A 115,343-nucleotide genomic window follows, 5' to 3' on the forward strand; every position below is an offset into this window, starting at 1 on the left:
TGCTAACGTCACCCAATCCCTCCTTTTTATAGTCCAGCTGGCATAGCTAAATCAAGATGGCAAACAAGGTTTTCAATGCTTACTGCCTGCCCATTTTTCCCTTCATCATCTTCAATCTTCAGCAAATTTTTTAATTCCTCTGAAGAGTATTTGACTGCTCCAAGGGCGATTTCTTCCGCATCAGGTGAAAAGATTCTGACGACAGCGCCTTTTTTAAACTTGCCCTGTACGGCTTGGATCTGGCTTGTCAAAAGACCGCTTTTTCGTTCCAAAATCGCAGCTTTCGCATCGCTGTCCACCATAATTTCACCTTCAGGCCCTGAATTAAAGGCAATCCATTGCTTTTTATGATCAAGATTGAAAGCATCCCGAGGACGTTCAAAATAGGTTCCAGCTGCCTTGTTTTCCACTGCATCTACAAGCAGATTTGAAACTCCAGCCCTTCCGAGGAATGCCGGTATGCCTGATGCCATGGCAATCTTAAAGGCATCAATTTTTGATTTCATTCCGCCTGTTCCGACAGAACTTCCAGTGTCGCCTGCTGCAGCTTCAATTTCCGGTGTAATCTCAGGCACCATTTCAAGAAGCTTTGCATCTTTATTTTTTCTAGGGTCATCATCATAAAGCCCTTCAATGTCTGACAGAATAATCAGCTGATCCGCATCAACAAGTCCCGCCACCTTGGCAGAAAGTGTATCATTATCGCCGAATTTCAGCCGGTCAACTGTAATGGTGTCATTTTCATTCACGATTGGGACAATCCCTCTTTCAAGCAGAACGTTCGCCGTATTCCGCGCGTTTTCATAGCGTGATTCATCTCTGAAATCGCTTCTTGTAATCAAGATTTGCGAAGCCACATACCCGTGAGACAGAAACCGCTCAGAGTAAGCTTCCATTAAGAGGCCCTGTCCAATTGAGGCTGCTGCCTGCTTCTCAGGGAGCGTCTCGGGACGCTTAAGGCAGCCAAGCTTCCGGTAGCCTGCTGCAACGGCTCCAGAAGAGACGAGCAGGACTTCATAGCCCTCATCCTTCAGCTTGACGACTTCATCTGTAAACCGTTCGAGTTTTCTTCTGCTGATTTCGCCATGAAGGCTTGTCAGAGAGCTGCTTCCGATTTTAATCACTATGCGCTTCTTTCGATTGTTTGCTTCCGTCACTGTATCACTCCTGAACTTTATCGTAGTGGTATTTTTAGACCATCGCTTTTTTCAGTTGTTCGCTCAGTTCTCTGGACCGGTTTGCGGCGCTTTTCACTGCCTGTGAAATGGCTTCTCCTCCGCCATATTCATGCAGGGCTTCTAGGCCAGCCTGAGTTGTGCCATTCGGCGAAGTGACCTTCTTTCTGAGCTCTTCAGGCGAATCCTCCTGTGAGAGCATCATTTTAGCCGCCCCAAGAATCGTCTGCGCGCCCATTTTTCTCGCCGCTTCCGGATCCATGCCGTTTTCTTTCGCCGTTTTTTCAATATGTTCCATTAAATAATAGAAGTAAGCCGGACCGCTTCCGGCAATGCCTGTGAAAAGATCCATTTGATCTTCCTCCAGAACAAAAACCTCGCCGATGGACCGGAGCAGCTCCTTCGCATCCATCACTGTATCCATTCTGGTGTATTTTCCAGGCGCAATCGCTGTTGCCGACTCGCCGATCATACTGGAAGTGTTCGGCATGACCCGGATCACCTGATTCCCAGTTCCTAAGCGTTCTTCCATATAATCTGTTGTGATGCCGGCAAGAACGGAAAGCAATGCCTGATGAGGCTGCAGCTCGTCTTTAATGGAATCAAGCGCGGCCTCGGCATCCTTTGGCTTCATCGCCAAAATAAAAAGATCCGCCTCTTCACATGCCAGCTCCTCGCGGGTCAAACCGCGCACTCCATATTTTCCGTTCAATTCTTTCAACCGCTCTTTATTGCTTCTGTTGGAGACAATAATTTGCTCTCTTGGTACGATGTCTGCTTCGACCATTCCGGAAATCATGGCCTCTGCCATTGATCCGGCTCCTAAAAAGACAACTGTTTTATTGGCTAGCACGATATCTCCCCCTCATTTGTAATCCGTTCGCACATGAAAACAACGGTTCTTATACTAACAAATCTGAGGATCATTTCAAGGGTTTTGAAGCAAGTGTGGAGGGATAGAGCCAGATAGTCTGTGAAATCGCTAACATTGGCAGAAAAACTAACAGGATTCCGTTTAAAGGGATTTAATCGGCTCTCAGAGCATTTAAACAGGATTGACGATTTGTCATCATCAAAAAAACCAGCCAATGTTTGGCTGGTTTTCCGATTTACCCGATAATCATCCATTCATATTGCCTTGTTCTCAATTCAAACAGTTTCACTGCCTCATTGAACATGCCGATTCCATCTTTCATGCCTGACAGCTGATCCTGCTTGGATCTGATTTCCTCGTGAGTCAGTTCAACCTGCTCATTCAGATTAAGAGACGGATGCTTGAAAAAGAGAACAATATCTCTTTCAAGTGCTTTTTCAAACATCTCGAACGGCGCCATGAACTTGCTGATAATTTCATCTGTTGTTTCTTCATAAGGGTCGTTTTCAATAAACTGCGTGTACCTGTTGTAAAGCATCGTTTTGTTTTGGGAGATGGCGCCAAAAAGCTTTCCTGCCCCCTTCAAGAGCAGCTGTGCCGGCGTATGGCGAAGCAGAATGTTGATATGCCCGATTCGCGCCCCGCTTGTCAGCCGCTCTGTATCCCGCTTCCAGTCTTCAAGAATTTTAAAGTCGCACGGCAGCACAATCCGCTCTTCCTTATACATGGCATTAAAGCCTTCGCTCATTTCATTCAAAAACAGCTGGCTGTCCAGAAGTTCTCCTTCAGACGTTCCGATCCATTCCTGAAGAGCTGCATAATAAGAAGGCAGCAGCTGATTTTCAAGATACTCCTGGATCACCTGGTTCATTTCATCATTAAGCTGCAGATGGATCCTTGTAAAGTCGCTGTCCTCCCGGATCTTTTTGGAGCATCCTTGAAGAAGGGCAGGAATATCCGATGCCATTTTCTTTTCCATTTCCTTGCGCAGAACGCGGAAATGCTTTTGAATGCTCATCATCTTTTCGCCTTCAAGATCATCCAGCTGGTTGATTCCGGCCTTCAGCTTGCTCACCATTTCCTCATTCCAGGTGATGGAATGATTCAGGGCATGCTCGCGCTCTGTCCGTTTGGAAAGCAGATGCGTGATCGTTTTTTTGATGAAAAGAAGCAGTTTGTCTGACCTGTCTCCCTTCATCCGGCTATGAAGCAGGCTGCCTTTCAAAAAGTCTCCAAAATCCTCTGTCTGCTGGCTGTTTTTATATTTGGACGAAAAGGCAAACACGTTTGCTTCAGGGAAGAACGGCCTGATTCTTTCAATCGTTTGATCCAGCATTAAAGCGGCTTCTGCCTCATCATAAATTGTATCCATTTTATTCAGCAGAAAATGAACAGGCATATCAGGCTCCTGCTCCTTCAGCTTCAATAAAATCTCCAGCTCATGCTCGGTAAAAGGCGCATCTGCCGATAAGACAAACAGCAGGCTGTCCGCAAGGCAAAGAAAATCAGATACATCTTCCCGAACAGCCGATCTTAAGCTGTATCCAGGCGTATCCAAAATCGAAATGCCCGTGCTGTTTAAAAAGTCAGAAGGCAGCTTATACTCCACACATGTGCTGTCGGCATCCATCCCGTATTTCTCTGTCAGCAGCGCAGCCGGGTCTGACTCCAGCAGTCTTTCCATATTTTCATTATCCGCAATTTCATTGATCTCCATTTGTTCCGCATCTTTCACAAGAACAACGGAAGAGGTGCCTTCAGAAAGAATATTCTCCCCAAGAATGGAATTGATAAAAGAAGACTTTCCAGTTCCTGAAACCCCTGCCACCATCAAATGATGCACATTAAAGTTTAGCAGCTCCTGCGCCATCCAGTTGAGCTTGCCGCCTGCTTCAATATCATTTTTCCGCGCCCAGCCTTTCACATCTTCAAGAAGAACAAGCACCTCCTCGAGACTCCGCGGAAACTCGCGGTTACGGTACACAAGGCTTTCCGCATCATGAACAACAGCTGCCTGCAGTGTGGAAGGAAACAGTTCGTTCCAGGCAAGCACAGCGGCTGAAGCATAAAGAATATGCGCCCTGTCTGCCACCTTCAGCCAATTTACCAATAAATCAGGAACAGTCTCTGAAATTTCGCGGATTTTATAATCGCCGGAAATCAGCTCGAAATACGTTTCCTTATATAGCCTTGAAAGCTCACGCCATTCATGAGAGGTATTCGCCTCAAGCGTTATAAAAAGGGTGTTAAAATTATTCAGCCACTGAATCCGCTCGCTGTTCAGGCTGTAGCTTTTCCAAAGAGCCAATGTAAAGGATTCAAAATAAGCCGCATCCATTCCGTAAAGTGTAACAAGCGCTTCATTAAAATAAGAAGGCTGAAACCGCGATGCATGTCCTTCTTCAATATAAAGCTTCAATATGTCATACCACTGGATGGACTCCGTCCGGATACATTCGCTTACAGCGAGTTCAACAGCATTGCTCCAGTCACCATTCTCCTCAAAAAAGGCCTTTGCCACAAAAGCAATATTCTGATAATCCGCATCAAGCCGCACCGCTTTTTTAATCGCCTGTACGGCAAGATCCAGCTTTCCCTGTTCTATGTATAAAGAAAAAAGCTGCAGGGAAACTTCAATATTCAGCACTGTGCTCTCTGATTCAATTCCTTTATACAGATCAAGCGCTGTCGGCAGAAAGCCCATTTCCACATAGGCATCCGCCATATTCTTTTTCGCCCACATCTCCTGCTCGTTCGCAATGTTTTCCCACTTAAAAATCGCCGCTTCGTAATCTTTATAATGAAAATAAAGTTCACCCTGTGCAAATCGGATATGCGATACCTCTGCGGGATTTTCCTCTTGTGCCGCTGCAAGCAGATCGCCGAGCAGCTGAACAGGATTCATTTCCGCCCTATCTACCGTAAATGTTTCAAAATAGGTTTTTTGACTCAATTGATTTTCTGTCATAAGACCCTCCGCAATATATAATCTCTGTCTTTGTTTCCCTGTCCGGTGCTTCTTCACACATCTGTATCTATTCTTGTATTTTATCAGAGATTTTTAAGGAGATGTGTCAGATGGATGTCAATTAAGCTACAGAATCAGCCGATTTTGTAATAATTTTATCTAAATTTGGAAGGTTTTTATGAGCATTGGCAGATTGTGCGGGGGAATGGAAAGCCCCAGCTGGAGGCTGGGGCTAGAAATTTATAGATGGAAAACTGTTTGAAAGCGGGGATGCTGTGTGTAAACCGGGAAGAACGCGCATAAATCAGGAAACCCGCTCATAAACTCCGATAACCCGCGCATAAACCGCCAAATCAAGCATCACTTACTATGAAAACAGCTCCCGCCTTCTCTCCAGCAGCACTAAAATGAAATTACCACTGCATCCATAACAGGCTCATACCCAATATTGGTGTAAATTTTATTCGACGTTGGATTATCAAGATCTGTATAAAGGGTCAGGGACTGATAGCCTCTGTTCAACAGCAGCCTTGAGAGCGCTGCAACACAGTCTGTCGCATAGCCCTGCTTTCTTTCATCCTTCGGCGTGTAGACAAAGTTGACGGTAATGTTCCGTCTTGTAGGGCGGGCTGCATTGGCAATGGAGACGAGCCTGCCGCCTGCTTCCCAGCCATAAAGGCTTTGGCGCCGCAAAAATTCACGGCTTTTCTCTTCAGCTTCCGATCTGTCTAACGGATCTCCTGTTTCTTTTCCGAACTGATACATCCAGTCAGTAATCATATCAAGGTCCCGCCTGTCAGCTTTCACAAGCCGGCCTTTTTCACTTGGCACTATTTTCGCCTCTGTCATTTTATAAAGGCGCTGGTTCATCCTGATTTTCACATCAGTTCCGTAAGCTGCAGCAATTTTCTCTGAGAGCTTCAGCGTAAATTCTTTCTCGCCAACAAGCCCAGGGATTTCCTTTACTTTTTCCATCAGAACAGAAACGAACTTCTCAGCATTCAGCCCTCTTGGCTTGCTCATCACAATTTGGCGGCGGATGGTTTGAAAAAGCACGGCAGCCGGCTGTCCATCTTCTCTTGCCAGTGCCATTAAATAAGGGATTGTTTCGCTTCCGGCGTTCATCAGCAGACCCAGGATCAGGCTGTTTTCCGCTTCATCTTCCTCTAAAAAAGGGATGACAGCCGCTTTAAAAGAATCAAGGCTTTCATATAGAATCAGTTCCGTCACGGGAATCCCTCCTATTGCAGTCAGGCTAAAGTGGACTTCTGCATGGTTGTATAAAGCGCCATGTAGCTTTTCGATTCCTCGATCTGCCCGATATCACGGTATGCTTTCATCAGCCACTGCACAGGCGCCGGATCATCAGGCCTGAGCTCCATTTCCCAGCTGAAGCATTCAATCGCCTGCTGGTAAAGGTGATACTCAAAGTACAGCTTGCCAAGCGAAAGCTGCTGCTCCGGATCATCCTGCATCGCTATCATGGACTGAAATTGCTTCAGCACAGGCAGCTTGCTGTGGGCTGCAGCGATCGGCTTCAGCCATTCGTGAACAGCTGATAGCTCCCAGGTTTTTAACAGGGCCGGAATCAGCGTCCGGAGAATTTTCTCCTGATGTTCAGCTCCCTGCAGCTCTATCAGGCAATTTTGAAGCTGCTCAAGATTGATTTGCCCGTAATCAAGACTGTCTTTTTCAAGAAGCTCTGCCAGCTGCAAGGATTGAGAAGGAGATAATGATGGCTGTTCTGACAAAAGATTAATGGCATCTTCATCTCTCCCCTGATGAAGAAATGCTTGAAGCAGCTCTTGCAATAGTCTGGGGTCCTTAACGGCTTTTTTATAAGAATCCCACAGCAGCAATGCTTTTTCATCAGCAGAATAATGAGCTGATACAAGCTTTATATAGGAATCAAAATCAGAGCCGCTCTGATCATTCCGAATGCGGTCTATGTATAGAGCAAGCTGGTCCATCCAGCGTCCTTTGCCTTTATAATAGGCTTCGAGGGCAGCCAGTGAAATGCTGTCCGTCCTTTTTTCAAACAGCTGCATTTCAGCATACAGCGGGTCTTTCTCCATGTAGCTTTGTGGTGCGCCTTCATACAGCATTTTGTATTTTTGAAAATTCATCTGATTGGCCATATCCTGGCCCCACTTGTTTTTTGGATCCATGGCCAGAAGGACCATAACCATTTGATAAGCATGGCGGAATTGCCCGTTTCTTCTAAAATCGAGGAAAAACTTCTTTATAATTTCCGTAATTTTTTCTGCTGAAAGGAAGGAATCAAAATAAGTCAGCAGGTAGGCTGTTTTTTGAGGAGTGTACTGCTTTGTCATTTGCTTGAACACTTGCTTGACTGTTTTCACAGAAAGGGATGGATTTTCTTCAAGGCACGAGGCAATGAGAGGATGCGGAGCCTCAACCGTAATTCCGTGCTGAAAAGCATAGGAAAGGCGGGAGCCTTCTTTCGGCTTAGTCTGTTTCGCGAGCAAAAACTTATTAAGGTAAAAATAGAGATAGGCAGGCTCATTCTCTTCATCGAGCGCCTCAATAATTTTCATTCGGTTATGAAAAGCCATCTGCACAGCCTTCCATCTTTTCGGCTTATCATTCATGGTAACGGTTATCCATTGGTCCTGGCGGTTCATTCTATCCCCTCCATGTTTGATTCATCCGGAATATGGTTCTACCTTTATATTAGCACTTTCAGGACACACGAAAAAGAAAAAGCTTGAGGGCTATTTGCCGCACAAGCTTTCTGCATCTTATTTTAATCTTCGTCTTTAATATCCGGATCCTCCGGAATCGGCTCATTCTGCCACTCTGCCAGCTGCTTTCTTGCCTTCTCCAGCTGTTCATGATGCGAATTGAACTGCTCCTTATTTATGAGGTACTGCTGTCCATCATGCAGCGCCCGAATTTTCTTCTGCACCACAAGACTTTCAATATAATCCTCAGGCAATGATAAATGCTCCGCTGTTTCTTTAATTGTCAGATACATTTCTCTTCACCCCAATTCTAAAAAATTGCCGTCTTCTATATCATTCTCATCAAAATCTTACTTTATGGCACAGCACACGTCAACGTACAGATATGGACAATTGCTGGCAAATGGCAATTGGGTTCGCCAACCTCCATATTATATCCGCCGAATGAAGGATCATTAACCTCATCTAATTTATCCAGGCCTTTCCTAGGGACGCAAAACTCATTTTTTAACACGCAAAATCTAGTTTTGCCTCCCTGCCCCGTGTCCTGCACTGCCCGTATTCACCGAAACAGAGCTCATATTCGCCAAAACTCTTATCATATTCGCCAAACTAAGCTTTATATTCACATAAACACCATTTAATTTATCCGAGCCTATGATAGAGGGACAAAACCCCTTTTTCAACACGCAAAACCTAGTTTTTCCTCCCCAACCCGGGTTCAGCACTGCCCATATTCACCGAAACAGAGATTATATTCACCAAAACCCCTTTCATATTCGCCAAACTAAGCTTTATATTCACCAAAACACCGTTTAATTTATCCGAGCCTATGATAGAGGGACAAAAACCCTTTTTCAACACGCAAAACCTAGTTTTTCCTCCCCAACCCGGGTTCAGCACTGCCCATATTCACCGAAACAGAGATTATATTCACCAAAACCCCTTTCATATTCGCCAAACTAAGCTTTATATTCACCAAAACACCGTTTAATTTATCCGAGCCTGTGACAGAGGGACAAAACTCATTTTTCACCACGCAAAACCTAGTTTTGCCTCCCCACCCCGGGTCCTGCATATTCACTAAAACTACTAAATTTATCAAACTCCAGCCACAAAACCCCTCTCCCCACACCTCCGCTCTTTCCCAAAACAAAAAGCAGCGGAACCCCCGCTGCTTCTACTCTTATTATCGTTCTACCAGATTCACATGAGAAGCTGTCCCGTCCTGCTTAATAATAAACTGCACCTCATACTTGCCGGTTTTATAAACATAATCCTTCTCGCCTGTTCCCGGCACCTTCCGGATCTCATCTGCCAGTCCAAATTGCTTTTCTAATAAAACAGGAGTGACACGTCCGAGGTTTGTTTGCCGTTCTACGTTTGTTCCGAAATAGCGGATTTCTTTAATGGTGCCGTTTCTGTTATAGGAAAAAGCATATCCCGGATTCCCCATATTTGCCGAGTAGACATCAAAAGAGCTGCTGCCGCTGGCAGGCCTTTCAGGTGTACCGATTTTTTTGTAAACGTCCGATTTTGTGCTGACGCCGATTTTCAGGCCTTCCACAACCTTGGGAAATTGCCCTTTAAAGGCTGAATTGTAAAGGCTGTTTGCCGTGTTAATGGCACCCTGATCCTCATTGGCTTGCGCGGTAACTTTCACTTGGCTTGCTTCTGCTGCATTCCCATCAGTTAATCCAAAGGCAGTACCAGCAAGAACAGTACCTGTGACAAGGGAAGCAGAGATGAGTTGTTTGGCTTTCTTTTGCATGGTTATCGCCTCCTCTCTATACTGGTTCCACAATCTATCAAATCCAAACATAATTTTACAGGGAAATTCCCAGACAAATTCCAAATAAAAGGGTAAAATGATTTCATAACTTACTAGGGGGTTCCTCCAATGCTTGAACCGTTTACCATAAAAATTGATGCTTTCGGGACAGACCGGCGGGTGACTGTCTATCTTCCAAAAGAGTACCAAACCAGCGGAAAAAGCTACCCTGTTCTATATATGCACGACGGCCAGAATGTTTTTCTGGATGAGGAAGCGTCCGGCGGCATTTCTCTTGGCTTGCAGGAATACCTCGAAAAAAAAGATCTTGACGTTATTGTCGCTGCCATTGACAGCAGCAGGGAAACAAACGGCAGAGTCAATGAGTATTGTCCATGGCAAAACGGGGCCTACAGTGAAAGTATTCTCAGATTCAGGGACCCTTCAGGCGGAAAAGGCAAAGAGTACGCAGAGTTTGTCACTGAAAAACTGAAGCCCTATATGGATCAGACCTACAAAACAGATCCCGGGAAATCTTATATGGCAGGCATCTCGCTTGGCGCCATGATTACGGCCTATATCTTCTGCCGCTATCCAGGCGTTTTCAAGAGAGCTGCTCTGCTTTCACCTGCCTTTTACCGGAACCAGGAGGAGATGGAAGAGCTGATCGCCAAAAGCGACCTTTCCGGCATCGAAAAAATTTACATGGACTGCGGAACAAATGAAGGCGGAGACGATGACCGCATCAGCCAGGAATGTCTCTCGTGGAACAGAACGGTTTATAGTTTACTGAAGGAAAAAGAAGTAAAACTGCGCTATGAAATTATTCCGGGTGCTCTTCACGAGTACACCTACTTCAGAAAAAGGATGCCAGAGGTTCTTTCCTTCCTTCTGAACGATTAAAGAGGTGCAGCATTTGCTGCACCTCTTTTTTTACTCCTTGACAGACCCGGCAGTAAGCCCTGAAACAATCCGTCGCTGGAAGATCAGAACAAGAATAACAAGCGGAACAGTTACCACAACTGTTGCGGCTGAGATTTCACCCCATGGGATCGTGTACTGCCCCTGGAAGAGGGCAATTCCGACTGGTACAGTTTTGTAATTTGTTTCTGTGTTGATGGTTAAGGCAAACAGGAATTCGTTCCATGCTGCGATGAACACGAGAATCGCTGTTGTGAAAATTCCCGGTGTCGCAAGCGGCAGGATGACTTTCCAGTAGGTCTGCATTAAGCTTGCTCCATCAATTTTCGCTGCTTCTTCCAGATCGAACGGGATTTTTCTGAAGAAGGTCACGAGAATCCAGATTGCAAGCGGAAGGGCGATCGTTGTATCAGGGATAATTAATCCAAGATAAGAGTTTGTGAGTCCAAGGTTTTTCATAATAATATAGATTGGCGAGATAATGGCAATCTGCGGGAACATGGTAACCGACAGCACCAATCCGAGGATAAAGGTTTTTCCCCAGAACTGCAGCCTTGCAATGGCATAGGCAGCAAAAGATGCCACAAAAACGGTGTAGATTGTTGTAATAAAAGCTACGACAAAGCTGTTCCATAAGTAGCGGGAGAACGGATAGTTGAAAAAGACTGAGATATAGTTTTTCAGCGTTGGGTTATCGGTAAACGGCGTGAATGCTTTATCGCCGAACAATTCTGTCGCCGGTTTAATAGAGGCAAGCAGAATCCACAAGAAAGGAAACATCACAAGGAATACAAAGACAACGAGCAAGACATAAAACAGGATACCTGGCTTTTTATTCATAGATTTCCCCTCCTTTACTTGCCATCATTCAGCAAGTCCCTTCCGAGGAACTTGATGTAGATCATGGAGATGATGGCGACAAAGACAAACACGATAACCGAAATGGTTGATCCTTCTCCGAACTTCTGCTGGCTGAACATCACCTGATACGCAAAGGAAGAAATCGTTTCGGTCGAGTTTGCCGGTCCTCCGCCGGTTAACACGTAGATCAAGTCAAACACACGGAATGCATCAAGCGTCCTGAACAGCAGAGCGACGAGCAGGCTTGACTTTAAAAGCGGCAGGGTAATTTTTGTGAACTGCTTCCATTTTGTTGCCCCGTCAATGCTTGCAGCCTCATAAAGGGACGCAGGAATGGTCTGCAGGCCTGCCAAAAGCAGAAGCGCCATGTACGGTGTTGTTTTCCAAACATCTGTAAAGATAACAGAAAACATTGCGCCTTGTGCGGTTGTCAAAAGATTCGCCATATCAGGTACAAGGTGAAGCGTTTCAAAAATTTTCGCTACAATCCCGTTCTGGCCGTCATATAAAAACTTCCACATGAGGGCGGATACGGCTGTCGGGATGGCCCATGGAATAAGAATCGTTGCCCTGATTAATCCTCTTCCAAAGAAGGCTTTATTGATTAAGAGAGCGATTCCGAGCCCGATGACAAGCTCAACACCGACAGATACGACAGTAAAGAATAGCGTATTGCCTAAAGCATGCCATGTTCTTGATCCTGTCAGATAATTTGCGTAGTTTTTAAAGCCGATGAAGTTCGGCTCCTGCATAACCTGGGACATTCCTTGCGACAAGCCGATCAGCTTGCTGCCCTGATCAAGCTTAGTTTCCGCATTGACAGCTTTCAGTTTTGCGGTGATATCCGTTGTTTCGCTGATGAGTTTTTTTGCTGAAGCCGAGTCAATGCTGGCAATAGCTTCATTCGGATTGATAGATTCAAAATTCAGGAGTTTATCATTAATAGAATCATATTTTTTCTTTGTTTCCGGATTGCTTTGAATATTGGAATCAATTGCTTCCAGTCTGTCCTTCATGTCAGTCAATTGATCAGCAGCATGTCCTTTTTTAATTTCATTGTCCAATCCGCTGATTAAAAATGGGAACGTATTTAAATAACGGTTTAGATCCAGACGGTACTCAAACGTAGTGGTCGATTTTGTCGGTTCATTTAATCTGAGATCAAATAAACTGTAGTAAAAGGACTGAATAACGGGCCAGATGGCAATGACAAGAATGAGAATCAGCGATGGTGCAACCAAAACATACCCCGTTTTCTGAGTGCGGGATTTTGGTTTTTTCTTCGTTTTTGGAGCAGGTTCCTTGTTCAGCTTCGGCGGCATTACTTCCATTTTCTCACTCCCTTAATTTCGCTTCTCAACAAAGTTTAAGAAAAGATAGGTTGGAATCTTTTCTTAAAATTTATGGAAAAAGTGGTTTCATAAAAACAGGAGGCCGGCTGAAGAACTAGCTTCAACCAGCCTCCGATCAAGTATTACGCTTTGATTTTTGCTTTCATTTGCGTTTCCATGTTTTTCACAGCTTCTTCCACTGTTTCAGAACCGGAAATCGCTTTGGAAACTTCGATTTGGATGATTTGAGAAATTTCCTGGTAGTTTGCTGCTACAGGACGCGGAACAGCTGCGTTCAAACCTTCCTGAAAGCCTTTGTCGCCGAATGTAGGGTTTGCTTTTAATACTTCTTTGTCATCGTAAAGGCTAAGAATTGTTGGTGCATGGCCGCCAAAGACAGCGTCAATTTTCTGGCCTTCAGCTCCAGCCATATACTTCAGGAATTCCCATGCTTCTTTTGGATGCTTCGTGTTTTTGTTGATGCCTGCCTGCCAGCCGCCTAGAGTTGCTGCAGAACCTTTGTCACCTGCAGGAAGCGGAGCGATTCCGACTTTGTCTGCAATTTTGGACTTGGATTTGTCATTGGCGCTTGCAAATTCATATGGCCAGTTGCGGAGGAAAGCGGTTTGGCCTTCGATGAACGCCTGGTCAGATTCAATTTCTGTAAAGTTCGTTACGTTTTTAGGAACAAAATCAGATTTAGCGATTTCAACCAGCTTTTTCAAGCCTTTGATTGTTTCAGGGCTGTTTACGACAACCTCGTTTTTCTCGTTCACAAATTGTCCGCCGTAGGAAGCAACAAATTCCATCGCGTCGCACACAAGTCCTTCATACTGCTTTGCCTGGAAGACGTAGCCGAATTTTGTGCCGCCCTGTCCTTTTTTCTCTTTCGCAAGCTTGATCAGGTCATCCCAAGTTTTTGGAACTTCATCTTCTTTCACAAGGTCTTTGCGGTAGAAAAGAAGACCGGCGTCAATGAATTTAGGAATGGTCCATTGCTTGCCGTTGTATTGGCCTGCTGCAAGAGCTCCCTGGTTGTAAGCATCCAGGTCGACGTTATCCTTTTGAACATAGCGGTCAAGCGGAAGCAGGTAATCTGCTTGGGCAAATTCTGCCGGCCACACGACATCAAGGTCAAATACGTCAATTTCAGAGGATTTTGAATTGAAGGCTGTTACATAAGCGTCATGCTGCTGTCCTGTATCGGAAGGCATTTCGCGGAATTTGATTTTAATGTTTGGATGGGATTTTTCAAATGCTTCAACCATTTTGGTTGTGCCCTGTGTCACGTCCTTGCCGCGTGAATAAACGAGTGTGACTGGATTGTCCTTCGTAGCTTCTTTATCTCCGCTCTTATTATCAGGAGTAGAAGAACTTGAAGAATTATTGCCGGAGCAGCCGGCAAGCGCTAAAGCAAGTGAACCTGCCAATACAACGAATTTAGATTTTTTTAAGAGATTCATAATTACCCCTTTTCGAAAAATGTAATTTTTCAGTTATTTAAGTGGAAGCCCTTACAATTAAATCAAGACCGAGCGGCGGTTTTTTATCCGGCGCCTCCCTTTCAAGAATGATGCTGATCATAAGCCGCATTGCACTTTCTCCGATTTCGTGAACAGGTTGGCGAATCGTTGTTATTTGCGGCACGATCATTTCGGCGATCGGCTGATCATCGAAACCGATTACAGCTATATCCTGCGGAACATTCAGTCCCAGCTGTTTTGCTTCAAAGATGATGCCGGCAGCGACCTGGTCGCTTCCTGTGAAGACTGCTGTCGGGCGCTCTCTCATGTCAAACATTTGCCGCATGACACGCTTTCCGTCATGATAATCGGCAGCTGTCCGGAAATACCAGCCCTCTTCTATCGTCAGTCCGTATTCCGTCATGGCCTGCTGATAGCCTTTCTCTCTGTCTTTCGCAATCCCGCTTTGAAAGCTTCCACGGCAGTAAGCGATGCGCCGGTGGCCTTTCTCAATCAGATGCCTTGTCCCTATGTAGCCCCCATATACTTGATCAAGCCTGACATTTGGAACATTTGCCCCTGCAGCGTACTCATTGCAGATCACTACAGGTCCGCAAGAAGCATACCCCTTAATATCATTCCAGCTGTTTTCAATAGAAGTCAGGATAATGCCGTCCACTTGCTTTGATTTTAGTAGTTTGAAATATTGCAATTCTTTTTCCGGATTGTATCTCGTCTGGCATACTAGCAGGCGAAATCCGTTTTCGGTGGCGACAGTATCAATGCCTTCAAGCAAGTAGGAGAAAAAAGGATTCGTCAGCATCGGGATAAAGACAGCGATGGTATTCGTCTTCTGGCTTCTCAGGATGCGGGCTGAAGAATTGGGATAGTACTCAAGTTCTTTCATTGCCTCCGTCACAAGCTTCTTTTTTTCTTCAGAAACGTGAGGATAGTTGTTCAGAACCCTTGATACAGTTGAGCGTGACAGTCCTGCCAATTTCGCTACATCAGAAATCGTCGCCATTTATTCCCCCTTCTTTTCCTCCTTCCCATCCACTTTGAAATCGATTTCTTGAAATCGTTTTCAATAAAATTGTATGCTATATTGAGAGGAAGTTCAACATTTTTTTACGAAAATATTAAGCGCTTTCATAGTATGTATTTCCATTTACTTAACGGAAAGGCTGTACTATAATGAAGTGTTCAAAAAACGTGGTTCGAGACCCTCCCACGTAAAAAAACTAAGGAGAGAAATCGTTTTGAGATTAAAAACCATTGTAACAAGCGGTATACTGGCCGCATTGTATATTGCTTTTTCGTTTGCTCTTACTCCCCTTCTCACATTTGGAGCACTTCAGTTCCGCCTCGGGGAAATGTTCAATCATCTTGTCGTATTCAACAAAAAGTATTTCTTCGGAATTATTATTGGTGTTTTCATTACGAACCTGTTTTCACCGCTCGGTGTTTATGATCTTGTGTTCGGTTTGGGCCAGTCTGTGATCGCGCTCGCCATTACCATTGCCGTTTCTAAGTTTGTAAGCAGCTATCTTGTCAGAATGCTTATTAATACGGCGGTATTTTCCGTTTCCATGATTTTGGTTGCATGGGAATTGAACCTGGCATTAGATTTGCCGTTCTTTGCAACATGGCTTTCAACGGCCTTGTGCGAGCTTGCTGTCATGCTGCTTGGCATCCCGCTGGTTACAGCGCTGAACAGAAAATTGAAGTTTAAAGACCGCGTTTAACAGCCTGCAGCCCTGCAGGCTTTTTTTAATATAAAAGGAAGTTTTTTGTAGTGAAAAAAGAGCTTCCTATACTATACTGAAAGCAGGACATATTGGCATAGCGAAAGAGGTGCGGGAATGTATTGCAGTCATTGCGGAGAACCATTGGAGCTGGATGCGAACTTTTGCTCAAACTGCGGAGCTCCTGTGGAGAAAAGAGCGGTAAACGGGCATGAAGAAAATGAACCTGATGCTGTTCATAAAAGCATCCATTTAGAAAAAGAAGCTGTACCAGAGGAAACGGAAGAACCCCGGAGCTTAACAGAGGAAGAGGAGCTCACCCTCTTTACCGGCCCCAACGCGGAAGTGTATCACCGCAAATGGGAGAGTGCGAGAAACAAAGCAGGCTGGAACTGGGCCTCGTTCTTTTTAAGCGGATACTGGCTGCTTTACAGAAAGATGTATGCGCTGTTCTTCATCTTTGCAGGCATTTCCGTTGTGCTGAACATCTTTACTCTTCCCTTTCGTTTTATGGGAGATGCGGTTAATCTCCTAACTACGATTGTGGTGAGCATCCTTGGAATAGCCTTGATGGTTATCTTTGGGATCTACGGGAACTACTTTTATTACAGGCATGCGAAAAAGAAAATTGCCGATATTAAAAGTCTGTACCATAGCCGCCCTGAGTTGATTCAAGGGGAAATCGCCAAAGCAGGCGGAACAAGCTGGATCGGTGTTTCCATTCTTGCAGCCGTGCAGTTTATCTTAATCTTACTGGTTGCTGCCGGAACGTTTTTATATATTTTTTTCAGCCTGAGTGACTCAGAGACCACTGTCGCCCCCAGCATATGGAATGATTCTTCCGCCTACAGCGGGCAAACCATTGGGGAAGCGATGGATGAGTATATGACAGACAACGGAATATCACTGACAGCTGATGATGTCCAGCAGAATTTGAAGGCAAATCTTGATCAGGACTTTGCTATCGCCGGCAAGGCAGCACTCAGCAGCTATTACGGGTACGGCTTTGCAGAGGAAAAAGCGGATTATTTCTCTGTCGAAGTAACCCCTCCTGATGCGGAGCCGGGCGATACATGGCATCTTTATTTTGACCGGCAGGACTTTGCTGATTTTTATCACGATTTAAAAAACGGAACTGTCGGCAATATTGTGGCAGCCTGCAATATTCCGAAAGATCTTTATGAGCCTGAACAGGGAAACTTGGCGTTTGCCGAGGATCTCACCTGGAGCACAAAAGAGGCCTATTGAGAAAAAGCATTCCGGCAATTCGGAGTGCTTTCTTATTAGAGAAAGGAGAGTTCTTATGGGTGAAAAAATCATTCTTCCCGGCGGCTCCGGATTTTTAGGAATGGCACTGGCTGAATACTTGCTGGGCAAAGGATACGAACCTGTTATCTTATCAAGAGGTCCGGCTAAATCAGCAAACGGCATCCGCTATGTTCAATGGGACGCCGCCCGATTGGATGCATGGAAAAATGAGCTTGAAGGCGCAAATGCTGTGGTTAATTTTACGGGGAAAAGCGTTAACTGCATTTATACGAAGGCCAACAAAGAAGAAATCCTTTCCTCGCGGCTGGATTCTGTCCGTGTCTTAAAAGAAGCAATAGAAGGCTGCGAGAATCCTCCGGATGTTTTCGTTCAGGCAGGCTCTCTTGCCATCTTCGGCGATACACGGGAGCTACGGGAAGAAAGCTCGCCGCACGGCACAGGGTTTTCCGTTGAAGTATGCGAAAAATGGGAAAATGCCTTTTTTGCAAATCCTTTACCCGACACAAGGCAGGTGCTCCTTCGAATCGGGTTTGCCCTCGGCAAAAATGGCGGCGCACTAGAACCCCTTATGAAGCTTGCAAAAATGAATCTCGGCGGGACTGTCGGCTCAGGCAAGCAGTACATCAGCTGGCTGCATCTCGAAGACTTGAACAGGATGTTCCTCGAAGCGATCGAAAATCCTGAAGTGAAGGGTGTATACAACGCAACCGGAACCTCCCCTGTCACCAACAAAGAATTTATGGCGGCTCTCAGGAAAGCCATGGGAAAAAGGTGGGCCCCGCCTGCTCCATCCCCGCTCGTCTGGCTTGGCGCGTACGCCGTGATGCGGACAGAACCAAGCCTCGCGCTTACCGGGAGGAAATGCATGCCGAAAAGGTGGCTTGATGAAGGGTTTGTTTTTAAGCATAGGGATTTGGAGGAGACGCTCAGAAAACTGGTATAACTGCAAAAAAGAGCCTCTCCAAATGGGAGGCTCTTTCCGCTTCTTATTGGCTGGGCTCTTTTTCTTACCGATTAACCGCCTTCATCCCCTCTGCAGGATACCTTCCTCCTGCAGCAGCACCCTTAGGCGCCACTTCATCAATGCGCTTCAGGTCATCATCTGAGAGCTTGACGTCAACTGCTCCTGCATTTTCTTCAAGGTATTTTCTCCGTTTTGTGCCCGGAATCGGCACAATGTCCTCACCTTGCGCGAGGAGCCAGGCCAGTGCCAGCTGAGAGGCCTTGACTTCTTTTTCTTCTGCCAGTTCTTTAATTTTGTTGACGAGATCAATATTCTTTTGAAAATTTTCACCCTGGAAGCGCGGTGAAAAGCGGCGGTAATCATCTTCAGCCAGGTCATCAAATTTCCGAATCTGTCCTGTCAGGAAGCCTCTCCCAAGCGGTGAGTAAGGAACAAAGCCAATGCCAAGCTCGCGGGTTACTGGAAGGATTTCATCTTCCACATCCCGGCTCCATAAGGAGTACTCCGTCTGCAAGGCGGTAATCGGATGCACGTCATAGGCTTTCCGGATTGTTTCTGGTCCTGCCTCTGAAAGCCCAAGATAGCGGACTTTCCCTTCTTTGACGAGTTCTGCCATGGCACCTACTGTTTCTTCGATCGGTGTTTCAGGGTCAACCCTATGCTGATAATAGAGGTCGATATGATCGATTCCAAGCCGGCGGAGACTGTCCTCACAGGCTTGCTTCACATATTCCGGCTTTCCGTTTATGCCGAGAAACTCGCCGTTTTCTCCCCTGACATTGCCAAACTTCGTCGCAATAATCACGTCATTCCGCTTTTCTCTTAACGCCTTGCCGACAAGCTCTTCATTTTTTCCAACGCCGTACATATCTGCTGTATCAAAGAAAGTAATGCCAAGTTCAATGGCTCTGTGAAGGGTCTGAATGGATTCCTCATCATCGCGTCCGCTGTAGAAATCGGACATGCCCATGCAGCCAAGTCCCAGTGCCGAAACCTCGAGTTCGCTTTTACCCAACGTTCTCTTTTGCATTCTGTGTTCATCCTTTCTTTTTCGATTAAGCATACAAACTATTATTTTCCCTCTCTCTGGAAAAATGAACCTCTTGCGTAGGCATCAAAAAGATTTATATTGTATTTTAATGGAAGTTGCTGAATAATGAATGTACTACCTTTTATAAGGAGCGACAGCATGAAAATTTGGTTCTCTGTTTTAAAAGTTATCCTAACCGTTTTTGTTTTTTACTCTCTTTTCGCACTCGGAAGCGATCATTTAGCAACGAAAGCCATCCTGCTTGCGATTTTCGGAGTTCTCCTTATTATCGAAGGATTCCTCCTTTATGCGAAAGACCCTTTACAGCGGTATTTCCATATGCTTTTAGGATTGTTCTTTATTGTGTTCCCCGCCTTAAACCAAATGACTTGGTTTCTCGCTGCAATGATTGCTCTGCTGGCCCTTTATTTAATTGCCGCTTTCAGAAAAAAGCGCATTCAGGGATAAAGCATCTCCTTGTTATTCAGCATCTCGACAAACTGGCGAATTCTCGCCTGCCTTGTTTCCGCCTTTTTCGCTGATTGTATTCTGTAGCACATGGCATACTTGTTTCTTTTGTTGAGTGTTTCAAAAAATGCTTTTGCCTCGCTGTTTTTTGTCAGCTCAGTCTGAAAATCTTCTGGAATCTCAAAATTGCTTTGCGGGGCATACGCTGCTTCCCATCTGCCGTCTGCCTTTGCCGCCTCCATTTCCTTGATGCCGCTCTGTTTCATTTTCCCAGCCGCCAGAAGCTTTTCCGCTTTCTCCCTGTTCACCTTGGACCATACACTTCTTTTTCGTCTCGGTGTAAACTTTTGAAGATAGTACTCTTCATCAAAGGATTTTTTCTGACCGTCAATCCAGCCGAAGCACAGCGCCTCCTCCAATGCCTCCTGATAGGAAACGGATGCTTCCGCCGCGTTCTTTTTCGCTATTTTCAGCCAGATGCCCTTTGGCTGCTCATAATTTTCATCCAGCCACTTTCCCCAGTCATCTTGAGTAGAACAAAGCAAAAGCGGCAATCCGTCTAATTGCTCCATCTGATACAGTCCTCCCATTCCATCTTTTTACATACTCTTTCCATAAAAAAGAGCCATTCTCCTTCAAAGAATGGCTCTTTTTGCATCAGCTCAAAAGCACTGGCTCCTTAAGCTTTTTCATCAGTTCTTCAGCAGGCTCAGGCTTTCCGTATAAGTACCCTTGCCCTGTCAGGCAGGAATGCTCTCTCAAAAAGACAGCCTGCTCCTCTGATTCGATTCCTTCGGCAATAACGTCAAAGTCAAGATTGCTTCCCATGTCGATAATTGTTTTGACCATGGCTCCCCTGCTGGTGCTTGTTATATCATCAACAAAGGATTTATCAATTTTAATGCGGTCAATCGGCAAGTATTTCAGGCAGCTGAGTGAAGAATATCCTGTGCCAAAGTCATCGATCGCAATTTTGACTCCTGTTTCTTTCAGCTTCTTTAAAATTTTTGAAGATCGGTCAATGTCCTGCATGATGCTTTCTGTAATTTCAAGCTCAAGGTTTGAAGGCTGAAGCCCTGTTAGCTCCAGAATATCCATCACAGATTCTGCGAAATCATCCTCAAGAAACTGCCGTGCTGAAATATTGACTGCAACCGGCACGTCTTTTCCGGTGTTTTTCTTCCATATAACAGCCTCCGTGCAGGCCCTTTCCAAAATCCATTTTCCAAGCGGAACAATAAGGCCTGTCTCTTCCGCGAGCGGGATAAACTCAAGCGGCTGGATAAAGCCATCTGGTCCATGCCAGCGGATCAAGGCCTCCGCACCTGTGAGGCTCCCTGTTTCAAGATCAACCTGCGGCTGGTAGTAAAGCACAAGCTCTTCATCTTCCATGGCTTTTCTTAATCCATTTTCAAGCTCCATTTTTCGCAGTGACTGCCCCTGAAGCTTTGCGGAGTAAAACTGATAATTGTTTTTACCCTTTTCTTTCGCCTGGTACATTGCTGTATCTGCCTGCTTTGTGAGCATTTCCTCATCAAACCCGTCATACGGATAAGTGCTGATGCCGATGCTTGCTGTGATAAAAAACGGCTGGCTGTTTACTTCAATAGGCGAAGACAGTTCCTCTATGATTCTCTGGGCAGTCTGTGCTGCCTGCTCCCTTTCGGCATTTTCAAGAAGAATGATAAATTCGTCGCCGCTGTGCCTGGACACCATGCCTTCTGCACCAGCTGCTTTCACAAGCTTTTCTGCAACAATTTTCAGGATCGAATCGCCTGCTGTATGGCCCTTCGTGTCATTGATCATTTTGAAGCGGTCCAGATCGAGAAACAGCACAGCGAGCTTTTGCTCACTTCTGCTTTTCAGTGCTTCCCCGACGCGCTTTCGGAACATGTTCCGGTTTGGAAGCCCTGTTAATGCATCAAAGTAAGCCATATGGTGAATCATGCGTTCTGTTTCTTTTCTTTCCGAAATGTCTCTTCCTACTATCTGGCGCGCCTCTCTGCCTTCATAGTGAATCGGCATGGAGGCCATTTCGGCCGTAATAGCTGTCCCGTCCGATCGGACAGCTTCATATTCGAATTGGCTTTTGCCCTCTGTTTCTTTCATTTTTAAAAGAAGGGCCTCAGGAAGAAGGGCTGCGGCAGGTTTGCCGATTAAATCTCCGCCAAACAAACGCCGCCCCGCTTCGTTAATATAATCAATCCTGTCCCTGCTGCACACCGCAATAAAATCAGGAGACATCTCCACAAGACTTCTGTACCGCTCTTCACTTTCTTTCCGGTCCGTAATATCAAACAGCACGCTGTTAAAATCAATCAGATCACCCTTAGGATCGAGCGTCGGAACCCCTCTGTCCATAATCCAGCGGATTTCTCCGTCAGGCCTGACGATCCGATACTGGCTCGTGAAGGGCTCCCCTTTTTGGAGATGGGCCGCCCTCTCTTCAAGCAGCGGAAGATCCTCGGAATAAATTACATCCTTCCACAGCGCTTTATTTCTGTAGAACGCTTTCAAAGGATAGCCGTATAATTTTTCAATCCCCGGATTCATCCAAAGAGTGTCGTTTACTAAGTCATGTGACCAAATCGCCACATCCAAGGCATCAAATACATGTTTCAGCCTCTGCTCGCTCTGCTGCAGTTCATCGGACTTTTTTCTTTTGTTAAAAACGCCAAAGCAAAGGAACACAACCAACAGGCAAAGCAGCAAATCCAGTATCAGATCAGCGGCAAAATTAGCAGAGAACAGGATGGACCCTGTTAGCTCGGCAAGAACGATGATACTCATGATGCTGATAAACTTCTTTTTCTGTGTCAGAACCCCTCTAAAAATACCCAATTTCCCCTGCCCCTTTTTAAGGTCTTTTCTCCCTATTTCATCCATATTTCGACAGTTTTTATTAAACATACCAAATTAAGAGAAGCCTTACAATACAGAATTTTCAATCTAGGCAGTTTTTTTATATGCAGGTAAAATGGATGACCCTTTTAAAAAACGTGCAGCCATCAACGACAGCTGCACGTTTTTCTCTTAATCTTCAAATTGGCATTCTTTCAAAGGAATCAGCTTTGATTTTGTTTTTACTTTATAAACAAGCCATACGATCAGGAAGAGCGGAAGCCCGATATAGGATACGGCAATCCCGTACCAGTCAACGTTTCCGCTTGTAAAAGCCGGATAGTTCTGGCCGAGGATGACGATCGCGCACAATACAAAGGCAAAGATCGGGCCGAACGGGAACCATTTCGCCTTATACGGCAGATCGTTCAAATCCTTCCCTTGGGCAGCGTAAGCTCTTCTAAAACGGTAGTGACTGATCGCAATGCCAAGCCAGGCAATAAATCCGGACATCCCTGATGCATTGAGGAGCCAAGTGTAAATGACGCCATCTCCAAAGAGCGATGCAAAAAAGGCAATCGCCCCGACAGCAGCTGTAACAATCAGTGAGTTAACAGGAACGCCTCTTTTATCAAGCTTGGCAAGAAATTTCGGCGCTTTTCCCTCTCTCGCAAGATCCCAAAGCATACGTGTGGAAGCGTACATCCCGGAATTCCCTGCAGACAAAACAGCTGTTAGAATAATCGCGTTCATTATAGAAGCGGCAAAAGCAATCCCGACTTTATCAAAAACAAGGGTGAACGGACTCACCGTTACATCACCATTTGCCAGGTTTTCATTTGTAAAAGGAATTAATAGACCGATAACAAAAATAGCAAGAATATAAAAGAGCAAGATGCGCCAGAACACGCTCTTGATCGCTTTTGGAATGCTTTTTTTAGGATCTTCTGTTTCACCGGCAGCAACCCCGAGGAGCTCTGTCCCTTGGAAGGAGAACCCAGCCGCCATGAAAACGCCGAGTGTTGTTAAGAAACCGCCGTGAAACGGAGCATCAGCCACCGTAAAGTTTTTAAACCCAACAGCCTCTCCGCCGAGAATACCGAAAATCATCAGTGCCCCAAGGATAAGAAAAACAATAACCGTGACAACTTTAATAATAGAGAACCAATATTCCGCTTCTCCAAAGCCTTTAACAGATAAATAATTCAATAAGAACATGATGATCAGGAAAATTCCGCTCCAGATAAAGGATGGAGTTGAAGGAAACCAAAATTTCATAATCAGGGTAACCGCTGCAAGCTCTGCTGCAATCGTAATCGCCCAGTTATACCAGTAGTTCCATCCGAGCGCGAAGCCGAAGGAAGGATCAACAAATTTCGAAGCATAGGTGCTGAAGGATCCGGCAACAGGCATGTAAGTCGCCATCTCAGCAAGACTGGTCATCAGGAAATACACCATAATACCAATCAGTCCGTAAGCGAGCAGCGCTCCCCCAGGTCCAGCTGTGTAGATGGAATTTCCGCTCGCAAGGAACAAGCCTGTCCCTATTGTGCCCCCAAGGGAAATCATCGTTAAATGGCGGGTTTTCAGGCCGCGCTTCAGTTCATTTGGCGCACCATTTCCTGGCGCCGGAGTTGCTTTTGCAGTGTTTTCCATAAAAAAAACACTCCTTTCTGATGTGTCGGAAGGAGCGCGAAATAAAAAAAGCCGCCATGCATTATGACGACGGATTTATATTGACCGCCTCATGCCTTCCGTTAGTAGCTCACCACGCTTACCGGTTATTCGTAAACGCGACAGTTCTGTTCCTGTTCGGAGACAGCCCCAATTCATAGCTTTTAAGAGACAAGCCAGAATTTCGGCGGTAGTTCCTTTCAAAGCGGAGTCACAGATGTTCTCTGCATCTCGTCCGTTTTACTGATAAGTACCGCGACCTCTACCCCATCGGAATGATGAGGATTTAAATATGCAATTGTATTCGGTAATGGGTTGATTATACTAGTTTAGGAGAGTGGGTGCAATAAGAAATTTTTACAAGGTTCGATGTCTGCATGATAGATTTTGGATCGACTTGGATTTCGGCGCCCAGGTCAGAGCTGATGAGTTGATCTTTTAAATCCTCGATATTTAGGGTAAGATTAAGTTGGGTCGCATCCATTCCTCCTATTACGTTTTCTTGGTCGAAAACATTGTAACAAGAGGATGGTGTGACCCTTATTTGTTTTTACACAAGTATATGGACGTATATGGACTATGGAGCTAAGCGGATGCAGGCCGGGAAGGCGCATAAGAGGCAAAATGCGCGCACAAAACCTTGAAACCCGCGCATAAATCCCTGAAACCCGCGCATAAAGTAGGTTCAGACAGGCTTCTACCTATGTCCTAATTGACCATTCTGGTCTTTAACAGCAAAAACAACTCTATTTAAAAGCAACACCCTTCGAAAACATCTTATTTTCTATCCAGAAGAAATCTTCATCGCAGTTGCCGGATTCTTCCTTTTCCTTACGCAGTCGTCCTCATCGCATGCAAATAAACCTTAATCATAAAATAGCTCACCTCATCAGGAAGCAGTTCCTTAATTGGCTTCAGTCTTTCCGGCCCTGCCTCATTCACCGCTGCTTCAATCTGCGGCAAAATATCGTCAGGAATCACGTCCTGCATAGTGATCTCCCTGCCCTCCTGGATGCACTGCAGCAGGTGATTTTCAATCGTCATCGGGGAAAGCTCCCGTTTTTTGGCGATCTCAGCGATGGTGAGGTTTTCCTGATAAAGAGCGAACGTTTCCAGATGAGAGTTGGCGACTGGCTTCTTCGCAGGCTTTTTCACTTCTTTAGTTCCTGTTGCTGCTTCCCGTTCCGGATGTTCTTTTTTAAAGCTTTGGATAGCAGAGATAAATGGCTGTCCGTATTTGGCCAGCTTATGCTCCCCAACGCCTGATACCTGTAAAAATTCTTCCTCTGTCTCAGGCAGCTTGGCACACATATCTTTCAGGGCGTTGTCCCCAAAAATAACAAACGGCGGCACGCCTTCTTTTCCGGCAATGTCTTTCCGGACTGCGCGCAGCTCCTCAAACAGCGGATCATCCTGAGATACTTCCCGGGTGCGGAGCGCTTCTTTGCGCCGCACTGTACCATTGCCAAGCAGGACGGCTTTTCCTTCTTCTCTCACATAAATTGTCGGATAGGTGCCGTGCTCAACGGCAATCAATTCCTGGGAAATAAGGAACTCAATAAATTCGGTGGCATCTTTTGTTGTTCTTTCTTTCATGATGCCGTAAGTCGGAAGCTGATTAAAGCCAAGATCGAGGATTTTTTTATTTTTAGAGCCTGTCAACACCTGAGCAGCAAGCGACTTCCCGAACTTTTTCTGTCCCATGCGGATAATGCAGGAAAGTGCCATTTGAGCATCTTTTGTCACGTCTTCGCTTTCTCTTTGATCTGTACAGTTGCCGCATCTTCCGCACGGCGGAATGTCTGTGCTGTCAAAGTAGCGGACGATAAATTGCTGCAGGCATTTTTCCGTATGGCAATAATCCACCATTCCCTGAAGCTTTTCAAGCTCCTGGGACATGCGGCTTCTGTCGCTGGATTGATCGATTAAAAACCGCTGCACTTGAACATCCTGCGAGGAATACAGCACGATGCATTCGCTGTCAAGGCCATCCCTGCCGGCACGTCCTGCTTCCTGGTAGTAGCTTTCCATGTTTTTCGGGAGCTGAAAATGGATGACATAACGGATATTGGACTTATCAATCCCCATCCCGAACGCAGAGGTAGCGACCATAACCGCTGTCCGGTCCTGAAGAAAATCCTCCTGCTCGCTCATTCTGTCTCCGTCGCTCATGCCGGCATGATAGCGGCCTGCCTGGATGCCCTCTTTTTTCAGCCGCTCGTACAGCTGGTCGACATTTTTTCTTGTTGCGGCATAAATAATGCCGGCTTCTTTTTCATTCTTTTTAATATAGTCCTTCAAAAAGCGGAGCCTGTCCTGTCCTTTCACAACAGTAAAAGAGAGATTTTCCCTTTCAAATCCGGTCAAAACAGTATTTTCTTCTTGTATTTGCAGAGAGCGGCAAATGTCTTCGCGCACCTTTGGCGTTGCTGTCGCTGTGAGGGCGAGCACGATCGGCTTTTTCGGCAGCGCTTCTGTCATGCGCTGGATCCGCTGATAGCTCGGTCTGAAATCATGGCCCCATTGGGAGATGCAGTGTGCTTCATCAATCGCAACCATTGGAATCTGAAGTTCCTTCAGCTCTTCCATAAATTCATAGGACTCAAGCCGCTCAGGCGCGATATAAAGCAGCTTATACCCTCCCTGTCTCGCTGTTTCCAGCCTGTCAGCCGCTTCCCGGCCGCTGAGCGAGCTGTTAATGTAAGCCGCTGGAATACCCGCCTGCAGGAGGGCATCCACCTGGTCCTTCATAAGTGAGATCAGCGGAGATATCACAATCGTTGTTCCTTCAAAAACAAGCGCGGGAATTTGATAGCAAATCGATTTCCCTCCGCCTGTCGGCATGACACAAAGCGTATCCGTCCCTGCAAGCACAGATGAAATTGCCGCATCCTGCCCTTCCCTGAACGCTGAATAACCATAATGCTTCTGAAGCATTTCAAGAGCTTTTCCGTTCATTCTAATTTCCTCCCGTCCATAACACTCTCCATTCATTATAGAAGGAATCCTCCAATCAGGCAAAACAGGGAAATCCAGTTTTGGAAGGGAAAAAGTAAAATCCCGGCAGCTGCATGCCGGGACCCATTTCTTATTTTTCGCTGATCAGTTTTTCCATTTCATCTAGCGTTTCCTTGAACACTTGCATGGCTTCATCTATCGGCTTGGAAGACGACATATCTACCCCGGCAGCTTTTAAAATGCTCACAGGGTCTGTTGATCCGCCTGCAGACAGGAAATTATTTTTCACCCGCTGTACTGCCTGTGCTCCCTGTCCTTCAATCTGTTTGGAAAGAGCAGCAGATGCCGCAAAGCTTGTCGCATACTGATATACATAAAAATTATGGTTGTAAAAGTGAGGAATGCGCGCCCATTCCAGCGGAATTTCTTTATCTTTCACCATGGCCTTGCCGTAATATTTCTGATTCAGGCTTCCATAAACGTTTTTCAGCGTTTCCGCATTCAGCGATTCACCCTTTTGATCCAGCTCATGAATCTGCTTTTCAAATTCAGCAAACTGGGTTTGCCTGAACAGGGTTGTGCGGAAATCTTCGAGCCGCTGGTTCAGCAGATATAGTTTTTCTGCTTTTGTTTTTGCCTGTTTGTACTCACTGTCCCACATCAGTGCTTCGTTCAACGTCGAAGCCGTTTCTGCTGTAAAGGTCGCATAGCCCGCATTTAGATAAGGCTGGTTACGGTTCGATAAATAAGAGTGAACAGCATGGCCGAGCTCGTGGGCAATCGTTGAAACATCGTCCTTTGTTCCTTGATAGTTAAGCAGCACGTACGGATGAGTGTCATAGGAGCCCCACTGGTAAGCGCCTGATGCTTTATCGTCTGTAGAATACACATCAATCCAGCGCTCGCTGAAGGCTTTTTTCAAAATATCGGTGTACTCTTTGCCCATCGGCGCCAGCCCGTCGAGCACTATTTTTTTCGCTTTTTCATACGGGATGTACGTATGATCTGTTTTCACGATCGGCGTGTACATATCATACATGTGAAGCTCATCAACACCGAGCAGCTTCTTTTTCAGCTCCATGTAGCGGTGCAGAAGCGGCAAGCCTTTATGGACAGAGGCGATGAGCTGATCATATACCTTTACAGGCACATTGTCTGATGTGATGGAAGCTTCTGCGGCTGATTTGTAATGCCTGACCTCTGCATTGATATTATGGCCTTTTACCTGTGCAGCAAGAGACTGAGCAAAGGAATCCTGAAATGTGCTGAGTGTGCGGTAGTACGCTTCATATGCCTGTTTTCGCACATCTCTGTTTTTGCTTTCCATGTAGTGTGTATAATTTGAGCGGGTCAGAAGCACTTCTTTTCCGCGCACATCTTTAATCCTCGGCAGCTTCACATCTTTGGAAAGCATTTCAAAAAAGGACGAGCCTGTGCCGCTTAAAGGCGATAGCTTGGCAAACAGTTCTTCCTCCTGGCTGGAAAGGGTATGCGCCTTCGTTCGGATCGCCTCAAGAATGCTGTATCTGTACGGCGCCATTCCTTTTTCTTTTAAAAACCGCTGGATTTTTGAGTTCTCAATACTCACAAGCTCCGGGTTAAACCAGGACGTATTCGCAGCGATTTCCGCGTTCATTTTTTCTGCTCTGTCGGCGATGATCTGCAATTGACTGCTTGATTGATGGGCGTCAAAAGACAGCTTTGCGTAGATATAAGCTTTTCCTGCTTTAATGGAAAGGGCAGAATAAGCGTCAAGAGCCTTTTTCAGCTCCAGTGCTGATCTCCTCAATTTCCCCTGATAATTTTTCTTCAATTCGGCGGACAAAGCCTCAGCCTTTTTTACATCAGCTTCCCAGGCTTCCTTTGACTTGTACATGTCTTCAAGCTTCCATTTGTACTGCTCTGGAATGGAGGCCCTGTCTGTGTATTTTTCCTGTTCTTTCGCACTGACGGCAGGTGCTTTCAGCGCGTTTAACGGCCCGGCAGCCGCAAATGCGATGGCTGCTGCTGCAAAAACGGCAGCGATTGGTTTTTTCATTTGGCATCCTCCGCCTATGTCAATTTTTTAAAAAGTGTATTGACCATAGGATGCCAATTCCATCCAAAAATATAAGGCTTACTTTCCTGTAAAAAAATAAGAGGTTAATCTTCGCGTTCCTTCCAGCCGCATCGCTGCCTCCCAAAAGCGGAAGCTTGCTTCATAGCCGTGGGCAAAATACTTGTACTCTGAAAAAATACCGTCTGTTTCAGGATCCAGCACTTTAATCTTTAACTGGCGCATCTCCAGTTTCATGCTCCGGACTTCATTTCTCAGCACCTTCAGCCGCACATCAATAAAATCCATATAAGGCTCAGGAATCTTAAAATGCATCTTTTCAAAATATAGCCGATGCCTCTCCAGTTCATCAATCAAGTAAACGCGGTAAATATACTCATAGACAAGATCTTCTTCATACTGAGGTATCGGGGCTTTCATGGCATTTCCCTCTCCTGCTTTTATAGAGACCTGGCATCTGTAATGTATTGAAACTGAATATTCCGGACGAAGCCTGATTTTTCTTCCAGCGTCATTTTAAGATGGATTTGATCGATCTTTTTTACTGTGCCTGAACAGTCCGTGAAAAAGCCATCCTCCCAGACAGTCACAGCAATCGGCACTGAATCGGCATAGCTCTTCAAAATAACCTGCTCCAATTCCTCTATGCGCATCTCATCCATCTCAGGCTTTTCTTCCTTTTCGAGATCATGAAACAGCTCCTTCGCCATCTTCACATGCTCCGGAAGCATCATGCTTACCCATTTAATATTATTGCGGTCTCTAATCAAAACATTCACCTTCAATATACGAATATATGTTCTCTTTTCTAATAATATATTATCCTTTTTTGAAAATGTAAAACCTATTTTGAAATAAATTTACATCTGCCAGCTAAAAAAGAGACAGGATTCCGTTTTGGATTCCTGTCTCTTTCATTGCAGCGGGTTTATATCCCCTTCGCCAAAATGCATCAGCTTTTGCTCGGCCTGCTCTCTTTTCATGCGGCCTTCCCTCTCCATCTGCCCGGTTTCTTCAAGGCTTGACAAGAGGTTAAGCTGGTTCCTCTTTAAGGATTCGATTTCCAAAAGCATTTTATTTTGGCCGGCGAGTGCCTCGCTTGCTTTTCCTGCCTGTGCCTCCGCATTTGCCGCAAGACTCTGCCTCGCAAGGCTGAGGGCAATGGTGACCTGGTTCTTCCACAGCGGAATCAGCGTCATAATGGAGGATTGAATTTTTTCTGCAAGCATGTGGTTCGCCTTTTGAATCATCCTGATTTGCGGGGCGCTTTGCCTGGCAATCTCTCGGCTGACTTTCAAATCAAACAGCCGCTTCTCAAGATGCTCGGCAAATTCTGAATCCTCTTCGCTTCCATTCAGCTCGATCCGGTCCTGCACCTCTCGAAGCTTCAACTCCCCTGCTGCGATATACAGATTTAATGATTCATAATATTGCTGGTTGGCTTCGTAAAGCCGTTCCAGCACATCAATGTCTGCGAGGAGGGCTGACTGGCTCATTTCAAGGCGGATGCCAAGCCGGTCAATCTGCGCTCCGGTCTTTTGAAAACGCGAGAGAATTTCCTGAGAACGCGGAGGTGATTTACGAAAAAGGCGTCCTATAAAGGAAGCCTTTTTCTCCATTAAATCATCTGGATCGATGTCCTGAAGCATTGCCGTGAGATCGCCGATCATTCCGCCCGCATCGCTCACATCCTGCTTTCTGACCTGGTTCAGCATCGTATTCGCAAAAGCGGCCAGCTTTTTTTGCTCTTCTGCACCAAATCGGACCAGCCCTTGATGATCTTTTTCATTCATCATTTCTGCCAGCTTCATGGCCTTCAGCCGAAACGCCTCTGGCATGGTTTCCGAATTATTTAATCCGGTCATCAAACTTCACACTCTCATCAAGAAAAGATTCCTTTAAGGAATGCTTGGCTACCTTCATTTCGAAGTTCAGCCGCTCCACATCCTCCGCAATCATCTGCTGCAGCACTTTCTCTATTGAATAAGAAAGCTCCTTTAAAATGTAGCTTGTTTCCCGCAATGATTCTTCAAGCTCCCATGTTTTGCTTGGGTGTGAGGACAGGAACGCATATTTTTCAGAAAGCTCTACGGCCGAATCAAGATACTTGTAATAAAAAGGCTCAGCTGCGTAAAAACGCTTCGGCTCTTTCAGGCATAGACGGTGGATTTTTCGTGCGGAGTGAATGAGATCAAGGCGCTGCCTGAGCTTTGACACGCTTCGGACAGAAACGAGCGCTCTGTTCATCCGCCAGATTTTTTTGCTCGCCTCTTTTAAATTTTTGCTGATAAAATTGTATTCTTTTCTGCTCAGCTGATTCCTTGTCAAAAACTTCTGCTTTCTCACAGCTGATAAAGTTCCATAGCTTGCCGCACCGCCCGCAAGACCGATGCCGGCATCAATGAGAAACGGCTGATGGAAAAAAATCGTGCTCGTCAGCCATACGGCAAACGATACCGGGATCGCGAGGGACGTTCCTGCAAAAACTGTCATAAACCGGTTCATCTATTCCACACCTCTTTAGTGAAGAGAATTTGAATATGGCTTTCTAACTATTACGGCTCCATTGTCTGTTAAGTTTCGCTACTTATAGAATACCACGATCTTCCTTTTTACTATAGCGGAGCGGGAGGATTTTTTGAATGGCCTTTGAGTGTAGTTGGAGTAAGACTTGAGGCTTAGTTGGAGGGAATGAAAAAGAGCTGTCTGGAGTTTTAAGCATACAACGCGTTATTTTTGTAAAGTTCTCTTTTAAAATTAGCTGTTGATTTCCGCTGCAGGCGTCCGCTTTCCGCGGGCAGTGCGGGAGCCTCCTCATCGCTGCGCTCTTGCGGGGTCTCCCGTCACTTGCACTCCCGCAGGAGTCTCCCGCCTGCTGCTCCAATCAACAGGTGTGGGGACTTAGCTTTTTTCTATAACTTAAGTTTAAATAGGGTGTATATTCATCTTTTATAGCTGCCCAAAAAGCAAAACCGGCTCTAAAATTCGCCAAAAAACATCCTTAGTTTTCACCAACGGACGGTTACAAGGACCCGCACTGAATTTTGAGCCAGATCATTGAACCCAACCGCCTTATTGTGAGCCGCAAAATCCTCTTTTATAAAGTGAGAATTCCTTTTTCAACTCTGGCTCTCCCCCATATTCACCGAACCAGCTCTTATATTCACCAATCTGCAGCACATATTCACGAAACCGGCCTTCATATTCACCAAAACACCCTTTAATTTCACCAACGGCCAATTACAAGGATCCGCACTGAATTTTGAGGCAGATCAGTGAACCTAGCTGCCTACAGAGAGCCGCAAAATTCCTTTTTATAAAGTGAAAACTCCTTTTTCAACTATGGCTCTCCGCGATATTCACCGAACCAGCCCATATATTCACCAATCTCCACCACATATTCACGAAACCGGCCTTCATATTCACCAAAACACCCTTTAATTTCACCAACGGCCGGTTACAAGGAACTGCTCTGAATTTTGAGCCAGATCAGTGAACCCAGCTGCCTACAGAGAGCCGCAAAATCCCCTTTTATAAAGTGAAAATTCCTTTTTCAACTCTGGCTCTCTTCCATATTCACTGAACCTGCCCATATATTCGCCATTCTCAAGCACATATTCACCTAACCGCCTCTCATATTCGCCAAAACACCCTTTAATTTCACCAACGGCCGGTTACAAAGTCCCCTCTCAAACAAAAAGAGCAGAAGGAGCAATCGCTCCTTCTGCCTCTCCTTTATACCAGCTCCCGATCCCAATGACGGTGCGCTGCAACTGCGCTGATGAATGAATCAGCAAAGCCTACTGTATCATTTCCAGTCACGATTCCTGGACTGCCTGCGAACTTTTCAAGGTATTTTCCTCCTTCACCTGTTGCCCCGATTGGCTTAAAGTGGGAGAAGGCTTCCATGATAAAGTAAGCTGCGTCCTGCTGGAACTTCTTGCTTTCATTGCTTCCGCCTGCTACATACAGGGCATCAAACAAGACAGAGTCACAAGTAAGGAACGTGTGCTTTACCTTAAGCTCTGTTCCATCGGCTCCTTTCAGCTGACCAAGCTTGTTGCTGATCACTTCCGGCTGAAGTCCCCGCGCCTTCAACGCCTCCACAACTTCCGCTGCTTCTTTTCCGAAGCCGTCGCCTGCAACAACGCCGACTTTTCTTGTATCTGGCTTTTTCTTCGTATTTTCCATGCTGAGCGCCGGAGAGGATTTGGTAACACCAGTTCCGGTTCCTTCAGGTACTTTCGCTCCGATTGCCTCAGCGACTGGACGTATAAGATCAGGGCTCACGTTGACAAACATGTCCACGACCTGCTGCTGGACTGAAGGGCTTTCCACTTTGCCGAGTTCAAAGCTGAAGGCTTCGATAATGTGTTCTTTTTCAGGCTCGCTCATGCTGTTCCAGAAAAGCGTTGCCTGTGAAAAGTGATCCTTGAAGCTTTCACTTCTTTTGCGGACTTTACGGCCTTCCACCTTTTCCTGGTAGTGGGAGTAGCCGCCTTCTGCCTCACTTGCAGGAGCAGGCGTGTTCCCGGCAAGGGAGTTTTTATGATAGCTGACTTGTCCAACGTTGATTGTATGGCGCCCGTAGCCGTCGCGCTGGTTGTTAAAAAACGGGCAGACCGGACGGTTGATCGGCAGCTCATGAAAATTCGGGCCGCCAAGGCGGATCAGCTGGGTATCTGTGTAGGAAAACAAGCGTCCTTGCAGGAGCGGATCATTTGTGAAATCAATTCCCGGCACGACATGTCCCGGATGAAAAGCCACCTGTTCAGTCTCTGCAAACACATTGTCCACGTTCCGGTTCAAAGTCATTTTTCCGACAATTTTCACAGGAATATCCTCTTCTGGCCAGAGCTTTGTTGGATCCAAAAGGTCAAAGTCAAAATTGAATTCGTCTTTTTCCTCGACTACTTGTATGCCAAGCTCGAATTCAGGAAAGTCGCCATTTTCAATCGCTTCAGAAAGGTCGCGGCGGTGGAAATCCGGATCCTTCCCGGAAATTTTCTGGGCTTCATCCCATACAAGGCCATGTGTGCCAAGCACCGGCTTCCAGTGAAATTTCACAAAATGGGCTTTCCCCTCTTCATTTACAAGGCGGAAGGTATGTACACCAAAGCCTTCCATCATCCGGAAGCTTCTTGGAACAGCTCTGTCAGACATTGCCCACATCACCATATGAGCAGATTCCTGATTGTTGGCGATAAAATCCCAGAATGTATCATGCGCTGAAGCTGCCTGCGGAATTTCGTTATGAGGCTCAGGCTTTAATGCGTGCACTAAGTCCGGAAATTTGATCGCATCCTGGATAAAGAATACCGGAATGTTGTTGCCGACCAAGTCATAGTTTCCTTCCTCTGTATAAAACTTTGTGGCAAAACCGCGCGCATCCCGGACTGTTTCAGCCGAACCGCGTGATCCTGCTACAGTGGAGAAGCGCACAAAAACAGGGGTCTTTACAGACGGATCCTGCAGAAATTTTGCTTTTGTATATTTTTTCATGGATTCGTAAACCTGAAATTCGCCATGAGCGGCATATCCGCGGGCATGCACAATGCGTTCCGGAATCCGTTCATGGTCAAAATGCGTCATTTTTTCTCTGAAATGAAAATCCTCCATTAAGGTAGGACCGCGTTCTCCGGCCTTTAAAGAGAACTCATCCTCTGCCATCTTTAAACCCTGGTTCGTCGTAAGCTTCTGGCCTTCGTCTTTTACCCGATACTGCTCAAGCTGTTCATCTTTTTTGCTGGACATCTTGCATCCTCCCTTAAGGCAAAAAATTCGATCCTAAACAAGCAATCATCCTTTTTCTTTACCCTTAAGGAAAAGAAGCAAACAGCTAATTTGGCAGAATTTATAGAAAAATGTCTATTTCCCTTTCAGCAAACCTTCGAGATACGCTTTATTATGAAGATAATTGGCATCATTCGGCCTGAATTTCCCCGCCTCTTCATTATGGAAATTGGCTTTCTCGTAATCTCCAATTCTGTCGTAGCATACGCAAAGCTGGATATGCGGCAGCCAGGTGGAGTAGGCTCTGTTCTGAAATCCCCAGTTGGAGGAAGGCACCTCTGATTCAATCGCCAGCTTATACCAGTTGATCGCCTGATGGAAAAGCCCTTTTTCAAACAAATAGTAGCCAAGCCTGAAGCACGCCTCAGGACGGGGAACGTCATACAAAAAAGTTCGGAGGACAGACTGTATGCTTTTGTCTTTGTCGCTCAGCACCTCATAGCAGTCAGCGAGTTTGCTGCAGGCGCCGATGTTGTCCTCGACCCAGCCCTGCCCTGTTTTCAGAAACTCCTCGTATTTTTCTGCCGCGCGCTTGAATTTTCTGTGGTCTTTTAACTCATTGGCAAAATAATAAAGATCCCTTGGCGAAAAGACTTCCCCCTGCTTAAGGCGGTTTTCATAGATTCGCAGGTTCCTGTCTGAATCATGGTGAATGCTTTTATGGGAAACGGCAATGTCCGAGTTGAAAATATTCCCGAATACTTCAAGATACTCATGAACCGCGCCGATCCATTGAAATTGCCTGTTTCTTTTCACAAGACGGTTCCGCCTCAGGCTTGAGGTTACATTGCCGTGATCATCAAAAGCAAGGTGATATTCCATCGTGACAGAGTCATAGGCGGGGTCCAATGTTTTTTTCAGTTTTTTAAACTTCTCCCTGTCACTTTCAAGGAACACATCATCTGCGTCAAGCCAGAGAATGTATTCCTTTGTCGCTTTCGTAAAGGCAAAATTGCGCGCCTTCGCAAAATCATCCACCCATTTAAAATCGAAAATCCGCTTTGTATATTTCCCTGCAATTTCTTTTGTTTTATCCGTTGATCCTGTATCGATAATATTAATTTCATCGGCAATATCCCTGACCGATTCCAGGCACCGGCCAAGAGAATCCTCCTCATTTTTAACAATCATGCATAAACTGATAGTAACCAATGCTGTCAGCTCCTCCTCCGATTCTTCACCAATATGTATGCAGCTGAAACTTGTATAAAGAACCGGAAGGAAACAGGCGAAAGGATGGATGTTGTGTATTATTACGATGAAAAGGTTTGGGAGAGGATCGAACTTATCGGTGTTCCCCATCTCGGCATAGTGGAGGACGCTTATTACATGGGCGGCGAATACAAAGTGGATCAGGCTGTCGGCGAAGCAAGGCTATTGCCGTTTTGCCTTGATGACATTATAAAAGCGGGCATTGAAAAGCTCGCAGGGGAGATCATCCCGCTTCAGACAGTCGATGCAGTAGAAAAAAAAATTAGAGATAGACTAAAAGACGGCAATGGATTCTCCTTTATCAGAATGGGAGACGGAGAATTGGTTACCCTTGCCCACGACATTCTGGTTTCTACAGAGCAGCTGAAGGCTTTTCCTCATTTTGATTTTCTTCAATATGCAGGCGTCCATATTCCAGATCCTGAGTCACGCGATCAGCTACTGCAATGTGTAGCAGATGCTGACTTAATCGGCATACCTGTTGTCAGGTTTCCAAGCTACCAGACGATGTTCATAAAGCTTGCGCAGCACCACGGATGGCCTCTGAAGCAGATGGCGCTGACCGGTTCCTCAGTCAATTACTTTTTGAGCAGAACCACTCTATATGATCACATTCTCAAAAACTGCCGCGTTCTTTTAATCGGCAACAGAATGGCGGAGGGGAAAAATTTTTTCGAGGCTCTTGGCTACAATCAAATTGCCGGTGTCATCCCGGTCAACGGCATCAAGGATGTGCCGAATGCTTTAGCAGAAGCCGCCAAATACGAATTCGACGCTGCCTTTGTATCAGCAGGGATTTCAGCCAACCCCATCTGCACAGCCCTCGCCAAACAAAAAAAGACAGCCCTTGATTTCGGCCATCTGATGGATGAACTGCTGAAAGGAACGTATACGCTGCGGAGAGAATAACAGAAAAAACGGACACTGCAAAAACCAGTGTCCGTTTTTTCTTTCCATTATTGCAGAACAGTATTCAAAACCAATTCGTAAATATTGAGTGTTGTTCCAACAGGAGCTCCTGCACTGAAACCGACTGGATAATTCGGATCGACCGTATCTGTCGGCGCTCCCCAAGGAAGGGTGACGTTTAAGATATTGCTGAACACTTTGATTTGCTGGAATCTCGGTACGTTTGTGCCGCCGAAGTTATAATCGAGAAATACTGCCAGTTCATTCGGTGACAAGTTGTTAATATCATTGTTTTGAATCCGGATAAAATCAATTTGAGTAAAATCAAGTGTGCCCAGGAAGACGATGGTACTGGAAGCAATAGACGGGTCTTTTAAAGGATTGGTTATAATGTTGGAATCAATGAGAATAGAGGCATTTGTGAATGCTGTATTAAACAATGCAAATTGCGTGAATCCAGTTGCAATGTTATCCCTGATAATAATATCGCCATTTGATGTCGGCGTACCTTCAAATGTCAGCATACCCCTTGCGAACGTGCCGCCCTGGAAGGTATTCCCTGCAATAACCGTTCTTCCGCCAACTGCCTGGAACTGAATGGAGTTTCTGGAGCCGCCAAGCGTGCTGCCCGGCTGGATAATCGTATTATCCAAGAGCGAAAGGTTATTGGCATTAATGAAGGCATTTCTTCGTCCGCCGCTGAGAGTTGAACTTGTAATCGAAATATCTGAGTAAAACGTATTCGGGAAGGCTGCAAGCGGAATATTGATAAGTGAGTTGCTTGAACCACTGGAAGGAGTTGGTGCTGAGATATTCAACGCATCCAATGTGACATTACTGGAAGCGATGATCAAGCTCGGTTCATCTGTTATCGTTGAAAACACAATATTCACTGTATCTTTCGCCGTTCCTTTAATAGTAAGCGGCTTGTTGATGGTTAATGGCGCAGCCTGAGGATAAGAGCCTGGGAAAATGATGATGAGATCTCCTGGATTGGCTCCTGCAACGGCTGTTGGGATATCTGCGAAGAACTGCTTTTGCGTATCATTATAAATGGTGTTAGTTACAAGGGTAACATTGGATCCAATCGTAATAAAATCGAGATTTTGCAGTGGAGCAAACGTAATTTGTGCGCCAGGCGCCGTGCTTTGCAGGGTTACCGCTGTTGTCCGAACAGCTGCAGGAAACGCTGAAAGATCGTATGAACCAGGTGTAAGATTAATAATATCAACAGCTGAGTTATTTAATGCCGTATTCAAATCAGCCGCTGTTGAAACTGTGACTGAAATCCGCTGATTTAATAGCTCAAGGTACACAGAAGCAGTAATGCTGTTTTCTGTCGTTTCAGGGATCGTTTGAAGGGAAACAGCTGCTGCCGTAATATTTCTAATTGTTAATACAGACGGAACAGTTGTGACAGCGACAATTGCCTGCCCGTTATTTTGCTGATTTAAGCTTCCGGAACCATAGTTTCCTCCAGTCAGCTGAACGCCGTTTAAGAAGATGCCGAACTCATTTGCATCTGCACCTGAAACAGAGAATGTAACGGCGTAATCCCCTGCTGTGCCAATAGAAATGCCGGCTTCCCCAATAGGGTGAATAATGCTGCCTTTAATAACACCATTTGTATTAAAAGTAACAGCCGCACCGGAAGGAACATTTTGATTGGTTGTATTGAATACATAGCCATATTGAGAAATAGGCGGAGCTCCTGTGGCTCCTGTTGCCCCGGTTTCACCGGTTGGGCCTGTCGGACCTGTAGCTCCTGTTGCCCCGGTTGCGCCAGTTTCCCCCGTTGGGCCTGTGGCTCCTGTATTTCCGGTTGCGCCAGTTTCTCCGGTTGCTCCCGTTGGGCCTGTGGCTCCTGTAGCTCCTGTAGCTCCTGTTTCTCCTGTTCCCGGTCCTGTCGGGCCCGTAATTCCTGTTGCCCCTGTCGATCCGGTTGCTCCTGTGCTGCCTGTTGATCCTGTTTCACCAGTTGCTCCTGTTACTCCGGTTGCTCCTGTGATCCCTGCACCTGTTGGGCCTGTGGCTCCTGTTAATCCAGTCGCACCGGTTTCACCTGTTGCTCCTGTAGACCCCGTTGCTCCTGTGACCCCCACGCCTGTTGGACCTGTAACTCCTGTTAATCCGGTCGCACCGGTTTCACCTGTTGATCCTGTGGATCCCGTTGCTCCTGTGACCCCCACGCCTGTTGGACCTGTGACTCCTGTTAATCCGGTCGCCCCAGTTGCTCCTGTAGACCCCGTTGCTCCTGTGACCCCCACGCCTGTTGGACCTGTGACTCCTGTTAATCCGGTCGCACCGGTTGCTCCTGTTTCACCTGTGACTCCTGTGGATCCCGTTGCTCCTGTAATCCCCACGCCTGTTGGGCCTGTGGCTCCTGTTAATCCGGTTGCCCCAGTTGCTCCTGTTCCTCCTGTGGCTCCTGTGCTACCTGTAGCTCCTGTTCCTCCAGTCGCACCAGTTTCACCTGATGCTCCCCCAGCAGCATTCAGCAGTGCCACATCATCCACAAATACATCTGCAGAGCCTGCAAGCGGAAGGGTGTTGATCAGCACAAAAGCGAAAGCTGTGCCGGGCGGGGAAACCGATGTAGTTTGATAGACTTCAAGCCAGGTTTCATTTGATACATTGGGAATTCTATTGGAAGGAATCGTAAGAAACAATCCCGTAGTTAAAACATTAAAAGAACTATCAAGGAAAACGACCTGCGCCTGAACCCCTGGAGAAGGTGCTGCAGAAGATTTAGCGAGTGAAACGAGAAACTCAAAACTGTTTCCTGCCGGAACAGCAATTACTTGGTCAATAAAAGAAACAACAGCTCCTCCCTGCAATCTTGCAGAGAATAAACCTGAATGGGAGACGGTGTTTGTTACAGTGGCATTTTGAGGATTCCATGGTGCCAGTGTTCCTGTTTCAAAGCCGCCATTGATAATGAAATTCTGTATTGACATTTGGCTTTTATTCCTCCTTATCATAAAAAAAGATTGCAGGCTTCTATTCATTTGCTAATGCTTATATGGACAAAAATAGAGGCCTGCGCAGATTAACACATTGACTAGCAAAACGGTTTAAAATCAATTTTATTAAGGGGAGATTTTAGTAAGATTAAAATAGGCGGAGATAACTGGAACAGAATCTTCATTATTATTCAATGAATCATCAGTCGTTCCAATATTCCGCAATGTGATGGTGTCTCCTGCAAGGAACCTTGATATCCCCTGTCCTGTCAGAATCTGCTGGGATGAATTATCAATGTTCATACCAAAGCGTGCATTATCCCTAACACGGCCAGTGGCACTGACTCCATATGCAGCTTCTACCGGACCAATAAGCAATACGCCAAATTCAAAATGATAATCACCAGGAGTAATAATCGTGATTGTACTTGGGCCTGTAAAAAGAAGATTGGAAGAAACCACTACACCATTAAATGCCACAGGATTGCCTGCTGTAACGGTTTGAGCACTTGTTGAAAATACACTGATGTAAGCTGATGAAAATGAACCCGTTGCACCTGTAGCTCCTGTGACTCCAGCAGCTCCAGTTACCCCAGTAGCCCCCGTAATTCCATTTCCAGCACCTGTCGGCCCTGTTGCACCAGTCGCTCCTGTATTGCCTGTTGCTCCTGTTGTTCCAGTCCCAGCTCCTGTCGGCCCGGTTGCCCCGGTCGCTCCTGTATTGCCTGTTGCTCCTGTGGCACCTGTCGCTCCTGATCCTGTTGGACCTGTGGCTCCCGTTGACCCAGTATTGCCTGTGGCACCTGTGGCACCAGTTGCTCCTGTTGTTCCTGAACCATCAGAACCTCCCACAGCATTAAGCAGCGCCACATCATCCACAAGCACATTTGCTGTTCCTGCTAAAGGAAGGGTATTAATCAAAATAAAAGCAAAAGCTGCCCCAGGCGGTGATACCTGTGTTGTCTGATAGACTTCAAGCCATGTATCATTGGCAGCTGCCGGGATTCTGCTTGCCGGTATGGTTAAAAATAAGCCGGTTGCCAAAGAATTGAACCCGCTGTCCAAGAAAGTAACCTGTGCCTGGACATCAGGGGAAGGGGCTGCAGAGGTTTTCGCCAGGGACAGAAGAAATTCAAAGCCATTCCCAGCAGAAATGGGAACAATCTGTGATACATAGGAAACAACTGCTCCTCCTTGCAAACTGGCAGAAAAGAACCCTGAGTGTGATGCTGTATTTGTAACGGAAGCATTTTGCGGAGTCCATGGAGTAAAGGTTCCCGATTCAAAGCCTCCATTAATAATCAAATTTTGCAGTGACATGTAAGTGCATTCCTCCTTTTTATATTTTTTTTGGAAAAATGTTAGATTTAGAGAGAATTTTAATGAATAGATGATGCTTCACTTATTTATTAATGTTGAAATAAGCGTGTTGTTGCTTGGACTGCCAAAATTCAAGACAGATCAAGCTTGAAAACATCACTGATGCTTGTACAAATTCTATCGATTGAAACAGAAAGATTCCTTGCTGCATCGTCTCTAAAACTAAAATTAATCTCTTTATCATATGAATCTGCTAGACAAAACGAAATGGTTGCATTTCTTATTTCCAAAGAGAGTTGGCTGATGTCTTGTAAAAACGAAAAAAGAAACAGATCTGAAAAACAATCTGTCTCCCAATGCGTTTACCAATTCTCTGTTACACGAAAAACAGCTGTCACTGTGTTTTCCCCGCCAGCCCCAAGGGTAGCCACCGCAAGAGTAACAAATAAATTATCCGGCACTTCAAAATCCAAAAGCTCCTGAGTAATTAAGACACGTGATGATTCTTCACCTACTCCTGCTCCAGCAAGTCCCTGGTAAACTACTTCTCCTCCTGTAATCGAGGTAGCAGTTGTGTTTACAAGCAATGCGGTCTCATTTGTCGGTATATTGGTTGTTGCAGTAGGAAAGTTAACAAATGCACCATTTATCGTTCCACCAACAAGGATTTGAAAAGCCAAATCTGCATCTGTCAAAATCTCTACGGATTCAAGAGTTATTTGAACTGAGTTCGGTCTTGCCGAGCCAGCCGGAAAGACCGGCTTCCGGTTAAAAGAAATAAGCGGAACAAGAGTCGATGTGACGTTTGTCACTGTTCTTCTTTCTGAAGTGATGCGGAATACCGGATCAAATTTACCGATAATGCTGTATTGTCTGCCGCCTACAAACAGGCTGAAGGCAGCTCCAGTGCCGTTATTATTTACTTCAGCCCTTAACGGAAGGTTCGGGTCAATAAAGCTTGTTTGCCCAACTGGGTTAAACCTGTGAACCGTTACAACTTCCTGAGCGCCTGTGGTCGGATCTGGAAGTACGACACGGAATTCAATAATCCCGTACCCGTACCAGGTGAACACAATCTGAAAAATATTGCCCTTTGCCAGGTTTAAAGTGGCGCCGCTCGGTCCTGTTCCATTTAGTGGGTCTACATTCCAGGATGCTTGAGGAATAACGGTATCGGCACCGCCCCGGCGCACTGCCACAAACACGCCGGTACTGCTTGTGCCGAAAAAGGCGCCGTTCTGGCTGTCATAAAGCCCCCATCTGGCAAACTGCCCGCCGGCCGGAGCAGAAGGAATGCGCACTCCAATTCCTGCTTCGCATCCGTACCCTGGTTCGTAGCGGCCGCGCTCAGCGCTGTCCAGAATCGCAAAGTCAGATGCACCGGCTGCGGTACTGACAACATATTCGGTTGAAGTATTGGTTACTGTTCCGCCGCCGTTTACGGTCACAATATCCCGAAGTGTTGAGACACCGTAAACAGAGGTCAATTCTATAACAGGAGATTTTCTTGCAACCCTGAGCTCGTCAAACTGGGAACTGACATCAGGACCTACATTATTAATGCTGATATCTGCCACAAAGTATCCTCCTTTTCTGTTATTTGTACTTCGGGAAGACTGTTATCCAGCCTTCCTTTAAAACTATGGCTACCACTCTTCAGTCACCCTGAATGTGCCGGCAACGGTGTTAGTGCCTGCTGTGAGGTTCGCTACAGCGAGCGTAATCGTTGTATTGTCAGGAAGTTCAAAATCAAGCAGCAGCTGTGATGCGAGAACCCTGCTCTGCTCTTCAGCGCCTCCTGCAAGACCCTGCAGAATAACCTGGCCGCCGGAAACGGTTGTGGATGTGTTATTAACTAAAAGCGCGGTCTCATTCGTCGGGATGTTTGTGGTAGCTGTCGGGAAGTTGACATAAGTTCCGTTCACTGTGGCATTAAGAAGAACCTGGTAATAAATATCAGACGAAGTTAACAAGTCAATTCCTTCAAGCTTGACGCTGACTGAGTTTGCTCTGGCTGAACCTGTTGGAAATATGGCTTTTCTTTGGAAGGACAAAATCGGCGTCAATGTTGTACCGGTTACAGCAACCTGCCGTCTTTCTGAGGTAATGCGGAATGTCGGGTTGAAATTTCCGATGATGCTGTACTGCCGTCCGCCGACAAACAAATTCAGAGGTGCCGGTGTTCCGTTGTTGGCAACCTGTGCACGCAGCGGAAGATTTGGATCAGCCAAGCTTGTTTGGCCTGTTGGCGAGAAACGGTTTACCGTTACGACCTGCTGTGCCAATGTCAGAGGGTTCGGCAAAACAACTCTGAACTCAATGACTCCGTATCCGTACCATGTAAAGACAATCTGAAAAATATTACCTTTAGCGAGATTAAGTGTAGCGCCGCTTGGACCTGTGCCGTTTAATTGATCAACGTTCCAGGATGATTGAGGAATAATGGTATCAACACCGGCTCTTCTGATCGCCACAAAGATACCGTTTGTTGTATCCTGTCCGAAGAACGCTCCATTTTGATCATCAAATAATCCCCAGCGGGCAACCTGTGATCCAGTCGGAGGAGAAGGCAGCCTTACACCAATGCCTGCTTCACCCGCATAGCCTGGCTCATATCTTCCGCGTTCTGCACTGTCCAGAATCGCACTGTCTCCGCCAAGCCCTGTAGTGCTGACAATATATTCAGTTGCATTGTTTGATACTGAGCCATTGCCTGTTGTCGTTGTAATATCGCGAAGGACTGAAACACCGTATACAGAAATCAATTCAATAACAGGTGTTTTTTCTGCTGTTCTTAATTCGCTGAACTGGGAATTTACGTTAGGGCCAACCGCAACAATCGTGGCATTCGGACTGAATAATCCTGTTGGGCCGGTAACCCCGGTTGCTCCTGTTGCTCCTGTTGCGCCAAATCCGGTAGCGCCTGTTGCTCCTGTTGAACCTGTTGCTCCTGTTGCTCCTGTTGCGCCTGTTGAACCTGTTGCGCCAGTTACACCTGTTGCTCCGGTATCACCTGTTGCTCCGGTCGCTCCGGTATTTCCTGTCGGACCTGTTACACCTGTTGCTCCTGTGTTTCCTGTTGCTCCTGTTGTTCCTGCCCCAGTCGGTCCCGTTACGCCCGTAGCTCCGGTATCACCTGTCGCTCCTGTGTTTCCTGTCGCTCCGGTTGCTCCTGCTCCTGTTGGACCGGTTACGCCTGTTGCTCCGGTATTTCCAGTGGCACCTGTACTTCCTGTTGCCCCAGTTGCTCCTGCTCCTGTTGGGCCGGTCACACCCGTTGCTCCCGTATCTCCTGTGCTTCCTGTCACCCCGGTTGCTCCTGCTCCAGTCGGTCCTGTTCCTCCCGTTGCTCCGGTGTTCCCTGTTGCTCCAGTATTTCCAGTAGCGCCAGTGCTTCCTGTCGCGCCCGCTCCAGTTGGACCTGTTGCTCCCGTTGCCCCTGTATTTCCTGTTGCACCTGTACTTCCAGTGACACCGGTTGAGCCTGTAGATCCTCCGCCGCCTCCGCTTACTGCAATCAATGCTACATCATCGACAAGTACGTCAATTGCTTCGATCGAACCTGTCAGCAGAGTTGTAATCAGGACAAAAGCCTGTGTAGTGCCAGCAGGTGCAACGGTTGTCGTTCCATATACTTCAAGCCAGGTATCATTAGCATTATCAGGGATATGCCCAAGCGGAATATTGAGCAAAATTCCTGTACCCAATAATGCGGATGAGCTGTTTAGAAATAGAACTGATATTTGAATTGGTGCTGAAGGATCAATATCAGGGTCTTCATCCTGAACGCTTGATAAAGATGCAAGGATCTCATAGCTTTCACCAGCCGCCGCCGGGACAACTTGCGCGATATAGGAAACCGGTCCTGCAAGAAGCCTTGCAGAATAAAAGCCAGTATGAGAATTTAAAGTTGTAATCGTCGCATTGGATGGAATCCACGGTGGAAATGCTCCCGTTTCGAAGCTGCCATTAACAATCAAATTTTGAATGGCCATTACCGTCACTTTTCCTCCATTCTATTAAAATTTTGAATCCCTCCATCCTATGCTTGTTCCACTTCAGTTGCCTTAGGGGGATGTATTAATTTTCAATTAAATCTCTGTTTTGTAAGACGCAAAAAAGGAATACTGCCCGGAACAGTATCCCTCGTTTACTATTTTACTTTTTGAATCGCTAAATCTTTTTTGGAAAAGATAGTGAATTTGATCCTAGAATTTAATCAAATTCAGGTTTCTGGTTGATTAAAATTTAACCAAGTTCATATACCTGTTAACAGCATCAGCTGAGTTAACATTTGTAGCCGCTGTAACAATTACCCGAAGTTCGTAAGTTGTTAAAGCAGTTAACGGGGCAGTGTCTACATAGGTGTTGCCAATATCAAACCGTTGGATGCCTGCAGATTGCAGTGTCCTATTAAGTGTTCTAGTGGTAATCAGGGTGCCGTTCCGATAAATTCTGAATTCAACAGTTAGGGTATTATTGGCAGCTGCATTTTCCTCGATGGCTAAAGCATAATCAACTTTAACATTTTGACCAGCTGTAAGTGGTGTTGTAACCGCAACGACTGTAACCTCTGCACTTGGAGGGAAAACAGCAATTGGACCATTATTATTAGTAAAGGCAAGGGTTGGGGCACCCGTTGGGCCAGTTGCTCCGGTTGCGCCTGTTGCGCCTGTTGCTCCTGTGGCTCCTGCTCCCGTGGCTCCTGTCGACCCTGTTACTCCGGTAGCGCCTGTTGCTCCTGTGGCTCCTGTCGGCCCTGTTACTCCGGTTGCGCCTGTTGCTCCCGTGGCTCCTGTCGGCCCTGTTACTCCGGTTGCGCCTGTTGCTCCCGTGGCTCCTGCCCCTGTAGGACCGGTCGCTCCCGTTTCTCCTGTCGGGCCGGTGACTCCTGTTACGCCTGTTGCTCCCGTGGCTCCTGCTCCAGTTGGACCGGTCGCTCCCGTGGCTCCTGTTGGGCCGGTGACTCCTGTTGCTCCGGTTTCTCCAGTCCCTGGTCCTGTTGGCCCGGTTACTCCTGTTGCTCCTGTTGCTCCCGTGGCTCCTGCTCCAGTAGGACCGGTCGCTCCTGTTTCTCCTGTCGGGCCGGTTACTCCTGTTGAGCCTGTTGCTCCCGTGGCTCCTGCCCCTGTAGGACCGGTCGCTCCCGTTTCTCCTGTCGGACCGGTTACTCCTGTTGCTCCTGTTGCTCCCGTGGCTCCTGCTCCAGTAGGACCGGTCGCTCCTGTTTCTCCTGTCGGGCCGGTTACTCCTGTTGCTCCTGTTGCTCCCGTGGCCCCTGCTCCAGTAGGACCGGTCGCTCCCGTTTCTCCTGTCGGACCGGTTACTCCTGTTGCGCCTGTTGCTCCCGTGGCTCCTGCCCCTGTCGGACCGGTCGCTCCCGTTTCTCCTGTCGGACCGGTTACTCCTGTTGCGCCTGTTGCTCCCGTGGCTCCTGCCCCTGTCGGACCGGTCGCTCCCGTTTCTCCTGTCGGGCCGGCTACTCCTGTTGCGCCTGTTGCTCCCGTGGCTCCTGCTCCCGTTGGTCCTGTTGCTCCCGTATTCCCTGTCGCCCCAGTGCTGCCGGTTGCTCCCGTTGCACCAGTCGTCCCTGTTCCTCCGCCCGCTGCATTCAATAAAGCAACATCATCAACTAAAATATCAGCGGCAGTGCCTGAAGGGATAATTGTGTTGATGAGCACAAATGCCTGAGTTGTACCAGGGGGCGCAGGGGAAGCAGTCTGGTAGACTTCCAGCCAGGTTGAATTTTCGTTAGCCGGAATACCTCCCTGTGCAATGTCTAAAAAAAGCCCCTGCCCTATAAAGTTATTGGCAGCGTCCAGATAATTGACCTGGACTTGTACAGGAGCGGAAGGGTTCGCTCCAACCTTTGCGAAAGAAGCGAGGAATTCATAGCTTTCGCCTGGTGATGCAGGAACAAATTGCGCTATATAGGATACTGGACCTGCCTGCAGCCTTGCTGAAAAAAAACCAGTATGAGCTTTTATTGTTGTGATGGTAGCATTTTGCGGAATCCATGGCGGGAAAGTGCCTGTTTCAAATCCGCCGTTTAAAATTAAGTTTAAAATAGCCATGTGTAAACATTAATCCTCCAATCTGCAAATTCAGTTCTGTCTATTCTATGAATAATGCAAGCTGTGGGATATGGTTTTTTGACTCAATAATCATTAATTATGTTTTCACCCAGCAAAAAAGGAATACTGCCCAGGGACAGTATTCCTCTCTTCTATAACTATTGAAATGTTGAAATCGCTCATTTTATTTAAGGAAATAGAGGAGGTTATCGGCTGTTGGCAATTTTTCTGTAAAGGGAGACAACTTTTCGGTTTTTCTGCTCCTTTTGCTTTGGCCAGTCCTCGTACAGCTTATAAGTTAAATTAATTTCATCCATTAATGCAGCCAGTCTAAACATTTTTTGCTTTCTATCCATTGCACGATTGATGACAATAGATTCATAATCCTTATGGATTTCGTATAGTGATCTTATTCTAACTCCTCCTGACTCCATCTATTTCCCTTGTATCTCTAATAGCCCCTATCCTGATTTGTTAAACGCACCAATTCATACAGAAGGTTTACATTTCTTCAATAATGGCAACTGTTGAAAGAAAAGAGATCAATAGGGGGTGCCGGGATGTACAATCAATTTCCGCAATGGGAATGGTACAATTTCGATTCTGGAGCACAAAATGCTGAAAAAATTATGGAACTAACGGACAATTGCCCGATTGCAAGCAGATGGGTTAAAAATATGAACACGAGAGAAGACAATGAAATGCGGATCGGCACACTTGAAGAAGGAAAGGAATTGGTCTGCGGCACCCTGCTTTATGCTCCTGATCCTGATGAGGCAGATCATAACCGGATTTTTCATTATTATTTAACAAAGAAAATGCTGATCACGGTCAATTTCGATTTTGACATTTTGAAAAAACAGCGCAGTGACAGGGTGTTCCTGAAATTGGATAAGGTAGAGGACGCCGTTGACGGTTTTGCCGTCCTTCTATCAGGTGTGATGAACAATTATCTTTACGGGATTGATCATTTCGAGAGCAAGCTGAAAAAGGTGCTCGATGAAGTGCATCAAAGAAAGAGCAGCGTGCTCTTAAAAATTTACGACCTTCGCCAATCCCTTCTGAAGTGGAAAAGCTACATCCTTCCCATTACTGAAATTGTAAAAGGCGAAGAAGAAGCTTTTCTTGAAAAGCTGGCGGTAAATAACGAATACATCAGATTAGACAAGCAAACGCAAAGAGCTTCCTATTTGATTAAAGAATATCAGGAAGAAATCGATACACTCATTCACCTGGAAGAGGTTTTCTCCTCCCAAAGAGGAAATGAAATCATTCGCTCTTTAACAATTCTTACTGTTATGTTTACCCCGTTAACGGCTCTTGGCGCATTATGGGGAATGAATTTCAAGATGATGCCTGAACTGGAATGGCCGCTCGGCTACCCGATGGCTCTTGCTCTCATCATTCTTTCAACCATTTGGGTTTACCTTTATATGAAAGGAAAAGGATGGGTCGGACAAAAACCGAAGTGGGACCGCAAAAAGAATTGAAGTGACTAACCCCCCTCTAAAATCAGATGGGGGTTTTTTAGACTGTAACAGCAAGAATGAGGACGATAATGGATGCTTGCGGGTGATAAAATAAGCTTATACTGAAATGTACAGAAAGGAAGGCCGATATTATGACTGACTCTATTCATTTTTCCTTTGAAGAAATGTGGGAAAAAATTATGGCCTGCGACCGCAAATATGACGGGCTTTTTTATACAGCGGTAAAAACGACCAAAATTTACTGCCGGCCTTCCTGCCGCTCCAGAAAGCCGAAAAAGCAGAACGTTGAATTTTATTATCATATACAGGCAGCAGAAACAGCCGGCTACCGCGCCTGCAAGAGATGCCAGCCGGAAACAGAAAAATCTCCTGAAGCAGCTCTCGTTCACGATGTCATTCTTTTTCTGGCAAAAAACTACAAGCAGAGGCTGCAGCTGAAAGACATTTCGGACCATGTCGGCATCAGCACTTTTTATCTCGAAAGGGTCTTCAAAAAAGAAACAGAAGAAACGCCGCGCACCTATCTCGACCGGATCAGAACAGATAAAGCGGCATACCTGCTGAAGCATACTGCCATGACCAATCTCGATATTTGCCATGAGGCCGGTTTCCACAGCCCCTCTAACTACTATAAAATTTTCCGCAGGCTTAAGGGCTGTTCGCCCAGCGAATTCCGGAATGAAGGAGCCCTGCCGGATGAAATGGGCTGAATACAGCGGCCTGCAGGCTCCCGCAGACTTCCATTTCGGAGAGTGCCTCTCCTTTTTAGGAAGGTCAGACACGGAGACCACTCATTCGATAAAGGACGGCCATTTATATAAACTGCTGAAAAGTGACGGCGAACTGATCCTGGTGAGAATTTCTGAAGGGCTGAAAATATCATTCTTAGGAGATATCTCTGAAAAAGGCAAGCGTGCTGCCGGCCTTTATATTCAGGAATGGCTTGATTTGGACCGTGACTTGACCCCGTTTTATGAGCTGGCTGCATTGGACCCGGTTCTCTGGGCTCTCACTGAGAACTACAGGGGTTTGAGAATTGCCGGCATTCCTGATTTGTTTGAAGCTCTCTCATGGGCCGTCATCGGACAGCAAATCAACCTAACCTTTGCTTACACGCTAAAAAAGCGGCTGGTCGAGGCATATGGTGAAAAACACACTATTCTAAATGAAACTTATTGGCTGTTTCCGCAGCCGGAAGCCATTGCAGAGCTGCAGACGGATGATTTAAGAAAGCTTCAGTTTACAGGCAGAAAAGCAGAGTATATGATTGGCATAGCAAAAGCCGTTTCGTCCGGCGAGCTGGCAAAAAAAGCCCTGCAGAAGCTGGATGATCAGCAGGTCAGGAACACGCTGATGTCCATCAGAGGAGTCGGCGCCTGGACGGCAGACTATGTGATGATGAAATCCTTTAGAAGGACCGCTGCTTTTCCAATTGGCGACGCCGGTCTTCACAATGCACTGAAGGCCCAGCTGAATCTGCCGGAAAAGCCTGCACTAGATCAAATCAAAAAACTCGCCGCCCGCTGGGAAGGCTGGCAGGCATATGCTGTTTTTTACTTATGGAGGTCACTATATGAATAAACTCGATTACCAATCACCGATTGGCATACTTGAAATAATCGGCGACGAAACCGCCATTTCTTCTATCCTTTTTACTGAAAAAGAAACAACGGAATATGTGATGGAGGAAAATACGCCAGCCGTCATGAAGGATTGCTACCAGCAGCTTGATGAATATTTTAACGGCAAGCGCAAGGAGTTTAATCTCCCTTACAAACTCAATGGAACCGTCTTTCAAACCTCTGTCTGGAACGCCCTGAACAGTATTCCTTATGCCAAAACCGGCTCCTACCGGGACATCGCCACAGTCATCGGAAACGAAAAAGCCATCAGAGCTGTCGGCAACGCCAACAGCAAAAACAAACTCACCATCGTCATCCCCTGCCACCGCATCATCGGCTCCAACGCCAGCCTCACAGGCTACGCAGGCGGACTTTGGCGAAAAAAATGGCTGCTGGAGCATGAACAGAAATATTAATTAGAAAAGCGGAAGCCGCTTGTTCAGCCCCGACAAGCGCTGGAGGAAAATCACGAAAAGTCCGGTCTTTGACTTTTTGGGATTTTCCGAAGCGACTCGAGGGGCTAGCGGCTGGAGCTGGATCAAGAAAAGCGCAAGCCGCTCGTTCAGCCCCGACAAGCATAAGACGGGCAGCCGGAGAAAGGCGTTTTTTCCTTTCTCTGGATGACCGGCTTATGACCTCGAGGGGCTAGCGGCTGGAGCTGGACAATGAGAAAAGCGCAAGCCGCTCTGCCCCGACAAGCGCTGGAGAAAAAGAGGACCTCACGATTGAGGTCCTCTTCTATTTGGATAATCGCACAATTCTATAATCTGCCCCTGAGTGTGGACAGGGTTCATGTAGATCAGCCTTCTGCCAAAAGGATTTGTTCTGTACGTATCCTTTAAAAACGTGATACCCTCTGCCTCATATTTCTGAATAGCAGCTTCTAGATCTTCCACTTCATAAGCAAGATGGTGAACACCCTTCCCCTTTTGCCTGATGAACCTGTCAATCGGGGAGGTTTTGGACGTTGGCTCAAGGAGCTCAATAACTTGATTTTCAAGCTCTATCACAGCAATATGTGTTTCCACACCCGGCTTATCACTTGTATATCTTTCCGTGAGCCGGCCGCCAAGAATTTTCGTGTAAATCTCGATTGCTTCTTCCAGTCTGCGCACCGCTATTCCCGTATGATCAAGCTTCATCAAGCCTCCTCCTTCCCCTTTTCATCAGTGAGTGGTTCCGCCAACGATATGAAGATCTGCCTCATTTTCAGCAGCTGTAACAGCAGCAATCCGGATCGCTTTCACAATCGTGTCGAGGCTGAGCGACGGAGCCTGCTTGTCCATCGCCTGTTCATGGATAAACGGGATATGAATAAATCCGCCGCGAATCGTGGATGAGGTGCGGTGGATATAATCCATCAGCCCGTAAAAGATATGGTTGCAAACGAATGTCCCTGCTGTATAGGAGACAGATGCCGGGATGTTGTTTTCCTTCATCCGCTCTGCCATTCTCTTAATTGGAAGCCCTGTGAAATAAGCAGCAGGACCAGTGCTTGCGATTTCCCTGTCAATCGGCTGATTGCCGGCATTATCCGAGATTCTCGCATCATCCAGATTGATCGCCACCTTTTCAGGCGTCACATGGAGCCTGCCCCCTGCCTGGCCAACACAAATCACGATTTCAGGCTGATGCTTTTTGATCTGCTGTTCGAGGATGGCAATGGATTCCCTGTAAACAGTCGGCAGCTGCACAGCCATCATTTCAATGTTTTCTGTCTGAATCCCGTCCAGGCGCTTCACTGCTTCCCATGAAGGATTGATTTCTTCGCCGCCAAACGGGTCAAATCCGGTTAATAGCACTTTTTTCATCATCCTGTTTCCTCCTTTTTTCTTATACTTTTAAAAGAACGAGAACATACATCAGGAGAATATTGAACACCAATACAGCAAGCGCTGTCGGCACCTGTACCTTTATGACGTGGTATTTATCCTTTAGATCCAGCAGGGCCGCAGGGACGATATTGAAATTTGCGGCCATCGGCGTCATAAGTGTTCCGCAATAGCCGGCGAACATGGAAATCGCTGCAATGTGGTTGGGATCTGCGTCAAACTGATTGATGAGCATCGGTATGGCAATCCCTGCTGCCATTACTGGAAAAGCCGCAAAGGCATTCCCCATGATCATGGTGAAAAGCGCCATGCCTAGACAGAACACTACAACGATCCAAAACAGGGAGTTTTCCGGGATAAAGGTTTTCACTGTATTTGATACAACTGTACCCACTCCTGCGGCTGCATAAATCGTTCCAAGTGTAGCCAGCAGCTGCGGCAGCACCACCGCCCAGCCGATCGATTCAAGAAGCCTTCTTGATTCTTTTACAGCTGTTTTCGGTCCTGACTTTGTCATGCCCATGGCAGTGATAATAGCAATTACGCACGCCAATCCAAGCGCGACCATTGTAGCGTTGGCCTGATCCAGCAGGAATAGACTGCCGATTTTTACTGTTCCTAAAAGCTTTGAAAATACAATTGTCAGGATCGGAATTAAGATCGCTGGCAAAAACAATCTGCCGCCAAACCGCTTCCGCCTTTCCTCTTTGACCGCAGTTTCATCCTCCACATGGATGCTCTTTTTCAAGCCTCCGCCTGCAATAAATACCACCATAATAATGACGAGAAGACCTGTGAAAAATGGCGGCAGCACAGCGCCGAACATGAGCGTGATGGAATAAATCAGGTAAAACAAGCCAGATGTGATGCGGCGGTTGTTCGTTTTATCAGTAAAAAGATAAACCGAGCATCCGAGCACAATGATGCCCATTAAAATATAAATCATCTCAACTGAAAAGATCATAAGCTGCGCCCCTTTTCTTCCCTTTTCTTAACAGCTGTTCTGCTTCCGAGCTGCCTGTCCAGCTTTCGGTCAAAGAAATGCAGCCTGATCATATGTACGATAAATGCAAACACCGCTGTCGGGATCCCCCATAGCGCCATGGCAATCGGATCTGCCGCAATCCCGTTTTGTTTGAAAAATCCATTCATTAAAAGAATGGCTCCGACTGCGACAAAAATATCTTCTCCGAAAAACAGCCCGATGTTATCTGCCGCAGCAGCCTGCGCCCGGATTTCCTGCTCTTCTTTTTCAGGCACCTCACCGTATTTCGTTTTTGCCGCACCCTCTGCCATCGGGGCGACAAGAGGACGGACTGTTTGCGGATGTCCGCCAAGGCTGTTCAAGCCAAAAGCTGCCCCAAGTTCCCTGATGAACAAATACATCATCAGAACTCTTCCAGCCGTAGCCGTCTTGATATTGCCGATCAGCTTTGCCGCCTGCAGCTGCAGGCCATTCTTTTCAAGGATTCCAATCACAGGAAGCGTCACAAGTAAAATCGACATATACCGGTTCGTCGTAAACGCTTCTCCAAATTTTGAAATAAGATCATAAACCGGAATTCCTGCAATCAGGCCTGTTACAAGGGCGGAAACCGTTACAACAACTGCCGCGTTAAACCTGAGCAAAAACCCAACTATAATGAGTAAAACCCCAATAAAGACCATAAACTGACTCCCTTCTTCGTAAACATGATGAATTTTATTTTACCGAAAAATTATTCATTTTCTAAATATTTTAATTTTAACATAGATAGGAGCATAAAAATGTTGGACTTTCGGGATCATCTTCAGATTTAAAAGTTGCACATTGACTAATATCTATGGCCAAAATGATTTTTGCAAATGTAAAATTCCCGCCCTCTTTTTCCTGAATGGCAGAGAGAATTTCCAGAAACCGGCCTTTATTCTCTCAAAAGAAGCCCTTATTTTCCCGAAGAGCCGGTTACAAAGAACCCGCCAAAGATTCTGCGCCTCTCTAAAGTGCCCCCTCACTCACAGAGCCGCAAAAATCCTTTTTACCAAGATATAATTCATTTTTCAAACTCGAACAAAACCCATATTTCCGAACCCCGCCCTCTTTTTCTCGAATGGCAGAGAGAATTTCCCGAAACCGGCCTTTATTTTCTCAAAACCAGCCCTTATTTTCCCGAAAAGCCGGTTAGGTGCGTTAGTTGAAAATTGTTTGGCTGCTTTTTTATGATGCTCTTATACTCATGGGCAGGTTACTAAAGCAGATTTATAGATATTATCAAATTAAAAAATGCAGCAGGGCTTTCCCAGCTACATCTCATACATCCTATTTAACAAATAACAGCTTCCATCTTCGGCAAACCATAAAAATTTGCCAGATTTAATATTAAACTCAACGATGTTTTTATTATAAATTAACTTTGTTCCTTTTTTAAATTGCATTAGTAATTCCATCGGGGGATCTGTGATAATGTCCTGAGTGTAGTTAGTAATGACAAATCCTTTTGGATCTAATCTTCGATCAGGTTTTACTTCTGTCATCCAATTGCCGTTAAGCAAAATCGATTTAGCTCTTATCTTCTTTTTCCGATTCTGAACTGACCAGATATTTCGGCAATTACACCGATGTATTTTACACTTCATCCCATAACCCTCTTTTCTTTTAAATAAGGCCATGGGTCATTATATTTAGGCTTTTAGCAAATCATTATGATGAAACAGCCGATTATTTAAATAAACTTAAAAGTACCTATTGTGCTAACGGTTGCTTCGTAATATAGAGTTAACCAGTTTGTGAAATATCAACCTTATCGTCTAACAGAGCCGAATCCCGCCCTCTTTTTCCCGAATGGCAAAAAGAATTTCCCGAAACCGGCCTTTATTTCCTCAAAAGAAGCCTTTATTTTTCCGAAGAGCCGGTTACAAAGAGCCTGCCCAAAGTTCCGATTAAAAACAAAAATGCCAGCCCATAGGCTGGCATACGAATCTATTTAGAAAAGCGAACCCCAATTAAAAATCAGAACCACGAGCCCAAGAATCAGGAACACAAGAGGTGAAACAGATTTTGAGAACGAATCTTTTACTTTAATATGCGTAATTAGCGCACCAATCATCGTTAAGGAAATTAAAAGCGCTCCCCATGCGGCTGCGGTGGCATTCCAAAAACCTGCGATAACAAGCACAGCACCTGCGATTTCTACGATCCCCGTCACAATTCTGAACCAGGCTGAATAGCCATACCGTTCAAATTCCTCATTCATCTGCTTTGCCCCAAATTTCATAAATCCGAACAGCAGAAAGCCGACTCCCAAAATAATCTGAAGAATAAATAGCAAGATGCCCATACTGCCTTCCCCCTTCATCATGTCGTTAACATCTGCACCAGGAAGATGATGTTACACTTTATACTTATTCAGGGCGGCAGGTATTTATATCGTGTTCTACGGGAAATATTACTTAAGATTTTGATTTTTGCATGTCGATTCCAGTGCTTAACTTTTTTCCCGCACCCGCCTGCTTTGATACAATATAAGAAAGTACAAGGGATGGGAGCCACTGACGATGGGAAAAAGAAAACTGATACTCGCTCAGAATGCAGAAAAGCAATGGGTAGAAAAAGTACAGCAGGCACTGCCTGACTGGGAAGTTATTTTCGGGAAAGAAGAAGAAAAGTGGAAGGATCATATAAAGGATGCGGAAATCATTGCAGGGTGGAAGAAAGCTATGGAGCCTTACCTTCAAAGTGACCTCCAGTTAAAATGGGTTCAAGCATGGAGTGCCGGGGTGAACGACATGCCGCTGAAAGAGCTTGAGAAAAAAGGCGTCACAGTAACAAGCGCCAATGGCGTTCATGCCTATCCGATCTCAGAAACAATCTTTGCTTTGATGCTTGGGCTGACTCGTAAAATTCAAGCCTACGTGAAAAATCAGGAGAAAAAAGAATGGCATCACAGCAATTTAAAGCTGGAAATACATAATAAAACGATCGGCATCTTAGGGTTTGGCGCAATCGGCAAGGAAACAGCCAAAATTGCAAAGGCTTTTGGCATGAAGGTGCTTGGCCTTCGGCATTCAGGAAAAGAAGATGAGTTCGCTGACGCTATGTACACTCCTGACAGCCTGAACAGCATGCTTCCGGAATGCGATTTTGTTGTTGTGACACTGCCGCTGACTGAGGATACGAAGCACATGATTGGAAAAGAGCAGTTCGGCCTTATGAGAGAATCTGCCTGCTTCATCAACATCGGACGCGGTGACATTGTGGAGGAAAACAGTTTGATCCAAGCATTGCAGGAAGGCGGTATTGCCGGTGCAGGGCTTGATGTGTTTGCCAAAGAGCCGCTTCCGGAAAACAGCCCGCTTTGGGAAATGGAAAACGTGATTGTAACGCCTCATACCGCAGGCTCGACAGAATATTACGACCAGCGGGTCATTGAGGACATTTTTCTTCCAAACTTGAAAAAGTACCTGGAAGGTGAAGACCCAGGCATCAATAAGGTGAGCTTTGAAAAAGGCTATTAATGCTGTCAGGCCCTTTCTTTTGGGGCCTGGCTTTTTTTCAATAAAGAATTCCTGACAAACAGAAACAGCTTCAAATTTAAATAATAGATAAAGCAATACACCGGAATGGAATACCAGGTTTTCCAGCCGTTGTAGGTGAACACACCGAAGTAGGCAGAGATTCCTTCGAGAATGGTTGTGACAATGGCAAAAAGCAAAATATAGAGAAGCAGTTTTTTACCTCTGAACCGAAACTTCTCATAGCAATGAACAAACAAATATGCGGCAGGCGGATAAAGAAAAACATAAAGAATCAAATCAAACCAATCATAGTATCTCGTATCGTTAAAATGGTACAAATCAAGAGGAGGCCTGGCAAGAGTAAAATCCGCCAGCTCCGCTAAGAAATAATTAAAAAACCAAATCATGATGATTTCAGCCAAGAGCAGCCTCCTCGGTAAAAACAGCACAAGAAACATGATGATAAACCCAGCGATAAGGACAAAAATTTCATTGCTGTCAAATTGGCGCGGCAGAACGAATACAGGATTTTTCATCGCACAGGATCCCTTTCATGATTTTCAAGAAACCGGAAAAACTTCAACAGCACCACAAGAATCAAAAAAATCCCAAGATGCCTGAACAGCGAAAAAGATAGGGACCATTTCTTGAAAACGATAAAATTCGTTACATTTAATAGCTCATCAAGCAGGCTTAAAACGATCGAAGCCCCCAAGACAGTCATGAGCTTCAGCCAGATGCTTTGCCCCTGCTGCAGCAGTTTTCCGGCAACAAGCGCAAAGAAAGGGGTATAGACAAAAAGGGCAATAGCATACAGTGCCAGAATGCTCCACGGACTTTTTGTCATGCTGACCATTCCGAGATTCATTTCAAAAACAATTAATGTTTGCTGCAGCAAAATATTAGCCAAAAGCCAGCTGTACATTTTCTCCAGACGCGGAAGCGGAGAGAAGCGCAAAAAAGCATACATAAGGGTTGCCCCGCAGAGAATATTCACCGTCCAAACCAGAATCATAACAAGCCCCCGTTACCCTGCAGCTATAGTTATGAATTAGTTTGCTCTATCATGGTTTGGAATATTAATGAAAAAGCGCGCTAAACAATACAAGCAAGAAAATAGAAGCCAAATGCAAGAATCAAAGCCCCTGACAGCCTGTTAATGACCGACAGCCCTTTATGTCCAAGCTTGTGCTTCACAAGGCTGATGATAAAAGAAAGCAAGAACCACCATAAAAGAGAACCGGCAAAAATCCCGCCGGCTAACAGCAGCACAGCTGTATAGCTGTGTCCGCCGCTCAATCCGAAAGCGGCAAAAATGCCGCCGAAGGAAAGGATGGTCATAGGGTTGGTCATCGTCAGAAAAAAACCGGTCACATACCCTTTTGCGCCTTTCCCCTTCTTAATAGCTGCATTCCCTATTTCAGCCGTTTGCGAAAAAAACACTCTGCTCCCCATATAGAGAAGAAAAACCGCCCCGACTGCTTGAAACCATGCATGATACTGAATAAAAAAACCCGCTAACAGGCTGACCCCAAACCCTGCTAAAGTTCCATAGACGGCATCAGCCGAAGCAGCGCCAGCACCTGTTAAAAAGCCCGCTGCTCTTCCCTCCCGGAGCGTTCTCTGCATGCAAAGAACACCGATTGGGCCAACAGGCGCTGCGATGGACAAACCAATCAGAATTCCTTTTAAAAATAACATAATTAATATTTACTCCTTATTTTATAAAGTTTTTAAGCCTATTATATTATAAAAATAAGGTTAATAGTATTCATTTTTCCGGAACATAAAAAAGCCAGCCCCCTTCTTCGGGAACCGGCTCTCATTTTTCACACAACGTCTTTCCAGACTCTATTCGAAGCAGGTTGTTTTCCCAGCTTCGGATCCAGGTTCTTCAGTCTGTTTTTAACGTAATCTTTTATTAGGTCAATTTTCTTTTTGCGTTTCAGTTCACGGTTTTTCACAGTTCTTTCACCATCCTTCCTTTCATCCATAACAGTAAAGTCAGTCGGTGTACTTCCATTATAACGCGAATTTCAAAATCATGTGCAAAAGAATAGAAATCGTCACAAATCAGCGTGATGAGAAAAGACGTTTTAAGCCTTGCATAAGGGGAAACACGTCAAGTAAGAACATAAGGAGGTGGAGAAAATGGCAGATACCCATAAGACTGGCGAAAAAGCTCCACAAAGCGGCACTTACAAAGTGCAGAATGAAGACACAGAAATTCAAATTCAAAAAGGCGGCCAATTCCCTCCTTCTCCTTCATCAGGAGAAGCTGCGAATTATGTCAAAGCCTAAAGAGGCGAAGCTGCAGGTAGATCCTGCGGCTTCTTTTTTGTTTTCAGCATCTTTTTCTTTCCAGTTTTCCCTAACTATGTTATGATTTTTTCCGTTGAAAACGGCCCCGGCTTTTGTGAGAGTCAAGAGTCAAAGAAAATTTACTAGAGGTGGAGAAGAATTGAACTTTGCAACTATTAAAGAAAACTGGTTTTCGAATGTGCGGGCTGACTTTCTGTCAGGGTTGACCGTTGCCTTTGCCCTGATTCCAGAAGCAATCGGCTTTTCGATCATTGCGGGCGTTGATCCCATGGTAGGAATTTACGCATCTGTCTTGATTGCGATTGTGATTGCGTTCACAGGAGGAAGACCGGGCATGATTTCTGCTGCCACTGGTGCCACCGCTGTACTGATGGTTTCATTAGTGCACGATCGCGGCATACAGTATTTATTTGCAGCGACGATCGTGACAGGTCTGATTCAAATTGTTTTTGGAATGCTTAAGATTGGAAGGCTTCTTTCCTTCCTTCCGAACACCGTATTGACTGGTTTTGTCAATGCACTTGCTATTGTTATTTTCATGGCGCAGCTGCCGCAGTTTGTTGGTGCCACATGGCTGATGTATGCAATGGTCGCCGCAACACTCATCGTTATTTATTTGTTTCCATATTTAACGAGAATTTTCCCGGCTGCACTATTCGCTATTATCGTTATGACGATCATCAGCATCGTGTTTAAGCTTGATTTAAAAACAGTCGGCGATATGGGAACGATCACACAAGCACTGCCGGCGTTTCATTTGCCGTCCGTTCCGTTTTCCATTGAAACGCTTGCGATTGTATTTCCTACCTCGCTTGCCATTGCGGTTGTCGGTTTGACTGAATCTCTTGTTACGGCAACGATTGTCGATGAGTTTACAGGCACTGGTTCCGACAAGAATAAAGAAGCAAGAGGTCAGGGATATGCCAACATCGTTTCAGGACTTTTCGGCGGCATGGCAGGCTGCGGCATGATCGGACAGTCTGTGATCAACGTCCAATCCGGCGGACGCAAGCGCCTTTCCACTCTTACTGCAGGTGTTTTCCTGATTGTCCTGATTATGCTCTTCGGTGATGTGGTGAAGCAAATTCCAATGGCTGCCCTTGTAGGAGTCATGATTATGGTTTCCATCGGCACCTTTGATTGGCAATCTGTCCGCAAATTGCATAAATATCCTGTTTCAGACGCCATTATCATGATTTTAACAGTGGCTGTAGTCGTGTATACAAGCAATCTGGCAATTGGTGTGGCGCTTGGAGTGGCAATGAGCGCGATTGTATTCGGATGGAAAATGGCCAAGCTTACCGTCATGTCTAGAACCGAAGAAAATCATAAAACGTACAGTGTTTCCGGACAGCTGTTCTTCGCTACAACTTCCCAGTTACTGCAGGAATTTGATTACGAGAACGATCCTGAAAAGATTGTGATCGATTTTTCCCTTTCACATGTCTGGGACCATTCAAGTGCTGCGGCTATTGCCAAAGCTGTCTCTAAATATAACTCACTTGATAAAAAAGTGACGCTAACAGGCTTGAATAAAGAAAGCTCCAGCATCATTGACAGAATCGGCTTGGATGCTATTTCAAATCATTAAAAAAACCGCCACTGGCGGTTTTTTTTCATTCCTCTTTTTCCACAGCGAACTTCAGCTGCATAAGCTTATTGCCCCAGAATTGCTCATAGAAAGCCAGCCAGTCCTTCAGCTCCTTCAGCGGTGCTGGATGAAGACGGTAAATTTTTTCCCGGCCTTTTTTTGTGCCGTGAATGAGATCCGCTTCAGCCAGAATGCCGAGATGCTTGACGACAGCTGTGCGGCTGATCGGAAAGCGGCTGGCAATTTCAGAAATGGGCAGTTCTTTTTCCGCCAGCAGCTTTAGCACTTCTCTTCTGGTAGGATCGGCAATCGCCTGGAAAACATCATGCTTTGCCGCTTCCAATTAAGCCTCAGCTGCTTTCTTTAAGCGCTCGTTCACGATCGCTGTCCAGCCGCCTGCCATTCTGTCTCTGATGACAGATGTCTTTTCCTGCGCCTTGCCGACAAGCTCATCAGGATTTTTCCACCCGCCATGGATCAGGGTGAACTCTGTTTTGTTCTCCTCGAGCTCCTTCAGCAGAAAAGACACAACCCATCCATCAGTATCCCAGGAAAAGCTAAGTTCATTTGGCGGATCAATCTTCAGCACCTTGCACGGCGAAGGGCCAAAGGGTCCCTGAAGATGAAATTCCTTTCCTTCCTCCAGTTCCATATCATTCGGCATGAACCATTCAGCCATTCCCTCAGCAGTCGACACCTTTTCCCATACCTTTTGAATAGGCGCCTCGTAAATCGCGGTTTGCTTAATCTCTTCCATATTATCTCTCCTTTATAACACCTTTTGGTTTCATAAAGCTATTATAACACCATTTGGTTTCATGTCTACTATTTCCAAAATTTTGCTGGAAATTCTATTGACACTTCCTTTCATTCATCATATATTTATGAATGAATAATTCATTCATTTTAAAAGGAGAGAGTCAAATGAATAAATTCGCTGGATCTGATACGGTCAGCATCTCCATTAACCGCCCAGCAGAGAAGGTATACGAATACTTATATGATCTAAGCCATTTTCCTAATTGGGTTTCCTATTGCAGCTCTATTCGGGAAGAAGAGTCAGGCTGGGTCATGGAAACGCCTTATTGCCAGTCTGCCATATCGGTGGCTGAGAGAAATTCCTACTTTATTTTGGATCATGTGACAGTTCCGGCTCCCGGTGTGGAAATCCATGATGCCATGAGAGTCATCCCTAACGGCAGCAGCTGTGAAGTATTTTTAACTGGCTTTCAAATGCCTGGAATGGATGACGAGAAGTTTGCGGAAGGCGTTCTCACAGGAAAGAAGGATCTGGAAACCTTGAAAGAAATTCTTGAAGGGGAAAGGGTGTACTAAAATGAATAAGCGGGCAGCGGTAATCGGCGGAGGCTATGGCGGTCTTATCACGGCAAAGGTGCTTTCTAATTACTATGAAGAGGTTTTTCTTTTTGAAAAAGATACCCTGCCTGAAAAGCCGGCAGAACGGCCGGGAACCCCTCAGGCTTTTCACCCTCACCGTTTTACGGTCAGAGGCAAGGAAATCACCAATGCTTTCTTTCCTGGATATGAAGAGGATCTGCTCTCTCTTGGCGCTCCTTCCTCTTTCCAGAAAACCATCCATCAGGAATATCCCTACGGCAAAATGAGTTTTCAATATCCGCGAGATGATATAAAATTCAGCCGATCCCTTCTGGAAGCCGTCATTCGGGAGAGGGTAAGAAAAATTCCCGGCATTCAGTTTTTTCAAAACCACAAAGCAACAGGGCTGCTATTTTCAGAGGACGGCCGGGTAACCGGTGTCAAAACCCTTGAATCACACAGTGAATCCAGCTTTGAGGCAGACCTGACCGTTGATGCAAGCGGACGGAACTCCAAACTGAGCGACTGGCTGAAGGCTGCAGGCTATGCTGTTCCTTCAGAGGACGAATTCTACATTCATCTAGGCTACACAACGCAGCGTTATAAACTTCCCTCCCACCTTTCACACATTGCCAAAACCTATGATACGATCATGCTGAATGCCCTTCCGTCCGAACAGCCATTTACTCTTGGTTTATCTTTTATTGAAAACGAAATCGCAGAGTTTTTTGCAGGCGGGATCGGCGGCCACTATCCTCCCCGTGATCCAGATCATTTTCTAAAATTGTTTCAGCCATTCCCGGTGCTTTCAGACATCATAAATGAACTGATTCCTCTGGCAGGGCCAAAAACCTTCCGAGTTGAAAAAACGTACCGCCGCCATTATGAAGAAATGGCCGATTGGCCTAAGGGCCTTCTTGCCATCGGTGATTCGCTCTGCATAGTGGATCCCATCTATGGGCAGGGAATGACGCTTGCCGGAATACAGGCAGAAAAGCTTGATGAGCTGCTGAAAACCCGTACAGATAACCAGGAATTCGAAAAAAGTGTGCTGTCCGCCTTTCAAGATATCATTTACCCCGCCTGGTGGCTTAACTGCGCTGCCGACCTTCGATGGGAAGGCACTTCTTATCAAAGCGAGCGCCCTCTCCCAATGATTGCCTTTGGCAAAAAGTATATGGATTTGCTGCTGAAGCATGCCGTAACACAGCAAAACGGCAAGCTGTACGGCCTCTACTGGGCAGTCAACACGCTGTCTGTTCCGCTTGCGCAGCTGTTTCAATCGGGATTGGCCATTTCCATTCTAAATTCGTCTCCTGAAGGAAGGCTGCTTTTGGATGAATTGCTTACAGCTGAAAATAAACCTGCTGAAGACATCTTTAGGGCAATGGCTTCGTCTATTACTGGGGGGCAAAGAATAGATGGCATGGTAAAATAAGAAAAACAGCCATAAAGGAGTGCATCCCACTGTCCCCCCTCAATGAAGAACAGCTGAAACAAAAAAGAGATGAAAGACGCGAACAAATTTTAGCAGCTGCCTTGAAGGTTTTTGCCCGCAGGGGGCTGATCGGAACAAAGATGAGCATGATCAGCGAAGAAGCAGGCATCAGCCAAGGACTCATGTACCGTTATTTTGAATCAAAGAACGAACTGTTCACAACATTGGTTCAGCAGGCAATGAATGAATCGGTCAGCGGCATTCAAGAAGTGGAAAAAATGTCAGGAACCCCGCTTCAAAAACTGAAATTCCTGACAGAGATGATTCTTGAAGAAGATGGGCAGGCCTATTTTATGCTGATCCATCATGCCCGCACTTCTGATGAAGTGCCTCCTGAAACAAAAAAACTATTTGAGGACTATTCAATGGATGCCTATATTGTTTTGCTGGAGCCGCTCATTAAGGAAGGCCAGAGGATTGGAGAATTGGCACAGGATGATTACAGAGAAATGATTTCAAATTATTTCCTCGTCATATCAGGCCTCATGACCCTCGGCATCCATAACTTCGAAGGATTTCAGATGCCAAGGGCCGATGTGCTTTTGCGCATGTTTACGAAAGAACGGTAAAGAAAAAGGACCGCCCGGGAGCGGTCCTTTTCAGTCATTCAGGCTTGTCGATTCTCGGCTGTTCTTCCAAATGTTCTGTCGCAGATTCAATGATATAGATAAAATCTTCATACACAACAGCGTTTAAAGGAAACTTCATGATCTGAGCACCCTTTTTATCACATATCACGACATTTTTAGCAAAACGATCAAAAAGCCTTGATCTGAGTGCTGCCTTCTCAATTGAAATTCTCCCTATTTCATTGAATTTAATGGAATTCCTGAGGTCACGGTCTGTGTAGCGAAGCTCTGAAGAAGTCATCTCTACCCTCTGTTTCCTGAATTTCCACTGATACAGATGGGTGCCTGTCACAAGGGCGAAAAAGAGCGATGTCATGACAATATAAATAGGATCCTGCGTGACAGCAGCCTGGTAAATCCGAAATCCGAGATAAGGATAAAGAATGTAAAACCAGCGGCTTACACGCGGTTTGCTTGTATAGTAAACTTTATTTGCTTCGTACTCCAGCATTTGCCGGCTATCCTCAAGAAATTCCTGCATATGTTTTTCAGCTGACTGGTATTCTTCTTCCAATATGTGCGTCTCTTCCCGGTAATAAGGCAGATCATCCCCCTCACTCAGGGGATAAGCCCCGACCCAGGCCGGATGAAAGGTGCCCTCTTCCTTAATGGCAGCCAGGTAGTAACGGAAGGCAGTGTCTTCTTCCAGAATTTCTGTCATATCTTTTATTTGCACTTCTTCCGGCACATAGCCCTGATGATGGACGGCATGGCGGAACAAATGGCTTTTTGCAAAATACACTTGTCTGTTTTCCTTTATTGGAAATGCCTCTTCCCGCTTGATCCGGCTCAGTTCCATATAAAAAGGCTCAGACGTCTCAGGATTTTCTGCACACTCCTGCAGTGTTTTTTCTTCAATAGGAATGCCGATTTTCAGGGCAGTAATGATTGCACTCATTCTCACTATACTATCTTTAAAGTGCAAAGCCTCCTGAACAAACCCCTTCATTTTTTCGTCATAATAATACTCCATCAATGAAAGAAGAATGCACATCTCACCCTGAATGGAAAGGTACGTATCCTTCCAGCTTCCATACACGTAAGAAAGGGCGTAATCCTTTTCATAGCTTTTGTACAGCTCCCGCTTCTTTTGATAGTCAGACGCCAGGAGCGGTCTCACAAAATCAGGCTTAACGATTTCCATCAAGCCCCTGTCAAGGCTTAAAGACAGCAGTTCATACAGCGTGTCCTTCTGTTTTTCGTTTTCTAAAAGCGGAATTTTGCTCTCAACTAACGTTTTCGCCAGGTGCGGCTGATCGAGCAGAGCAAGCAAGGGAAATTCTTCATTATCTCCTTCAAGATCTCTTTCAAGCAGCTGCATCAGCTTCTCCTCAAATCCTTTAAAGGAGCTGATATACGAAATTGCCAATTCCTTGGCCGCTGCACTGTAATGGGGATAATGCCCTATAATGGCTTCTGCCAATTCAGAAAATCGGAAATTCGTAATGAATGAGACAATATGATAGCTTGGATCGTCCCACTCGAGGCGTGTTTTCGGAAAAGAGAAAGCTGCCTCTTTTGCGAGCTTCTCCAAAGCAAGAAGATTCATTTCAAGGTCATCGGCTTCTGCCAGTTCCGCAAGCTCGACCGCCGCAGTATACCGGATATCTTTGTCGGGATCCTTCAAATCCTCTATAATTTCTTTGATGTAGTTTTTTGCAGGCTGTGGCATCAATTTTCTCCCATTAATTTTTTAGCAAATATGCGGAATTTTTCCAATCCCGAAATTCATTTTAGCATAGCTGGAGTTAAGCAGTAATCATTTATTTCATCAAAAAAACCTGGATATTTCACCCAGGTTTCAAGCTTTCTTTTGGCGTTTCGGATGACGCACAAACCAGTAATAAAAATGAAAGGCCGCCAGCTCGCAAAACGCGATCACAATCGCCATCGGCAAGGCATGATGGCTTCCGGCAATTCCAACAAGCGGTGCTGCAGCTGCACCGAATAAAAACGGCAAAAGCCCGAGCAGAGCAGAAGCGCTTCCGGCATTCTCCCCCTGTTCTTCCATCGCAAGCGAAAAGACAGCCGTTGTCACGATACCGACACTTGAGACAGAGAAGAACAGCATCAGGCAGACAAAAAACACAGGCGCCTGCAGCAAAATCACGGCAACAAGCAGAATACCTGAAATGGCTGCCTGAAAAAGACCGGACACAAGAAGAGCGCTCTCCCTTACTTTACCGGCAAGAGCTCCTGTAATCTGTGTGGCGGCAATGATACCCAGACCGTTGATTCCAAATACAACGCTGAACATTTGCGGGGACAATCCGTAAATGTCCTGCAGCACAAAAGTGGAACCGGAAATGTAAGCAAACATTCCCCCCATCACAAACCCCTGTGCGAGAGCATAGCCGACGAACACTTTATCCTTCAGGAGCTTTCCAAATGTCTGAAAAACCTCCTCCAGCCCGCCCGTCTTTCTCCGTTCCGGCGGCAGCGTTTCCTTCATAAAGAAGATCACAGCCAAAAGCATCAGCAAGCCAAGTACGGCAAGCACGCCAAAAACCCCCCGCCAGGAAAAAATGCGGAGAAGCTGTCCTCCTGCAACAGGTGCCAGTATAGGAGCAGCTCCGTTCACAAGCATCAGCATGGAAAAAAACTTCGTCAGCTCAGGACCTGAGAAAAGATCCCTCACACTGGCTCTGGAAACAACGATGCCTGTCGCACCGGCAATTCCCTGAATAAACCGAAACAAAATCAGCAGCCAAATGCTGCTGGCAAACACGCACAATACAGAGGCTGCCGCATAAACAAGCAGCGCGGCAATCAGCGGCTTTTTTCTCCCTCTTACATCACTTAAAGGGCCCATAATCACCTGACCGAGCGCAAGACCCAAAAGACATGCCGTCAAGCTGACCTGTGCAAGTGAAGCCGGTGTGCCAAGCTCCCTCGCCAGATTCGGCAAAGCCGGCAAATACATATCAATCGTAAGCGGCCCAAACGCACCAAGTGATCCTAAAATAAACGCAAGCAGTATTCGCGCTTTCCCGCTCACTCTTCTCTCTGCTGACGTTTTACCTTGAAGCACCATAACCTGTTCTCTCCTTTTTGTTGACTCAACACATCTTAAGCTTGCCGGAGGGGATGATGTCAATGATTCTGCTTGGGGTTTTGCAGGGGCTTGAAAACTGACTTTTCGGGAAAATAAGGGCTGCGTTCGGGAATATAAAGGCCGGTTTCGGGAATTTCTCTTCTCCATTCGGGAAATTGACGGCGGGGTTCGTGAATATGGGATTGGGGTGAGTTCGATAAATAGATTTTTCCTTTGTAAAGTGGAATTTTTGCCGCTCACTTTGAATGGTGCACTTTCAGAGTAGCTCAGTATCTTCGCTTAGGTTCTTTGCAGCCGGCTCTTCGGGAAAATAAGGGCTTCATTCGGGAATATAAGGGCCGGTTTCGGGAATATAGGGTTGGTGCGAGTTCGAAAAGTAGATTTTCCCTTTGTAAAAAGGAATTTTGCCGCTCACTTTGAATGGTGCACTTTCAGAGTAGCTCAGTATCTTCGCTTAGGTTCTTTGCAGCCGGCTCTTCGGGAATATAAGGGCCGGTTTCGGGAAATTCTCCCCACCATTCGGGAAATTGATAGCGGGGTTCGGGAATATGGAGTTGGTGCGAGTTCGAAAAATGAATTTTACCTTCGTAAAAAGGAATTTTGCCGCTCACTTTGAATGGTGCACTTTCAGAGTAGTTCAGTATCTTCGCTTAGGTTCTTTGCAGCCGGCTCTTCGGGAAAATAAGGGCTTCATTCGGGAATATAAGGGCCGGTTTCGGGAATTTCTCCTCTCCATTCGGGAAATTGATCACAGGGTTCGGGAATGTGGGGTTGGTGCGAGTTCGAAAAGTAGATTTTCCCTTCGTAAAAGGTAATTTTGTCGCTTACTTTAAATGGTGCACTCTCAGAGTAGCTCAGTTTCTTCGCTTAGGTTCTTTGCAGCCGGCTCTTCGGGAAAATAAGGGCTTCATTCGGGAATATAAGGGCCGGTTTCGGGAATTTCTCCCCACCATTCGGGAAATTGAAAGCGGGGTTCGGGAATATAAGCCTGGAGCGTGTACAACAAACGAATTCTCCACTCCGCCAAAAAACAGCAACCTCTCAATACTTGCTCAAATCACGAAAAAAGAGGCTCAATTTAAGCATATGCTTCAATCAAACTCTCTTATTTCTTCATAACTTGTACTATTACGGTATGAAAGAGGGATAAATATGATTGGCTGTCCGCTTAGATGTGTGATTTGTACTGGACTCAGATTAGTAGAGTGGAACCTTGAGCTTTGGCACTCCATTGCCTGCAGAGCTGCAGATCGATAAGAAGATAAACGAAAACCAGCGGCAGCCTTATGCTCCGCTGGTTTTCCCATTTATACCTTCATTTTAATCTGGATCTTCCAGGAAACCGAAGGATTCTCGAAAAGATTAAATCCTTAGTCGGTATAATTAATTATTAATTTAGTACGCACAGTAACAGATGCATCATGTCGAAAACCCTTGAAAAATAAGCTTCTCAGAGGAAATATGTGGTATAATTGAGAAGTACAATTTAGGATAACTCAAGGGTGGGAGGCCTCTTTAAACCCCTTATGGGAGGGGGTGAGGCCCATGACTCTTTATCAAGCAATGCATTTAATGATTGGAGCTGCTAGTCTAGCAGTAGCGATCTTAGCATTGCGCGGTAAAGACAAAAAGTAAACCACCCTTGAGCTTCGCAGGCTAAAAAGGGTGGTTTTTAAAAACGATCTGATCGGCCTTCCCCCATGAGGGATACCTGATTGTATGTTAGAAGCCCTTTGGTGTTACCAGCACCAAGGGGTTCTCTTTTTATTTTATGAAATATCTAATAAGAATATAACATATATTTCCCAAAAAAACACTAAGCAACCTCTGTCACTAGAGCTCTTATCATTCACATACATGCCATTCATCTGAACAAACCCCAACAATGATCTCAAACCATTCTGTCTGTTATAAACCGAGAATTCTCTGGGGTTCAGATGTCTTCTCTATAACAGCCTCCGCCAGCTCCTCCAATCCCGGTAAAAACCGAAGAACCTCCCCGCCTCTTTGCTCAAGACTCTCATACGAAAAGACACCAAGATCCTCCATAAACTTCTGAAAAGCAGGATAACGGGCACATCCTTCCTCCGGTGCATCAGCTGCCAGTATTTTATGGCATCTGGCAAAAGTCGCGCCGATCCAAAACACTGCCTCCCTGTGCTCTCCCTTCTGAATCATCTCCCTGCTTCCCCAAATGGCGATGGCCTTTGTTTCAGGGGTGATTTCGCTGCTGAAGAAAAAAGGAGTTTTCCCTTTTGCAGCCGCCAAGTCAAACGTTACTTCCAGCTGTGCCAAATGGTGCTCAGCCCGCTCTGCACTCATCCCCGAGCATCCGAGCAAGTCCAAAAATTCCGGATACCGCTCCTCAAGCCCGAATCTCTCGAGCACTCTTTTTGCTGCCGCATACCGTTTTCTTACCGTTGGATTTTCAAGCGCAGCGGTTAAAACCATGTGAGTTGTCACACCTGCCGCGAAAAGCCAGGAAGTAAAGGCATCGTACATAGGCTGCTCGATGTTTAGTGAAGAAACGCCATTTTCAATTCTCTCCCTAACATCCCGGCATCTGGCCCTAATATACGCCTTTCTCGCAAAATTCCTTTCTACCTTTTGCTGAAGAGCTGACAGTTCTCCAGATGGATCCAGTATAATGGTATCCTTCTTCAGGCTGTTTGCGAGATGATAGGATATATCCGCCTTATGCATTTCCTGCCAGGACAGGCTTGAAGCCTCAAGCAGCACATCTTTAAAATAAAACTTTCCCACTTTAGGAGGAAGATTCTCACTTTCGATCACAATCATTACGTCCAAATCAGATGCCTCTGGCAGCTCCTCCCCATCCTTTAATTCAACGGCAGAGCCTGCAAAATAGGCACCTTTAAAGCCTGCCATACCAGGAGCCGCGCTTCTCACCCATTCTTCCGCAATCTGCCGCGCTCTCCCAATCTCCATGCCTTTTCACCTCTTTTTCTATGAGTCTATTTAAATTTTTTCACAGATTCTGCCAAAAAGCCGTTTAAATCCCTTCCTTTACAGGGTAACCCTTTAATAGCCTGGAAGACAAACAGCGCTTTAAGGCAGCATTTTTAACCACAGACATCTGAATAGTTGAGCACCCCTCCCGCGGAAATAATCAGAGGATAGAGCTGAATTATGAGCAGGGAAAGACACCATTAATGGATGTTTTTCCCTGCTCTTTTTTTCGTCTGGAGGTTTAAAATAACCCGCTGCATGCCGGTGCCATCGCAGCAAAAAATTCAAAAGAAGGTGGGATTCTTTATGTTTTTTCACAGAAAAGAACTTCAGTTTCATGCGAAGCCAGACCGTCCGGATCCGCTGTATGCCAAAAAGCTTCAGGAAATTTTAGGCGGCCAGTTCGGGGAAATTTCGGTTGCGATGCAGTATTTGTTCCAGGGCTGGAATTCACGCGGTGATGCCAAATATAAAGATTTAATCATGGACACAGGAACAGAAGAAATCGGACATTGTGAAATGATCGCGACGATGATTGCCCGCCTTCTGGATGATGCACCAGTCCATGAGCAGGAGGCTGCAGCTAAAGATCCGATGATCGGAGCCATCATGGGCGGGATGAACCCTCACCATGCGATCGTATCAGGTCTTGGCGCAGTTCCTGAAAACAGTGCAGGTGTTCCTTGGAATGCAGGATATATTGTTGCCAGCGGCAACATTCTGGCAGATTTCAGAGCCAACCTTAATGCAGAATCACAGGGCCGCCTGCAGGTAGCAAGGCTGTATGAAATGACAGAAGACCGCGGCATTAAAGAAATGCTTTCCTTCCTGCTGGCACGTGACACCATGCATCAAAATCAATGGTATGCAGCTATTAAGGAATTGGAGGAACAGCAGGGTGTTACCGTTCCTGCATCCGTTCCGGCTGAATGGGAAGCAACGGACTTCTCCTACACGCTTTATAATTTCTCTGAAGGCGAAGAAGCCAAAGCAGGATCATGGGCATCCGGCATTTCTCCTGACGGAAGAGGCACCTTCAGCTATGACAGCGAGCCTGCTGCATACGGAGGCAAACAGGAACTGAATCCTCCGCCGCCATATATGCACAGCACACCTCCATTGCAAGTTAAGAAGCTTTAATATTTAGGACAAGGCGCTCTTTGAAAAAGAGCGCCTTTTTAATGGGTTATCAGACTAAGAGCAGCATCAAATGCCTTCCGCAAGCAATTTTTTCAGCACAGCAGCCTGGTTGCGTTCTTCATCCTTTGCCGCGTAGACGAGTGTCACTTTTTCTTCCTCTTTAATAATCTTCTTCAGTTCATCCAGTGCCTCTTTGTTATCCGCAAGTTCTTCTTTATATTTTTCAATGAATTCTTCAAATTTAGCCGGATCATGTCCGAACCATTTTCGCAAGCCTGGTGAAGGAGCGAGTTCCTTCATCCAATGATCTGCTTGAAGCGCCTCTTTTGAGCGGCCACGCGGCCAAATCCGGTCGACAAGAATCCGGACGCCGTCTTCTTTTTTTGCCTCTTCATATGCTCTCTTAATCACAACGGTCATGTCAGAATGCCCCCTTTCCCTCTTTCCTTCGCCATCATCTGCTAAATCCCTCCATTGTTTTCAATACAGTTTTTGGGGGGAATTTGAAACAATTACTAGAATCTTATCGTTATAACAATAAGAAAATACTTCGAGAAAGGAAGTTTTTACACGATGAAAAAATGCATGGCAGCCCTCCTGCTTATTCCCGCATTGATTCTGGGAGGCTGTACATCCAGTAATGAAAGCAGCAGCCAGCCGAAGAAAAACACTGCACCTTCAGATAACAGCCAGTCAAGCGATTCCTCAACAAGCCAGTCCAATAACACGTCGAACGAACAAAACAATCAACCAGCCGGCGGCCAAAACACGGATACAGCAGGCAGTCCCGCTAAAACGAAAAATGAAAAAAAAGATAAAGGGTATACCACCCTTTCTGCACTAAAAGCAGATATTCAGCCGCTGCTGAAAACAGATATCGCTTTTCAAATGCCAAACGTGCTGGATAAAAAAGCGCCTTACTACACCGCAGCAATTGACAGCAAGCCATCCGGCTACAGCGTGATCATTTTCCAGACAGAAACCCCGCTCCCCATTAATGACAAGGCTTTAAATAATCTTGGCAATAGCAGCAGGCTCGTCACCTTAAAAGGAACCGCCTGCTCATCAGAGGAAAAGGCACGGGAAGCGATCGGCTACCAAAAAGTCACCCAGCAAAATATTGACATAGGGCATGGCATCAAAGCCCTGCAGGAAGGAGCAGCAGGCTCCCAGTATGTCTCATGGAATGAAGGCAGATGGTACTTAAGCGCAGAAGCAAGAACAGACAGCAATGTAGATCTCGCCGCACAGGCGAAAGAAATGGCTGATTTCCTTGAAACCCATGCTCTTCCGATTCCGCACGCCTTTGGCCGGGTCATCGCCGACTATAAAAACAATACCAGTTTAGCAAGGTGGCAAAGCGGGAAGAACGTGTATGAAGTTACCCCTCAAACAACTGATATCATCCAATCATTAAGCATGATTACATCTATAAAGTAAGGAGCAAACACCATGCAGGCGATCTTAGAAATTGCTGGCCTTTCCTTGGTTTCTGGCATCGTTTTTTTCTTTGGAAATAAATTCGAACGATTTATTTAAATAGGAAAGCCCCGGCGAAAACCGGAGCTTTTTTTTATTTTTGCAGCGGAGACAGCGCGTGTTTTTCCATATAAATCTGAAGCTTTTCCGCATCCTGCTCTGCCAATGCCAATGAAACATACCCATCAGGCCTGACGAGATACAGGGCATCCCGCATCAATCCACTGTTTTCCGCTTCCTTATTCCATGGAAACTCATGAAGCCGCAAGCCGAGAGCAGCAGCCGTCTCCTTTAATGGCTCTTTCGCCGTTCCATAAACATGAAGCTGCCAGTCCTGCGCATGCAGCGGCTGAAAATTATCGCCCGTCCATGGCAGGCGGTCTCCTCCAAGAATCTTTCCCGCTCTCCCTTCGCTGATCCCGCTTTTCCGGTAGTTTATCCGAATTTGAGAAACAGCGTTAAATGCCGCTTTTCTCGCTTTTTCAGAAGAACTGAACAAAAAAGGAGCTGCATACGAAAGACCAAGCTTTTTCAGCAGTTTGCTTCTGAACGACTTGCCGATCAGGACAGAAAAGGCTTTATCCGTTGTCATAACAAGCGTTTTGGCAAAAGCGATCCGTTCATCCTCATATGTATCCAGAATGGAGGGATCAGCTTTTCCAAGACTCACGGCGGCAAGCTTCCACGCCAGGTTCACCGCATCACCGATTCCCGTATTCATTCCCTGGCCGCCGGCAGGACTGTGAATATGCCCGGCATCTCCTGCAATAAAAGCGCGCCCCTTCCGAAAATGGCCGCTGACCCTGTGATGGACCTTATAAGTGGAAAACCAGTTCACCTTTTTAAAAGCAAGCCCAGTTTTTTCTTCAATATCCGGCTGAAAATCAAGGAACTGAATATCGTCTTTCCTGAACGCCTTCGGGATGACCCCAATCACCCTGACCATCCCCGTCGTTCTGACAGGCATATATAAAAAGAAATCCTCCTCCTGAAGGTAAATGTTCAGGCTGTTACTCCTCAAATTCTCCGTATCTGTTTCCACATCTGCAACGAAAAACGTTTCCTCATAAGTCCCCCCTGGAAAATCCAATCCCAATGTCCGGCGCACTGTACTGTGAGCACCGTCGCAGCCGCAAATATAGGAGTATTCGGATGTTTCCTGGGCTCCATTTTTCACAAGGACAGCCGTCACTTTCTCTCCATCATCCTTAAAAGCGGCAAGCTCTGTGTTCCATTCTACTTCAATGCCTGCTTCCTGAAGCTTTTTCACAAGCAGCTTTTCGTGAAGATCCTGCGGATAGCTGAGCGCAAAAGGGTATGGACTCAAGCCTTTTCCAAAATCCTGAATCTTAATTTCCGCCTTCTCCACTGTCCCTTCCCGGATCCGGCCGGAATGAACTTGAATGCCTTCTTTCACCACTTCCTCCGCAAACCCCATCTGCTGGTAAAACTCAAGTGTTCTCGCATGCACAACAAGCGCTCTTGAAGCCTCACCAGGTCCCCTGTTTTTTTCAACTATCCGAAAAGGAACATGATGCTTTGCAAGACGAAGAGCCATTACAAGCCCTGTAGGTCCAGCTCCAACAATGAGTATCGGCAGTTCCATATCTAATCACTCCTTCTATTGGCTGATGCCCTGAAAGAAAATCTGCAGCATAAGCTCAATTTCTGCTTCATTATCAAAATCGGTCTCTGGGAGAATCACGTTCTTTGTCAGAACATAGCCTGACAGCAGGCTGAAAAGAATCCGAATTAAGGAAGCATCAGGGATATCCGCTCCTCCCGCCTGCTTCAGCACGCTTTTTATCGTTGGAACAGCATGTTCTGTAAACAGCTCCTTGATCACATGCCTAAAATCCGGATTAATCAGCACTTCTTGTGCAAGCAGCTTCACAACTCCCGGATTTTCCTCAGCAAAAGAAATTCGGTCGCGAAAAACTTCCCGCATAATGTCTCTCGCATCCTTTGACCTGTTTACTGCCACAACCTCCTGCGCCCTCTTCACCAATGCCGGAAAAAGAAAGGCAATCATCGCAGGATACACCGTTTGATTAAATAGCTCCTTCTTGCTGCGGTAATACTTAAAAAGCGTTTTCTCAGATACCTGTGCTGCCTTTGCAACAGCCTGAGTGGTCGTCCCGCTAAAGCCATGGTCAGCAAACAGCTCAAGCGCCGCCTTTGTGATATCCTTCTGCTTTTCTGTCAAACCAGCAGGAAGATCAATTTGGTGTGACTCTTTCAGCACCCTGAACAAATTATCCAAAGAATCTCCTCCTTTCCTCTATGTCCTCTTGTGACCATCATATGCCGTAAGTCATCATAAGTAAAGTAAGTACTTACCCTACTATGAAATAGGTTTCAATTTCCAAAACAAAAGGAAATACTCAACTAACTGGCTGATGAAAAGTTTCCGGATACCAACAATTGAAGGCGGTGCAGAGATTGACAAAATTCCACTATTTCCACATGCTGCTGGTCATCATGATTTGGGTAAGCTTGCTCTATTCATTAGTTCACTTAAATACTCCACAGGGATTTCAAGTCCTGATTATCGGAACGGCAGTTGCCTTTCCGCTTATGTTTTTGAATGATTATGCGAAAAGGAAATTTGGACACTGACTAATGATTAAAACAGCGGCCGCGAGCCGCTGTTTTTTAATTTGTCTAGGTTGCTTTTTAACCAACGGGGTTGAGATGCCCCCTGTTCCATTAGCGCACTGCCTCCACAACCTTTAGCGTTTTTTGTAATATATGCAATAAATTTGTTAATTCACCATAAATAAGGAATGTTAACCCCCGCATTGTTCAAAAACAGTTATTTTGACACGCAATTTCCCCAAATCAATAGTCACTGTTTTCAAAAGGAAACTAACAATAGGGTGATCTTCCTCTTTTTAAAGCTTTTTCGACTGACAGGCCTATTTTACTGAGCAGTAGGGACGTTTCATTATTTTCCAAAAAAGGTATTATAGTGGTTGTGATCATTAATTGAGGAGAGCGTTTCATGACAAAATCGAAATGGTAAAAAAAACACTTTAAGTTTTATCACCAGCCTTCCTGTTCGCCTAAGCCCATACTGGGGCCAAATTTGTTTACTCCCCCAGATGTTAAGCAGTATAAGTTTAGTAAAATCAGCAAAGGCAGCTGCAGCTATTCAAACGGTATCACACACTATGGTTTTTAATAGAGGCTAAAAATTTAGCAGGCTTTGAAAATATTAGTGCTGAAGTAAATGATGTTTTAGTAAAATCACCTAAAAAAAGCACGAAAGATCATCAGGGGATTAACATTATAAAATGTTAGAGCCGGCTGAAGGCTGGCTAATCCTGCCTTCTGATTTAACTGGCAATTATTCCAGTAAAACAAAAAACAAATTCTATGCACAAGCCTTTAAAAGCTGGTACAATATAAAAATGTAATCCCATTTTATTACAAGACAAACAAATTATGTTACTATATAACTAAGGACTATTAACATAGGGAGGGGCTGCTAAGATGGAACTGCATACGGCGTCAGAATACGAACCAGATGTAATGACGATCATCTCTCAGCTTAGAGGCAAACTGATCAGTGCGGGTCTTGAAGAAGGCTTTAATAGTGAAAATACTCTCAAAATCAGCAAGGAGCTTGATCAGTGGATTTATGTCTATCAAAAGAAGGAATTAAAGAAATAGGATATTGCCTTTTTTAGTGCTCTCCCTAAACTGTATCTTTTAATGTAAGCGCATCCACAAAAAATAAACCTCATAGGTGCCTCTTCATATTCATGAATATTCTCACCCTTAAATCGTGAACTATTGCAGTAGGAACCCTCCTTTTTCCGCCATACAATAAGGCTATACGAAAGCGAAAAGGAGCGTTCCAATGAAAAAACTTTTCCGGTATTGCCTCTATTTTGCCATCATTTTTTTGCCGCTTGCTGCAATCGGATTAACCGGTGCCAGTGAATATGCAGACAGTATGTATGGAAGCAAAAAAGCGAAAGCCGTCTATCAGCCCTCTCCGCCTCCTCATGATTCATCCAAGCCAACGGTTGCCATTCTTCTCGGAAGCAGAACGACAGAAGTCATTGATTTTCTTGCTCCGTATGAATTATTATCCAGCACGAAAGCCTTTAATGTGTATGCTGTATCCTCTCAGAATCAGGCAGTCTCCCTCAGCGGTTCCCTTGATGTTCTTCCGCATTATACGTTTAGCCAGCTCGATCAATTGCTGGGCAAAAGCCCTGATGTGATTGTGGTTCCCTATATTTTTCACATGGATGACAAGGCTTATGAGCCTGTTGATGCCTATCTCCGCAAGCATGCCGCTCATGCAGGCACCATTCTTTCCATTTGCGGCGGCGCGGTAAATGTCGCAAAGGCCGGCCTCCTGAATGGCAAATCGGCGGCTACCCACTGGAGCAGGATCGGGAACGAAATGAAAAATTACCCTGCCGTAAATTGGGTCCGCGACCGCCGGTTTGTAGAAGACGGGAAATATATTTCTTCTGCCGGTCTGACATCCGGCATTGATGCCACCCTTTATCTCATTTCCAAAATGGCCGGTGAACAGAAAGCCGCTGAAGCTGCAAGGGAAATCAACTACACCGGCACCCGCTATCTTCAGGACACTTCCATGAAACCTTATTACAGTGATGCGAAGGATGTTCCTTATTATCTCAACATCGCTTTCTCTCCTAAAAAGAAAATCGGCGTCCTGTTATATGAAGGAATGCAGGAGACAGCACTTGCCTCTGTTTATGATACGTACCCTGCTTCCGGCACTTCAAAAGCGGTCTCCGTGTCCCGTTTTGATGCTCCTGTTAAAACAAAGCATCAGCTCTCTCTTCTTCCCCGCTATTCTTTTCAGCAGGCGCCGGCTCTGGATCACATCTATATCCCTGGAACGAATGCCATCACAGCAGCCAGAAACCAGGCAAATAGGCTTTCCGCGATGCAGCCGAAAGCTGATTTCACCTACCTGCACGCCAGAGAGCCAAAACGCTTTGTGCTGGAACCGCCGCTCGAAGATCTGGCGAGAGAAACAAACAACCTAACGGCAAACTATGCGGCAAAGCGCTTGGAATATAGAGAAAATGCCGTTGCGCTGAACGGCAGCCCTGTGCAGGTGACAGCAGCCGCCATTCCATTGGCATCCCTTCTTCTCAGCTTGCTTTTGATCGCGTCTCTTGAGTGGCGGAGAAAAAGGAAGAAGCTTGTTCAATAAAAGAAAGCAGCCCGAGGGCTGCTTTTGTTATTTCAGCGAACCGCTGAAATGCGGCTCAATAATTTTCCTGAGAACGGCTGCGCTTTGTGAAAACTTCTCCTGTTCTTCACTGTTCAAGTCAAGCTCCATCACTTCACGGATTCCGCTTCTGTTAATAATGGCCGGCACGCCGATGTAGACATCTTTTACACCGTATTCGCCGTCAAGATGGGCAGAAACGGTCAAGATCGCATTTTCGTTATGCAGGATGGCTTTTGTGATGCGGACAAGGCCCATCGCAATGCCATAATAGGTTGCCCCTTTTGCCTGGATAATTTGGTAAGCGGCATCTCTTACACTGACAAACAACTGATCCAGATCTTCAAGGGAGTAGTCATTGTCCCGCTGGATAACAGATAAGACGGGTACGCCGCCGACGTCCGCTGAGCTGTAGACAGGGAGCTCGCTGTCACCGTGTTCTCCGATAATATAGGCGTGAATGTTTTTTGGCGCAACTTTGAAATAGTCGCCAAGCAAGTAGCGGAAGCGGGCGGTATCCAGAATGGTTCCGGAGCCGATAACTCTTTCCTTCGGCAGCCCGCTGTATTTCCAAACAGCATAGGTGAGAATATCAACCGGATTTGTCGCGACAAGAAAAATGCCGTTAAATCCGCTCGCCATGACCTGGCTGACAATTGATTGAAAAATGATTAAGTTCTTTTCAACTAGATCAAGGCGCGTTTCCCCCGGTTTCTGGTTTGCCCCCGCACAAATGACGGCAATGTCCGCCTGGCTGCAATCACCATAAGTGCCATACGAAATTTTTGTCGGAGACGGTGCAAATACCTTTCCATGATTCAGGTCCATCACATCGCCCATCGCTTTTTCTTCATTCAGATCAATCAGTATCAGTTCATCTGCAATCCCCTGATTTACCATTGCGAAGGCATAGCTTGAGCCAACAAATCCCGTACCGATTAACGCTACCGTGTTCACCCGTTCATTTGTCATCTGTGAAGCACCCTTTCAAAGAAAGTTTATTTGTGAATCATTTCACAATTACAGTTTACCTCTGATGGTGCTGGAATTCAATGGGCTCATGCAGGGAAATGTGAGTGATTTGTTACAGAGAAATTGACCTTCGTGTATAGACTTCTTGACAGAATTGCAGGAAGAAGAAAAGAGCTCCTGATCACATAGCAAAAAAAGCTGCAAAAGCAGCTTTTTTACTGTTCTTTTATTCTCCACACAAGACTTTGAAAATCTCCATTTAATGAAGCAGGTATGCTCAGTCCTGAATGAGCCAATTCATCTCCGCCATAAACCTGTCCTGTCTCAGCTATTTGATAGGTTTTATCTTCATCGAGCCCGTGAAGTTTTACTCTGCCAAATGGGGCATTTGGTTCTGCGAGAACCCTGAAAAAGAAAGCAACTGCCTCTGACTTGTCTTGTTTAACAAACATCCAAGCCGTTTCATTTCCTTCAAATGGGCTTTTCAGCCTGTAAAAATCCCCAAACTGGACGATTGTTCTGATACCCTTATAAAAAGCAATCTGTTCTTTCACTTTTTCTTTTTCCTGCTCTGTTAATTCGGTTAAGTCCAGTTCATATCCAAGGTTTCCAGACATGGCTGCCGCTCCTCTGGTGCCCATCGAAGTGATGCGGTCAACCTGATGATTTGGAACAGCGGAGACATGGGCTCCAATGGCAATAACCGGGTAAACAAGACTTGTTCCATATTGAATTTTAAGCCGGGATACAGCGTCCGTGTTGTCACTTGTCCATGTTTGCGGCATGTAGTAGAGGATACCGGGATCAAAGCGCCCTCCTCCTCCTGAGCAGCTTTCAAATAAAATGTCGGGAAATTCGGATGTAAGGGTCTCCATCACACTATAGAGTCCGAGCATATAGCGATGGGCTGTTTCCCTTTGCCGTTCCGGCGGCAATGCAGCTGACCCGATTTCCGTCATGCTGCGGTTCATGTCCCACTTGACGTACTGTATAGGAGCGCTTGCTAAAGCACCTGCAATCGCTTCTGTAATGGCTTTGCATACATCCTCTCTTGAAAAGTCGAGAACGAGCTGATCCCGGCTGGTGGATCGGTCATGATTTGGAACATGCAGGCACCAGTCAGGATGCTTTCTATAAAGCTCGCTGTCTTCTGAGACCATTTCAGGCTCGACCCATAAACCGAACTGCAATCCCAGTCTGTTCACTCTTTCGGCTAAGCCATCCAGCCCGCCAGGAAGTTTCTCTTTATTCACAAACCAATCTCCAAGAGATGTTTTATCATCGTTCCGCTTGCCAAACCAGCCGTCATCAAGGACAAACAGCTCAATGCCAAGCTCCTGTCCTGCTTTTGCAATTTCTTCAATTTTTTCAGGAGTAAAATCAAAATAGGTAGCTTCCCAGTTGTTCACAAGGATCGGCCGTTCTTTATCGCGGTACTGTCCTCTTGCCAGCCTGCTGCGGTACAGGTCATGGTAGGTTCTGGACATGCCGCCGAGTCCCTCATGTGAATGAACCATGATGGCTTCCGGACATTGAAAGCTTTCCCCGGATTCTAAAACCCAGCTGAAGTCGAAGGGATTAATGCCAAGGGAAACCCTTGTATTATGAAACTGATCTACTTCAGCCTGGGCAAGGAAACTCCCGCTATAAACAAAGCTGAAGCCAAATACTTCACCGGATTCTTCCCCCGCGCCTTTTCTAAGCAGGGCCATGAAAGGGTTTTGCTGATGGCTGCTTGCCCCTCTCCTGCTTTCAATGGATTGAATGCCGGGACGCAGAGAATTTCTTTCCATGTACCTTTCTCTTCCCCATGCACCGGAAAGCTGCAAAAAATCAAACTCATCATCTCTGAAATCCACATTGGCACTTAAAGCTCTTAGTACAGAAATCTGATCTATTCCTCCGTTTATGATCCGGGCAGACCGGGCGATCACATTCCGATCGTGAAAGACAGTATACAAGAGAATGACTTTTACCCCGGAAGCTTGATCTTTCAAAGTGATTTCCAGTGTAGCAGCTTCCTGGTTATCCTCCGTATAAACAGCAGGCAAGCCTTCTAGCCGCGGCTTTCCATCAAATATTTCGTGTTTCTCGTAGCGCAAATCTGTCACAGTTGTTCCATTTTTATGCTGCAGCTCGTAGGCAGGAGCTCTAAAATCCGTGTTTCCGTAACCTGGATATTCCTGCGGCAGCGTATCAAGCGAAAATGTTCGGTCCTTTGCAGAGAAAGGATTTCCCGAAAAAGCTCTGTCTACAAATTGCAGCGTATTCGAGTGCCGATATTGCCGGAGCCTTTTCCCCCAATAAAGGTGGGCAAGATAGCCATCTCCATAAACCTGCAAAACGTAGCTTGTGTCTTTTCCCTGCAGGTGAAATGTTTTTTGTTCTTCATTAAAGAAGATTCCCATACTGCATCAACTCCTATTTCGTCTGAATGAAGGATTCTGTTACTTAATAGCTCCTCTTAAGACTCCGCCAATGATCCACCTTTGAGCAAAGATATACACAATTACCATAGGCGAGAGCGCCAGAATATAAGAGGCAAAAGCAAGATTATAATCTGTTCCGAATTCTGATTGGAAAATATACTGCACAAGCGGGAGCGTCGAATCAGCCGGATCATTTAAGATGATTAACGGAAGCATAAAATCATTCCATGCCCACAAGCAGGTTAAGATCGCAATCGTTGCATTAATAGGTGTCAGTAGCGGAAAAATGACTCTCCAAAAAACTCCCCATGTACTGCATCCATCCACGATGGCTGCTTCCTCCAGCTCAATCGGAATGGAGCGGATGTAGCCGACATAAATGAATGTATTAAAAGCCATTCCATACACAATATACAAAAAGGCAAGGCCTCCCGGGTTCGTCATCCCCAGGCCGGAAGTCAGCTTCACAACAGGAAGCATAATGATCGGAAAGGGAATAAACAAGGCGCCTATGAAATAATAGTAAAGGCCTTTGAAAAACTTTTTGTGCAGGTTCCTTGCAATCGCATAAGCTACCATCGAATTTGTCAAAATGGTAAAAACCACAGTAAGTACGGTGATAAAAGCACTGTTTTTAAATGCTGCAAAGAAATTTGTCACCTCAATGGCCTTTACAAAGTTTTCAAAATGAAAAACAGCTGGAAAGGACAGGACAGATGCCGCTGTTTCTTCTGGAGTTTTCAGGGCGATTGAAATAGCAATATAAAGCGGAAAGAGAATAAACAGGGAGCCCAGTGCAATCAGGATAGTCACAGGCCAATTTTTCCTTGCGTTCATTACATATCCAACTCCCTTTTTTGAAGTACTTTCATCTGAAACACGGAAACAAGCATAATCACAATAAAGTAAATAACAGAGTTGGCAGATTGATAGGCAAACTCCCCGCCCTGGAAGCCTCCCTTATAAATCAGGAGGGAAATCGACTGAGTGGAGTCGCCAGGACCTCCGCCCGTTAACGCAATAACATGGTCAAAGACCATTAGGAAATTTTTCATCGCAAGAACCATATTTATGGTGAAAAACGGAGCGATCATCGGAAAGGTAATTTTCCAGAATTCCTGCCATTTATTAGCACCATCAAGCGCAGATGCTTCATACAGCTCCTGAGGCACCGTCTGTAATCCGGATAAATACAAAATGACATTTAACGCACACGCCTGCCAGACAGCAACAATCACTATACCGATCCAGGCCAGATTTTCACTGCCAAGAATATTAACGGACAAAAAACCGATATGAAGTCTATTTCCAAGCTGAGGCACAACATTCGCAAAAATATAGTTAAAAATAAAGCCTACGATCAGGACTCCGAGGACGTTCGGCAAAAAATAAACCGCACGGAAAAAATTCTTGAATTTAATTCTGGCATTAAGCCCCATGGCGATGAGAAGGCTCAGAACATTAACAAGGATCGTTGCAACGATGGCAAACTTGAAGGTGAATAAATAAGAGCTTAGGATATTCGCATCTTTAAAGAGATTAAGGTAGTTTTTAAAACCGACGAAATCATATGTCAAGCTCAGCCCATCCCAATTGGTAAAGGAGTAGAAGACACCCTGAAGAGCCGGGAAGGTGTGAAAAGCAAAAAACAGGAGAACCGCTGGAAGGGTCATTAAATAATAAGCCGTATTTTTGCCTTTCACCCCTTTTGCACGTTTTACTTTCGTTTTGACTGCTGGTATATTGCCCGGTGTCTGCAGGACAAGAGGCTCTTTCTTCATCAACATTCACTCTCCTTTTTAAAAAAGGAGAAACCGGGTGTCCCAATCTCTCCTCTTGTCTCTTACTTGCGGTCTTTTACTTTATTCCATTCTGTATCTAGTTTTTTCAAATATTGATCCGCATTTTTGTTCATGGCAAGAACCTGCAGCTGTTTTTCAAGACCAACCGCAATTGGAACATAGTGATCAGGGAAATCTGTCACAGCGCCCTTGGCAAAGGTCTCTTTCAGACCTTCAAGAGAAGGGTCATCCTGAGTAACATTATTTTTGGCAGAAAAAGCATTTTGCTCTTTTAAATATTCTTTCGCTGTTGCGTCAGAAGTTAAGAAATTGATCCATTTTTCTGCTTCTGCTTTATGCTTCGTATTAGAAGACAGGGCAAGCAGCAAGTCAACACCTGAGACTACTTTGGACTCGCCGGGAGTATTGGTCACAGGATAAGGGAAAACACCGAGGTCTATATTCGGGTTCGCTTTTTTGATTTCCGGAATAGCCCAGATTCCTTGCAGATACATCGCAGAATCGCCTTTTGCAAAGGCTGTATTGCCATCGTTGTATGCCTTTCCGTTTTGATCTTTATGTCCGTAATTGATTAGAGTTAAAAACTTCTCAACAGCTTCTTTATGTCCATTTTTAAAGGCAGTGCTGCCGCTGTTCAAATCTTTAAAGAAACTGTCTCCTTCTGTATTGGCCGCAAGAACATTGTAGGAAGGCAGTGTTGTCCAGGCATCTTTAAAGGTGAAGTAAAAGGGGATTTTTCCTGCTGCTTTCACTTTCTCTGCAGTTGAGATAAATTCATCCCATGTTTTTGGTACTTCAAGGCCAAGTTCTTTAAAAATCGTTTTATTGTAAATAACCGCATCCGCATTAGCTGCATATGGGATGCCGTATACTTCTTTTAATCCTGTAATATCCTTCAGCATTTGCACGTAGGCAGGTTTAATGTCCTTTAAGTTCTTGTCTTTCGACATATCCTCAAACGCTCCCGCATGCGACAGCTCTGAGAATGAAGAATTCCCGCCCATTGCCACCACATCAGGAAGATCACGCTTTGCCATGCGTGTTTTCAGTACGGTCTCCGCATCAGGCGGATTGGACTGAACAACATCAATTTTCGGATTTTCTTTTTCAAACTTTTCAATGAGCTTGTCAAACGTTCCCTTTGCCTCAGGCTTATATTGAAAAAATTCAATTTTCACTTTTCCATCTGCAGAAGTTCCCTGACTGCTGCATCCGCTCAGCCCGGCCAATGTTAATGATCCAGCCACTAGTACTGCCAACGCTTTTTTCATCTTTATTCCCCCTTGAATTTGTAAACGCTTACTTAACAGTACAAAAAACCCCTCAGGGTCAGCACATATGTACTGATCACCCCCTTAGTTTGTTATTATTTATTCTGCAGCTGCTTCTGATGATCAGCTCTGTCCCAAGAGTAGCCTTCATAGAAATTTTCCTGCCGTTTAATCTGTCCCATAATAGTTTAACAGCTGTTTTCCCCATCTCATCGGTATGGATTTTCACTGTTGTTAAAGGTGGGTTCAAAAATTCCGCGGCCTCTATATCATCAAAGCTGACCAGTGAAACATCATCCGGAACCTTTAACCCTGCCTCATGCATGGCTCGCTGCGCTCCTATAGCCATAGGGTCACTTGCGATTACAAAGGCACTTGGAAAACTTTCTTTTTCCAGCCTTTGTTTCATTAGCTGATAACCGCCATTTGGACCCCATTCGCCCACAAGCACATTTTCTTCTCTGTACAATCCTTTCTCAGACATCATTCTGACGAAAGCCCGTTTTCGAATATCGTCTGCTTCCAGAATAATTTCTTCATCGTCCACCCGCTTAATATCATCAATCCCGCCAATGAATCCAATTTCTGTATGTTTCAGTTCAAGCAGCCATTCAATTAATTCCATTGTTGCTTTTTCCAGATCGGCTGCCACAACATCATAGGAGCCGTTATCCTCTGAGTGATTCACAAAAACAACATGGTCATCTTTAGAATAGATTGCATTGATAGAATGACGATCAATTCCCCCAACTACGATCAGTCCATCCAAATGATTGAGATTTGGAGCCTTTTCTGCTTTTCCTGCCCTGATTGTTTCGGCAATATTGATTGACAGCTGTTGGCATGCAAGCTCAATTCCGAGACGAACGGAAAGAAAATAAGGATCGTTTATTTCATCTTCCTGTGACAAGGCAGAGATCAGTCCAATATGATAGGTTTGTCTTTCAGCAGAGGTACTGTACTTTGAACCCCGTTGACGTGAAGGCTTATAATTTAATTCCTCTTTAATCTCCATCACTCGTTTTCTTGTATCTTCCGAGACTGACAGCGTTTGATCGTTATTTAATATTCGGGAAACAGTTGCTGTAGATACGTTCGCCTTATTTGCGATATCTTTTATTGTTATCATGTCATCACCTTAATGAGTTAAATTTACTTAAATAAAAAGTAAAGTTAACTAAATATTAACTAAAATATAACAGTGCTACTCTAAAAAAGCAATAAATTATCTTATTTTTCTTTCTACTCTAACACTTTTTGTTTATATGTATAGTAAATCAACTGAATTATTTTAGTTAACTTAACTTGCATGTACCTAAAGGATGGGTGGATAGAAAAAAAACAGCTTAAGAGGATTCAAAAAAGCCTTTCCTGAGTTTTCAGAAAAGGCTGCAACAGTAAATCCAGCAGCTGATTTTTTTGCTTTAAAGCATTATATTTTTTTACGTCGGTATTGGACAACTAAATACAGGTGGAGGGTTCTCTGCTGCTTTTAAAGCAAGAGAACCCTCCGCGTGGTTTTACTGAAAACCCGCAGCAATGGCCGTTAAAATCGTGATTGAGCCATTGTAGGTTGCATGGACGATAACCCCCGGCCAGACTGAGCCCGTCCGGTAAAACAAATAACCAGTGGCCAAACCCGTGGCAAAAGCAGCCGGCCATATTTCATTCAAACCGTGAACCATGGCAAAAATAAAAGCGCTCCCCACTATACAAATCCACGGACCATACTTTTTCAGCGCATTGGCTAATACAGCGCGGAAAGCGAATTCTTCACCGAGCGGTGTTAATACCGCAATCATCAGAAATTGAACGATGAATGCCAGTGTCCCTCCGCCGGCTGCAGATTGATAAGCCGCCTGTGTGTTGTTACCGCTGTATCCTATATTAGACATAATGAGACCGACAATCAGGCTGAATAATAAGACACCAATCCCGAAACCAATGCCAGCAAGAAGCCACCGTGCAGATGTCCTCCTGATGCCAAAAGCCGAGGCAGAGCGAATGCGCAAAACATATGCCGCAAGGAAAGCACCCAATCCGGCTATGCCGGATAATGCAGCAAAACTAATTCCGCTCAGGACCGAACTGTCCTCTGTATAGCTATTAATGATTTGAGCAATTCCAATCACAATGATGAAATAGGCAAGCCCCATGATTCCAATTTCAGGCCATCCGGGCTTCTTGCTTTCACTCTCAGTCTTTTCTGATTGAGTTAACTGGTTTGATAGCATGGAGAACTCCTTTCCTGAAGCATGGGGACGGTTCTCTTGCTTCCAAAGCAGCAGAGCCATCCCTTGCTTCACCTTCGCATCTGATTATTTTATTTCAGATTGAATTTTTCCTGGATATCCTTGGATTTTGGATAATGGAATCGTTGACTTATTTTAGTGTCCTTCCAATTCTGTCAGCATAATATCGCGGCAATAGATTAGAATAGTAGTTTTCGAAGCCAGGACAATTTCATGAGCTAAAAGGCTGTCATCCAGCGGAAAAATTTCATCGCACCGCCAGTCATCCAGTCCTCTCTCCATTACAGAACCTTGGCTGCCTGAGTGGCCATAGTCGAAGAAAAACCTCGTCACTTCCTTCCATTCCACTCTATAGAGCCTGCCTTCACAGTGACGGATATACATCTGAATATAGGTTGGGTCATTTGTCCTTTGTTTTTCTTCCAAAGGGTTAAAGCCATTTTTCAGCAGAATCTTGTAAATATGGGCGCATTGAAAGGAAGAGTGATGAAAGAAATAATAGGCCTGCTCATTCATTCGGCTCCGCAAGGTTTTTAAATGTTCGGTGTAGCCCGCGAGATCCCACTGGTCTTCGGATACAAAGAATTTCATTGTGCCAGCCCTTCCCTTTCTCTTGTTCATTTAGTTATAGGACAGCAATATTTTCCAATTTTGTCAAGTGATAAAACTTTTGCTTTTCCTTACCCTTCGTTTCCTAAATTGGAGTTAAATAGTAAAATAGGTTTATAAAGTAACCCGGAAGGACGATATATATGACGTCAGCAGTCATAACAGGGAGCGGCATTGTTGGGCCGTCTATTTCGAACATCGAACAATTTTCCCATATTCTCAGAACTGGCACCTGTATTGTTAAACCAGAAAATTATAATGGAAAAATGTTTTATACGGGCCGGATTACGGATGAGCAGCTGAAAGAACGCGGCATGAGCAAGCATCCGAAGCCGGTAAATATTCTGCTTCAGGCTGCTGAAGAGGCCGTTGCGGAAGCAAAAGCAACATTTCAGGGTGCCCGCACTGCTGTGATTATCGGCAGCTCCGGCGGTATGCTGGCAGAGATTGAAGCTTACTCAAGAAAAACAATTACTAAAAAAAGGATATCGTCCTATGCGGTAGGGAATATGAACACGAATTCGCTCTCAACTAGTATTAATGCCGCTTTTGGTATGACTGGTATTTCATTTACAATTAGTAATAGCTGCACTTCAGGACTTGATGCTCTTTATATGGCGAAAATGCTGATTGAAGCCAATCAGGCTGATGTTTGCATAGCCGGCGGGGTGGATGCGGTTTTTTCTGACACGATTGTGAAAGGCTTTACCCCTCTTCGCTCGCTTCAGCCATTTGATCCTCTATTAACCTATCAGGGGCCATTTTCAGCTGGAAGGGGCTTCAGCATGTCGGAAGGAGCAGGTGTCGTGGTAGTGGAGCGAAGGGAATACGCGGAAAAGCGCAAGGCACGGATATTAGGTGCCATTGATGCTGTCAGCCTTTCACAGGACGCAGTATCCCCCTATTCGTCTGATCCTGCAGGCGAACAGCTGCTGAAGGCTGTTGACGAATGCCTGCGCTACGGCTTTCCTGATTATATCAACAGCCAGGCGCTCGGACTGGAAGAAAATGATCGAATTGAAGAACGAATTTACCGGGAAAGATTCAGTGCTTCACGCATTCCGATTACTTCTATTAAAGGAATGATCGGCCACCCAATGGGGGCTTCCGGTATGTTTCAGGTTATTTCAAGCTTGATCAGCATGGAAAAGCAGTTTATACCGCCGGTCATTCATGCTGATCCGCTTCTTTATAAAGAGCTTCCTCTTAATGAAAATGTTCAATACGGAAAAATTGAAAGAGTTCTCATTACCACTCATGGATACGGAGGAAACAACAGCGCTGCACTAATCTCAAAAGGAGTACATCCATGGAATTCACACTATTGATTGCCATCGCAGCCATCCCGCTTGCGATCGCCTTTTCCATCCCTTTTTTCTCTAAAAATCCGCTGACCAGAGCTTTATCGCTGTTTCTGGTGCTGCTCTCTCTTTGGCAGACAGAAATTGCTTTTCTTTATGGCGACGAGTTTATGACGATCGAGACGATCGGCCCGTTATTCCGTTTTTTCAGACTCGGTCCCATCTTTATGATGCCGACACTCTATTATTTTGCCTATATTCTTGTCAAAAAGAGCAAAATTCGCACAAAGCTTGCTTATGCGGTCAATAAGGGCGGGCTCATTACCTTAACGGTTTACAGCTTTATTGTGTACTTTCTCAATATGACGCCACTCGGAGTAGAATCGTTTGTGCAAGACGGCAGCACGGCGAGTGATCCTTCCCATTGGCGCCCTGTCTACGGAGACTATAACATCAGCTTTACCGTCAGTGTGCTGTTTGTTTTTCTGAATACCCTTTTCTTATTTTTGGCTGCTTCCAGACTGCAGCCAGGCGAGGAAAAAAAGTTTTATTTTAAGCTGATTACCGCAGCCATGATTATTTTTCTAAACGGGATCATTAGCATAACCTTTTTGCCTTACTATGTATCAAGCCTGAATTCCCTTTTTGCCGCAGGCTTTCTGTACATTAGCTTTTTTCAGCTTCAGTCAGGTGAAATTTATAAAATCAACCGTGAGCTTTCAAGAGAGCACCAGTTTCTTGAGACAATCAGTGACATAAGCCCCAATTGTATTATCGTTAAAAACCGCCACGATAAAGTGGTAAGGGTCAACGCCCAGTTTTGCGAGCTGTTTTCCCTTTCGAAGGAAGAGCTGATCGGCCAGGATTTTGCAGCAGTGATTTCTACCGTTGATCTCCCTCTTACCAGCCGAAAAAGAGTTCAAAAAGTCACAGACCAAGATGGCAGCCGCCGCTTTCTTCATTGGCACTCAAGAGAAATTACCGTTTACGGGAAAGAGCCGTACGTTCTTCACTTCGGCATTGACATTACCGAGCAGAAACGGAATGAACAAATCCTTCTGAGCTCGGAAAAGCTTAAGGTGCTCGGCGAGATGGCAGCAAGCATTGCGCATGAGCTGCGCAATCCGCTAACAACCATCAGAGGCTTTATCCAGCTTTTCAAGGAAAAGAATGACCAGCCGATTTATGAAAATATCATGCTTGAGGAAATCGACCGAATTGATGATGTATTAAAGCAGCTGCTTATTCTCGCAAGGCCTGAAGCCGAGGAAAATGAGGACCAAAACCATTCGAGCATCAACGTGATGGAGGAAATCAATAAAATCCACCTGCTCTTTCAGGGTGTTGCCTCTAATGAACATAAAGGCTTCATTATTGAAAACAGGTGTACAGAGCAGCCTGTTGTGGAAATGCAAAAAGATCACCTGAAGCAGATCCTGATGAACCTCGTCAAAAACAGTCTTGAAGCGCTGCAGGAAGGCGGCAAGGTGAAGATTGTCCTCGACAAAGAGGATCACCGCGTCCGAATTCGTGTGATAGACAATGGAACAGGCATCACAAAGGAGCGCCTCTCAAGAATCGGAGAGCCTTATTTCACAACAAAGGATAAAGGAACAGGCATCGGCCTGACGATCTGCCTGAAGCTCATCAGAGAAAACAAAGGCCAGATGCAGGTGAAAAGCAAAATTAACAAAGGCACCGCCTTTACCATCACCTTTCCTGAATTACAGGAAAGCGCATGAAAAAAGGAAGCAGATATTGGTCTCTGCTTCCTTTTTTGCGGGGAGATTTTCCTGTTTTTCCATCCGAAGGGCCCATTTTCCAGCAAACTGTCCATTTGTTCCGCTTTGTTTGGTAAGATGGCGGTGTATTTTCAATACGAAAGGGTGAAAGCAGATGAGAAGATGGCTCAATGGATTATTGTGTTTTGTTCTTATAGCGGCACTGGCCGGCTTTACGAGTTTCGCAAAGGCACAGGAGAAAGCTCCGGATCCCGCAAGCAAATTGGCCAAGCTAGAGAAAAAGTACGGCGCACGCCTTGGCGTTTATGCCATCAATACCGGGACAGGCAAAGAAGTTTCCTACAAGTCTGACGAGCGTTTTGCCTATGCATCGACCCTTAAGCCGCTTGCTTGCGGAGTCTTGCTGCAGAAGAATTCACTGGTTGCTATGGACAAAGTCATTCACTTTAGTAAGGACGATCTTGTCACCTACTCCCCGATCACCGAAAAGCATACAGACACAGGCATGACATTGAAAGAAATTTGCGATGCCGCCCTCCGCTACAGCGATAATACGGCAGCCAATCTGCTGCTGAAGGAGCTTGGCGGCCCTGAGGAATTCAAGAAGTCTTTAAGGAATATCGGAGATCAAGTAACAGAGCCCGAACGCTATGAAACAGAACTAAATACAGCGATTCCGGGAGACATTCGCGATACGAGCACACCGCGGACTTTCGCCCTCGATTTAAAGGCGTTCACGACCGGAAAGCTGCTTCCTCCAGACAAGCAAGCCTTCCTGGTGGATACGATGAGAAGAAATACAACAGGAGATAAGCTGATCAGGGCAGCCCTTCCAAAAGGCTGGACAGCCGGTGATAAAACAGGGTCTGGCAGCTATGGAACCCGCAATGATATTGCCATTGTATGGCCGCCGCACAAGGCGCCTATTGTTATGGCGATTTTTTCGAGCAAGGATACGGAAGATGCTGAATATGACGATAAGCTGATTGCGGATGCTGCAAAGATTGTTCTGCGTGAGGCGAACTAACTTCACTTTCTAATCGTTTTCACTGCTTTTTCAGCAGAGAAAACAGCAGCAAGCAGAAGAATAATCAGCAGCACCAGGGAAAACAAATTAGCTGCAGGAGTTATCGGCAAAAAGGCATTAACGAGATACGAGGAGATTTGAAAATAAATTACGAAAAAAACGGCTGTGAGAAAAAGAAACAGTAATTTTCCAGACATAAAATGCGTCCCTTCCTTTGTATTCACCTATATATTACCAGAAAAAAGAGGCCGTGAAAGGGCCTCTTTTCAATCATTCGGTATTCTCTTTATTCATTGCCATCCTGAAACAGTTATTCATTGCCATCCTGAAACAGCTCCATTAAATACCTTTCCCTATTCTCCAAAAAATACTTCGTCAGCAAATAATGATCTGTCTGCTCATAGGATACCTCTTCCACCCTGCCTTCATCAAAGCTGTATATTGCTGCGCCCGGGTACCCCATCAGTATCGGAGAATGCGTGGCAATGATAAACTGGGCATCCTCCCCTTCTGCCAGGTCATGGATCACTTTCAAAAACGCCAGCTGCCGTGCAGGAGACAGGGCTGCCTCGGGCTCGTCCAGGAGATAAAGGGCTTTTCCGCCGAAGCGGTTTAGAAACAAGGAGAAAAAGGACTCGCCGTGTGATTGCTGGTGAAGGGATTTTCCCCCGTAAGAGCTATATGCCCGAGGATCTTCCGAAGCCACCTCATCTACATAACTCGCAAACTGATAGAAAGACTCCGACCTCAGGAAAAAACCGTCCATGATATTCGGCGACCAGGAAAGCCTGAGATACTGGCCCAGATCAGAGCCGGAAGCATCCACCTCATATGTATTGTTTCGCCCTCCGCCCGCCGTATGAAAGCCGCTTTGGTAGGCAATCCCTTCGAGGAGTGTCGACTTCCCGGAACCATTCTCACCGACAAAGAACGTAACCTTTTTATCGAATGTGAGCTCTTCAAGGTTTCCGATGGATGGAATGGAAAAAGGATAGGATCTGGTATTCGGGATATCTTCTGTGCGCAAGCGCAATTGTTTTAGGGACATACGAGACACTCCTGCATACTGTTTTCATTTAGTTTTGAATCAGATTCATACTTCTTCTTCGTAAGACTCGTAAGGCTCATTATAATTGATCACATAAATACCACCTAATGAATAATCAAACGTAAGCTCCCAAGCCATTGAAATCTTCAATCTTTTAAAAATAGGAACAATCACACTTCTTCTGCGTTTCTCAAGTTCCTGAAATCTATCAAGAAATTTATCAAACTCCTGAACAGCGGATACTGAAATAGTAATATTTTGAAGCGCAGCGTCAAGAGCATCAATGTCCATTAAAGCTTTGATTTCTTCTTCTGTTAATGTTCCGACTAATGTGCCGTCAGCGGGTTTATTTTCATTTACGTTTTTCATAGGTTCTGCCCCTTTGTAATAAGAATATTCATTGTCTTCCGGTACAAAACTTTTTGCAACATAGAGAATCCCATCATAGTTTGGCAATATGTATACATCAGTCCTCCATGGCAAACCATATTGCTTGTTTAGAGGGTCCCAAATCTCATACCTCTTTTTTTCGAAGGCTCCAGCTAACACTTCAATATGCTGAACGATCTCCTGGCTAGGTTTTACTATCACCTTCTGCATTTTTCGAAACCCATTGATCTCTGCAGAGAAAGCTTGATACCGGGGAAAAAAATCAGCATTGTCCTCTTCTGATAATTGACACATAATCGTTCCATATTCCGGAATAAAGCGCCTCATCTCTCCACCTCCTTGAAGCATCATTGCATTACCGAGGCGATTCTTTCTCTCCTATAATAACAGGCTCATACTAACCGTTCTTACTCCAAAACCCATTTTCTCATATAATTTAATAACATGATTTCCTGCATAAGCACTTAGACGAACTTCCTTAAAGCCGCTTTGCTTTAAACGGCTGATGGCTGTTTCCATTAGAGACTTAGAAATCCCGTGGCCTCGAAAATCTTCCAGCACATACAATTCGTAAATAAAGCCGATTAATTGATCTGTCATGGAATCTCTGCTTTCTCCTAGCAGAACCCACCCCATCAAGGTGCCTTCTTTTTCAGCAATTACATAATAGCTCCCTTTATCAAGAAGACGTTCAATTAATTGTTCTGTTTTTTCATACGAAGGAACTGCTTCTCCCAGTGTTCCTTCTAGTATGGCTTTCGGGGAAAGGGCCAATATCTGATTATGCTCTTTATGAGTAGGTTTTCGAACATTCATATATGTTTTCCCCTTTCTATCAGGACTTAGAAACTGGTCTGTAAATAGCAGCTCAGAACAAGATCCGGTTGCTAGAATACTTGCCGCAATTCAATCTCTCCCTCTCCATACCCTTGAGGATCCGGCATCCGCATGGCCCACTCAATGGCATCTTCCTTAGTATTCACGTCAATCAGGATGAATCCGGCAACCACATCTTTTGTTTCCGTAAAGGGACCTTCCGTAACCACGGGCCTCCCCCCTGGTTCTGGAAAGGAAAGCCGGAGCCCGTTCGAACTTGGATGAAGCCCTTTAGCCATAACCCGGACGCCAGCCTTAATTAACTCCTCATTGTACTCCGTCATAGCTTCCATAAGCTCTTGGCTTGGGAGATTTCCCGCTTCCGAATTCTTCGAGGCTTTGACAATCAGCATAAAAAGCATGATTATTTCCTCCCTTTTCAAATCTATTGTGCGAAATTAGAATGAATCAATCTTTGTTTTCCATTCAGTTCCCTTCATGCCTTTTCTAACGAAAACGAACCATTCGGCTGCTTAAACACCGCTTTCCTGCAGTCGCCATTTTCATCCATTTCAAACTGGATCTCATACCCAGGCAATCCCTTTAATTCAAATTCATTCAGGCTCACCGGAATTAATTCTATCGTTTGCTGGCCCGCGACAGTGACGGTGAGGGTTTCTTCACCCCGAAGTTCAACGTCCGCAGAAGTACCTGCCAAAGTATATTTACCAGTGAACGCCTTCCATTGGTCATGAAATTCTGAATCTCTTTTCCGGACAAATTCAATCGGTTCAAGGAGCTGTTCGAACTGGACAGTCAGACGGCTGATCCGTCCTCGCAGATCGGTATGAAATTGGGCTTTAAACTGTTGAGTAACCATTCCTTGTGCGAAGGTGATGGAAAAGGTGTCGTAATGATAGTGCTCAAGCGGCAATGGTTTAGTAAAGGCATGATAAGTGACAGAGAGCTCGCTGCCGTCAGCCGCAATGGCGATTGTGCCATAGGCTGGATGCTCAAAATGTCCGGCGTATGCCGCCAGCTCATGAGACGGGCTTGTGTCAGGAACGCGGTCTGCCTGGCTTGATCCTGCTCCCTCTTGCATGGAATCCACTAGTTTGTCCCACTCTTCTTTTATGAGTTTATTCCAGTCCAGATAAGAAAGTTTCAGCATTTTATCCAATATCGTGTAGGCGGCGGCCCTTGGCAGCACACTGTTTTCCTGATTGGTCAGCACAACAACCCCTATGTTTTCTCCGGGGACCATCGCCACCCTCGCCGAAAAACCGTCGATATTGCCGCCGTGATGAACGATGTGATGACACCGGTACACTTCCGTAAACCAGCCCAGTCCGTAGCTTGGGAACAATACCCTCTCGTCATTTGAGGGGCCTATTGAAATCTGCGGGCTCTGCATCTGCTTTACGTTATTTTCACTAAGCAAGGCGGCACCTTTGAACTTGCCCTTGCCAAGATGAAGCCTGAGGTACTGAACCATATCAGAAACAGAAGAATTGATTGATCCGGCAGGTCCGATGGCATCAATATCGGCAAATGGGGTTTCCTCGATCAATTGATTCACAGTCTTATATGGCTTGGAGAAATCCCCATCACTTTGTGACACACTGACGGAGAAATTCGTTCTCTTCATCCCCAGTGGCTCCAAAATTTCTTTATGAACAAAGCTTGTCCAGCTCATACCTGATACTTTTTCCACCACACATCCAAGCGTCAAATACATCAAATTCTGATATTGAAATGTGGTTCGGAACGGTTTTGTGAAAGCAAGATGCTGCAGCCGCTGAATCATTTCAGCAGATGAGAGCTTCGATTTGTACCACACTAAATCATGACGAGGCAGACCAACATTGTGCATGGCCAGGTCCCGCAATGTGGCATTCTCACTCGCATACTTGTCATGCAGCTTGAATTCAGGAAGATAGGAAGCAACAGGCGTATCCCATTCCACTTTGCCGCTGTCCGCAAGTATCCCGATAGAAGTTGTGGTAAATGACTTCGTACTCGACCCGATGGCAAATAGCGTGTCTGTGGTAACAGGCAATTCATTCTGAACATCCCGCAGCCCAAACCCTTCCTGCAAAACCACTTCGCCGTCTTTAATGACAGCGACTGCTGCACCCGGTGCGGAGAGTTCCTTCAGACTTTGCTTTATATAGTCCCGAATTTCGTTTAACATACCAGATCCCCCCTTTCCTTATATGAAAATTTCCATATTACTTGATGAAAATCCTTCAGTTTTCGGCATGATTATGGAAACTGTGGAAATCGCGGAATCACTTTTAGAATATTTTTCCTTAAAAGGAGTAAAAAGGTTTGCTAAGTTATAGAAGTGGTTATTGTTTATTAAACGTTCGAATGTGAAAGCAGTTGGTACGATTCATGCTCTGAAAAAACAATCCACAATAAAATATTTCAACATGTAATATAGAACGTGTAATCTTGACGTTAAATGCACAAGAAAACGAAGGGAGGAGAGTTTGCCGTATGGGAAAGATCGTTTACGCATTAAACCAGTCTTTGGACGGGTTCGTCGACTTCACAGGATCTATGCCTGACCCCGAGCTATTCCGTCATTTCATCGATGACATACGCAGCATGGCGGGCTGCGTATACGGGCGCCGCATGTACGAGAGCATGCATTATTGGGACGAAGATCTTCTTGAATGGGATGCAGCGCAACAGGAATATGCAGCGGCATGGCAAAGCAAGCCAAAGTGGGTGGTGTCAAGGACGTTAAAATCCGTCGGGCCGAATGCTTCTCTGATTGAGGGCGACTTGGGAGCGGCTATACAAGAGCTGAAGGCACAGCATGAAGGAGAGATTGAAGTTGCCGGGCCGGAGCTGGCGCATAGTCTAACAGAGCTCGGGTTAGTTGATGAGTATCGGCTCTATCTCCACCCAATTGTGCTGGGTCACGGAAAGCCGTTCTTCGCTGGTCCGCGTCCGCCGTTGCGTCTCGTGGCAAGCGATCGAATAGGGCAGAGTGTGATCAGGCTGACCTACGTTCCAGCATAGCTGTGCGGTTGATTCAGCGGCCTAAGAGAATGACATCTTCTTTCACACTAATAGAAAAACCTCCATAACCACCTTTTCTTCATTCTAACCCATGTACAATCCTAATGCAGGAATACAAACTTAAGCAGCTCACTCCCCCTCCGGCGGACTCCGCAAATAAGAAAAAGCTCTGCTCATCTTCTGGGCAAAGCTTAGAGGGGATTCGACTGACTGGATATGAATGTACATGATTTGCGGGTTCATGAAAAGCCAATGATTGTGCAAGGCACTCACAATAAGATTCTGCTGGATGATGGATTGCATAAAGGCGGGGATCTCTTCTTGCAGTATGGCGATTTCCGCGAGGCATAAGGCCTGCCCGTTCTGGTCCAAGGATTCAAATAGAATTCCAGCCGGGAGGACACTGGTACTTTTGCGTCCTTGAATTGTCACCGGGAAATTCCGGTGCAGGGAGACGGAGCAGCTTCCTTTATTTATCGTACTTTTCCCTTTCAGAATTGCTGAAAACTGAGCACAGATCGATGTAAAGTTATTCAACCGGCACACCCCTTTCTTACACTAGGAGTATGTGAACCAGCAAAGGTTTATGTTGCAGCTTAGATCTTATACCCGCTTCCGATACGCCCACATCGCAAAGAAATAAGCAACAATGGCAATTCCCAAACACCACGCTAGAGCGGTCCATATTTCATTTCCTACTGGCTGGCTGGACAAGAGGGCACGGATGGATTCTACGATGGAGGTGACTGGCTGGTTTTCGGCGAAGACGCGGACGATCCATGGCATCGACTCGGTTGGGACAAACGCTGAGCTGATAAATGGCAGGAAGATGAGAGGATACGAGAAGGCACTGACTCCGTCCACTGATTTGGCGGAAAGTCCGGCAATAGCCGCGATCCAGGTTAAAGCGAGCGTAAACAGCATGAGTATAGCGGCAACAGCAAGCCATGACAGCACACCGGCTGATGAGCGGAATCCCATAAGAAGGGCGACAAGCAGGATAATCACAAGAGAAAGGGCATTTGATACAAGCGAGGTGAGCACGTGTCCCCACAGCACGGTGGAACGCGCAATTGGCATGGAGTGGAACCGTTCAAAAATGCCTTTTGATTTATCCAAAAACAGGCGGTACGCTGTATAAGAAATCCCACTCGCAATCGCAATCAGCAGTATGCCTGGGATCAAGTAATTCACATAATGGTCCGTGCCGGTCTTAATCGCACCGCCAAGCACATAAACAAACAGCAGCAGCAGCGCAATCGGTGTAATCGTCACAGTGATGATCGTGTCCATGCTGCGTGAAATATGGCGCATCGAACGGCCAAGCATAACCCCCATGTCGCTGAAGAAATGTTTACTCATCCGATCTTCTCCTCCTTATTATTGATGATGGTCAGAAAGATTTCCTCTAATGATGGCTGTTTTTCCACATACTGAACCTCAGCCGGCGGGAATAGCCTTTTCAAATCCTCCAGCGTGCCGCTCGCAATGATCCTGCCTTCATGCAAAATCGCAATCCGGTCGGCAAGCTGCTCCGCCTCCTCCAAATACTGTGTTGTCAGGAATACCGTCGTGCCGCTTTCCGCAAGCTCCTTCACGATCTTCCAGACTTCAATGCGCGCCTCGGGGTCAAGTCCTGTTGTCGGTTCGTCGAGGAAAATAACCTGCGGACTTCCGACTAAGCTCATCGCAATGTCCAGCCTGCGGCGCATACCGCCTGAATAAGTGGATGCTCTCCGATTGGCCGCATCCGTTAATCCGAACCGTTTCAGCATATCCTCCGCAATCTGGCGCGGCTTTTCAAGGTGGCGCAGTTTGGCAATCATGACGAGATTTTCCCGCCCAGTCAGCACTTCATCCACAGCGGCAAATTGTCCCGTCAGGCTAATGGATTTCTTCACATTTTCAGGATCTGCTGCCACATCATAATTGTGGATGATCGCTGTTCCGCTGTCTGATTGAAGCAGTGTAGAGAGGATTCGGACAACCGTTGTCTTGCCTGCTCCGTTGGAACCAAGCAGCGCAAAAATGCTTCCTTTTTCCACCTCGAAATCCACACCTTTTAATACATGAAGATCCTTATAGGATTTTTGCAGTCCTCTCACTTGAATGGCATTCTTCTGCATATTTTCGCCCCCTTATATAATCGTTACATTTGATAAATCTGCTTCAATGCCTTTGAGCGCAGCGTACGTCAGTTTATCCATCATGGCGCCGTCAAATTGAACAGTCTTAATGATTTTGTAATATTTTTTTGAAAAGACACTGCCCTTGAAAGAGACATTTTTTAGTGTGGCGCCTCTGAATGAAACTTCCTTCAGTCCAGCCTTGTCAAACTTCACGCCGATAAACGTCAATCCGTCGAATCGCAGTCCTGTAAGGTCCGAATAGGTAAAGTCCACACCGTCAAAAACACATTTTTCAAAAACTGTTTTTCTGAGATCTGTTTTGGTCAGCATCACATCTGTCAGCGTTGTATTGTTGAATTTCACTCCTGCAAGACCTGATGAGCTGAAGTTCGTGCGCACAAGAATGGATTGATTGAAGCTTGCATTTGACAGGTCAAGGGCTGTGAAGCTGGCGTCCGTCAGATTTGCGCCGTTAAAGTTCGCTTCGCGTACATCGCTGCCCTTAAACGAACTGCCGGTCAAATCCGATCCTGAAAAGTCAGAACCGTGAAGCGCGCTGCCTTTAAACTGGCCTTTATGAGCCGTCACCCCCGCAAAATCGCTTTTCACGAGATTGCTTCCGCTAAAGTTTGTGATTACCTGGCGCTCCAGCGACCTGGAGAGGTTCGCCACCTCCAGCACCGTTTGTTCAATATCGCCGATGCTGTCAATTGTCATCTCAAACGCAGTTTCATCGTCCTTGCCCTCAGCCTTCAGCTCACGGAACCGCTCCTGCAGATCAGAAAGCAGATCCTCCCTTAGTTCATCAACACTTTTAACGCCATTGTACGGAGCGAAAACACCTTGCACATATTGATTTAATTTCTCGTTCATACGATCACTTCTCCTTAAAGTAATTTTTCAAGCACTTGCTTGGCATATTCCCAATTGTCTTTGTTACTGGCGTAAGTCGACTTCCCCTTTTCAGTTATTCTGAAATACTTGCGCCGTCCTCCCTGCGATTCATCACCCCAGTACCATTCGATGTCTCCATCTGCCTCAAGCCTTCTGACACTTGAGTACATCGTCGCTTCCTTCAGTTCATACTCGCCTCCTGAACGTTCAGCGATCAGTTTGACAATTTCATATCCATAACGATCAGCTTCAGCTAAGACTCGTAAGATCATCGTATCTGTATGGCCTCGAAGCAGGTCGGATGTGATTTTGCTTTTGCTCATCTCATCACCTCCTTACCAGTATTATGCAATATATTACTATGACAGTCAAGGTAATGTTACAAATTTATTAATTTGATAAAGACACCTATTTTATTCATACTTTTTTTGATAAAAAGGCGCCAATGGAATGAAGAGAAGGAAGCCCTTAAATAATCTGTTCAATATAAAAAGGCCAACCAGTTAGACACCTGATTGGCCTTCAAATAAGCAGCAGTCACGATACAGACTAATTTAACCCCATGTTCTAACTCACTGCTTCAGCAGGTTTTATAGCCATAATTGCTCCAAAATACTGTGAAGCAGCCGTAAACGTCACAAACGCGATCAACTCACTAATTTCTTCGTCAGTAAGCTCTTCTTTCAAAACGTGAAACACAGCCTCCGGAATATCTCCTTTTTGTTTGGTAAATACTTCAGCAATCCCTGCTGCGATCGACATTTTTTCATCAAACAAATGGGGTTCCGGTTTTCCTTTCGCTTTACAAAACTCGCACCCAGTGCCCTGTGCCAATGTCCTTCGTACCTGTTCTTTTAAATGAGCGGATAAATGACCATCTTTACCTAAAACGTCACCTAATTCATTCCACGCATTCATGACCTCCTGGTTATGCCCCAGCAATTTTTGAAAGGGCGTTTCCCCGAATGCAGATTCATTAATTCTTGCCATTATTGCTCCCTCCTTGTACCATTTATGTTACTGAAAGATTCTGCGGTTTCCCATTAAATACAGCACTTCTTTTAGGAATAAACATTAATATATGAACAAAAAAGGGGATTTTACTTTAAATATGAAAACAGATGCTATTGATAAGAAAATAATCGATGAATTGCGCCAAAACAGCCGATTATCGATGAGCGAAATTGGCAGAAGAATCAATTTATCTTCACCATCTGTAACAGAGCGGGTAAAGAAGATGGAGTCATTCGGAATAATAAAAAAATACACAGTAGAGGTTGATCACGGAAAATTAGGCTATCCCATTCAGTGCATCGTGGAAGCTACAGTGAAAAATGGGGACTACAAGGCTTTTAAAAACTATATTGAAAGCCTGCCAAATGTGGAGTTCTGCTATCGAATTGCCGGTAATGCCTGTTACATGCTTAAGCTGCAATTCGAGACATTTGCCCATGCAGAACAATTTATTGAAGATGCAAACCCATACGCCCATACCGTCACTCATTTTATTTTTTCGCAGGTTGAAACGGTTGTTAAAAGCCATTTGTGAGTTAAGAAAAGCAAACAGGGCATTCAAGATATACAAGAAGTGCCCTGTCACTTTACCGCTTTTTAAATGATTTGCCCTCCTTATTTCGGAACAACCGGAATCCACATTTCCCCGTAAACAGAGCCGTCTCTCTCACCCATCACAACCGCTGCATTCGGTCCGCCGACATAGGCGACATTTGAGGCTTCCGGCAGCGCCTGGCCAAAGGCTATTCCAGTCAGCGTATTACTCAGTTCTTCGTCTGTTGCGGCTTCCCCTTTCACGACAAGGTATTCACCCTTCGGAAATTGGATCAGTCTTGTTACTCCAGGCACAGAATCTTTTGTCATCACACCAGCATAATGCATCATTTTATTGTTTACCGCTTCATTCACAACAAACAAATACTCATTTTCTGCTGCGGATTTCAGCGCATCAAGCGTTCCATCCTGTTTGAGTGACTCCCAAAATGCCGCTTTCTCCTGATTGATGCCAACATAATCTGTGTAGTCGCTTTTCAACTCTGTCCCAATTCCCGCTACCGTAAAACTGTCCTTTTCTTCAAACGTGTAATTCGCCATTTTAATTCCTTCTTTCTTTTGTATTTTTTACTTCCTGGGTTTATCATAGTCCTTAATAGTGTCAAAAAATGAAACCATTTAGGAGCGCTTATGAAAAAAGTTGAACGGATTAATGTTATCATGCGGTATATCAACAACCGCTCCCGCTTCACCATTTCAGAAATCATGCAGGAGTTTCACATCTCGCGTTCAACCGCCATTCGGGATATCAGGGAAATTGAAGCGATGGGAATGCCGCTGACCGCTGAAGCAGGTAGAGACGGGGGTTATTTTGTGCTGAACAATTCTGTCCTGCCCCAGGTCCGCTTTACCGACAATGAAGTAAAGGCGCTTTTCATTGCATTTATGGCCACAAGAAACCAGCAGCTTCCCTATCTGAAAAGCCGCCAGTCACTGGCTGAAAAACTGCTTGGCCTGATCTCGGAAAACCAGCAGGACGACCTTGTGCTGCTCAATCAGCTGCTGCTTTTTGCCGGAACAAACCCGAACAATCCCGATCTCCTAGAGCTGTCCGATCTCCCTCATCCGACACTGGAAAAACTCATTGGGCTTCTGCTGGAGGACCGCTATTTGCTGATCACTTTAAAGGAAACCATGTCCCATCCCATCTACCTTCTGCACCTTCATCATGAAAAAAACCTTTGGCTGATCGAAGCTTTTGACCTGAATGAGGAAAAGAAAAAAATTGTCTCTGTCGACAGTCTGACGGATGTTCTGCCTTATATGGGGAAGAAGCGTCTAAGCCATAAAAAGATACTAGAAAAACTAAACAAGGAGAAAGCGGCCAACCTTGTGCTCGAGCTAGGCCCAAAGGCCATCGCACAGTTTAAAAAATACCACCCATTAAAGGCGGCTGTTTCCTATACAAATCCCTACCAGTCCACAGCTGTTCTGGAGATGTTTGTGGATGTCAAGCAGCATGAAGAAGTCACGGAACTTACAAATTGGCTGCTGTTTCTTGGCGAAGATGCCAAGGTCATAGAGGTTCCGGAAAAAGTCCAGTGGAAGCTAAAAGAGAGATTTTCAGACCTGTAAGCTGATTGAATCCCCCTTCTTCCCTTCTCTGCAGGACAGGACGGAAAAGCTCTGCTTAAAAGAAAAAGCGGCCCCGTTTATCCGGACCGCTTTCTTCTATTCACACTGTACTCCGAGAGAATTCTTCAATAAGATCCGTATCAGGCGGCACATACCCAAGCTGCCTTCCAATCTTCACAATCTGTCCTTTATGGTGAAACTCATGGGTGGTGGTATGGGTAAACAGCCACAAAGGAGTAATCTTTGCCTTATCACCATTTGCAAAAGATACCGGAACAGCTTCCTCCCAATTCCCTTGAAATTCATTCAGAAATTCATGAACCAAAGCATCTGTTTCCTTAAAAACCTCCCGCATATCCTGAACGGTGTGTACCGCCTCTGGCTGAACATGAGAAATTGGTTTTCCAAGCGCCCGAATTCCAAGCCATGTGAGGTAGCAGTCGGCTACATGGGCATGAAGATTCCGTATAGAATCTCCGGCAAAGTTTTCAACCTCTTTTACGTAATCTTCCTGCGGCAATGTTTCGCAGTAGGTAAACAGCGCTTCTCTTGTACGCTTGATCCAGTGGTACTGGCTTGCGAATACTTCCATTTCAGTGCCCTCCTCTAAAGCTTTCTCTCTCTATAGTTCCATAGAAAAAGGGCGTCTCCTGCACAAACATGCCTATTCAACCAGCTTTACATTCACGAATATGACCAGTCCGACCAGAATAGCTGCTGCAAATGTTAATAGATATTCGGGTGTGATTTGGCCGTAGATGCCGCCGCCTATCAAAACCGCTCCCAGCACAGTCATGGTTCCGCCAACCAAATGAGCAAGCAGCTTTTTATTTTTCACTCTTTTTTCGTTAAAGCCTGCCAGGAGCCATGTTTGTTTTTTAATCCCTATAAAGTAGCCCAATGCTAAAAACAGCACTCCAAAAACAATTAAATCTGTGTTCATAGAACCTCTCCTTAAAATTTTTTTATGATGGACGGAATGATATAAAAAGGGATAAACAGTGTCAGAAGCAAGTAAATCAGCACAAAACTAGTGTTTAGCGGAAGGGAGAGCAAACCATTTTTCTCTGTGATGAACAAAAGAAACAGGAGGGCATTCATGATGTAAACGGATCGAAGTGACCATTTGGTGATATTGGCATTTACCCGGTCGTCGTACTCAACTTCTTCTTCATCCATTCGTTTGCGGAAATACTTTGCGATGATAACAAGTATGGCAATAATGACAAACAGAACTACCTTTAAAACAGACTGATCCAATGTAAACAAGATAATTAAAAAACACAGTATTGGAAAATAGGTAAACAGCTTACTCATGCTCATCCTCCTCAATCCAAAATAGTTTTTCTATGGATGTATTTAAAGAAGAAGCGATCAATAAACATACTTTTATAGTGGGGTTGTATTTCTGCGCTTCAATGAGATTCATCGTTTGCCTCGTAACCCCGATTTTCTTGGCCAGTTCACCTTGTGTCAGCTTTCCTTGTTCCACACGGATGACCTTAACAGCGTTTTTTATCTGAACGTCCTTCAGTTAAACACACCTCCTTTGTTCAGTTAATTGTAACATATAATTTACATTTGTCGTATATATATTACTAATTTACTCTAATAAATTCAATATTGTGCTCTTAAAAGAAACATAAAATAACTTGTATTTATAGCAGAAGCGCTATAATAAAAAGTACTTGTCACCCTTTTTGGAAAGGAAGAATGAAAATGGCGAAAATCACAGTAATCGGAAGTGCCTCCATCGACCTTGTTGTTGAGGCAAAAAGACGCCCGGCTATCGGAGAAACGATAATGGGGGAATCCTTCAAAACGGTACCCGGCGGAAAAGGCGCCAACCAGGCTGTCGCTGCTGCAAGACTGGGAGCAGACGTCACCATGATCGGATGTATCGGAGATGACGCATTCGGGGAGCAGATCCTATCAAATCTAAAAGCAAACGGTGTGAATACCGAGTATATGGAGCAAATACAACAGATGGAAAGCGGCACCGCACACATCACACTCGCTGAAGGCGACAACAGCATCATCGTCGTGAAAGGAGCCAATCAGTTCGTGCTCCCGTCCCTTGTAGAAAAAGCACTCCCTATTCTCCGCAAATCCCAAATGGTGCTCATTCAGCAGGAAATCCCGGAGGAAACGGTTGAGTATGTAAGCGAGATCTGCTCAACATACAGCATTCCGCTGCTATTAAACCCTGCCCCAGCACGGCCTGTCAGTAAAAAAGTGCTTCAGCAGGCTGCTTACCTGACACCGAATGAATCAGAAGCAGCCGTTCTATTTGGCGAAGCGGGAATATCTGAAGCGTTTAAGCAGTACCCGAACAAACTGCTGGTTACAGAAGGCAGCAATGGCGTCAGATTTTATAATGGCAGTGAGGAAATTGTTGTGCCTGGCTATAAGGTTGAAGTGGTGGATACAACAGGAGCTGGCGATACGTTTAATGCAGGGTTTGCTGTTGCGATGTCTGAGGGGATGAGACTTGAAGAGAGTATTCGATTTGCGAACAGGGCAGCTTCTCTTTCTGTAACGAAGTTTGGGGCGCAGGGTGGGATGCCGATAAGGGAAGAAGTTGAAAAGAAACTATAAAGAGGCCCTTTTATCAGGCCTCTTTTGTCATTAATCTTTATTTTCTTCTCCATTAACCAGATAATTATAAATTTTATACTCAATCGGCTGCTCCATCACCATATGAACATGCACTACAGGAAGCTCTTTACCGTCAGCGATCATTTTACTTTGTTGAATGTTCCCCTTATCTGGATGAGCTTTTCCTAAGTAATAGAAATCACTGCCTTCTCCGTCTTCCTTTTTCACAAAAATATGAAGGTCAATGCAGTTTTCATCAGCTTGAATAATATCTTTTACTTCTTTTGATTCAAGTGTGCGATTGCTTCTCGTGAACCATTTTAATAGATCCTGACTTAAGAACTCATCTCCATAGTTAATGCTTTCTTCTACTTCACTTTTTTTGTGGTAAGTAATAAAGATTGGACAGGTTCCGTGCTTTGTTTTATATCCGTATACTGTTGAGCTTTCGTCATTTTCCCAATTCAAAAGCTTGCAGACATCTTTTCGTGAATATTTTTGATTAATGGTTAGCAGTTGATTGCATTGATAACGTTTTGCTTTCACCTTAGCACTTCTGATAATATCCTCTACCATTCTTCTAAAGTAAGAATTATTTTGCAGTCTTTCAAAAACTTGCTTGCTAAAGGTGAATTTATTACCTTCTGCCATCACAATAGGTTGGTCCCCATATTTCTTCCGACTAACCTGTGTAAAGAAGGATAAATCAAATACTCGACGGACAGAAGTCAGCGTTTCAGGACTAATTTGGCAATTTAGCTCAAGTAATTTTTCCGCGAACTGCTCAACACTTACTTTTTCCTGCTGCATTAAAAGGTCTAGTAATACCATTTCATGCATTCGCTGTCCATTTAATACTTCCAATGAAAGCATGGTGAGTACCTTGCTTTCATATTCAGAAATAAGGGGAACATCCTCTTTCATTTTCTTAAGAAACAGAAAGTAATTGAAGTACTCTTCCACAATAACCACTGGATCGATTGAATTATGCTGAATAAAATCATAAAGCTCTGGTGTCCGGCCGATCCGATTTTTAAGCTCTGTATAAGCTTCTCTTAACACTTTTAAGGATGTTAATTTACTATTTGTGATCGCCTTAAATATCTGTTTCTTAGCGATTTCTTCAAAGTTAATCGTAGAAACACCCTTAATATAGCTCGTATCCTTTACATGGCGACGAATATTGTCTTTGTTTTGAGACTTGTCCCCTGATAAGGCAACTGGGATTAGGTAGTTGTTTTTGTAATTTCCGATGAAATCTATGATGGTGACAAATTCTTTTGAAGCATGCTTCCGCAAGCCTCTTCCCAACTGCTGAATGAAAATGATGCTGGACTGCGTTTGCCGCAGCATCACTACTTGATTGATGCACGGAATATCAATACCCTCGTTAAAAATATCGACGGTTAAAATATAATCCAGATCTCCATTTTCAAGCTTGTTTACTGCAAGAGCCCGCTCCTCCTGAGAATTCTCCCCCGTTAAGGATATAGTGCGCAATCCTCTCTCGTTAAGTTCGAACGAAAGCTTCGCTGCCTCATCTTTTCTGCTGCAGAAGATTAAGCCTTTTACCCTCTCACCTGAATGTCCGTAGTAGTGAAGCTTCTCGAGGATATGATCCACCCGTTCCGTATCAACAAGTTTAGAAAAAGAGACCTCTTCATCAAGCAACTCCCCATCATAGACCATATCGGTCACGCCAAAGTAATGAAAAGGACAAAGCATATCTTCCTCTAATGCTTCCTGCAGGCGAATTTCGTAGGCAATGTTGTAATCAAACAGCTGATAAATATTAAATTCATCCGTCCGTTCAGGGGTAGCCGTCATCCCCATTAAAAACTTCGGTTGAAAATAGTCGATGACTCGTCGATAAGAGGCTGCACCACCTTTGTGGACTTCATCAATTAAAATATAATCAAATTCCTCTGGATCAAATTGATTCAGGTTTGCCTCTTTCGAGATCGTTTGAATCGTTGCAAACAGATATTTCGCTTGTGTCTGCTTGTTGTTCCCTGAGTAAATACCAAACTCAGACTCTATCCCGCCTAATATCTTTAGAAAATCAGATTTTGCCTTTGAAAGAATTTGTTCCCGATGAACGATAAAGAGCATTCTCTTTGGAGCATAACGGCGAACATCGAATGCAGATAAATAGGTTTTCCCTGTCCCAGTCGCAGAAATAATAAGGCCTTTGTCTTTTCCAGCCTCTCTAACAGCCTGGATTTGAAGTAAGGCCGCCTCCTGCATTTTGTTCGGAACAATGTTCAAAGCTTCCTTCAATGTGTTTGTTTCATAAGGAGCTGGCATTTCAACTAATTGATTGATCTCATTTGGTCGAGCAATTGGGGTATAGGTTTTCTCGTACTCTTCGATCCAATCTGGAGTAAGGAGATGGGCATTATCCCATACCTCTTCAAACTGATTCTTAAAATGGTGAATAATCTCTCCATCTGCATGGGATGTGAGTTTCACATTCCACTCATAATTCACCTTCAAAGCATGAGCCGTTAAGTTTGAGCTACCTACAATGAGAGAGTAATGAGTTTCATGCTTGAAGATATACCCTTTAGAGTGAAAGCCTTTTAAATCAGTTGTTCGCACTTCAACATTTTCAAGCTTCAAAAGTTCTTTAAAAACCTTTGGTTGGTTAAAATTCAAAAAGGTGGACGTTAAAATTCTACCCCGGACTCCTTTTCTTTTTAAATCAAGCAAATGAGACTTTAATGTAGCTAAGCCACTCTCAGTGATAAACGCAACGGAGAATATAAAGTCGATGCTTTTCTCCAATTCTTCCAAAACAGTATTTAAGACATTCTCATTACTTTGTGTATTGTTTACCAACAGCTCAGGTCGATAATTACCAGAGCGAGTGTGCTTTTGATCAATAAACCCTTTATATAAAGAAGCTGCTAGATTATCAACTAAATTTGACATAATATCCCCTTATTTACCAAGTGTCCTCTCATTGTAAGTCGATTTGTTAGATCCTGCAAATAAAGATGCATATAAAAAGCTACCCACAATTTGTGAGTAGCTCTCCATTAGTTGACGAAGGATTCTCTTGCTATTTTATCAATAGCCGGCACATCCGCTGGCGCCCAATCCAAAGTATGAAGTTCGCCAGGTTCTAGCCACTTCATCGCCACATGCTCGGTTAAAACAGGCTTTCCTTCCTTCAGCTGACAATAAAAAGTGGTGAGATGCACAATACCAAAATCGTACTCATAAACAGTTGTCTCAATCTTCTCCCCTATCTCCACCTTGCAAAGCATTTCTTCTTCAATCTCCCTGCGCAGCGCTTCTTGAGGAGTTTCCCCTTCTTCAATTTTGCCGCCTGGGAATTCCCATTTTAGAGGAAGTGCTTTGGTTTCTCCCCTTTGGGCACAGAGAACTTTGCTGTTTTTAATGATTACTGCGCCAACTACGTGAATGTTCTTTTTCATAGCAGCCTCCTAAACCATCTGTATTCTGCCTTCATTATAACTTACCTATTAAACAGTTGAAATGCGCCGGCCGTGTAATGGTAAAATAAGAGAAAATGACGAAACTGGGGGAAATACGCTATGCCAACCTACAACAAACTTGTCCGTGATCGGATTCCGGAAATCATAGAAGCAACAGGCAAATCCTTTGAAACCCGCATTCTTGAAAAAGAAGAATACATAACCGAATTAAAGAAAAAGAGCTATGAAGAGCTTGAGGAATACATGGCTGCCGAAAGCAATGCAGAAGCCATTGAAGAGCTTGCTGATTTACTTGAAATCATCAAGTCTTTTGCTGAGCTCCATGGTTCAAATCTTAATGAAGTAGATAATATTCGTAAGGAAAAAGCAGAAAAACGCGGCGGATTTGAGGAAAAGATCTTTTTAGTACAAGTTGAGGACTGAGCTTATGAAGGAAGTATCTCTTTATACTGAGCAACTGCTCGTTCCTGTACTGAAACGAGTTCAGCGCTCAAAAACAATTTATATCCTAACTGCTTTTGCTATGAAATCAGGAGTATCTCTATTAAAGAAAGCACTTGCTGAAGCAGCTGAAGGCGGAGCAGATGTGAAGCTTTTGGCTGGAGATTATTTGTATGTCACACAGCCTGAGGCTTTGTATGAGCTCGCTTCTATTCATGAAAGCATTGAAGTCCGTTTGTGGCGCAGCAATGGAATCAGTTTTCATCCAAAGGCTTATTTATTTGAAGCGGAAGGCGAAGAGTATTCTATTATTGGTTCTTCCAATCTATCAAGGTCTGCCCTTACAACAGGCGTTGAGTGGAGTGTCGGGATTTCTGACAAGTTTCTATTCGAAGAAGCCAGCAGCCATTTTATCAGTCTTTTTCAAGCAGCCAATACGATTCCAGTGAATAAGGAAACAGCTAAACGCTATGAAGAAGATTATAAAAACTTTCATCAGAAGCATCCGAATCTGGCGAGAACCTGGACAAAGCAGGAAGAACAGGAGCTCATGCTGCCAGCTGAGGAAGAAGATGCTGTAACGGATCCTGCTGTTATGGAAAAAGCAGAGGTTTACTCAGCACTATCTCCCCGATTTGCCCAGCTTGAAGCTTTGGAACAGCTGGATATTACTTTAGAAGAAGGTTACAAAAAAGCGATGGTCGTTATGGCAACAGGGCTTGGCAAAACCTATTTGGCAGGTTTTTTCGCCAAGAAGTTTAAAAAGGTGCTTTTTATTGCCCACCTGGAGGAAATCCTTCACCAATCAGCAGCATCCTTTTTAAATGTTATGCCTGAAAAAACAGCCGGCATTTACAATGGACGGCAAAAGGATTCTGAAGCAGAGCTGCTCTTTGCCTCGATTCAGACACTCAGTATGAAGCGCCATCTTGAGGTCTTTCAGACCGATGAATTCGATCTGATTGTTGTCGATGAATTTCATCATGCGGCAGCCGCCTCCTATCAGAAGGTGCTGGATTACTTTCAGCCAAGCTTTTTATTAGGAATAACGGCAACACCGGACAGGGCTGATAACCGGGATGTTTATGCCATTTGCGAGGGTAATGTTGCTTACTCCATTGATTTTTTGGAGGCAATTCAAAGAACCTGGCTCTCTCCCTTTGACTATTACGGAGTTTATGATGAAACGGACTACTCCAAAATTACTTGGCACGGAACACAATATGACAAGCAGGAGCTGATGCTGGCCCAGCTTAGAACAGAGCAGGCTGCTCATATATTAGGAGCTTGGGAGAAACACAAGAAAACCAGAACGATTGTTTTCTGCTCCTCCATCCGGCAGGCTGATTTCTTATCCTCTTATTTTCAGGAGAACGGCTACCGGACAATCTCGCTTCATTCCAAGCAAAAGCAGAGCAACCGGAGAGCTGCAGCTGCGGCATTGGCAGCTGGAGAGCTGGATACGATTTTTGTTGTCGACCTTTTTAATGAAGGGGTAGATATTCCATCTGTTGATACTCTCCTTTTTGTAAGACCTACAGAATCCTTAACGATTTTTACACAGCAAATTGGACGGGGATTGCGCCTGCATCCTGGCAAGGAGCAGTGCGTGATCATCGATTTGATCGGCAACTACAGGAATGCGGATATAAAATTGAGTCTTTTTGATACAAATGTTCCCTCTGGACAGAAGGAGCGGATTGTTGAACCTGTTGTGCCTGAGGCTTGCTCGATTGATCTTGATATCAGGGTCATTAATCTGCTTAAGGAAATGACGAAAAAGAGACAGCCTCGAAAGGAAAAGCTGCTCGCAAACTACCGGACGGTAAAAGAGGAGCTTGGCAGAAGGCCGACTTATTTGGAGCTGCATCTGAAGGGTGAGATCTCAGCAGCTGAATATAAAAACGAAACATATTATGGTTTTTTGCACCAGGCTGGCGAATTAACCGCTGATGAAGAACATGCTTATCTGGCTCATAAAGACTGGTTAGCTGACGTTGTAAAAACTGATATGAAAAAGAGCTACAAAATGATTGTCCTGCTGGCTATGCTGGAAAGAGGACCTGATAATTGGTTCAAAACGATTTCGGCTACTGAAATAGCTACTTTCTTTCACGACTACCTAATGTCTAAGGAGCACAGAAAAAGAATTGATTTTTCGGACAAGCAAAGCGAAAAACTCTGGGACTACAATGAGTCTGACATGGCAGGACTGATTGAAAGAATGCCGATGACGAAGTGGAGCGGAAGTTCTAAGGGGTTTGCAGTTTTTGAAGATAAGAAATTCTATTTCAATGTGTCTCCAGTTAATAGCAGCATTCTATACAACTGGACACGTGAAATCTGTGAATACCGGCTGCATCAGTATTTTGAGAAAAAAGGTGCTTTGATGTCATAACGAAATACCCTTCCATTTAAGAAGGGTATTTTCATGCCTTGGCTCCAAAAGTAAGGGGGGAAATACAGATGTTAAAGAGTACAGAAGATATATTGAAGCTGATCAAAAGCGACGAAAAAATGATGGAGATAATTGAAGCAGCAAGCACTCTAAATCTACCAGACTGGTGGATATGCGCCGGGTTCGTCCGTTCAAAAATCTGGGATGCGCTGCATGGGTTTCACGAAAGAACAGAGGCTCAAGATATAGATGTTATTTATTTTGACAAAACCAACCTTGATGAAAAGGCTGAAAAGGAATTAGAGAAGCAATTGATCAGCCTAATGCCTGATATACCTTGGTCTGTAAAAAATGAAGCGAGGATGCACCTCATTAACAACCTCCCTCCTTACACTTCTTCAGTAGATGCTATTTCAAAGTTTCCTGAAACGGCAACTGCACTTGGAGTGAAGCTGGACAAGGATAAGCAATTGGTTCTTACTTCTCCCTGCGGAATAGACGATGTTCTGAATTTAGAATTGAAACCGACTCCGCATTTTCTCCATACAAGAGAACTTGCTGCTAAATATGAGGAGCGCATTTTGAAGAAGAATTGGAAGGTTGTTTGGTACAGGTTAAGAATTCATCATATCCATTCAGATTTTTCTAGATAACACAAACCTTTGCCATTGAGTTAACTATTTTTTCTGGTAATAAAGATTCATTTTTGAATATTAGTAAGCTTTTTATGATTTTAATAGGTATAATACATTTATATTTCAAATAAATGGATATACTTACAGTTATTTTACATATGAACGTGTTTGAAATACTGCTATGTGAGGACCCTAGAGCTCCTTCCGTAAATACTTTAGAAGGTTTTGGTTGAATGAAAAAACGGATAGTAAGCATTACTGTTCTAGCATTAGCCGCTGCTGGACTATTAACCTATGTCATTTTATATTATCTTGAATCCACAACCTCCATTAGCAGTAAAGAAATGAGTCAGGCAGATTTTTTAAAAGATAAGCATGCGCTTCTTTACTTTTCCACAACCATTGATACCACTCCAGGCAAAAGCTATGCTGTTTTCCTGAATAAAAACGGTAATGTTTCAGCGCGGAAAATGCTGCCTCTTGAACTGGGTACTACAGCAATCCATGACAGCCAAGCGGTCATGTCAGATAAAGATCATATTTATTTAGCAGGTGAAAATGCTAAAACGATAACGCGCCCGCCTCAGCATACAGGATACGACGGCGGTGCAGGGTTCATCAAAGACACAAACTCCTTCTATACAATATATAACTCTGGATATTCCAAAGATATGAAAAACTATCGATCGGAAGTATATTGGGGTATTGGTTCTAAGCTTAATCAGGATGTCATCCCTTATTTTATTGCTGCTAACGGGACTTTTCATGATAATATATATACAGCACAAACTCCTGATGATTCATCCTCTTCGGAAACCAGGAAGTTTGTATTCCATAAAGTTGTCCTGAAAGAGGATATGGAGATTCACCCTGTAATGGAAGTTACTTTAGGTAAAAATGCGAGTCCTCTTTCTCCACTCCTTATTGATGATCAGTTCATATATTTCATTATCAACGGCCCTAAAGGCGAGCATGTCTATCAGCTAGTTAAGATTAATCTTCAAACTAAAGATGCAGAAACAATTGATATTAAGCGTTATCAAAAAGACCCGCAAACCGTCTATAAAGCCATCCCTTATAGCAATAATTCCACATACATGGATAGCAATAATATCTATTTTGCAGATGGTTTAGGAAAAGTGATGATTATTAATAAAAGTACTGGCAAAAAACAAAGAGAGTTTCAATTGAACCCAAACCTAGTTAAATTAGGTATAAAGAAAATCTTTTTTAAAAATCAATTCCTCTATCTTTTTGCAATGAACTATGGAGGGGACGGCCAGATTGAAAAGTATGATCTTCAAAACGGACAAGTTACAGACACTATTAAAGTAAAAGGTATCGGAAAAATCATTTCTGCAAACAGCCATGTTCACCTATATGACTTCAAAATGATAAAGTAACTGAAATGGAAAAACCCCTTCAGCGAAGGGGTTTTTTCATTTCACTTCCGTTAGCTTTCTCTTCTTCTCCTCAGCCTTAACCCTCTTCACTTCATCAAAATAAGCCGTAAACTCTGACTCCCCTGAATAGGAAACAAACAAATAATCCTTCGCCCGCGTCATTCCGATATACAGCAGGGACACCTCCCGCTCCTTATTTTCCTCTAAAGCAAACGGCATGTTTTCTGTGTTCACAATGAACACAGCTTGGAAGTCGAGACCCTTGCTGCTGTCGATTGTGCTGATGACAATGGATTCGCTGTCCCGGTTATAGCCCCGCTTGCTGTCAGCATTCTCGGTGAGCCAGTAGTGCGGCACTTCTGCTTTTGACAGTTCTTTTTGGATGGTTTCGATGATGTTTTGCTTGAAGCTTCTTTTTACCCGGTAGAGGACGAGCATTTCCGAGTATGGGACACCTTTATCTGTATGCAGTCTTTTCATCAGCTTTGAGACGGTTGCCATTTCTTCTTGGAGGCTGCCGGATTTTAGAATCATCGGCTCAGGTCCGCGTCTTCTTGTGCCTTGCGGGGAGATGATTTCTTCTCCGTCTGTTGAGCCTTCAGCGACTTTGTTTTTCAGAACAGAATGCTTCTTATAAAACTCCCAGGCAAATGTTACGATTTGCGCTGTGTTTCGGTAGTTAATGGACAGGATCTTGGATCTTCCCTGGAAGCTGAGACCGGTGTCCTGCACATAAGTTCGTTTCCTGGAGTAGATGTTCTGCACTCTGTCTTCCACTAGCAACAGCATCTTTGTATCAGGGTTCAGCAGTGAGCTTGCGAGTGCGAGCCACTCGGAATCAAAGTCCTGTCCTTCGTCAATCAGGATGGCGTCATAGGTTGGCAGAATCGCTTCCTTTGCCAATATTTTTCCAGTAATGGCGGGCACTTGGTCTTCCTTGATATTCAGCTCGTGCTTCAGCCAAGCGTGGAAATTGTATACCTGCACATTTTTCAAATCCCCGCTATTCTCGTTCAGAGGATCAAAGTCAAACAAATCCTCGGGCTCGTTCATTTTCGAGCGGACCATATGGGTGATTTCCTGTGCAAGCGAGATGTTGTAGCAAAGCACAAGGATCTTCCAGTCCGGATGCTGCTTGGAAAGGTACTTTGCCCTTGCAGCAAGAATCAATGTTTTCCCGCTTCCGGCCACTCCCCTGATCAGCCGATTTTTGTCACCTATTTGTCTGGCCAGGTTTTCCTGATGCAGGTCCATTGTCTTGATGTCGTGAAGCGATAGGAGCAGCTGATCCTGATAAGGGACAGGAGGCTTGAATTCCGCACTGATGCGCACCTCCGGGAAAAGGTGGTACCGGATTGCATCTATCTCCGCCTTTTTAAGCGGTTCCTTCAGCCGAAAAGGAATCACGAACATCTCCATGATTTTTTCAATCAGGTTTTCCTCTGAAAAGCTCTCTTTATCAGGATCAATTTCATCCCGCGTCAGAACAAGGGACGGGTCGCAAACTGCATAC

109 protein-coding genes and 2 riboswitches (2 of these 111 cut by a window edge) are annotated in these 115,343 nt (G+C 45.1%); of the genes, 33 read left to right on the forward strand and 76 right to left on the reverse strand.

The window, feature by feature from the left end:
• The 8 genes from LRR81_RS07300 to LRR81_RS07335 form a co-directional block, all read right to left on the reverse strand.
• A protein-coding gene (locus LRR81_RS07300; protein ID WP_231788692.1) for a glutamate-5-semialdehyde dehydrogenase crosses the window boundary here: on the reverse strand, positions 1–12 show its 5' portion. Its footprint begins 1,257 nt before the window's first position; 12 of the gene's 1,269 nt are visible here — the first part of the coding sequence; its start codon is at positions 10–12; the stop codon falls past the left edge of the window.
• Between the two features lie 14 nt (positions 13–26).
• Positions 27–1,157, reverse strand: coding sequence for a glutamate 5-kinase (proB, locus tag LRR81_RS07305; RefSeq protein ID WP_231788693.1), 1,131 nt, complete (start codon positions 1,155–1,157; stop codon positions 27–29).
• A 34-nt stretch (positions 1,158–1,191) separates the two neighbouring features.
• A complete protein-coding gene (proC, locus tag LRR81_RS07310; protein ID WP_231788694.1) occupies positions 1,192–2,028 on the reverse strand; it encodes a pyrroline-5-carboxylate reductase in 837 nt (278 codons plus the stop codon).
• Positions 2,029–2,284: 256 nt separating this feature from the next.
• The gene (locus LRR81_RS07315; protein ID WP_231788695.1) at positions 2,285–5,017 is read right to left on the reverse strand and encodes a dynamin family protein; all 2,733 of its coding nucleotides are present in this window, start codon (positions 5,015–5,017) and stop codon (positions 2,285–2,287) included.
• 402 nt (positions 5,018–5,419) lie between these two features.
• A complete protein-coding gene (locus LRR81_RS07320) occupies positions 5,420–6,247 on the reverse strand; it encodes a GNAT family N-acetyltransferase (RefSeq protein ID WP_231788696.1) in 828 nt (275 codons plus the stop codon).
• A 20-nt stretch (positions 6,248–6,267) separates the two neighbouring features.
• Positions 6,268–7,662 carry a tetratricopeptide repeat protein gene (locus LRR81_RS07325; protein ID WP_231788697.1) on the reverse strand — a complete coding sequence of 465 codons (1,395 nt, stop codon included), beginning with the start codon at positions 7,660–7,662 and terminating at the stop codon, positions 6,268–6,270.
• Positions 7,663–7,784: 122 nt separating this feature from the next.
• Positions 7,785–8,015: an excisionase family DNA-binding protein gene (locus tag LRR81_RS07330; protein ID WP_231788698.1), complete on the reverse strand. Its 231-nt coding sequence runs from the start codon at positions 8,013–8,015 to the stop codon at positions 7,785–7,787.
• Between the two features lie 896 nt (positions 8,016–8,911).
• Complete coding sequence (locus LRR81_RS07335) at positions 8,912–9,493, reverse strand: YjgB family protein (protein ID WP_231788699.1); 582 nt, start codon at positions 9,491–9,493, stop codon at positions 8,912–8,914.
• A gap of 129 nt (positions 9,494–9,622) precedes the next feature.
• Between LRR81_RS07335 and LRR81_RS07340 the strand changes: the two genes are divergently transcribed.
• Positions 9,623–10,396 carry an alpha/beta hydrolase gene (locus LRR81_RS07340; RefSeq protein ID WP_231788700.1) on the forward strand — a complete coding sequence of 258 codons (774 nt, stop codon included), beginning with the start codon at positions 9,623–9,625 and terminating at the stop codon, positions 10,394–10,396.
• Positions 10,397–10,426: 30 nt separating this feature from the next.
• On the opposite strand, the gene LRR81_RS07345 is transcribed toward LRR81_RS07340, so the two are convergent.
• The 4 genes from LRR81_RS07345 to LRR81_RS07360 all read right to left on the reverse strand — a co-directional run bounded on the left by LRR81_RS07345 (position 10,427) and on the right by LRR81_RS07360 (position 15,093).
• Positions 10,427–11,254, reverse strand: a complete 828-nt coding sequence (locus tag LRR81_RS07345; RefSeq protein WP_231788701.1) for a carbohydrate ABC transporter permease — start codon at positions 11,252–11,254, stop codon at positions 10,427–10,429.
• Positions 11,255–11,268: 14 nt separating this feature from the next.
• Positions 11,269–12,606 (reverse strand): carbohydrate ABC transporter permease, encoded by a 1,338-nt coding sequence (locus tag LRR81_RS07350; protein WP_231788702.1) that lies wholly within the window; start codon positions 12,604–12,606, stop codon positions 11,269–11,271.
• Positions 12,607–12,749: 143 nt separating this feature from the next.
• Positions 12,750–14,069, reverse strand: coding sequence for an ABC transporter substrate-binding protein (locus LRR81_RS07355; RefSeq protein WP_231788703.1), 1,320 nt, complete (start codon positions 14,067–14,069; stop codon positions 12,750–12,752).
• Between the two features lie 37 nt (positions 14,070–14,106).
• Positions 14,107–15,093, reverse strand: coding sequence for a LacI family DNA-binding transcriptional regulator (locus LRR81_RS07360; RefSeq protein ID WP_231788704.1), 987 nt, complete (start codon positions 15,091–15,093; stop codon positions 14,107–14,109).
• 182 nt (positions 15,094–15,275) lie between these two features.
• Positions 15,276–15,320, forward strand: a riboswitch (PreQ1 riboswitch).
• A gap of 8 nt (positions 15,321–15,328) precedes the next feature.
• On the opposite strand from LRR81_RS07360, the gene LRR81_RS07365 reads away from it, so the two are divergent.
• The 3 genes from LRR81_RS07365 (at position 15,329) to LRR81_RS07375 (ending at position 18,026) form a co-directional block, all read left to right on the forward strand.
• On the forward strand, positions 15,329–15,814 hold the full coding sequence (locus LRR81_RS07365) for a QueT transporter family protein (RefSeq protein WP_231788705.1): 486 nt from the start codon (positions 15,329–15,331) through the stop codon (positions 15,812–15,814).
• A gap of 117 nt (positions 15,815–15,931) precedes the next feature.
• A complete protein-coding gene (locus tag LRR81_RS07370; RefSeq protein ID WP_231788706.1) occupies positions 15,932–17,062 on the forward strand; it encodes a DUF2628 domain-containing protein in 1,131 nt (376 codons plus the stop codon).
• A gap of 55 nt (positions 17,063–17,117) precedes the next feature.
• Entirely contained in the window at positions 17,118–18,026 is a 909-nt protein-coding gene (locus tag LRR81_RS07375) for a TIGR01777 family oxidoreductase (protein WP_231788707.1), read from the forward strand.
• 64 nt (positions 18,027–18,090) lie between these two features.
• Here LRR81_RS07375 and LRR81_RS07380 read toward each other — a convergent pair whose 3' ends face one another.
• Complete coding sequence (locus LRR81_RS07380) at positions 18,091–19,077, reverse strand: aldo/keto reductase (protein WP_231788708.1); 987 nt, start codon at positions 19,075–19,077, stop codon at positions 18,091–18,093.
• A 159-nt stretch (positions 19,078–19,236) separates the two neighbouring features.
• Between LRR81_RS07380 and LRR81_RS07385 the strand changes: the two genes are divergently transcribed.
• Positions 19,237–19,545 carry a hypothetical protein gene (locus LRR81_RS07385; protein WP_231788709.1) on the forward strand — a complete coding sequence of 103 codons (309 nt, stop codon included), beginning with the start codon at positions 19,237–19,239 and terminating at the stop codon, positions 19,543–19,545.
• Here the strand turns inward: LRR81_RS07385 and LRR81_RS07390 are convergent.
• From LRR81_RS07390 to LRR81_RS07440, 11 genes are all read right to left on the reverse strand, one after another.
• Complete coding sequence (locus LRR81_RS07390) at positions 19,536–20,117, reverse strand: YdeI/OmpD-associated family protein (protein WP_231788710.1); 582 nt, start codon at positions 20,115–20,117, stop codon at positions 19,536–19,538. The genes LRR81_RS07385 and LRR81_RS07390 overlap by 10 nt on opposite strands.
• Positions 20,118–20,202: 85 nt before the next feature.
• Positions 20,203–22,386 carry a sensor domain-containing protein gene (locus LRR81_RS07395; protein WP_231788711.1) on the reverse strand — a complete coding sequence of 728 codons (2,184 nt, stop codon included), beginning with the start codon at positions 22,384–22,386 and terminating at the stop codon, positions 20,203–20,205.
• A 192-nt stretch (positions 22,387–22,578) separates the two neighbouring features.
• A complete protein-coding gene (locus LRR81_RS07400; RefSeq protein WP_231788712.1) occupies positions 22,579–24,042 on the reverse strand; it encodes an amino acid permease in 1,464 nt (487 codons plus the stop codon).
• A 97-nt stretch (positions 24,043–24,139) separates the two neighbouring features.
• Positions 24,140–24,333, reverse strand: a riboswitch (Lysine riboswitch).
• Positions 24,334–24,891: 558 nt separating this feature from the next.
• Positions 24,892–27,018, reverse strand: coding sequence for a DNA helicase RecQ (gene recQ / locus LRR81_RS07405; RefSeq protein WP_231788713.1), 2,127 nt, complete (start codon positions 27,016–27,018; stop codon positions 24,892–24,894).
• Positions 27,019–27,148: 130 nt separating this feature from the next.
• Positions 27,149–29,056, reverse strand: coding sequence for an oligoendopeptidase F (gene pepF / locus LRR81_RS07410; RefSeq protein ID WP_231788714.1), 1,908 nt, complete (start codon positions 29,054–29,056; stop codon positions 27,149–27,151).
• A 78-nt stretch (positions 29,057–29,134) separates the two neighbouring features.
• The gene (locus LRR81_RS07415; RefSeq protein WP_231788715.1) at positions 29,135–29,494 is read right to left on the reverse strand and encodes a hypothetical protein; all 360 of its coding nucleotides are present in this window, start codon (positions 29,492–29,494) and stop codon (positions 29,135–29,137) included.
• Positions 29,495–29,514: 20 nt separating this feature from the next.
• Positions 29,515–29,844 (reverse strand): YolD-like family protein, encoded by a 330-nt coding sequence (locus tag LRR81_RS07420; protein WP_231788716.1) that lies wholly within the window; start codon positions 29,842–29,844, stop codon positions 29,515–29,517.
• A gap of 144 nt (positions 29,845–29,988) precedes the next feature.
• Entirely contained in the window at positions 29,989–30,939 is a 951-nt protein-coding gene (locus LRR81_RS07425; protein ID WP_231789081.1) for a toxic anion resistance protein, read from the reverse strand.
• Entirely contained in the window at positions 30,923–31,579 is a 657-nt protein-coding gene (locus tag LRR81_RS07430) for a 5-bromo-4-chloroindolyl phosphate hydrolysis family protein (RefSeq protein ID WP_231788717.1), read from the reverse strand. Before LRR81_RS07430 ends, LRR81_RS07425 begins: the two co-directional genes overlap by 17 nt.
• Before the next feature lie 1,230 nt (positions 31,580–32,809).
• Complete coding sequence (locus LRR81_RS07435) at positions 32,810–34,828, reverse strand: catalase (protein ID WP_231788718.1); 2,019 nt, start codon at positions 34,826–34,828, stop codon at positions 32,810–32,812.
• A 114-nt stretch (positions 34,829–34,942) separates the two neighbouring features.
• Entirely contained in the window at positions 34,943–36,019 is a 1,077-nt protein-coding gene (locus LRR81_RS07440; protein WP_231788719.1) for a glycosyltransferase, read from the reverse strand.
• Positions 36,020–36,103: 84 nt separating this feature from the next.
• On the opposite strand from LRR81_RS07440, the gene LRR81_RS07445 reads away from it, so the two are divergent.
• Positions 36,104–36,988, forward strand: coding sequence for a GT-D fold domain-containing protein (locus LRR81_RS07445; RefSeq protein WP_231788720.1), 885 nt, complete (start codon positions 36,104–36,106; stop codon positions 36,986–36,988).
• Positions 36,989–37,035: 47 nt separating this feature from the next.
• Here the strand turns inward: LRR81_RS07445 and LRR81_RS21200 are convergent, their stop codons facing one another.
• From LRR81_RS21200 to LRR81_RS07490, 6 genes are all read right to left on the reverse strand, one after another.
• Positions 37,036–39,945, reverse strand: coding sequence for an NTTRR-F1 domain (locus tag LRR81_RS21200; RefSeq protein WP_269448556.1), 2,910 nt, complete (start codon positions 39,943–39,945; stop codon positions 37,036–37,038).
• 132 nt (positions 39,946–40,077) lie between these two features.
• Positions 40,078–41,271 (reverse strand): NTTRR-F1 domain, encoded by a 1,194-nt coding sequence (locus LRR81_RS21205; RefSeq protein WP_269448557.1) that lies wholly within the window; start codon positions 41,269–41,271, stop codon positions 40,078–40,080.
• A gap of 362 nt (positions 41,272–41,633) precedes the next feature.
• On the reverse strand, positions 41,634–42,848 hold the full coding sequence (locus LRR81_RS07470; protein ID WP_231788721.1) for a hypothetical protein: 1,215 nt from the start codon (positions 42,846–42,848) through the stop codon (positions 41,634–41,636).
• A gap of 69 nt (positions 42,849–42,917) precedes the next feature.
• Entirely contained in the window at positions 42,918–45,266 is a 2,349-nt protein-coding gene (locus LRR81_RS21210; RefSeq protein ID WP_269448558.1) for an NTTRR-F1 domain, read from the reverse strand.
• A gap of 246 nt (positions 45,267–45,512) precedes the next feature.
• Complete coding sequence (locus tag LRR81_RS07485; RefSeq protein WP_231788722.1) at positions 45,513–47,345, reverse strand: NTTRR-F1 domain; 1,833 nt, start codon at positions 47,343–47,345, stop codon at positions 45,513–45,515.
• Positions 47,346–47,551: 206 nt separating this feature from the next.
• On the reverse strand, positions 47,552–47,779 hold the full coding sequence (locus LRR81_RS07490) for a hypothetical protein (protein WP_231788723.1): 228 nt from the start codon (positions 47,777–47,779) through the stop codon (positions 47,552–47,554).
• A gap of 126 nt (positions 47,780–47,905) precedes the next feature.
• On the opposite strand from LRR81_RS07490, the gene LRR81_RS07495 reads away from it, so the two are divergent.
• From LRR81_RS07495 to LRR81_RS07510, 4 genes are all read left to right on the forward strand, one after another.
• The gene (locus LRR81_RS07495) at positions 47,906–48,835 is read left to right on the forward strand and encodes a magnesium transporter CorA family protein (protein WP_231788724.1); all 930 of its coding nucleotides are present in this window, start codon (positions 47,906–47,908) and stop codon (positions 48,833–48,835) included.
• 131 nt (positions 48,836–48,966) lie between these two features.
• The gene (locus LRR81_RS07500; protein ID WP_231788725.1) at positions 48,967–49,545 is read left to right on the forward strand and encodes a bifunctional transcriptional activator/DNA repair enzyme AdaA; all 579 of its coding nucleotides are present in this window, start codon (positions 48,967–48,969) and stop codon (positions 49,543–49,545) included.
• Positions 49,532–50,416, forward strand: coding sequence for a DNA-3-methyladenine glycosylase family protein (locus LRR81_RS07505; protein WP_231788726.1), 885 nt, complete (start codon positions 49,532–49,534; stop codon positions 50,414–50,416). The genes LRR81_RS07500 and LRR81_RS07505 overlap by 14 nt, the downstream gene beginning before the upstream one ends.
• Positions 50,409–50,873, forward strand: a complete 465-nt coding sequence (locus LRR81_RS07510; RefSeq protein ID WP_231788727.1) for a methylated-DNA--[protein]-cysteine S-methyltransferase — start codon at positions 50,409–50,411, stop codon at positions 50,871–50,873. Before LRR81_RS07505 ends, LRR81_RS07510 begins: the two co-directional genes overlap by 8 nt.
• A 303-nt stretch (positions 50,874–51,176) precedes the next feature.
• On the opposite strand, the gene LRR81_RS07515 is transcribed toward LRR81_RS07510, so the two are convergent.
• The 6 genes from LRR81_RS07515 to LRR81_RS07540 form a co-directional block, all read right to left on the reverse strand.
• Positions 51,177–51,599, reverse strand: a complete 423-nt coding sequence (locus tag LRR81_RS07515; RefSeq protein ID WP_231788728.1) for a VOC family protein — start codon at positions 51,597–51,599, stop codon at positions 51,177–51,179.
• A 24-nt stretch (positions 51,600–51,623) separates the two neighbouring features.
• Positions 51,624–52,271 carry a pyroglutamyl-peptidase I gene (gene pcp / locus LRR81_RS07520; protein WP_231788729.1) on the reverse strand — a complete coding sequence of 216 codons (648 nt, stop codon included), beginning with the start codon at positions 52,269–52,271 and terminating at the stop codon, positions 51,624–51,626.
• A 19-nt stretch (positions 52,272–52,290) separates the two neighbouring features.
• Positions 52,291–53,253, reverse strand: coding sequence for a DUF979 domain-containing protein (locus tag LRR81_RS07525; RefSeq protein WP_231788730.1), 963 nt, complete (start codon positions 53,251–53,253; stop codon positions 52,291–52,293).
• Positions 53,250–53,957 (reverse strand): DUF969 domain-containing protein, encoded by a 708-nt coding sequence (locus tag LRR81_RS07530; protein ID WP_231788731.1) that lies wholly within the window; start codon positions 53,955–53,957, stop codon positions 53,250–53,252. Before LRR81_RS07530 ends, LRR81_RS07525 begins: the two co-directional genes overlap by 4 nt.
• 615 nt (positions 53,958–54,572) lie before the next feature.
• Positions 54,573–54,803: a hypothetical protein gene (locus LRR81_RS07535; protein ID WP_231788732.1), complete on the reverse strand. Its 231-nt coding sequence runs from the start codon at positions 54,801–54,803 to the stop codon at positions 54,573–54,575.
• A 449-nt stretch (positions 54,804–55,252) separates the two neighbouring features.
• On the reverse strand, positions 55,253–55,606 hold the full coding sequence (locus LRR81_RS07540; protein ID WP_231788733.1) for a DoxX family protein: 354 nt from the start codon (positions 55,604–55,606) through the stop codon (positions 55,253–55,255).
• Between the two features lie 217 nt (positions 55,607–55,823).
• Here LRR81_RS07540 and LRR81_RS07545 point away from each other — a divergent pair, with 217 nt between their 5' ends.
• Positions 55,824–56,783: a D-2-hydroxyacid dehydrogenase gene (locus LRR81_RS07545; protein WP_231788734.1), complete on the forward strand. Its 960-nt coding sequence runs from the start codon at positions 55,824–55,826 to the stop codon at positions 56,781–56,783.
• 5 nt (positions 56,784–56,788) lie between these two features.
• On the opposite strand, the gene LRR81_RS07550 is transcribed toward LRR81_RS07545, so the two are convergent.
• From LRR81_RS07550 to LRR81_RS21215, 4 genes are all read right to left on the reverse strand, one after another.
• A complete protein-coding gene (locus tag LRR81_RS07550) occupies positions 56,789–57,319 on the reverse strand; it encodes a hypothetical protein (protein ID WP_231788735.1) in 531 nt (176 codons plus the stop codon).
• Positions 57,316–57,798: a hypothetical protein gene (locus LRR81_RS07555; RefSeq protein ID WP_231788736.1), complete on the reverse strand. Its 483-nt coding sequence runs from the start codon at positions 57,796–57,798 to the stop codon at positions 57,316–57,318. Before LRR81_RS07555 ends, LRR81_RS07550 begins: the two co-directional genes overlap by 4 nt.
• 80 nt (positions 57,799–57,878) lie before the next feature.
• Positions 57,879–58,484 carry a LysE family translocator gene (locus tag LRR81_RS07560; RefSeq protein WP_231788737.1) on the reverse strand — a complete coding sequence of 202 codons (606 nt, stop codon included), beginning with the start codon at positions 58,482–58,484 and terminating at the stop codon, positions 57,879–57,881.
• 128 nt (positions 58,485–58,612) lie between these two features.
• Positions 58,613–58,747: a hypothetical protein gene (locus LRR81_RS21215; RefSeq protein WP_269448585.1), complete on the reverse strand. Its 135-nt coding sequence runs from the start codon at positions 58,745–58,747 to the stop codon at positions 58,613–58,615.
• A gap of 187 nt (positions 58,748–58,934) precedes the next feature.
• Here LRR81_RS21215 and LRR81_RS07565 point away from each other — a divergent pair, with 187 nt between their 5' ends.
• Both LRR81_RS07565 and LRR81_RS07570 read left to right on the forward strand, forming a co-directional pair.
• Entirely contained in the window at positions 58,935–59,084 is a 150-nt protein-coding gene (locus tag LRR81_RS07565) for a YjzC family protein (protein WP_231788738.1), read from the forward strand.
• Positions 59,085–59,244: 160 nt separating this feature from the next.
• A complete protein-coding gene (locus LRR81_RS07570; protein ID WP_231788739.1) occupies positions 59,245–60,696 on the forward strand; it encodes a SulP family inorganic anion transporter in 1,452 nt (483 codons plus the stop codon).
• Positions 60,697–60,721: 25 nt separating this feature from the next.
• Here LRR81_RS07570 and LRR81_RS07575 read toward each other — a convergent pair whose 3' ends face one another.
• Both LRR81_RS07575 and LRR81_RS07580 read right to left on the reverse strand, forming a co-directional pair.
• The gene (locus LRR81_RS07575; protein WP_231788740.1) at positions 60,722–61,039 is read right to left on the reverse strand and encodes an ArsR/SmtB family transcription factor; all 318 of its coding nucleotides are present in this window, start codon (positions 61,037–61,039) and stop codon (positions 60,722–60,724) included.
• Positions 61,040–61,453, reverse strand: a complete 414-nt coding sequence (locus LRR81_RS07580) for an SRPBCC family protein (protein ID WP_231788741.1) — start codon at positions 61,451–61,453, stop codon at positions 61,040–61,042. It abuts the gene before it with no gap.
• A gap of 167 nt (positions 61,454–61,620) precedes the next feature.
• Here LRR81_RS07580 and LRR81_RS07585 point away from each other — a divergent pair, with 167 nt between their 5' ends.
• From LRR81_RS07585 to LRR81_RS07595, 3 genes are all read left to right on the forward strand, one after another.
• On the forward strand, positions 61,621–62,031 hold the full coding sequence (locus tag LRR81_RS07585) for a hypothetical protein (protein ID WP_231788742.1): 411 nt from the start codon (positions 61,621–61,623) through the stop codon (positions 62,029–62,031).
• 1 nt (position 62,032) lies between these two features.
• Positions 62,033–63,472: an NAD(P)/FAD-dependent oxidoreductase gene (locus LRR81_RS07590; protein WP_231788743.1), complete on the forward strand. Its 1,440-nt coding sequence runs from the start codon at positions 62,033–62,035 to the stop codon at positions 63,470–63,472.
• Positions 63,473–63,558: 86 nt separating this feature from the next.
• Positions 63,559–64,101, forward strand: a complete 543-nt coding sequence (locus LRR81_RS07595; RefSeq protein ID WP_331716329.1) for a TetR/AcrR family transcriptional regulator — start codon at positions 63,559–63,561, stop codon at positions 64,099–64,101.
• Positions 64,102–64,135: 34 nt separating this feature from the next.
• Here the strand turns inward: LRR81_RS07595 and LRR81_RS07600 are convergent, their stop codons facing one another.
• Together LRR81_RS07600 and LRR81_RS07605 are read right to left on the reverse strand one after the other, a co-directional pair.
• Positions 64,136–65,833, reverse strand: a complete 1,698-nt coding sequence (locus LRR81_RS07600) for a hypothetical protein (RefSeq protein WP_231788744.1) — start codon at positions 65,831–65,833, stop codon at positions 64,136–64,138.
• A 129-nt stretch (positions 65,834–65,962) separates the two neighbouring features.
• Positions 65,963–67,195, reverse strand: a complete 1,233-nt coding sequence (locus LRR81_RS07605) for a multidrug effflux MFS transporter (protein WP_231788745.1) — start codon at positions 67,193–67,195, stop codon at positions 65,963–65,965.
• Between the two features lie 1,566 nt (positions 67,196–68,761).
• Here LRR81_RS07605 and LRR81_RS07610 point away from each other — a divergent pair.
• Complete coding sequence (locus LRR81_RS07610; protein ID WP_231788746.1) at positions 68,762–68,851, forward strand: putative holin-like toxin; 90 nt, start codon at positions 68,762–68,764, stop codon at positions 68,849–68,851.
• A gap of 273 nt (positions 68,852–69,124) precedes the next feature.
• Here the strand turns inward: LRR81_RS07610 and LRR81_RS07615 are convergent, their stop codons facing one another.
• A complete protein-coding gene (locus LRR81_RS07615) occupies positions 69,125–70,165 on the reverse strand; it encodes a hypothetical protein (RefSeq protein ID WP_231788747.1) in 1,041 nt (346 codons plus the stop codon).
• 327 nt (positions 70,166–70,492) lie between these two features.
• Here LRR81_RS07615 and LRR81_RS07620 point away from each other — a divergent pair, with 327 nt between their 5' ends.
• Positions 70,493–71,326 (forward strand): manganese catalase family protein, encoded by an 834-nt coding sequence (locus tag LRR81_RS07620; RefSeq protein WP_231788748.1) that lies wholly within the window; start codon positions 70,493–70,495, stop codon positions 71,324–71,326.
• A 66-nt stretch (positions 71,327–71,392) separates the two neighbouring features.
• On the opposite strand, the gene LRR81_RS07625 is transcribed toward LRR81_RS07620, so the two are convergent.
• Positions 71,393–71,746, reverse strand: coding sequence for a DUF488 domain-containing protein (locus tag LRR81_RS07625; RefSeq protein WP_231788749.1), 354 nt, complete (start codon positions 71,744–71,746; stop codon positions 71,393–71,395).
• Between the two features lie 153 nt (positions 71,747–71,899).
• Between LRR81_RS07625 and LRR81_RS07630 the strand changes: the two genes are divergently transcribed.
• Positions 71,900–72,766: a hypothetical protein gene (locus tag LRR81_RS07630; protein WP_231788750.1), complete on the forward strand. Its 867-nt coding sequence runs from the start codon at positions 71,900–71,902 to the stop codon at positions 72,764–72,766.
• Positions 72,767–72,899: 133 nt separating this feature from the next.
• Here LRR81_RS07630 and LRR81_RS07635 read toward each other — a convergent pair whose 3' ends face one another.
• Both LRR81_RS07635 and LRR81_RS07640 read right to left on the reverse strand, forming a co-directional pair.
• The gene (locus LRR81_RS07635; RefSeq protein ID WP_231788751.1) at positions 72,900–74,411 is read right to left on the reverse strand and encodes an FAD-dependent monooxygenase; all 1,512 of its coding nucleotides are present in this window, start codon (positions 74,409–74,411) and stop codon (positions 72,900–72,902) included.
• Positions 74,412–74,426: 15 nt separating this feature from the next.
• On the reverse strand, positions 74,427–75,068 hold the full coding sequence (locus tag LRR81_RS07640; RefSeq protein WP_231788752.1) for a TetR/AcrR family transcriptional regulator: 642 nt from the start codon (positions 75,066–75,068) through the stop codon (positions 74,427–74,429).
• 179 nt (positions 75,069–75,247) lie between these two features.
• Between LRR81_RS07640 and LRR81_RS07645 the strand changes: the two genes are divergently transcribed.
• From LRR81_RS07645 to LRR81_RS07655, 3 genes are all read left to right on the forward strand, one after another.
• Positions 75,248–75,424, forward strand: coding sequence for a hypothetical protein (locus tag LRR81_RS07645; RefSeq protein ID WP_231788753.1), 177 nt, complete (start codon positions 75,248–75,250; stop codon positions 75,422–75,424).
• Positions 75,425–76,300: 876 nt separating this feature from the next.
• Entirely contained in the window at positions 76,301–76,480 is a 180-nt protein-coding gene (locus tag LRR81_RS07650) for an aspartyl-phosphate phosphatase Spo0E family protein (protein ID WP_231788754.1), read from the forward strand.
• A 190-nt stretch (positions 76,481–76,670) separates the two neighbouring features.
• Positions 76,671–78,014, forward strand: a complete 1,344-nt coding sequence (locus tag LRR81_RS07655; RefSeq protein ID WP_231788755.1) for a DJ-1/PfpI family protein — start codon at positions 76,671–76,673, stop codon at positions 78,012–78,014.
• Between the two features lie 27 nt (positions 78,015–78,041).
• Here LRR81_RS07655 and LRR81_RS07660 read toward each other — a convergent pair whose 3' ends face one another.
• The 8 genes from LRR81_RS07660 to LRR81_RS07695 form a co-directional block, all read right to left on the reverse strand.
• Entirely contained in the window at positions 78,042–79,004 is a 963-nt protein-coding gene (locus LRR81_RS07660; RefSeq protein ID WP_231788756.1) for an L-lactate dehydrogenase, read from the reverse strand.
• 215 nt (positions 79,005–79,219) lie between these two features.
• Positions 79,220–81,412 (reverse strand): alpha-galactosidase, encoded by a 2,193-nt coding sequence (locus LRR81_RS07665; RefSeq protein ID WP_231788757.1) that lies wholly within the window; start codon positions 81,410–81,412, stop codon positions 79,220–79,222.
• Positions 81,413–81,451: 39 nt separating this feature from the next.
• Positions 81,452–82,270 (reverse strand): carbohydrate ABC transporter permease, encoded by an 819-nt coding sequence (locus LRR81_RS07670; protein ID WP_231788758.1) that lies wholly within the window; start codon positions 82,268–82,270, stop codon positions 81,452–81,454.
• Positions 82,270–83,106, reverse strand: coding sequence for a carbohydrate ABC transporter permease (locus tag LRR81_RS07675; RefSeq protein ID WP_269448574.1), 837 nt, complete (start codon positions 83,104–83,106; stop codon positions 82,270–82,272). Before LRR81_RS07675 ends, LRR81_RS07670 begins: the two co-directional genes overlap by 1 nt.
• Before the next feature lie 170 nt (positions 83,107–83,276).
• Entirely contained in the window at positions 83,277–84,506 is a 1,230-nt protein-coding gene (locus tag LRR81_RS07680) for an ABC transporter substrate-binding protein (RefSeq protein ID WP_231788759.1), read from the reverse strand.
• 76 nt (positions 84,507–84,582) lie between these two features.
• Positions 84,583–85,635: a LacI family DNA-binding transcriptional regulator gene (locus tag LRR81_RS07685; protein ID WP_231788760.1), complete on the reverse strand. Its 1,053-nt coding sequence runs from the start codon at positions 85,633–85,635 to the stop codon at positions 84,583–84,585.
• A 391-nt stretch (positions 85,636–86,026) separates the two neighbouring features.
• The gene (locus tag LRR81_RS07690; protein ID WP_231788761.1) at positions 86,027–86,800 is read right to left on the reverse strand and encodes a CPBP family intramembrane glutamic endopeptidase; all 774 of its coding nucleotides are present in this window, start codon (positions 86,798–86,800) and stop codon (positions 86,027–86,029) included.
• 93 nt (positions 86,801–86,893) lie between these two features.
• Positions 86,894–87,349: a hypothetical protein gene (locus LRR81_RS07695; RefSeq protein WP_231788762.1), complete on the reverse strand. Its 456-nt coding sequence runs from the start codon at positions 87,347–87,349 to the stop codon at positions 86,894–86,896.
• Positions 87,350–87,510: 161 nt separating this feature from the next.
• Between LRR81_RS07695 and LRR81_RS07700 the strand changes: the two genes are divergently transcribed.
• The 3 genes from LRR81_RS07700 to bla all read left to right on the forward strand — a co-directional run bounded on the left by LRR81_RS07700 (position 87,511) and on the right by bla (position 91,437).
• Positions 87,511–88,695: a beta-ketoacyl synthase N-terminal-like domain-containing protein gene (locus LRR81_RS07700; RefSeq protein WP_231788763.1), complete on the forward strand. Its 1,185-nt coding sequence runs from the start codon at positions 87,511–87,513 to the stop codon at positions 88,693–88,695.
• The gene (locus tag LRR81_RS07705) at positions 88,677–90,410 is read left to right on the forward strand and encodes an ATP-binding protein (RefSeq protein ID WP_231788764.1); all 1,734 of its coding nucleotides are present in this window, start codon (positions 88,677–88,679) and stop codon (positions 90,408–90,410) included. The genes LRR81_RS07700 and LRR81_RS07705 overlap by 19 nt, the downstream gene beginning before the upstream one ends.
• Positions 90,411–90,564: 154 nt before the next feature.
• Complete coding sequence (bla, locus tag LRR81_RS07710) at positions 90,565–91,437, forward strand: class A beta-lactamase (protein ID WP_231788765.1); 873 nt, start codon at positions 90,565–90,567, stop codon at positions 91,435–91,437.
• Positions 91,438–91,439: 2 nt separating this feature from the next.
• Here the strand turns inward: bla and LRR81_RS07715 are convergent, their stop codons facing one another.
• From LRR81_RS07715 to LRR81_RS07740, 6 genes are all read right to left on the reverse strand, one after another.
• Positions 91,440–91,634, reverse strand: a complete 195-nt coding sequence (locus LRR81_RS07715; protein WP_231788766.1) for a hypothetical protein — start codon at positions 91,632–91,634, stop codon at positions 91,440–91,442.
• 113 nt (positions 91,635–91,747) lie between these two features.
• Positions 91,748–92,485: an AAA family ATPase gene (locus LRR81_RS07720; protein WP_231788767.1), complete on the reverse strand. Its 738-nt coding sequence runs from the start codon at positions 92,483–92,485 to the stop codon at positions 91,748–91,750.
• Positions 92,486–92,530: 45 nt separating this feature from the next.
• Positions 92,531–93,202, reverse strand: coding sequence for a hypothetical protein (locus tag LRR81_RS07725; RefSeq protein ID WP_231788768.1), 672 nt, complete (start codon positions 93,200–93,202; stop codon positions 92,531–92,533).
• Positions 93,203–93,253: 51 nt separating this feature from the next.
• Complete coding sequence (locus LRR81_RS07730) at positions 93,254–93,691, reverse strand: GNAT family N-acetyltransferase (protein WP_231788769.1); 438 nt, start codon at positions 93,689–93,691, stop codon at positions 93,254–93,256.
• Positions 93,692–93,762: 71 nt separating this feature from the next.
• Complete coding sequence (locus LRR81_RS07735; RefSeq protein ID WP_231788770.1) at positions 93,763–94,113, reverse strand: YciI family protein; 351 nt, start codon at positions 94,111–94,113, stop codon at positions 93,763–93,765.
• Between the two features lie 74 nt (positions 94,114–94,187).
• A complete protein-coding gene (locus LRR81_RS07740) occupies positions 94,188–95,885 on the reverse strand; it encodes a serine hydrolase (RefSeq protein ID WP_231788771.1) in 1,698 nt (565 codons plus the stop codon).
• A 308-nt stretch (positions 95,886–96,193) separates the two neighbouring features.
• Here LRR81_RS07740 and LRR81_RS07745 point away from each other — a divergent pair, with 308 nt between their 5' ends.
• Positions 96,194–96,724 (forward strand): dihydrofolate reductase family protein, encoded by a 531-nt coding sequence (locus LRR81_RS07745; RefSeq protein ID WP_231788772.1) that lies wholly within the window; start codon positions 96,194–96,196, stop codon positions 96,722–96,724.
• A gap of 129 nt (positions 96,725–96,853) precedes the next feature.
• Here LRR81_RS07745 and LRR81_RS07750 read toward each other — a convergent pair whose 3' ends face one another.
• The 6 genes from LRR81_RS07750 to LRR81_RS07775 form a co-directional block, all read right to left on the reverse strand.
• Complete coding sequence (locus LRR81_RS07750) at positions 96,854–97,261, reverse strand: DUF1259 domain-containing protein (RefSeq protein WP_231788773.1); 408 nt, start codon at positions 97,259–97,261, stop codon at positions 96,854–96,856.
• Between the two features lie 66 nt (positions 97,262–97,327).
• On the reverse strand, positions 97,328–98,086 hold the full coding sequence (locus LRR81_RS07755; RefSeq protein ID WP_231788774.1) for an ABC transporter permease: 759 nt from the start codon (positions 98,084–98,086) through the stop codon (positions 97,328–97,330).
• Positions 98,083–98,850 (reverse strand): ABC transporter ATP-binding protein, encoded by a 768-nt coding sequence (locus tag LRR81_RS07760; protein ID WP_231788775.1) that lies wholly within the window; start codon positions 98,848–98,850, stop codon positions 98,083–98,085. Before LRR81_RS07760 ends, LRR81_RS07755 begins: the two co-directional genes overlap by 4 nt.
• A 12-nt stretch (positions 98,851–98,862) precedes the next feature.
• Positions 98,863–99,726 (reverse strand): pentapeptide repeat-containing protein, encoded by an 864-nt coding sequence (locus LRR81_RS07765; protein ID WP_231788776.1) that lies wholly within the window; start codon positions 99,724–99,726, stop codon positions 98,863–98,865.
• A gap of 14 nt (positions 99,727–99,740) precedes the next feature.
• On the reverse strand, positions 99,741–100,070 hold the full coding sequence (locus LRR81_RS07770; RefSeq protein ID WP_231788777.1) for a PadR family transcriptional regulator: 330 nt from the start codon (positions 100,068–100,070) through the stop codon (positions 99,741–99,743).
• Between the two features lie 244 nt (positions 100,071–100,314).
• Positions 100,315–100,737, reverse strand: a complete 423-nt coding sequence (locus LRR81_RS07775; RefSeq protein WP_231788778.1) for a carboxymuconolactone decarboxylase family protein — start codon at positions 100,735–100,737, stop codon at positions 100,315–100,317.
• A 121-nt stretch (positions 100,738–100,858) separates the two neighbouring features.
• Here LRR81_RS07775 and LRR81_RS07780 point away from each other — a divergent pair, with 121 nt between their 5' ends.
• Positions 100,859–101,296 carry an Lrp/AsnC family transcriptional regulator gene (locus tag LRR81_RS07780; protein WP_231788779.1) on the forward strand — a complete coding sequence of 146 codons (438 nt, stop codon included), beginning with the start codon at positions 100,859–100,861 and terminating at the stop codon, positions 101,294–101,296.
• Between the two features lie 80 nt (positions 101,297–101,376).
• Here the strand turns inward: LRR81_RS07780 and LRR81_RS07785 are convergent, their stop codons facing one another.
• Positions 101,377–101,856: a GyrI-like domain-containing protein gene (locus LRR81_RS07785; protein ID WP_231788780.1), complete on the reverse strand. Its 480-nt coding sequence runs from the start codon at positions 101,854–101,856 to the stop codon at positions 101,377–101,379.
• Positions 101,857–101,946: 90 nt separating this feature from the next.
• On the opposite strand from LRR81_RS07785, the gene LRR81_RS07790 reads away from it, so the two are divergent.
• Positions 101,947–102,891: a helix-turn-helix transcriptional regulator gene (locus tag LRR81_RS07790; protein WP_231788781.1), complete on the forward strand. Its 945-nt coding sequence runs from the start codon at positions 101,947–101,949 to the stop codon at positions 102,889–102,891.
• A gap of 100 nt (positions 102,892–102,991) precedes the next feature.
• Here the strand turns inward: LRR81_RS07790 and LRR81_RS07795 are convergent, their stop codons facing one another.
• The 4 genes from LRR81_RS07795 to LRR81_RS07810 form a co-directional block, all read right to left on the reverse strand.
• Complete coding sequence (locus tag LRR81_RS07795) at positions 102,992–103,483, reverse strand: DinB family protein (RefSeq protein ID WP_231788782.1); 492 nt, start codon at positions 103,481–103,483, stop codon at positions 102,992–102,994.
• Positions 103,484–103,555: 72 nt separating this feature from the next.
• Positions 103,556–103,834, reverse strand: coding sequence for a DUF3784 domain-containing protein (locus LRR81_RS07800; RefSeq protein ID WP_231788783.1), 279 nt, complete (start codon positions 103,832–103,834; stop codon positions 103,556–103,558).
• Between the two features lie 11 nt (positions 103,835–103,845).
• Positions 103,846–104,208, reverse strand: a complete 363-nt coding sequence (locus LRR81_RS07805; RefSeq protein WP_231788784.1) for a hypothetical protein — start codon at positions 104,206–104,208, stop codon at positions 103,846–103,848.
• The gene (locus LRR81_RS07810; RefSeq protein ID WP_331716326.1) at positions 104,201–104,383 is read right to left on the reverse strand and encodes a helix-turn-helix transcriptional regulator; all 183 of its coding nucleotides are present in this window, start codon (positions 104,381–104,383) and stop codon (positions 104,201–104,203) included. The genes LRR81_RS07805 and LRR81_RS07810 overlap by 8 nt, the downstream gene beginning before the upstream one ends.
• A 227-nt stretch (positions 104,384–104,610) precedes the next feature.
• Here LRR81_RS07810 and rbsK point away from each other — a divergent pair, with 227 nt between their 5' ends.
• Positions 104,611–105,489, forward strand: coding sequence for a ribokinase (gene rbsK, locus LRR81_RS07815; RefSeq protein ID WP_231788785.1), 879 nt, complete (start codon positions 104,611–104,613; stop codon positions 105,487–105,489).
• Positions 105,490–105,519: 30 nt separating this feature from the next.
• Here rbsK and LRR81_RS07820 read toward each other — a convergent pair whose 3' ends face one another.
• Complete coding sequence (locus tag LRR81_RS07820; RefSeq protein ID WP_231788786.1) at positions 105,520–108,423, reverse strand: DUF3427 domain-containing protein; 2,904 nt, start codon at positions 108,421–108,423, stop codon at positions 105,520–105,522.
• Between the two features lie 107 nt (positions 108,424–108,530).
• Entirely contained in the window at positions 108,531–108,932 is a 402-nt protein-coding gene (locus tag LRR81_RS07825; protein WP_231788787.1) for a (deoxy)nucleoside triphosphate pyrophosphohydrolase, read from the reverse strand.
• Positions 108,933–109,052: 120 nt separating this feature from the next.
• On the opposite strand from LRR81_RS07825, the gene LRR81_RS07830 reads away from it, so the two are divergent.
• From LRR81_RS07830 to LRR81_RS07845, 4 genes are all read left to right on the forward strand, one after another.
• A complete protein-coding gene (locus tag LRR81_RS07830) occupies positions 109,053–109,376 on the forward strand; it encodes a nucleoside triphosphate pyrophosphohydrolase (RefSeq protein ID WP_231788788.1) in 324 nt (107 codons plus the stop codon).
• A 4-nt stretch (positions 109,377–109,380) separates the two neighbouring features.
• Positions 109,381–111,792: a DEAD/DEAH box helicase family protein gene (locus tag LRR81_RS07835; protein WP_231788789.1), complete on the forward strand. Its 2,412-nt coding sequence runs from the start codon at positions 109,381–109,383 to the stop codon at positions 111,790–111,792.
• 68 nt (positions 111,793–111,860) lie between these two features.
• Complete coding sequence (locus LRR81_RS07840) at positions 111,861–112,445, forward strand: nucleotidyltransferase family protein (RefSeq protein WP_231788790.1); 585 nt, start codon at positions 111,861–111,863, stop codon at positions 112,443–112,445.
• Between the two features lie 215 nt (positions 112,446–112,660).
• A complete protein-coding gene (locus LRR81_RS07845) occupies positions 112,661–113,830 on the forward strand; it encodes a hypothetical protein (RefSeq protein ID WP_231788791.1) in 1,170 nt (389 codons plus the stop codon).
• Between the two features lie 36 nt (positions 113,831–113,866).
• Here the strand turns inward: LRR81_RS07845 and LRR81_RS07850 are convergent, their stop codons facing one another.
• On the reverse strand, positions 113,867–115,343 hold the 3' portion of the coding sequence (locus LRR81_RS07850) for a DEAD/DEAH box helicase (protein WP_231788792.1). The gene runs 440 nt beyond the window's last position; the window shows 1,477 of its 1,917 coding nt (coding positions 441–1,917); its start codon lies beyond the right edge, outside the window; its stop codon occupies positions 113,867–113,869.

Origin of the sequence: Metabacillus kandeliae, assembly GCF_021166585.1 — a bacterium.
GTDB lineage: Bacteria > Bacillota > Bacilli > Bacillales > Bacillaceae > Metabacillus_B > Metabacillus_B kandeliae.

Excerpts from the sequence above, each read along its gene's own strand:
- pcp (WP_231788729.1), bottom strand. The coding sequence starts at position 52,271 with ATGATGAAAAAAGTGCTATTAACCGGATTTGACCCGTTTGGCGGCGAA.
- LRR81_RS07845 (WP_231788791.1), top strand. The coding sequence starts at position 112,661 with ATGAAAAAACGGATAGTAAGCATTACTGTTCTAGCATTAGCCGCTGCT.
- LRR81_RS07390 (WP_231788710.1), bottom strand. The coding sequence starts at position 20,117 with ATGGAGCAATTAGACGGATTGCCGCTTTTGCTTTGTTCTACTCAAGAT.
- LRR81_RS07740 (WP_231788771.1), bottom strand. The coding sequence starts at position 95,885 with ATGTTAAACGAAATTCGGGACTATATAAAGCAAAGTCTGAAGGAACTC.
- rbsK (WP_231788785.1), top strand. The coding sequence starts at position 104,611 with ATGGCGAAAATCACAGTAATCGGAAGTGCCTCCATCGACCTTGTTGTT.
- LRR81_RS07625 (WP_231788749.1), bottom strand. The coding sequence starts at position 71,746 with ATGACCGTTGTGATTAAGAGAGCATATGAAGAGGCAAAAAAAGAAGAC.
- LRR81_RS07770 (WP_231788777.1), bottom strand. The coding sequence starts at position 100,070 with ATGAGCAAAAGCAAAATCACATCCGACCTGCTTCGAGGCCATACAGAT.
- LRR81_RS07610 (WP_231788746.1), top strand. The coding sequence starts at position 68,762 with ATGACTCTTTATCAAGCAATGCATTTAATGATTGGAGCTGCTAGTCTA.
- LRR81_RS07525 (WP_231788730.1), bottom strand. The coding sequence starts at position 53,253 with ATGATCTTTTCAGTTGAGATGATTTATATTTTAATGGGCATCATTGTG.
- LRR81_RS07370 (WP_231788706.1), top strand. The coding sequence starts at position 15,932 with ATGTATTGCAGTCATTGCGGAGAACCATTGGAGCTGGATGCGAACTTT.
- LRR81_RS07600 (WP_231788744.1), bottom strand. The coding sequence starts at position 65,833 with ATGCCACAGCCTGCAAAAAACTACATCAAAGAAATTATAGAGGATTTG.
- LRR81_RS07745 (WP_231788772.1), top strand. The coding sequence starts at position 96,194 with ATGGGAAAGATCGTTTACGCATTAAACCAGTCTTTGGACGGGTTCGTC.
- LRR81_RS07555 (WP_231788736.1), bottom strand. The coding sequence starts at position 57,798 with ATGATTCTGGTTTGGACGGTGAATATTCTCTGCGGGGCAACCCTTATG.
- LRR81_RS07350 (WP_231788702.1), bottom strand. The coding sequence starts at position 12,606 with ATGGAAGTAATGCCGCCGAAGCTGAACAAGGAACCTGCTCCAAAAACG.
- LRR81_RS07550 (WP_231788735.1), bottom strand. The coding sequence starts at position 57,319 with ATGAAAAATCCTGTATTCGTTCTGCCGCGCCAATTTGACAGCAATGAA.
- LRR81_RS07705 (WP_231788764.1), top strand. The coding sequence starts at position 88,677 with ATGGAATTCACACTATTGATTGCCATCGCAGCCATCCCGCTTGCGATC.
- LRR81_RS07580 (WP_231788741.1), bottom strand. The coding sequence starts at position 61,453 with ATGGAAGAGATTAAGCAAACCGCGATTTACGAGGCGCCTATTCAAAAG.
- LRR81_RS07760 (WP_231788775.1), bottom strand. The coding sequence starts at position 98,850 with ATGCAGAAGAATGCCATTCAAGTGAGAGGACTGCAAAAATCCTATAAG.
- LRR81_RS07840 (WP_231788790.1), top strand. The coding sequence starts at position 111,861 with ATGTTAAAGAGTACAGAAGATATATTGAAGCTGATCAAAAGCGACGAA.
- LRR81_RS07755 (WP_231788774.1), bottom strand. The coding sequence starts at position 98,086 with ATGAGTAAACATTTCTTCAGCGACATGGGGGTTATGCTTGGCCGTTCG.
- LRR81_RS07360 (WP_231788704.1), bottom strand. The coding sequence starts at position 15,093 with ATGGCGACGATTTCTGATGTAGCGAAATTGGCAGGACTGTCACGCTCA.
- LRR81_RS21210 (WP_269448558.1), bottom strand. The coding sequence starts at position 45,266 with ATGGCCATTCAAAATTTGATTGTTAATGGCAGCTTCGAAACGGGAGCA.
- LRR81_RS07535 (WP_231788732.1), bottom strand. The coding sequence starts at position 54,803 with ATGACAGAAGTAAAACCTGATCGAAGATTAGATCCAAAAGGATTTGTC.
- LRR81_RS07545 (WP_231788734.1), top strand. The coding sequence starts at position 55,824 with ATGGGAAAAAGAAAACTGATACTCGCTCAGAATGCAGAAAAGCAATGG.
- LRR81_RS07800 (WP_231788783.1), bottom strand. The coding sequence starts at position 103,834 with ATGAACACAGATTTAATTGTTTTTGGAGTGCTGTTTTTAGCATTGGGC.
- LRR81_RS07330 (WP_231788698.1), bottom strand. The coding sequence starts at position 8,015 with ATGTATCTGACAATTAAAGAAACAGCGGAGCATTTATCATTGCCTGAG.
- LRR81_RS07445 (WP_231788720.1), top strand. The coding sequence starts at position 36,104 with ATGGATGTTGTGTATTATTACGATGAAAAGGTTTGGGAGAGGATCGAA.
- LRR81_RS07490 (WP_231788723.1), bottom strand. The coding sequence starts at position 47,779 with ATGGAGTCAGGAGGAGTTAGAATAAGATCACTATACGAAATCCATAAG.
- LRR81_RS07680 (WP_231788759.1), bottom strand. The coding sequence starts at position 84,506 with ATGAAAAAAGCGTTGGCAGTACTAGTGGCTGGATCATTAACATTGGCC.
- pepF (WP_231788714.1), bottom strand. The coding sequence starts at position 29,056 with ATGAAAAAACCAATCGCTGCCGTTTTTGCAGCAGCAGCCATCGCATTT.
- LRR81_RS07500 (WP_231788725.1), top strand. The coding sequence starts at position 48,967 with ATGACTGACTCTATTCATTTTTCCTTTGAAGAAATGTGGGAAAAAATT.
- LRR81_RS21205 (WP_269448557.1), bottom strand. The coding sequence starts at position 41,271 with ATGTCACTGCAAAATTTGATTATTAATGGAGGCTTTGAATCGGGAACC.
- LRR81_RS07615 (WP_231788747.1), bottom strand. The coding sequence starts at position 70,165 with ATGGAGATTGGGAGAGCGCGGCAGATTGCGGAAGAATGGGTGAGAAGC.
- LRR81_RS07805 (WP_231788784.1), bottom strand. The coding sequence starts at position 104,208 with ATGAGTAAGCTGTTTACCTATTTTCCAATACTGTGTTTTTTAATTATC.
- LRR81_RS21200 (WP_269448556.1), bottom strand. The coding sequence starts at position 39,945 with ATGTCAATACAGAATTTCATTATCAATGGCGGCTTTGAAACAGGAACA.
- LRR81_RS07675 (WP_269448574.1), bottom strand. The coding sequence starts at position 83,106 with ATGACCCTTCCAGCGGTTCTCCTGTTTTTTGCTTTTCACACCTTCCCG.
- LRR81_RS07510 (WP_231788727.1), top strand. The coding sequence starts at position 50,409 with ATGAATAAACTCGATTACCAATCACCGATTGGCATACTTGAAATAATC.
- LRR81_RS07375 (WP_231788707.1), top strand. The coding sequence starts at position 17,118 with ATGGGTGAAAAAATCATTCTTCCCGGCGGCTCCGGATTTTTAGGAATG.
- LRR81_RS07560 (WP_231788737.1), bottom strand. The coding sequence starts at position 58,484 with ATGTTATTTTTAAAAGGAATTCTGATTGGTTTGTCCATCGCAGCGCCT.
- LRR81_RS07765 (WP_231788776.1), bottom strand. The coding sequence starts at position 99,726 with ATGAACGAGAAATTAAATCAATATGTGCAAGGTGTTTTCGCTCCGTAC.
- LRR81_RS07830 (WP_231788788.1), top strand. The coding sequence starts at position 109,053 with ATGCCAACCTACAACAAACTTGTCCGTGATCGGATTCCGGAAATCATA.
- LRR81_RS07650 (WP_231788754.1), top strand. The coding sequence starts at position 76,301 with ATGGAACTGCATACGGCGTCAGAATACGAACCAGATGTAATGACGATC.
- LRR81_RS07355 (WP_231788703.1), bottom strand. The coding sequence starts at position 14,069 with ATGAATCTCTTAAAAAAATCTAAATTCGTTGTATTGGCAGGTTCACTT.
- LRR81_RS07515 (WP_231788728.1), bottom strand. The coding sequence starts at position 51,599 with ATGAAGCTTGATCATACGGGAATAGCGGTGCGCAGACTGGAAGAAGCA.
- LRR81_RS07425 (WP_231789081.1), bottom strand. The coding sequence starts at position 30,939 with ATGACCGGATTAAATAATTCGGAAACCATGCCAGAGGCGTTTCGGCTG.
- LRR81_RS07825 (WP_231788787.1), bottom strand. The coding sequence starts at position 108,932 with ATGAAAAAGAACATTCACGTAGTTGGCGCAGTAATCATTAAAAACAGC.
- LRR81_RS07315 (WP_231788695.1), bottom strand. The coding sequence starts at position 5,017 with ATGACAGAAAATCAATTGAGTCAAAAAACCTATTTTGAAACATTTACG.
- LRR81_RS07400 (WP_231788712.1), bottom strand. The coding sequence starts at position 24,042 with ATGGAAAACACTGCAAAAGCAACTCCGGCGCCAGGAAATGGTGCGCCA.
- LRR81_RS07505 (WP_231788726.1), top strand. The coding sequence starts at position 49,532 with ATGAAATGGGCTGAATACAGCGGCCTGCAGGCTCCCGCAGACTTCCAT.
- LRR81_RS07720 (WP_231788767.1), bottom strand. The coding sequence starts at position 92,485 with ATGTCCCTAAAACAATTGCGCTTGCGCACAGAAGATATCCCGAATACC.
- LRR81_RS07685 (WP_231788760.1), bottom strand. The coding sequence starts at position 85,635 with ATGATAACAATAAAAGATATCGCAAATAAGGCGAACGTATCTACAGCA.
- LRR81_RS07730 (WP_231788769.1), bottom strand. The coding sequence starts at position 93,691 with ATGAATGTTCGAAAACCTACTCATAAAGAGCATAATCAGATATTGGCC.
- LRR81_RS07780 (WP_231788779.1), top strand. The coding sequence starts at position 100,859 with ATGAAAACAGATGCTATTGATAAGAAAATAATCGATGAATTGCGCCAA.
- LRR81_RS07660 (WP_231788756.1), bottom strand. The coding sequence starts at position 79,004 with ATGACAAATGAACGGGTGAACACGGTAGCGTTAATCGGTACGGGATTT.
- LRR81_RS07700 (WP_231788763.1), top strand. The coding sequence starts at position 87,511 with ATGACGTCAGCAGTCATAACAGGGAGCGGCATTGTTGGGCCGTCTATT.
- LRR81_RS07415 (WP_231788715.1), bottom strand. The coding sequence starts at position 29,494 with ATGAAAGCCCCGATACCTCAGTATGAAGAAGATCTTGTCTATGAGTAT.
- recQ (WP_231788713.1), bottom strand. The coding sequence starts at position 27,018 with ATGAACGGAAAAGCTCTTGAAATGCTTCAGAAGCATTATGGTTATTCA.
- LRR81_RS07690 (WP_231788761.1), bottom strand. The coding sequence starts at position 86,800 with ATGGCTCTGCTGCTTTGGAAGCAAGAGAACCGTCCCCATGCTTCAGGA.
- LRR81_RS07790 (WP_231788781.1), top strand. The coding sequence starts at position 101,947 with ATGAAAAAAGTTGAACGGATTAATGTTATCATGCGGTATATCAACAAC.
- LRR81_RS07340 (WP_231788700.1), top strand. The coding sequence starts at position 9,623 with ATGCTTGAACCGTTTACCATAAAAATTGATGCTTTCGGGACAGACCGG.
- LRR81_RS07485 (WP_231788722.1), bottom strand. The coding sequence starts at position 47,345 with ATGGCTATTTTAAACTTAATTTTAAACGGCGGATTTGAAACAGGCACT.
- LRR81_RS07795 (WP_231788782.1), bottom strand. The coding sequence starts at position 103,483 with ATGGAAGTATTCGCAAGCCAGTACCACTGGATCAAGCGTACAAGAGAA.
- LRR81_RS07630 (WP_231788750.1), top strand. The coding sequence starts at position 71,900 with ATGAAAAAATGCATGGCAGCCCTCCTGCTTATTCCCGCATTGATTCTG.
- LRR81_RS07670 (WP_231788758.1), bottom strand. The coding sequence starts at position 82,270 with ATGAACGCAAGGAAAAATTGGCCTGTGACTATCCTGATTGCACTGGGC.
- LRR81_RS07325 (WP_231788697.1), bottom strand. The coding sequence starts at position 7,662 with ATGAACCGCCAGGACCAATGGATAACCGTTACCATGAATGATAAGCCG.
- LRR81_RS07585 (WP_231788742.1), top strand. The coding sequence starts at position 61,621 with ATGAATAAATTCGCTGGATCTGATACGGTCAGCATCTCCATTAACCGC.
- LRR81_RS07605 (WP_231788745.1), bottom strand. The coding sequence starts at position 67,195 with ATGGTGCTTCAAGGTAAAACGTCAGCAGAGAGAAGAGTGAGCGGGAAA.
- LRR81_RS07430 (WP_231788717.1), bottom strand. The coding sequence starts at position 31,579 with ATGAACCGGTTTATGACAGTTTTTGCAGGAACGTCCCTCGCGATCCCG.
- LRR81_RS07335 (WP_231788699.1), bottom strand. The coding sequence starts at position 9,493 with ATGCAAAAGAAAGCCAAACAACTCATCTCTGCTTCCCTTGTCACAGGT.
- LRR81_RS07635 (WP_231788751.1), bottom strand. The coding sequence starts at position 74,411 with ATGGAACTGCCGATACTCATTGTTGGAGCTGGACCTACAGGGCTTGTA.
- LRR81_RS07380 (WP_231788708.1), bottom strand. The coding sequence starts at position 19,077 with ATGCAAAAGAGAACGTTGGGTAAAAGCGAACTCGAGGTTTCGGCACTG.
- LRR81_RS07655 (WP_231788755.1), top strand. The coding sequence starts at position 76,671 with ATGAAAAAACTTTTCCGGTATTGCCTCTATTTTGCCATCATTTTTTTG.
- LRR81_RS07590 (WP_231788743.1), top strand. The coding sequence starts at position 62,033 with ATGAATAAGCGGGCAGCGGTAATCGGCGGAGGCTATGGCGGTCTTATC.
- LRR81_RS07620 (WP_231788748.1), top strand. The coding sequence starts at position 70,493 with ATGTTTTTTCACAGAAAAGAACTTCAGTTTCATGCGAAGCCAGACCGT.
- LRR81_RS07385 (WP_231788709.1), top strand. The coding sequence starts at position 19,237 with ATGAAAATTTGGTTCTCTGTTTTAAAAGTTATCCTAACCGTTTTTGTT.
- LRR81_RS07695 (WP_231788762.1), bottom strand. The coding sequence starts at position 87,349 with ATGAAATTCTTTGTATCCGAAGACCAGTGGGATCTCGCGGGCTACACC.
- LRR81_RS07735 (WP_231788770.1), bottom strand. The coding sequence starts at position 94,113 with ATGCTTTTTATGCTGATTGTCAAAGCCTCGAAGAATTCGGAAGCGGGA.
- LRR81_RS07435 (WP_231788718.1), bottom strand. The coding sequence starts at position 34,828 with ATGTCCAGCAAAAAAGATGAACAGCTTGAGCAGTATCGGGTAAAAGAC.
- LRR81_RS07665 (WP_231788757.1), bottom strand. The coding sequence starts at position 81,412 with ATGGGAATCTTCTTTAATGAAGAACAAAAAACATTTCACCTGCAGGGA.
- LRR81_RS07530 (WP_231788731.1), bottom strand. The coding sequence starts at position 53,957 with ATGGTCTTTATTGGGGTTTTACTCATTATAGTTGGGTTTTTGCTCAGG.
- LRR81_RS07785 (WP_231788780.1), bottom strand. The coding sequence starts at position 101,856 with ATGGCGAATTACACGTTTGAAGAAAAGGACAGTTTTACGGTAGCGGGA.
- LRR81_RS07495 (WP_231788724.1), top strand. The coding sequence starts at position 47,906 with ATGTACAATCAATTTCCGCAATGGGAATGGTACAATTTCGATTCTGGA.
- LRR81_RS07835 (WP_231788789.1), top strand. The coding sequence starts at position 109,381 with ATGAAGGAAGTATCTCTTTATACTGAGCAACTGCTCGTTCCTGTACTG.
- LRR81_RS07820 (WP_231788786.1), bottom strand. The coding sequence starts at position 108,423 with ATGTCAAATTTAGTTGATAATCTAGCAGCTTCTTTATATAAAGGGTTT.
- LRR81_RS07775 (WP_231788778.1), bottom strand. The coding sequence starts at position 100,737 with ATGGCAAGAATTAATGAATCTGCATTCGGGGAAACGCCCTTTCAAAAA.
- bla (WP_231788765.1), top strand. The coding sequence starts at position 90,565 with ATGAGAAGATGGCTCAATGGATTATTGTGTTTTGTTCTTATAGCGGCA.
- LRR81_RS07715 (WP_231788766.1), bottom strand. The coding sequence starts at position 91,634 with ATGTCTGGAAAATTACTGTTTCTTTTTCTCACAGCCGTTTTTTTCGTA.
- LRR81_RS07565 (WP_231788738.1), top strand. The coding sequence starts at position 58,935 with ATGGCAGATACCCATAAGACTGGCGAAAAAGCTCCACAAAGCGGCACT.
- LRR81_RS07540 (WP_231788733.1), bottom strand. The coding sequence starts at position 55,606 with ATGGGCATCTTGCTATTTATTCTTCAGATTATTTTGGGAGTCGGCTTT.
- LRR81_RS07345 (WP_231788701.1), bottom strand. The coding sequence starts at position 11,254 with ATGAATAAAAAGCCAGGTATCCTGTTTTATGTCTTGCTCGTTGTCTTT.
- LRR81_RS07725 (WP_231788768.1), bottom strand. The coding sequence starts at position 93,202 with ATGAGGCGCTTTATTCCGGAATATGGAACGATTATGTGTCAATTATCA.